Here is a 101743-nt window from a genome sequence, read left to right as displayed (position 1 = left end):
TCGCTCGTAAGACTCCCTCCGTGGGGGTCACCGACGACAGATCACTCGACGCCTGACAGGCACGCACCAGGCAGGCGGGCCCCGTACCTGCGTCGCATCGACGACTCAGACACAAGACGGGCCGCGAACGGTCGCTCGTAAGACTCCCTCCGTGGGGGTCACCGACGACAGATCACTCGACACCTGACAGGCACGCACCAGGCAGGCGGGCCCCGTACCTGCGTCGTCGCATGCGCTTCGACGGCTCGGGCGCGAGACGGGCCGCGAACGGTCGCCGTAAGACTCGCTCCGTTGTGGGTCCTCAGGGCTGGGTGGTACGGGCACCCTACTGCTCGGCATGCGAAGCAATCCGGGTGCCGAAATTGTCTGGCGAATGCCGGGGTATCGCGGCAATACTGCGCACATGCCCTCCTTCGCCGATTTCGATCGCCGCAACTATCGCACCGTTGACGTCGCCGCCGGGTACGACGGATGGGCACCGACGTATGAGCGGACCGTCATGGACGAGATGGATCTCGCGCTGCTGAATCGGCTACAGCAACCGAACTGGGGTGGGGTGCGACGCGCCGCGGATCTCGGCTGCGGGACCGGGCGGACCGGAGCTTGGTTGCGAGAGCGGGGAATACGCCATATCGACGGCGTCGACGTGAGCGCGGGGATGCTGGCGCGGGCACGCGAGCGTGGGGTGCACACCACACTCACTCAGGCCGATGTGCGTGACACCGGATTGGCAAGTGGCGCATACGATTTGGTGATCTCCTCGCTGATCGACGAACACCTGGACGAGCTGACGCCCTTCTACGCCGAAGCCTGGCGGCTGGCCGCACCCGGCGGCACCTGTGTCACGGTCAGCTATCACCCGCAGTTCATGATGGTGACCGGCATGCCGACGCACTACACACCCACGTCCGGTGAGCCGGTTGCGATCAGCACGCATCTGCACTTGATCAGCGAGCAGGTGTCGGCGGCATCCGCGGCGGGCTGGGTGTTGACCGAGATGGCCGAGGCGCTGGTGGATGACGCATGGATCGCGGCCAAGCCGAAATGGGCGGAGCTGCGCGGACATCCGTTCACGCTGGCGCTGGTGTGGTCGCGCACGTAGTCAGTCGTAAAGCCCCTCGGCGCGCCAGGTCTGATCGTTGTAGATGAGCAGCAGGACACGGACGTCAGCCGGTTCACCGGCGAGCTGCACCTGAATACGGGCGGCGATTCCGGCGCAGAGGGTGGCGGATTCCGGGGTCCACCAGTGTTCGTCCACCGGCCATGGACCGGCCCAGCCCGCAAGGGGCCACTGCTTGCTGCCCCAACGCAGCAGGGCCGGGTCGGCGGTGAAGAGGCCGCGGTCGGTGACCTGCACGGGCGTTCCGTCGGCGGCCTCCAGCCGCACCACCGGACGGTTCACCAGGATCACCGCGGGTGCGGGGCGGGGCAGGCGGCCGGGCCACGGCAGGGCCGGGTCGGCGGCCGGAATCGGCTCGTCACCGAGCGCGACCATGGTGATGCGTTCGGCGGGTCCGCGGCCGCCGCTGAGCACGCCGACTCGGACCGCCTCGCCGCCGAGTAGACCCTGCACCCGGATCAGGGCGCGGCGGGCCCGCTCGTCCTCCTCGCCGACGCCGCCCCACAGACCGAGCTGAAGTGCGCTCGCCGCAACGACTTCGACGGGTTCCAGGCGCAGCAGTGTGATCGGTGCGGTGGGCCGGTCGCGGCGGGTGAGCCAGCCGTCCAGCTGCCAGCGCACCCGATCCGCGGTGCCCTCCGGGGTCAGCGGTTCGGCGCATCGCCAGATACGCGAAAGTTGTTCGCCCGCCTCGGTTTCCGCGATCACCGATAACCGGGTGCAGGCCATCGAGGCATTGGACAGCGCCTCGTGCAACTGGGTGGCGAGCATGCGCCCCGCGAAGGCGGCGGCATCGACCCGGTCGATCGGCGGCTCGCAGCGATACTGCACCGCCAGATCCCTCGGCGGACGACGTGCGGACGGCGGACGTTCCGGCACGGCCCTGGCACAGCGATGCGCCAGCACGGCATCGGCGCCGAAGCGCGAGGTGACCTCGATCGGAGTCAGTGCGGCGAAATCGCCGATCCGCCGTAACCCCAGGCGGTGCAGCAGATCCACCAGCTCGATGCGTTCCGGTGCGGACAGGCTCGGTTCGAGTGCGAGTTCGCGCACCGGCAGTGGCGCCAGGAATCGCGCACCGTCGCCGGGCGGCACGATCGCGGCGAAACGCGCGGCGATCACCGCCGTGGACAATTCGTCGGCAATGCCGATCTGCGTCTCCACCCCCACCGCGGCGGCCGCGTCGACGAGCCGTTCGGCCGCCGCCTCCTCGGACCCGAAAAACCGTGCCGCACCCCGCGCACCGAGCACCAACAGCCCCGGGCGCAGCACCTCCACTCCCGGCACCGTCGCATCGATGGCCGCCACCACCGGCTCGAAAAGTCGCGCATCCCGATCCGGATCCACCTGCGCGACATACACATTCGGACACCGTGCCTGCGCCTCCCGCTTGGTCAGCCCACGCCGCACCCCCTCGGCCCTGGCAATGGCCGAACACTCCACCACCTTATTGGCGAACAGCACCGCCACCGGCCGCGTCGCGGGCACCCGCGCCACCGCCGCCGCCGTCACCGCCGGCCAGTCCGGACACCACAGCGCCAGCACCCGCATCCCACCCACCCGACTCGGCCGGATCACCACCCCGGCTCCCCGGGTAGCGACCGGGCACCCCATGTACTTCCGCGTCGAAACCCCGAATCGACGAAAAGGCCGCTTCGTGCAGCCGAGCTCATGGCGCGACGGGCCGGCTCATGACGCCGCACCGTGCGCCTCGACCGTCGTTTCCTCGGCCGCGGTGACCGTTTCCAGTGCCACCCATTCCACTCGACTCGCGCTGGGGCGCAGTTCGATTCGGCCGTGGCAGGGTGGGCCTGCCTTGCCGCGGACCGCGACCTCCAAGCGGAGCGAGCGGAGGCGGCCGCGGCCCGCACCGAGGCCGCCGTACCCGGCGATGCGGGTGTCCACGCGCAGGGACGGATTGGGCCAGCGGCCGTCGGTGACCACCAGAGTGGCCCCTTTGCTGCGCGCGCGGGCGGCGAGGACGCGGGTGCGGGACGGGGCGACGGCGGCGCCTGCGAGGCCGAGCACCACCAGATCGAGGCCGTCGAGCAACACCGCGGCCACCTCCACCGGATCCGGCCCGGGATCGGCGACGACGGCGAGGCGCTGCAACTGCGCGCCCATCTCGACCGCGGCGAGCAGCCCGAGCCGCGGCACCCCGACCACCGCGGCATGCCCACCGCTCTCGGTCACCGCGGCGAGCAGCCCGGCCAGCAGCGAACTCGCACCCGAATAGGCCACCACCGACCCCTTGACCAGACCCCCATCAGGCAACAGCTCCGCAAGGGCAGGCGGCACCGCAAGTGCTTCTCTGCGCAATTCGGCGGCGTGCGGAATCCGCTCGGCCGCCGCTTCCCCGCGCCCGGGTATCGCCGCCATCCGTCGGCGCAGCTCATCCAGTGTCGGTTTATCCCTCGGCGGCATCCCGTCCCGCCGTCTCCCCGCCCCTGAATCCTCATCCGAACCCATCACAACCACCTACTTCCAACGATGGACCCGAGGCGAAGCGCGGCCCGAACCCCCACGATCAAGGGTTCAGCACCGATCCAGCTATCGATCGCTATCGAATATACGTTCGATACTCGCTTAGTAGAAACCCACCCCCGACTTCGGTCAAGTACGCACATCGACCGCGATCACTTCGCAACGCTGCCGTTGTTTTTGAGTTGAACTCAACTTACAATCGGAGTCATGAGCGAGCGCAGCGACACAGCCGACATGTCGGTCATGACGGAGCCGAGCGCCAGCGGGGTGGAGTCATGAGCGACCAAGAATGGTCCGGCCGCGGCGCGACGGCACGCAGGCGACTGTTGGAGGCGGCGCATGCGGAGCTGAGCGAAACCGGCGAACTCGAGGTGGCCGCCGTCGCCCGCCGCGCCGGGGTCAGCGTCGGACTGCCCTACCGGTACTTCGGCTCGCGCAGCGGACTGCTCACCGCCGTCATCACCGACTTCTACGACCGCCTCGGCGAAACCGTCACCTATGCGGAATTCGCCGGAAAGGATTGGCGCGAACGCGAACACGCGCGCGTGGTGGCCTGGGTGAACTTCCTCTACGACGATCCGCTCGCCCCCGTCGCACTCGGACGATTCGGTGACGCCGAAGCGGCGGGCGTGGAACGGCAACGGCTGCAGCAGGCGATCGAGGTCGGCATCCGAAATATGGCGCAGGGCCAGCGCCAGGGCATGGTGCCCGCGGACCGCGATCCGGAACTGCTCGTCGCGGCCGTCCTCGGTGGCGTGCACATGGCCGTTGCGGTGGCGCTCACCCGCAGCCCGCGACCGGACCGTGCCGTCGTCGCCGATCAAGTGTGGGAATTCGTGGCCGGAGCAACCGGCTCAGGGAAAGAAGAACAATGAGTAATGCACAACCAGAGGTCGAACGACTCGAGGACCTCGAAGGTGACCTGTCCCGAACCCATCGCACAGTCCACGAAGTACGCGATGTCCCCGACGAGCAGGTGGACGCCGATCTCGCCGCCCTCGATCGCGACGGTTACGTAATTCTCGAGGGCCTGCTCGACTCGGCGCAGTGCGCGGCACTTCGCGAAGAGCTCCTGCCCCTGCTCGGCCCGAATGGGCGAAATGCGTTCGAGGGCCATCGGACTCAGCGACTCTACAGCGTGCTCGGCAAGACGCGCATGGTCGATCGGCTGGTCGACCATCCACGCGTGCTCGCCCTATTGGATCGACTCCTGCTACCCGGATATCTGCTGTCACAGTTGCAGACCATCAATATCGCCCCGGGCGAAAATGCCCAACTCCTGCATCCCGACGACGGCTTCTATCCGGTGCCGCGACCACGAAAAGCATTGTCGGCGGCCACCATCTGGGCGATCGACGAATTCACCGCAGAGAACGGCGCGACGATGCTGATCCCGGGCAGTCACCGCTGGCCGGACGGCCGGACACCGCAGCAGGACGACGTCCACGTGCCCGGTGTCATGCCCGCCGGATCGTGCGTCTTCTTTCTCGGCACCCTCTGGCACGGCGGCGGCGCGAACCGCTCGGCGAGCTCGCGATTGGCCGTCACCGCGCAATACTGCGAGCCGTGGTTGCGCACCCAGGAGGCCTTCACGCTCTCGACCAGTCGCGATACGGTGCGCGCGGTCTCGCCCGAAATCCGGCGCATGCTCGGGTACAGCATTCATCCGCCCTTCATCGGCATGGTGGACGGAATGCACCCGGATCGCCTACTGACGCAATAACCGGCACGGCGCGAATCAGGCCAGCTGGCCTCGTTTTCCGCTACCCTCGCACCGTGACCGAACGCGCTCGTCCCATTGTCGGCCCCGATTATCTGGTTGCCGGCCGCTACCGTCTGCAGTCGAAACTGGGCGGCGGCGGTATGGGCGCGGTCTGGCTCGCACACGATCGCCTGCTCAACCGGGATGTCGCGATCAAACAGGTGCTCTCCACCGCCGGACTCCCGGAGGCGGAGGCCAATGAGATCCGCAATCAGATCATGCACGAGGGCCGGGTCGCGGCCAAGCTCTCGCATGAGCACGCCATCGCCGTCTACGACGTGGTGCTGGAGGCCGGCGAGCCGTGGCTGGTGATGGAACATCTGCCATCACGCAGTGTCGCAAAGGCATTGGCGCTGGTGAACGCCCTGCCGCCGATCGAGGTGGCACAGATCGGGGCGCAGGTCGCCGATGCGTTGGCGGCCGCGCACGCTGCGGGCATCGTGCACCGCGACATCAAACCGGGCAATATCCTCGTTGCCGACCGCGGACCCGTCGTCGGCATGGCCAAGCTCAGCGACTTCGGCATCTCGCGTGGTGCGACCGACAACTCCGACGAACCGGACGGCATGATCACCGGCACCCCCGCCTATCTCCCTCCGGAGGTGGCGCGCGGCGCGCAGCCGACCACGGCCAGCGATGTGTTCTCCCTCGGCGCCACGCTCTACACCGCGATCGAGGGGCAACCGCCGTTCGGTATGGACGACGACACCGATGCCGTGGTCTATCGCGCGGCCATGGCCCAGATCATCCCGCCCAGCCGCAGCGGCATGCTCACCAACGCGCTGCTGCACATGATGGAACCGGCCCCGCAGCGCAGGCCGACCATGGCCGAGGCCCGGGACGAAATCCTCACCGCCGCATTCGGTCCCGGCACGGGTCCGTATATCCTCGGCGCCCCGGTGCGCACCGAGGACGGCACCATTCCGGCATGGGCCGCCCGCAATTCGGCATCGGGCCTGCGCAGCCCGCACTCGACTCCGCTGCCGCGCCCGCACCGCAGCAACCCGTCGGGGCCAGCGGCCGCCGCACCCCAGCGCCCGAAGGCGAAGTCGAAAGAACCGAGCAATGCCCCGCTCGCCATCGCCATCGGCCTGCTGATCGGCCTGATCCTCATCATTGCCATCATCATCGCGATGATGTGATCGCTGCGACCGGAACCTGCTGCGCCACAGCTTCTCCAGCTGCCGCGCGACTTCACGCCGCGCGCACGAACCAGCGTGGCGGACAGGAACCAGCGCGCCACGCACGAACCAGCGCAGCGAACACGAACCAGCGCGCCACGCACGAACCAGCGCAGCGAACACGAACCAGCGCGCCACGCACGAACCAGCGCAGCGGACACGAACCGGCGCGGGAACCTTCGTGGCGATGGAAAAAGTGCGCGGCAACCGGAATGCTTGCGGCTCAGTCGATGCGGCGGCGGTGCGCCCAGCGGGTGAGTGCGTTGCGGTTGGACTGCTGAGTCTTGCGGAGCACGTTGGAGGCATGTGTCTCGACGGTTTTCACCGAGATATAGAGCTTCTCCGCGATTTCCCGATAGGTGTAGCCGCGGGCGAGCAGCCGCAGCACTTCCAGTTCGCGCGGCGTGAGCGAATCCAGTTCGGGATCCAGCGGCGGTTCCGGGACCGGTGATTTGCCGGTGAACGAGTCGAGGACGAAACCGGCCAGCCGCGGACTGAACACCGCATCACCACCGGCAACCCGCCGAATGCCATCGGCCAGTTCGGATCCCGAGATCGTCTTGGTCACATAGCCGCGCGCACCCGCACGGATCACCGCGATCACATCCTCGGCGGCATCGGAGACGCTCAATGCCAGGCATACCGGACCGTCATCGATGCCGGCCAGCACCGCGACCCCGCCGCCGTCGGGCATATGCACATCGAGCAGTACGACATCCGGACGCGCGGCATTGATTCCGGTGACCGCCTCGGCCACGCCCCCGGCCTCTCCGACGACCTCCATATCGGTCTCCCGGCTCAATTCGGCCCGCACACCCGAACGGAATACGGCGTGATCATCGACGAGAAAGACCCGCACGGTCACCTACTTCTCCTCACCCTCGGTGGGTCGACCCACCCTGACGCGCGGACCGCCCGCAGGCCGTCCGCACTTCATCGGTACCACAACTGCCACCGCAGCCGTCGTCATCGAGCTACGACCTGCGTCGCATCAGCGGGGCGATCACTTGGCGTTGCGAACTGTCTCTTGTACTCCGTCGACCTGATCGTCGCCGACCGGCTGTTCCGCCTCGGCCCGGTCCCGATCGGCACCGGAATCGGTGCGTGGCATGATGATCCGCACTTCGGTGCCGCGACCGGGCGTGGACAGGATCTCCACCTGACCGCCGCGCCGCTCGATTCTGGCGCGAATGGATTTCGCGACACCCCGCCGATCCTGCGGCACCGCCGCGATATCGAATCCGGCCCCGCGATCGCGCACGAAGATGCTCACCTGATGCGGTTCCGCCTCGGCGAACAGATCGATCTCCGGGACGCCCGCATGTTTGGCGGCATTCACCAGTGCCTCCCGGCTCGCGCCGAGCAATGCGGTGAAATGCTCCTTCGGCAGGCCGGACCCGCTGTCGGCACCGTCCATCGTCACATCGCCGACGGTGACCGGAGTCACCTTCACCCCGTGCTGATCCTCGACCTCGCCCGCGATCGTGCGCAGCGCCGCGGCCAGACTCGACTGCGCGGGCCCGGAATCCTCGAAGAGCCAGCGGCGCAGTTCCCGCTCCTGACTGCGCGCCAGCCGGGCCACCTCTTGCGGATCGTCGGCCTGACGCTGGATGAGCGCCAACGTTTGCAGCACCGAATCATGCAGGTGGGACGCGATTTCCTCGCGTTCCTCATTGCGAATGCGGGCCGCGCGCTCGGCGTTCAGTGCGCGCATCATGCGCAGCCACAGCGGCACCGTCAGCAGACCGGCGCCGATCAATGTGACCGCCACCGCGATCAGCGCGGAGCCGAGCGAGCTCAGATCGATCCTGGCCAGCACCACCACGCCGAGTCCGAGCACGATCATGGTGATCCCGGCGACGATGCGCGACCAGGTCACCACCGAAGGGCGCGCGGGCAGTCCGAGCAGCGAGCGCGGACCGTCTGTGTCGTACTCGCGCCACACCAGTGCCGCACCCACCGCCACCACGACGATCGGCACGATCACCTTCGCCGCGGTACCGCTGAACAACCACGACACCCCGACCGCGAGCCCGAGCCCGAGCAGCGCCAACCCGATCGCCTGACGGCGCTCCTTACCGGTCGGCTTCACCGCATCGTGGCCGCCCGGAGTGAAGATCCACAGCATCCCGTAGGCGACGATCCCCGCCCCCGCCAGCGCGGACAGCAATACGAACGCCATCCGCACCTTGAACACATCGAGCCCGAGGTGATCGGCGACACCGCCGGCCACACCGCCGACGATCCGGCCACCCGAACGCCGCACCATCCGCGGATACGGCGGTGTCGGCGGGAGGGCCGGCGCGGCGCCGAAGCGGCCGGGGCCTGGCGCGAACCCGGGCGCGGCGCCGAAACCCCGGGGATCGGCCCCCCGAGCAGCATCGAACGCGGGCACGGACGGGTACATGCCTTCGATACTGGCACGGCCTACCGACACCGACCATCAGGAATCACCCTGATCTTCGCCGCTTCGCGACGACCGGCGATCAGGCTCGGAGGAACAGCCGCAGTGCCGCGTCGACGACGGCGTCGCGAGTTCGATTGTCCGGATCAGCGTCCGGGCGCAGCCAGATGGAGGCGTGGTTGAGGATGCCGTGCAGGCAGTGCAGGGCGACCGACGGGTCCGGGCAATCGAACTCGCGGGCGGTGATGCCGCGGTCGATGACATCGCGGAAGATCTGGTCGTGGCGGCGGCGCATCGTCTTGATGGCTTCGCTGTGCTCGTCCGGCCACGGCGCGGGGAACGAGAAGAGCTTGCCCACTTCGGGGTACAGCACCGTCAGCACGTGTAGCTGCTCGGTGACGAGCGTGCGCAGCTGATCGGTCGCGGATCGGTCGGCCGCGGCGTCGAGGGCTTCGCCGAGACGGGTCATGACATCGGTGGTGAGCTTCTCCAAGGCCGCGGAGACCAGCGCATCCTTACTCGGAAAGTAGTGGTACAGCGTGGCTTTCGCGATATCGGTGCGCTCGGCCACATCTTCGAAGCGCATGCCCTGATATCCGCTGCTGGACAGGATCTGCAGCGCGGCCGCGATCATCTCCACCTTGCGGCGATCACGACGACGAGCCGCCCGCCCGGCGGGAGCAGCTGCCTCGTCCACAGTCGATGCCATCGCCCGATCATATCCGGGGGCATCCGTCGAAAAATCCACCGTGAACCGCATAAACGGACTCAGCGGTCGAGAACTCGACCAAGCCGGTGAAATCGACCACAAAGATTATCTACCGACTGTTTAGACGGAAATTCGACCCGTAGGTTGATATTTGTGACGGATACGACCGGACCCGAGTCCAGCTACTTCGAACGAGTCGGCGAGCACCGCTTCGTCCCGACCGGCCATGCGGGCGGCGCCTGGGCCACCGACGAACAGCACTTCAGCCCGCTCGGCGGGCTGGTCGTCCACGAGATCGAACGAGTGCGGGCACATGAACAACGCCCCGCCCTCGTACTGAGCCGCATCAGCTTCGACATCCTCGGCCGAATCGCGTTCGAAGAGTTCGATATTCGTGTGGAGACGGTCCGGCCCGGCCGCACCATCGAGCTCGTCCGAGCGACGGTCACCATCGGGGGCCGCGATACCGTTTCCGCGCGCGCATGGTTCCTGGACACGCACGACACCGATAACGTCGCGGGCGGCGAACCCGACCGGCTCCCGGAGCCCGAATCTGTGCCCTCATGGCCACTCACCGCGGCGTGGCCCGGCGGGTACATCAATTCCCTCGACACCCGCGCGGTCGGCATTCCGCAGCCCGGACGCACCGCCGCGTGGATCAGCACGCACCTGGACCTGGTGGCCGGCGAACAAGCCAGCGCACTCGCGTCGTACATCGCCCTCGTCGATACCGCGAACGGCATCGCCGTCCGGCAGGAGCCCACCAAATGGATGTTCCCCAACCTGGACCTGACCATCCACCTCTATCGCCAACCCGAGGGGCGATGGACCGGCCTCGACACCAGTGTCACCTTCGGCCGAACCGGCCAGGGCCTCACCTCCACGGTCCTGCACGACACCCGCGGACCAATCGGATACGCCCAACAGATCCTCACCGTCCGCCCACAGCCGGAGCATCGGCCCTAACGGCTGCGCGAGCGTCCGGTCCGGACAAGAAAGCCGGGCTGACCTCTCGTTCTTATCCGCCGCTCAGCCGTCGCGCGACGCACGGAGCGGACCGGGGACCCGAACCGAGCCGATTCGCACTCCGCCGGACCGGATAACTGGTCACGACCGCATCTACCAGCACGTTTCATATTCCAGCCGATCGATCGCCGCGGCAGCGCACTGCCCCGCGCCATACGTTTGTTCCGGGTCGGAAACGTCCCACTGAACACCGGGACTCGCGCCGCAGGGGGCCGAGCACAGGTTCGGGGAGGAATCATGAACATCAAATCGGTACTGCTCACCGCGGTCACCTCGGTCGGAATCGCATTGGCGGGTGCGCCGTTCGCCGCCGCCCAGGGGATGGCGCCGCACGAGAAGAACTACTCGGGCCCAGGGGGATTCGAGCTCACCGTCGGCCATATGGACGAACAGTTCCGCCCGGTCCCCCCGCTCAACGGAATGCCGACCAATCGAGAGGTGTTCCTGGACAACACCTTCTACGGCGCCATCCCCGCGAATGCGACGGGCGCCATGAAGGCGGGATACCTGGTCGCCTGTGCGGTCGATCTCGATCTCACGGTCGATATCCAGGCCGGGATCGGCTTCGACGCCGGGTTCAGCATCGGTGTCAGCGGCAGCGGCGACTCGATGTCACCGAACTTCGATGCCAGCATCGGCCCGAAGATCTACGCCGGGGTCGGCCTCGACATGTCGATCAGCCCCGGCGAGATCAAACCGATCGAAGTGGGTACCAAGAACCTGGCTCTCGGCGGCACCGGCTATCTGGTCAGCCACGACTACCACTTGGTGGTCAAGAACTGCGGCGGCCCACTCACCATCCAGTCCTATGTGACCCTCACCGCCGACACACCCGAGGTCACCGCCGCCGACGCGGTAACAGGAGACCGAATCTTCCTGTAACCCGGCAGCACCAGGGCGGCGGTGCGCTCGACGATCGCACCGCCGCCCGACCCCGGACCCCTGCACCTCGAACCGGCTAAATTGTCCCTATGTCTGTGTCGCCCAAAAGTATCGGGCGCACGTGGTAGCAGGGGACACCACCGCCGAGGCCCGGGGGGAAATCCGATCACCGCGTGCGGTTTTCGCGCAACGATTCGCCGATCTCTATGCGGCCGCGGGCAATCCGACGCTGCGACGGGTGGCCACGGCGGCCGAAGCGAGGATGCGGGCCGCGCAGGGCACGAGGGCTGCCGCGAGTGCTTCGGTGCAGCGGATCAGCGATTGGAAGGCTGGGCGGAATGTTCCGGCTCGCTTCGAATCGATGCTTCCGGTGGTGCTCACCCTGATCGACCTGGCCAAGAAGGCCGAGTCGCAGACCAGTCGGCAGTTGCTGGAAGTGCGTGAGTGGCAACGGCTCTGGCAGGCCGCCATCACCTGGACACCGAATGACGAAGACGACGCGGGCTGTCCCTACCTAGGACTCACCTCGTATCGCAAGCAGCACCGGGACATCTTCTTCGGCAGAACCCGCTCCACCGCCGAACTCGTCGATTTGGTCCAGGGGGCCGCCGCTGACGCGGATGGCGTCGTAGTGCTGATCGGCGCATCGGGTGCGGGCAAGTCCTCGCTATTGGCCGCGGGACTCATACCCGCCGTCACCGACAACTGGTCGACCGCCGCGATGACACCCGGGGCGAGGCCGCTCCGCGCGCTGGCGAAGGCTTTTCACGCGGACAACGCGATAGCGAAGCCATCCGCCGACGAGGTGTGCACGGCACTCGACCAGTGGAGCGCCGACCAACGCCGACTGCTCATCGTGGACCAGTTCGAGGAGTTGTTCACCGCCTGCCCGGATGAACGCGAGCGCGAAGCCTTCCTGAATGTCTTGGACCACTGTGCAACTCGGGCCGACGATGCCCTCACCGTCGTCATCGCCCTGCGCGCCGATTTCTACGCCCAGTGCCTCGACTACCCGATCCTGCAGCACGCTCTCGAACACCGGAGCTATCTACTCGGCCCCATGCGGCTGGACGAACTGGACCGAGCACTGATCGGGCCGGCCAACCACGCCGGGCTCGAACTGGAGTCCGGCCTGGCAGAACTGGTGATCACCGAACTCTGCGGACTCGGCGATCACGAGAACCGCCAGAGCTACGATCCGGGCGCACTCCCGCTGCTGTCGCACGTCATGGCCGCCACCTGGCAGCACCGCGAAGGCCGCAAACTCACCGTCGCCGGATATCGCAAGGCGGGCGGTGTCATCGGCTCCATCGCCGCCACCGCCGAACAGGCATGGAGCGAACTATCCGACACCCAGCAGTCCTCCGCGAAGGATGTGCTGCTCGGACTCGTTGCCGTCGCCAATGATTCACGCGATACCCGGCGCATCGCTGTCCGTCCGAACCTGCTGCAGCGCACCACCGACCCGGTATCCGCCACGGCCGCACTGGAACTGCTTGCCCGCACCCGCCTGATCACCCTCGACTCCGACTCGGTGTACCTGACCCACGAGATCGTGCTGGACGCCTGGCCGCGACTGCACACCTGGATCGATGAGGACCGCGTCGGCTACCTGGTTCGACAGCGGTTGGAAACCGATGCCGTGGAATGGGATTCGACCGGACGGGATCCCTCACTGCTCTATCGGGGCACCCGGCTCGAGACCGCACTCGGTCATGTCGATCCGCCCATGGTCGGCGGCCAGATCCGCACTTTCCTCGAGCATTCCCGAGCAGCGCGAAAGCACACCCGCAGACGGTCGTCGGTGACCCGCGTAGTGCTCGCCATGCTCGGCGTCGGCCTACTCGTACTCGCCACGGTCGCCTACGCGCAGGTCGAGCTCACCAAACAGCAGCGCAACGACAAGAACTTCGGATCCGTACTGGCAGAGGCTGATCGACTACAACAAATCGATCCATCGCTGTCCGCGCAGCTATATCTCGTTGCCGGACAACTCAGGCCGGGCGATCCGGAGGTGCGGGCACGGTTGCTCGCAACCCAGAACCTTGCCCTCGCAACACCCTTTGTCGCACACGACGAGGGGATCAGGACCATCGCGTACCGACCCGATGGCCGGGTGCTGGCTTCCGCGAGCAACGACAACACCATCCGCCTCTGGGACGTCGCCGATCCGCGACATCCCCACCCGCTGGGCGAGCCTTTACGCGAATCCCCTTCCGGGGCGATGTCCATGGCATTCAACCCGGATGGCACGGTGCTCGCAACCACCGGCACTTCGCCGCGACCGCAGCTGTGGGATGTCCGTGATCCGGCGCATCCCCGGCTGTTCGGATCACCGCCGACGACCACCAGTGATACGGGTTATCTGGTGTCCTTCAGTCCGAACGGACGGACGCTGGCGGTCGGGTCCATGCGCGACAAAGGCATCACCCTATGGGATGTCGGCAACCCGGCCGAACCGATCCAGGGTCGGTTCATCCCAGCGCCGCGCAATCGGGACCTGTCCGCGTTCGCGTTCAGCGGCAATGGGCGACTACTGGCAGTCGCGACCAGCGACTGGGACCGCAGTATCGCGACGGTCGAATTGTGGTCGGTCCCGGCCGCGGGGGAGATCACCCGCGTTGGAACACCATTCGAGGTGACCCACGATGTCGAAGCAATCCGATTCAGCCCTGACAACACCGTCTTCGCGCTGGCCGGTCCACGCCTGACCGTACGACACACCTACGTCAGCGTGACCCAGCTGTGGGCCGCCGATGATCCCGCCCATCCGCGCCCGCTCGGAAATCCGCTGGTGGATAACGTGGTTCAGCAGCCCGTCCCCCTGCTCGCCTTCAGCCCGGACGGCCACGCACTGGCGACCGGTGGTGCCACCGGCGCGAAACTATGGAATATCGCCGATCCCGCACAGCCGACCCCGCTGGGCGCCCAGCTGTCGGCAATTCCGTCCCGCTGCCTCAACGACGCGAGAATTCCCACCCGTTGTACCGGTGAACCGACGGGGCTGGCATTCAGCTCGGATGGAAAGGCTTTGGCCGTTGGTGGCACCGAGGGAGTCGTGCGGCTGTGGTCCCTGGCTCCTGCGGTACTCGATGGACACACCGATTGGGGTCGGAGTCCGATATTCGATGCCACCGGCACCCGAATGGTGAGCGATTCCAGCGACGGCACATTCGTCATATGGGATACCGGTAACCCCCGGGAACCAGTCCGGATCGGGGAATTCCGGGCGAAGCCGGGATCATCGATCCGGGCCCTGAGCCCTGATGGAAAGTCTTTGATAGCGCGGGACGGTCCGACGGGGCCGATGTTCCTTGTCGACCTCTCCGACCCGAAGAACATTCGGATATCGGGCAACTGGCAGGCCGCATCGTCGCAATGGTCGCGCCTGAGCTTCAACCGCGACTGGACCCTGGCGGCGCAGACTCTGGATCCCAAGGTCGATGCCTTCCAACTCGCGAACATTGCGGACCGCTCCCGCCCAGTGCTGCTCGGAACACCGACGTCCGTGGCTCCCGCGCAGGTCCAAGCCATCGGATTCAATCCGACCGGGTCCACCCTCGCGATCATCGAGGCGACGCTGTCCGAACCGAGTTCGCCTGCGATGGCCCTGCGAACCAGGCTGGCACTGTGGGATATCTCGAACCCGGACCGCCCTGTCCGGATGGGTACATCCCCGCCGGAGCACTCGCCGCTGATGCTCGACGTGATCATGCACCCCGACGGCCGCACCGCCGTCACCGTGGCGAACGAAACCTTCCAGGTCTGGGACATCAGTAACCCGGCATCGCCCGAACCGATCGGTGACCGGGTCACCGCACATAATCTGGCGATCATCTCGACCTCGTTCAGTCCCGACGGCACGACCATGGCCACCAGCGGAAACGACGGTTCGGTGCGGTTGTGGGACTTCACCGATCGCGGTCATCCCCGCCTCATGTCCAGTTCCATCGCACCGCCCGGCCCCAACGTCTGGTTCATCCAATTCCATCCACAAGGCGACTATCTGTCCGCCTCGAGCAGCGGTGGCGAGCGTCGACTGTGGGATCTGGACGAGCAGCACGCGATCGAACGCATCTGTCATGCGACCGCCACCCTGATGACGCCCGAACTCTGGCAGCGCTACCTGCCCCAGCTCTCCTACCGTCCACCCTGCGACTAAACAAGAGACCGCTTGGTCCAAAGAGATCAGAGATTTTCTCAGGGTTCCCCCCGATGCGCCGAAGTGCTGGTCAGCACGACCATGGAAACCATGACGAAAACGAGCTTCGGCGATCAGATTCACCAGATGTGGCAGTCGCGGCCCGTCCGGTTGCCGCGGCAAGGTCCGATCGCGGGCGTCGCGGCCGGGTTCGGGCAGCGCTACGGGATCGATCCGGTGCTCGTGCGGGTCGCGCTCGTGGTGTCGACAATCTTCGGCGGGGCGGGCATTGTGCTCTACCTGCTCGCCTGGCTGCTGTTCAGCGAGGCGGGTGATCAGTCCTCGGCGGCCGAGTCGCTGTTCGGCAAGGGGCGCAGCTCGCAGTCGCAGACCAAGACCATCGTTTTGATCGTGGCACTCGCCATCGCGGTCAGCACGGTCGGGCCGGTCGGCGTCGGACTGGCCGGCTCGGGCATGATCAGCATGTCGCTGATGCTGGCCGGTTGGTGGATGCTGCATATGCGAAACCCGCAGCCGCCGCCCGGCACCAGTTCGCTGGGCGCCTTCGACGGCGGTCTCACCCCGACCGGCTACCCCGGTGCCGTATTCCCCCCGCGCACGATGCCCGGCGACTTCTACGCACCCGATGTGCCGCCGATGTACACCCCGTACACGAAGTTGCCGGACGCATATGTTCCGGACGCTCCCGCACAGGCAGCACCGAATATCCCCGCGCAGCAGGCAGATCCGGACACGGTTCTATTGCCGGATGCCGAAAATGGCAACGCTGAAACCGAACTGACCGAAAAGGGCGGCACGCCGATCGATGCGGGCGCTACGCCAGCCGATCCCGACACCGTCCTGCTGCGTAAGGAAGATGCCGAAACCGTCCTGCTCGACAAGGACCATGGGGGAACCACGCCGCCCCCCATCGAAACCACAACGCCCGGCAACGGAACCGAATCCACTTCGCGCACAAGCACTCCCCCATCCCGCACAACGGCCGCGACACCCGTGCACCCCGCCGGCCCGACCCCACCCTCCTGGGACCCGCTCGGCGTCGCCCCACTCGCCTGGGATCTCCCCGAACCCACCCCGACCCGCACCATCGTCGCGCCCCCGCCCAAGCGCCCCCGCTCCCGGCTCACCCCGGTGGTGCTCGGCTTGGCCATCCTCGCCGCCGCGGGTGCGGGTGCGCTGGCCGCCTCCGGCGTCGAGTGGATGACACCCGGCCGCATCGCCGCGGTGGCGCTGGCGGTGATCGGATCAGGTCTGGTGATCGGCGCATTCCTCCGTCGCGGCTTCGGCCTGCTGGTGTTGACCGCACCGCTCGCCGGATTCGTGGTGCTGGCCTCGATGCTCGGCCCGATCGAATTCGACAGCGCCACCGTCGGCGATCGCACCTGGGCGCCGACCTCGATGACCGACCTGGCCCCGAAGTACGAGTTGACGGTGGGGACAGGCACATTGGATCTGCGGTCACTGAAGCTGACCGAGAGCCGGGCAGTCGAGGTCGCGGTCGGGCTCGGCGATGCCAAGATCCTGCTGCCCGAGGGCATGGCGGTGCGCACCGATTGCACCGTCAATCTGGGAGATGTCGACTGCCCCACCGGCATTACCGGCCCGCATGCCGACGGCGCACCGGTGCTCGACCTGAAAGTCCATGTCCGGACCGGCAATGCGGAGGTGCACCGTGGCTGACCCCACCGATGACAACGTCACCAAGCGGGGACCGTCCGTCTCCCTGCTGATCGTCGGACTGCTCGCCCTCGGTGTGAGCATCTGGGCCTTCATCGGCCCGGCCACCATGACCGCCACCGGTGTGGCCTCACTCGGCTGGGTCGTCGTGATCGCCGCCATCGTGGTCGGCATCCTGCTGGTCATTTCCCCGCGCAGACCCCGCTGATCACCCGAATGGCCCGTCCCCGGACGGGCCATTTTCTTTTCGGAGGAGCAGAACGCCAATGCCCATGGAACAGTTCGACATCCATGACGACCCGACCGACCATACGGGAATCCCGATCGGCCGCTTCATGCCGCTGACACCGAGCCGCAGTTACCTCGGCGGCGGCTTATTACTCGGGCAACTCGTCCTCGGCCGCACACCGCCGCCCACAACGAATCCCGAGACCACTACTCCAAATAAGCCGGGCAGCCCAAATGCTCACTGATCCGGTCGAGTAGCCGCTGCATACTCACCCGCTGCTTGCCCTCGACACCCCGCGCGATCATCGGCACCATCCACCGCGCACTGGTCGCGACGTTGAACATCTGCTGGATGACCCGAGCACCCTTCGGATGCGGCAACACTCGACATTCGGCGCGAAACCACCGCTGCCCCTCGACCGCGAACATCGCCTGCGCCCGATCCACCTCGACCCGAATCCCATTGGGATCCCCGGCGATCGCGGCCCGGAATTCATTCGGGCCGCCGCGCAACCGCATTCCGGGATCGGGCCCGTCGACGAGGAAGAAGGCGTTGTCCGGACCGACCGGGCCGACGCTCACCGTGGTGAGCAGCGCGGCAACCACCCCACACGGTGCCTCGACGACCGCGTGGAAGGTGCAGAGCGGCTTCTTCGCTGCCATCCGGACCCCCTGGGAACTGGTCTATCCGGCTGACGGTACTCCCGAAATCCGGCAAATCAGCCCCGATTGCGGGGTCACTCCCATTCGATGGTGCCCGGCGGCTTGCTCGTCACATCGAGGACAACCCGGTTGACCTCGGCCACCTCATTGGTGATGCGGGTGGAAATGCGCTCGAGTACGTCATAGGGCAGCCGGGTCCAGTCGGCGGTCATCGCGTCCTCACTGGAGACCGGGCGGAGCACGATCGGATGGCCGTAGGTGCGGCCGTCGCCCTGCACGCCGACGCTGCGCACTTCCGCGAGCAGCACCACCGGGCACTGCCAGATCTGGCGATCGAGTCCGGCGGCGGTCAACTCCTCGCGTGCGATGGCATCGGCCTGCCGCAGCGTCTCCAGACGGTCCGCGGTGACCTCGCCGACAATGCGGATGGCCAGACCGGGTCCCGGGAACGGCTGGCGGGCAACGATTTCCTCGGGCAGCCCGAGTTCGCGGCCGACCGCGCGCACCTCGTCCTTGAACAGCAACCGCAGCGGCTCGACGAGGTCGAACTCCAGATCGTCGGGCAGACCGCCGACATTGTGGTGGCTCTTGATATTCGCGGTGCCGCTGCCGCCACCGGATTCGACGACGTCCGGGTAGAGCGTGCCCTGCACCAGGAACTCGACCTCGGGCTCGGCGCCGCCGCTCTGTTCGACGACGACCTCGGAGACCGCATCCTCGAACGATCGGATGAACTCCCGGCCGATGATCTTGCGCTTCTCCTCCGGATCGGTGACGCCCTTCAGCTCACCGAGGAACTTGTCCACCGCGTCGACGGTCACCAGCTTGGCACCGGTCGCGGCGACGAAGTCCTGCTGCACCTGCTCACGCTCGCCCGCCCGCAACAGGCCATGGTCGACGAACACACAGGTCAACCGGTCGCCGATGGCACGCTGCACCAGCGCGGCGGCGACCGCACTGTCCACACCGCCGGACAGCCCGCAGATCGCATGGCCGTCGCCGATCTGCTCGCGCACCGAAGTGATCAATGATTCGGCGATATTGGCCGGGGTCCAGGTGGCGGGGATGCCGGCGAGCTCGTGCAGGAAGCGGCTGAGCACCTGCTGACCGTGCGGCGAGTGCAGCACCTCCGGGTGGTACTGCACACCGGCCAGCTTGCGGGCCCGATTCTCGAATGCGGCAACCGGAGCGCCCGCGCTGGTGCCGGTCACCTCGAAGCCCTCGGGCGCGTCGGTGACCGCATCGCCGTGGCTCATCCACACCGGCTGTTTGGTCGGCAGGCCGCCGTGCAGCAGACCGCCATCGATATTGAGGTCCGTGCGGCCGTATTCGCGGGTGCCGGTATGCGCGACGGTGCCGCCGAGCGCCTGCGCCATGGCCTGGAAGCCGTAGCAGATGCCGAAGACCGGAATGCCGAGATCGAACAGCCGCGCGTCCAACTGCGGTGCCCCCTCGGCGTACACGCTGGACGGTCCGCCGGACAGAATCACCGCGAGCGGCTGCTTCTCGGCGATCTCGTCCACCGTGGTGCTGTGCGGAATCACCTCCGAATACACACTCGATTCACGGACCCGCCGGGCGATCAGCTGGGCGTACTGTGCGCCGAAGTCGACGACTAGGACCGGTCTCTGAGTTTCTGCCACTCGAACAGTTTAGTGAGGGAGCGCAGCGAGCGAACCATCGGCACAGCAGGGTTCTCCCTGACGGCGGAGCCGAGCGCCAGCGAGGAGGAGCCGGCAGGGAGCGCAGCGAGCGAACCATCGGCACAGCAGCATCGCCGGCATCGGAGCCGAGCGCCGGCGAGGCTTTGATGTCAGCGGCGGAAATCGTCCCGCGCGCCCCCGCACTGCTGGTTATCCTCATGCCGTGCCCTTCGCCCGCGCGATAGACGCCGACATCCACTACGAGGACAGTGGCGGCGACGGTCCGGTGGTCTTACTAGCGCACGAATTCTTCATGGACCGAACGATGTTCGCATCCCAGATGGCCGCGCTCGCACCGGAATTCCGGATCGTGTCCTGGGATGCGCGCGGACACGGCCGCACCAGGGACCAGGGGCTACCGTTCACCTACTGGACCGCCGCACGCGACGCCCTCACCGTGCTCGATCACCTCGGCGCCGAACGCGCTGTGTTCGGCGGCACCGCGCAAGGGGGATTCACCGCGCTACGCACCGCGCTCATCGCACCCGAGCGGGTTTCCGCGCTGATCCTGATCAGCACCGAGGCGCACGGCCCGACGCCCGAACAATCCACCGCGACCCAGAAATTTCTGGACGCGTGGTACGACGACGGCTCCCGGCAGGAGGCCGTCGAACAGCTCGCGTATTGGCTGATCGGCGATGACGAGTGGTACCGGGCGATCTGGACCAAACGCTGGCTGGTCCGCGACCGCAACGGCATCGAGGTCGCCGCGGGCTGTCTGCTCGGCCGCGATTCGGTATCGGACCGCTTATCCGAAATCACCTGCCCCGCCTTGGTGATTCACGCCACCGACAGCGGCATCGCCCGCGAGCGCGCCCAGCAGCTGGCCACCGGTCTCACCGCATCGACCTTCGTCGAGATCGCCGGCGCACGCCTCGCCGTCACCATGACCCACCCCGACCCCGTCAACCACGCCATCCAACAGTTCCTCCGCGACCGCACAGTCCCCACCCATATCCGCTGACCCACCCGAGCGCCGACGGTAGCCGAATGGCGGCTCCCAAGTGTCTCGACGACCACCATTCGACTACGCCCGGCGGGCCGAGGGGTCAGGCGCGGACGCTGAGGCCGACGCGCTGGAATTCCTTGAGGTCGGAGTAGCCTGCCTTGGCCATCGAGCGACGCAGGCCGCCAACGAGATTCAGCGAGCCGAACGGATCGTCGGAGGGGCCGTACAGCACCCGCTCCAGACTCGGGCGCACCGTTTCGCCGATGTCACCGGACAGCTCGCCGCCCAGATCCCACGGATCCTCCACGTGCAGCAGCGAACCGCGCGGCACCGACGGATGCGCGGCCGAGGACGGCCAGTACCAGCCGCGACCAGGCGCCTCGGCAGCCAGCGCCAGCGGTACACCGAGCATGGCGGCATCGGCGCCACAGGCGATGGCCTTGGCCAACTGACCCGAGGTGGCGATATCACCGTCGGCGATCACGTGCACATAGCGTCCGCCGGTCTCGTCCAGGTAGTCGCGGCGCGCGGCGGCGGCATCGGCGATGGCGGTTGCCATCGGCACCCCGATGCCGAGCACCTCGCCGGTAGTCGTCGCGCCGGGGTAGGAACCGTAGCCGACGATGACGCCCGCGGCGCCGGTGCGCATCAGGTGCAGCGCGGTCTTGTGATCGCTCACGCCACCGGCCACCACCGGCACATCCAGTTCGGCGATGAAGGTCTTGAGGTTCAACGGCTCACCGTCGCCGACGTGTTCGGCGGAGATGATGGTGCCGTGCACCACGAGTAGGTCGATACCGGCCTGCAGCAGCGCCGGGGTCAGCGCGCGGGCGTTCTGCGGGCTCACCCGCACCGCCACCGTCACACCGGCGGCGCGCACCTGCGCGACCGCGGCGGCCAGCAGATCCGGCTGCATCGGCGCGGCATGCAGTTCCTGCAGCAGTCCGACGGCACGCTCATAGCCACCCTTGGCGACGAGTTCGAGCAGCTGGTCGATCTTCGCGGCGACATCGGCGTGCCGGGCCCACAGCCCCTCGCCGTTGATGACGCCGAGTCCGCCGAGCCTGCCGAGTTCGATGGCGAACGCCGGCGAGACCAGCGCATCGGTCGGGTGCGCCAGGAACGGGATCTCGAATCGGTAGGCGTCCAACTGCCACGCCAGCGATACCTGCTTCGACGAACGAGTCCGCCGCGACGGGACGATATCGACATCGTCCAGTTCATAGGTACGCCGGGCGGTCCGACCCATGCCGATCTCGACCATGTCGCGCACGCTTGTTCTCCTTAAATTCGGCCGCGCGGGCGCGGCTCTATCTTTGATCGCGCCTTCGGCGCGGCGTGTTCGCGGCCCCCTGGTGTCTCGCGTCCGAGTCGTCGAGACTCGCGCCTGCGGCGCATGCGCTTCGACGACTCGGACGCGAGACGGGCCGCGAACTCCTCGCTCGTAAGACTCGCTCCGTTGGGGTCGCCTCGAGCGTCGATCACGGCCGCTGCGGTGCGCCAGACGAATCCAGCGCGCTACGAATGCTCGTAGTCGTGCAGTGAGCGGTCGATCGCGAACACGCGACTACGTCCGGGAGCGTCGGGTCAGGACTCGTGATCCTGTGCCCTCCGCCTCGCGAGGCCCTCGGCTGTGTCACTCGATGACCGCGAACACGGTCAATCATGCACGGACCATTCCGTCCAGTACACAACCCGTCAAGCAGGCTAGCCGCGACCAGTGTAATTGGGCGCCTCGACGGTCATCGTGATGTCGTGCGGGTGGCTCTCCTTGAGCCCCGCCGCGGTGATCTGCACGAACTGCGCCTCCTGCAGATCGGCGATGGACTGCGACCCGGTGTAGCCCATGGCCGCCCGCAGCCCGCCGACGAGCTGATGGATCACCTGGTTGACCGGTCCGCGGAACGGCACCCGGCCCTCGATGCCCTCGGGCACCAGCTTGTCCTCGGCGAGCACGTCGTCCTGGAAGTAGCGGTCCTTGGAGTAGGACTTGGCCTGGCCGCGGCCCTGCATGGCGCCGAGCGAACCCATGCCGCGGTAGCTCTTGAACTGCTTGCCGCCCACCAGGATCAGCTCACCCGGCGACTCGGCGGTACCGGCCAGCAACGAGCCGAGCATCACGGTGGACGCGCCTGCCGCGATGGCCTTGGCGATATCACCGGAGAACTGGATGCCACCGTCGGCGATCACCGGAACGCCGTACGGCTTGCACGCGGCGACGGCCTCGAGGATCGCGGTGATCTGCGGCGCGCCGACACCGGCGACCACGCGGGTGGTGCAGATGGAGCCGGGACCGACACCGACCTTCACCGCATCCGCGCCCGCCTCGACCAGCGCGGCCGCACCGGCCCTGGTGGCCACATTGCCGCCGACGATCTGGATGCGATCGCCGACCTCGGCCTTGACCTTGGTCACCATCTGCAGCACACCGGCCTGATGGCCGTGCGCGGTATCGACGATGAGCACATCCACCCCGGCATCGGCCAAAGTCATGGCGCGCGACCAGGAGTCCTCGCCGACACCGATCGCGGCGCCGACGAGCAGACGGCCGTCACGGTCCTTGGTGGCATTCGGGTACTGATCGGTCTTGACGAAGTCCTTGACAGTGATGAGTCCGCGCAGGCGGCCGTTACCGTCGACGATCGGCAGCTTCTCGATCTTGTGGCGCCGCAGCAGACCGAGCGCGGCTTCGGCGGTGACGCCCTCCTGCGCGGTGATCAACGGCGCCTTGGTCATCACATCGGCGACCCGCCGGTTCTGATCCACCTCGAAGCGCATATCGCGGTTGGTGATAATGCCCACAAGCGCGCCGGTCTCATCCACCACCGGCAGGCCGGAAATGCGGAAGCGGGCGCACATCGCGTCGACCTCGGCGAGGGTGTCGGTGGGGCGACAGGTCACCGGGTCGGTGACCATGCCCGCCTCGGACCGCTTGACGGTCTCGACCTGCGCGGCCTGATCGGCGGCGGCCAGATTGCGGTGCAACACACCCATGCCGCCTGCGCGCGCCATGGAGATGGCCATCCGCGCCTCGGTCACGGTGTCCATGGCGGAACTGCAGAGCGGGGTGCGCAACCGGATCTCGCGGGTCAGCTGGCTGGAGGTTTCCACCGAGCTCGGGATGAGATCCGAAGCGGCCGGTAGCAACAGCACATCGTCGAACGTGAGGCCGAGCATGGCGATCTTGTTCGGATCGTCACCACCCGTAGGAGGGCGGACCGCGATTCGTTCGCCCGATACGGGATTACTCATTCGGATCGACCCCTCCTGGACGTCGAAAGCAACGAACGCCGGAGTGGCCGGCGTCGTGGAAGCTGATGGGATGGACGGTGGCGGCTCCGCCAGCGCTGTCGGATACTGGCCGCTGCCTGTCACCCATGGTATCTGTCCCGCAAACACGCCGATGAACTGAGCCCACCACCGAAACTGGCGCGCCACATAGCTGGCGAAGAGCACCCTGTTCTGCGTACCGTGGGGGTGTGCGTGACCATCTACCACCTGGCTTGCCGCCGGATCCGTTCGCCGGAGACCCCTCCGACCCGTCCGCCGCGCTCGATGCCATCGAGCCCGGTGAACCGCTGGATCCCCACGAGCGCCTTGCGGTCGAGGAGGATCTCGCCGACCTTGCGGTGTATGAGGCACTACTAGCGCACCGTGGCATCCGAGGACTCGTGGTCAGCTGCGAAGACTGCAGACAAGATCACTACCACGACTGGGATATGCTGCGCGCCAACCTGCTTCAGCTGCTGGTCGACGGCACAGTGCGCCCGCACGAGCCCGCCTACGACCCGATGCCGGAAGCGTATGTCACCTGGGATTACTGCCGGGGATACGCGGATGCCTCGATGAACGAGGCCTTTCACGGCGACGGATTCGACGGGTTCGACAGCTGACATCGCGCGCTCCCCCAGCGCGCTGACGCGCGGGCGCGATGTGAAATAGCTGACAGACAAAGCCGACCGCCGGTCGGCGATCGGTTCATGCACAAATAATTCGAATGTCCGCGCACCCACGCACGCGCGGAAGTGGCGGATATGCATCCGCCACAGCGCTTCTGCTGGATCGAGCGCTTTTCACGAACCAAAGCGCTGTCGGAGTATCGACTCCGATTAAGTGGCCGGCCCCGATCCGGGCAACCCCGGCAAAGACGGCAAACCGGTGGGAACCACGAAGGTCGGCGGCTGCTGTTGAGTCGGAGGTTGCGCGGGCGGGCCGGAATCCACGCTCGGCACGACCCCCGTGGGCTGGGTTCCCACGGTGGTCGGCGGTGCCTGAGTCGGATGACTGGGCTGCGTGGGCTGTTCGGGAGCGGGAGTACTCACCGGCGGCGCGGTTGTCGGCGGTGTCGACTTGCCCGGTGTGTTCGGTTCCGTCGTCGGCACCTTCGTATCGACCGGCGGCACCACCGAGGAGGTAGAACCAGCGTCGCCGGAAGGCTTGGTGGTCGACGAGTTGGTGCCATCGGTTGCCGCCGGGTTGGGTGTCGTCGTCGGTGTCGTGCTCGCCGCGAGCGACTTCCCGATCTCCGGAGCGATCTTGTTCAACTCCGCGAGCAAGAGGTTGAATTCGTTGATTCGCTTGTCTCGCTTGACCGGATCGTCGATCAGCTCGGCATTCGCCTTGGCGCCCTCCAGCTTGGCCCTTGCCTGCTCCGGATTGTCCTGAGCGAGCATCGTTTTCGCGTTGGCCAGATCGCTGTCGGCGCGCTGCACGACGGTCGACTGCGCCTGTTCGCTGAACACGACTTCCTTGACCCGCCAGAGCGGATCACCCGGAGCGGCGCCATAGGAGAACGCCGAAAGACCACCGATGACCAGTGCCAACGCGGCAGCCGTCCCGAGAATCGGACGGATAAGCCGTAGTCGCCCACCGGACTGCGCACCGATCCGGACCTGCCGGGCACCGATCTCCTGATTGACCGCGGCAACGATCTCATCGAGGTTCGGTTCAGCGGGCAACGGCGGAGAAATCAGCTCCGCTCGCCAGTCCGCCAGCAGCGACGCGAGCTGAAACTCCTCCGCGCTGTCGGTCTGTACCGGGCCGTTGCTAGCAATGGCATCGATCAGCGCATCGTCTCTGCGCACCGCCGCGATGTCCACCGGACCGGTGTCACCACTCCCGGCGTAGGGACCGCTATTTCGCGATCCACGTCGCGCCTTCCAGTCGCCCCGACCGCGCTCGCCATCCCTAGCCATACATTTCACCTGCCCTCGCCACTTGTGACTTCAGTTTCGCGAGCGCCCGGTGTTGGGCGACGCGTATCGCACCCGCCGTACTGCCCACGGCGACTGCGGTTTCTTCTGCTGACAAACCCATGACCAAACGCAGGATCAGAATCTCTCGATGCTTCTCCGGAAGCGTCGCGAGCAGGCTATTCATCTGCCTGCTCGTTTCGGACTCGAGAGCTCGCTGTTCCGGCCCCTGGTCGGTGGATATGACATCTGGTACTTCGGCCATTGCCTCCGCCTTGTTACGGGCGGCGTTGCGATGAGCGTCGGCAACCTTGTGCGAAGCGATTCCGTATACGAAGGCCATGAAGGGCCTGCCCTGGTCCTGATACCGGGGCAGAGCTGTCATCACGGCCAGACATACCTCCTGCGCAACGTCGTCCGCAGAGAGCTGTCCGCGCTCCGCGGCGCCGATCCGCGCGCGGCAATAGCGCACCACCAACGGGCGGACCAATTCGAGTACCTGGGCTAAAGCGGATCTGTCGCCCTGCGCAGCGGCAGCGACGGCGAGGTCCAACTCTTCGCCCGTGTTCGTCATCGTCAGAGAATTTCCTGGCGTTACAAGTGGCACCGGCGGTGATGACCAGTGCTTCCGCCGAAGGGGCGGAACGGGTCTAACAATAGCGATACAACCCGCGGATCCGGGCAACACGGTGGTGTCTTGATCAGACTCGGGAATCACTCATGGGACGAAAGTGCCCGCCACGACGGCCGATGGTCTGCGCGCACCCCTGCGCATCGATCGCGGCCGCGCTCGCGCGAGCCCCCGTGGACACCCCGGAGCGCAACATCGAACTGGCCCAACGCAATGGGAGCAATCCGTGCTCACGGCACTGCTCGGCGACCTCATCGGCGAGCGTTCGCGCATGCTCGATATCCCCGGCTGTCGCGGCTGTCGCGGCGACCAAGAGCCGGGACTTGACCCGGTGGCGGACGGACGGTCCGTCCTCGGCCAGCGCGAGGGCCGCCGCAGCATGGGGTGCGGCGGAGTCGGCGGCGCCGGCAGCGAGGGCGGTCTCCGCGCAGACCCAATGCCACCGGATCAGCGTTCGCCAGCCGTGCGGCGACTGCGCCTGGGTCATCGCGTCATGACTGCGCCGGAGCAGGCGGGAGGCGAGCGCCAGACGGCCGGTGCCGAGCGCGTCGGCCGCGAGACCGGTCAGCGCGTCACAGATCGCGTCCACGCGTTCGGGACCGATCGCATCCCCCGTCGGCAGGATCAACGCGGCGGCCCGACCGTCGTATCCGGCGGCACGGGCATGCCAGCCGAGCTGACGCAGAAACGAGCCCTCGGTACTCGCGGCCAGCGACAGCAGCACCGGGTCTGTGGTGCGTGCGCGCAATACCCGCAACTCTTCACGTGCCGCGGCGTAGCGACCCTGACCACCGAAAATCACCGCCCGCTGCCAGGAATCGAGCGGGGTCGCGGCGGTTGGCAACTCGGCAGCGGCACGACCGGGGCAGGCGCCGAAAGCCGCGTCGGCAAGCATGGCGGACTCGACATATATAGGGGAAGCAGGCACGAGCACGCCGAACTCTAACCCGAGCGCCGCGGGTGACCGCGCAGCGAGAAACCGTCCGTCAGGTACTTCCGGCTAATACTGAGCATTTCATCGCCGTCGCCATGTTTCCATCAAGTAAAAGTACTTCCGGCAATCACATAGCGTGTGTGACCGGAATTCACATGCGTTTCGCGCAATTAACCTCAGCGCCCCGTTTCTGCCATCTCTGATCGACCGGACATCGTAGCGGGCCGTCGACGGTGTGATAGGACCCACGTCCGGGCCTACTCGCTACTACATGGGGATGCAACCACCAACCCGTTCCCACCTGCGGGAATGCGGAATACTGACGCCATGCGAAGACATACCCGCCTCTGGCCAACCGATCAGTATTACCGGATGGGTCCAAAAAGTAAACAGCTTCGAGGTTAATTTTCGCAGCTTAAGATTTAGAAAACTGCTGCATCGAACTATTGACGGAATTTCGCGGCTGGACCTAACGTAACTCATCGCCACGGTCGGCGCCGCGCGAAATTGCAGCGACCGCAATAGGCGAGCCCATGGCACGCCGCCGACCCAGCGCCGTGGCCACAACTGTTGCAGAACAACTGCTCGACAACGCTGACGAGCTCGCACCACGAGGAGTTCACCATGCCCATGCCGACCCACCTCCCCGGACCGAACGCGGACGTCTGGGACTGGCAGATGCGAGGATCCTGCCGAGGCCAGGACTCCGCGGTGTTTTTCCATCCGGACGGCGAACGCGGCCGCGCCCGCACCGCACGCGAGATGCGCGCCAAGGAGATCTGCCGAGCCTGCCCGGTGCTCATGCAGTGCCGCAGCCACGCACTCAAAGTCAGCGAGCCCTACGGCATCTGGGGCGGTATGTCCGAAACCGAGCGCGAGATGCACGCTCGACGCAACCGTCGTCGGATGGCCGTTTAAAACCAACTTCTTCCCATCCATCTGGCGCGGCGCGCCGAATGCCTAGCAAACACCCGGCGACGGCCACAAGCCGAAGTCGGTTGTACATACGGTGTTTCGCGAAACCAGCGGCGTGTCACGGCGTGTCCCCTCCAGAAACGTCTGGCGTGTCGAGGTTTACAGGGAAGTTGCCGATCCGCACGCGGTTCGCTGATACCCCACCGCACGGGGTCCGATAGCGGCCCGCTACGGTAGTGACCGATGACACAGAATGGAGCGTTGTGACAACGCGGCCGCCGGCCGCAGAGGGCGACTCGTTCCGAAGAGAAGCCATCCCACCCACCATTGCGTCGAACCGGGTGGAATCTGCGGTGACGGCACGCGCCGCCGAAAGTATCGAGCTCGCCGCACTTCTCGAACGTTGCGGCCGGTCCGACCAGGAGGCATTCGCCGAGCTGTACGACCGAACGTGCGCGCGCGTGTTCGGGCTAGTGCTACGCGTCCTGCACGACCCCGGCTACGCGGAGGAGACCACCCAGGAGGTGTATCTCCAGATCTGGCGGACCGCGTCCAGTTTCGACGCGACCAAAGGTTCCGCGGTGACATGGTTGATGACCCTCGCCCATCGGCGGGCGGTCGACCGGGTCCGCGCCGAACAGGCCCATACCCTGCGCGAAGTCGCCTATGGGATAAGGGTTCTCGGTAACGAATTCGATGAGGTCACCGAAGAAGTAGAGCGCAGGCTCGAGCAGCAGGCCGTCCAGCAGGGTCTAGGGACATTGACACAGACTCAGCGGGAAGCCATCTCGCTCGCCTACTACGGCGGGCGAACCTACGCGGAAGTCGCCGACTTCCTCGGCGTAGGGTTACCGACCGTTAAGTCCCGTATACGGGACGGATTGACACGACTGAAGAAAAGTTTGGGGGTGACGTGAGATGAACGAAGCCCGGATCGATCTCGCGCACGCCGTCGCGCTCGGATCGATCGACGACGAAGACCACAATGCGTTGCAGGAAGTGCTCGACGGCGAGGACCCCGTACTACGCGCGGAATTCATGACCGAAGTCCAGCAGGCGAAGGAAGTCCTCGGCACTCTCGCGGAGGCGACGGCGGCCCGGCCGCCCGCCGCCCTGCGTGCCAGATTGCTCGCCGCCATCGCCGCTGAGCAACCACCCGTCGCCTCTTAGAACTTCGCCGACCCGGAATCAGTTCTCGCGATTGATATTTTTCGACTTGTTGCGCGCCATTGCGTTCATATTGTTCACAAGACGAAGGCCCCCGGGACGTGCGGTCCCGGGGGCCTTCTGCCGTGCGGCCTACGCTCAGTGCGCGTGACCGTGGTGGCTGTGGTCGTGCTCCTCTTCGGCGGGCTTGTCGACCACGGCGCTCTCGGTGGTGAGAATCATCCGGGCCACCGACGCCGCGTTCACGACCGCGGAGCGGGTCACCTTGACCGGGTCCACGACACCGTCGGTGAGTAGATCGCCGTAGGCGAGGGTGGCGGCATTGAAGCCCTCCTTGCCGTCGGCGACCTTGCTGACCACCACGGAACCGTCCACGCCGGCATTGGTGGCGATCCAGAACAGCGGCGCCGACAGTGCGGTGCGCACCACCTCGACGCCGATGGCCTCGTCGCCGGAGAGCGAGTCGCGCAGTTCGACGAGCTTGGCGGCGGCATGCACCAGGGCGGTGCCACCACCCGGCACGATGCCCTCGTCGACGGCGGCCTTGGCCGCGCTCACCGCGTCCTCGACCCGGTACTTGCGCTCCTTGAGCGCGGTCTCGGTGGCCGCGCCGACCTTGATCACCGCGACGCCGCCGGCCAGCTTGGCCAGTCGCTCCTCGAGCTTCTCCCGATCCCAATCGGAATCGGTGGCCTCGATCTCGCGCCGCAGCTGCGTGCCGCGAGCCGCGATGTCCTCGGCGGCGCCTGCACCGTCGATGATCGTGGTGTCGTCCTTGGTGACGACGATGCGACGCGCCTTGCCGAGCACCTCGATGCCCGCCTCGCGCAGCGAGATGCCCAGATCCGGGTTGACCACGGTGCCCGCGGTGACGACGGCGAGGTCGTCGAGGAAAGCCTTGCGGCGGTCACCGAAGAACGGGGCCTTCACCGCAACGGCCTTGAGGGTCTTGCGGATCGAGTTGACCACCAGAGTGGACAGCGCCTCGCCCTCGACGTCCTCGGCGATGATCAGCACCGGCTTGCCGGATTCGGCGATCTTCTCCAGCAGCGGGAGCAGATCGGGCAGCGAGCTGATCTTCTCCCGGTTCAGCAGGATGTAGGCATCCTCGAGGACGGCCTGCTGGCTGTCGGCGTCGGTGACGAAGTAGGGCGAGAGGTAGCCCTTGTCGAACTGGACGCCCTCGGTGACGACGAGTTCGGTCTGCAGCGTCGAGGACTCCTCGACGGTGACCACGCCGTCCTTGCCGACGGTGGTCAGCGCCTTGCCGACCATTTCGCCGATCTCCTCGTCGCGCGAGGAGACGGTGGCGACCTGCGCGATGGCCTGCTCACCGGAGACCGGGGTGGCCAGCGCGAGCAGCGCCTCGGAGACCGCGTCGGCGGCCTTGGCGATGCCCGAACCCACCACGATCGGATTCGCGCCCGCCGCAACGTTCTTCAGACCCGCGCGCACCAGCGCCTGGGCCAGCACGGTGGCGGTGGTCGTGCCGTCACCGGCGACATCGTTGGTCTTGGTCGCGACGCTCTTGACCAGCTGCGCGCCGAGGTTCTCGAACGGATCCTCGAGGTCGATCTCCCGCGCGATGGTGACACCGTCGTTGGTCACGGTCGGGCCGCCGAAGGCCTTCGCGAGCACGACGTGGCGACCACGCGGCCCGAGGGTGACCTTCACCGCGTCGGCGAGCTTGTCGACGCCGCGCTCGAGAGCACGACGAGCCTTCTCGTCGAACTCGATCTGCTTTGCCATGTGTTTGTCAGCTCCTGTGTGTTCTGGGCCGAACGCACTCCGCCCCGGGTCGCGAAAGACACCGGGGCGGAACGCATGTGCCTATCGGCTACTTGGTGACGACGGCCAGGATGTCGCGCGCCGACAGGATGAGGTACTCCTCGCCCTGGTACTTGATCTCGGTGCCGCCGTACTTGCTGTAGATGACGACGTCGCCTTCCTTGACGTCGACCGGGATGCGGTCACCCTTGTCGGTGACGCGTCCTTCGCCGACGGCGATGACGGTGCCCTCCTGCGGCTTCTCCTTCGCCGTGTCGGGGATGACCAGGCCGGAGGCCGTCGTCGTCTCGGCCTCGTTGGCCTGGACGAGGATCTTGTCCTCGAGCGGCTTGATGTTCACGCTCGCCACGTTGAGCCCTCCACTTTCAGGGGATTTACGGTCGTCCGGAACTGTTGTCCCGGACCATCGGTATCGGTTTGTATCGAGCGCCCCGCAAGCAGTCGCCGACGGTCACTCGAACTCGACCCTTCGCATCAGCCCCGTCGTCGCGGGTGCCGGGACCCCTGCTCAGTAGTCGAACTGGCACACGCACATCACACAGTGCCGACTAGCACTCTATACATGAGAGTGCCAGCGCTCAAGGTTGGACTGTGCCAAAATCGTTGGTCCCCGCCCATGCGTGTCTTTTTCCGACACGCGTGTGCCACGCCACGCCCAGATGTCTGAGGGCTTCCCAAGACTTCGGCAAATCTGTAACGTTCGGATAACGGATTGTGACAGTATTGACGACGGTCGTGCTCCGCTCGCCGTGTTCGTCACGAACCGGCGCCGTGGGGGGAGCACCAAGCGTCACGAAACACCCAGTGCCACAGAGCAATACCCGCTCCGCAAGAGCAAGATCAGCGTCACAACACCAGCGTTTTCAAACAAGAAGCTTCACCAGAGGGCAAGACCACACGTGATCCACGGCCGTCCCAGCGACCCATCCGGACAACGGGTCGGCCCGGTCCCGCGTCCGGATCGCTCGCCATCCACGCGAGCTGTCCGGCTGTCCATTCGAGATGGTCGGCGACACCATGACCATCCGCTCGAAGGGAGGTGACATGCGAACATCCCTCGGCATATCGGCCGGTAACGAGGTCGTGTGCTCGGCGCTGGTCGCTACCGCGTCCAATGGCGCGCAGAGTTTCGACTATCGAGTGGTTTCCGCGGACGCGGCCCACTCCGATCTCGGCGATCTCGTCGCGTCCTCGATCGAGCTCATGACCACCCAGCTTCCGACCACGCAGCTCTCCTATGACGTGGCCTTTCCGGCGCATCCGGTCGGCGCGCGCTTCGCCGGTGCGAAATCGATCGGTGTCGATTCCGCCGCCGGTCGCCCGCCCACCAGTGTCGCGGTCGCCTATCGCAGTAAAGAGCAGGCGCAGGTGATCCGGTCGGCCACCGGCAAACAGCGCGATCTGCGGCTGGTGCCGGAAGGCACTGCGGCACTGACGTATTTGCGCCACACCGGCCTCGTGGACCGCTACGAGACGGTCGCCATCGTCGACCTCGGCGCGACCGGTCTCAGCGTCACCGTGGCCGGCCAAGCCGACTCCACCGTCCTGCGCACCGAACGCACCGCGGCGATCAGCGGCAACGCCATCGATGAGCTGATCTATCACCACCTCGTGGATCTGCACTACGCCCGGCGCGGCACCCGCCCCAACAGGGGCATGCTGACCAACCGCGGCCGCGCCGCCAAGGAACACCTATCGATCGCGCCCGCCGTGACCATCGATCATGTCGCCGGGCAGCCGCTCAAGCTGACCAGGGCCGACTTCGAGGAACTGATCTCGGATCTGCTGCGCGAGACCGCCGTTTTCGTCGCCGCGGTCTTCGCCCGGTCGCCCACGTTCCCGCAGGCCGTCATCGTGATCGGCGGCGGCGCCAATATTCCGGCCGTGCTGTCCACCCTCGAACGCGCGCTGGACATTCCGGTGCACACCATCGACGATCCGGAGGCGGTGATCGCCAAAGGCGCCGCGCTGGTGGCGGATTCGGTGCAGCCGTCGGTATTCCCGGTCGTCGGCGCGGCCGATGCGCCGGTCGGTACCTTCACCAAGGTCGCCGGCACGCTGGCGGGTGCGATCGTGGTGGTCGGGCTGGTCATCGGCTACGGGGTGAAGACCTTCGCGCCGACCGGGGACGACCAGATCTCCCCCGCGGGCACCACCAGCAGTGCCCAACTACCCACGGCGCCGGTAACTGTGGTGCCGCCGACCGGTGTGGGCACGTCGACCACCGGCCCGAACCGGGAAAGCACCAACCGGCCCTCCGGCGCCAATATCCCCTCGCTCACCCCGGACCGCAGCCAACCGGCCACCTCGACCACCTCGTCGCCCGTCGGGACAACGCCGTCCGCGCCGACACTGCGCCCGGATCCGAACCTGCCGCCGATCCCGTTCCCCGAACTGCTCGGACCGCTGTTCGGAAATCCGAATTCGCCGGGCGCCGGGTCGTCGGGGCAGGACCGCGGTCCGGCGTCATCGGCGCCGCCGCAGCTGGGGCCCACACAGGCGCCCGCGCAATCGCGGATTCCATTCCCGCCCAGGGCGAATTCGGGATCGAGTGCGGGACTGTCGGGCCACCAGGTCGCGCCTGACGACTGAGGTCGCGCTCCACGGACACGGCAAGAGCACGACCCACCGGGCACCAAGCCAGGAGTTGCTAACTGCGGCCACGAGAAGCACCACCCCACGGAAACCCCCCAGGGCATCCGACTGGACAGATGATCACGTGGAAACCATGTCGGCAAAACGCAAGAGACGACCGCCCTCAGTGCCACCTGATCTTGATTGCGTCCGCGCTCCCCAGCGGCGGGGTCAGCCGACTTGGCTGACGGAGACCGGGAGGCCGGGGTCGGTGGCGACGGTCAGGGCGGATGGGGTTGCGCCGCCTGCGATTACGTGAGCGCCGAGGGCGGCGATCATTACGCCGTTGTCGGTGCACAGGCGGGGTTTGGGGACCCGCAGGCGCAATCCGGCTGCGGCGCAGCGGTCTTCGGCCATCGAGCGGATTCTGGAGTTGGCGGTGGCGCCCCCGCCGAGGACCAGGGTCTCTACGCCGACGTCTTGGGCGGCACGTACCGCCTTCATGGTGAGCACGTCGGCGACCGACTCCTGGAACGATGCCGCGATGTCCGGTATCGGCAGTTCATCGGCGGTGAAGCCGTTGCGCTGAGCTGCCTCGACGTAGCGGGCGACGGCGGTTTTGAGGCCGGAGAAGGAGAAGTCGTAGCGAGGGTCGCGCGGACCTGTCATACCGCGGGGGAAGGCGATGGCCTTCGGGTCGCCGTGTGCCGCAGCGGCATCCAGCGCGGGTCCGCCCGGGAAGCCGAGGCCGAGCAGCCGGGCGACCTTGTCGAAGGCTTCGCCCGCCGCGTCGTCAACGGTGCTGCCCAGTTCGACGATCGGTTCGGCCAGATCGGTGACGTGCAGCAGATGCGTGTGCCCGCCGGAGACCAGCAGCGCGACGCACGGTGGCATCGGGCCGTGCTCGAGGGTGTCCACCGCGACGTGTCCGCCGAGATGGTTCAGTGCGTAGAACGGCACATCCCACGCTGCCGCATAGGCTTTCGCGGCCGCGACGCCGACCAGCAGCGCACCGGCCAATCCGGGTCCGATGGTCACCGCGAGCGCGTCGGGCTTGCTGATGCCCGCGGCGGCCAGTGCTCGGCGCATCGCGGGCACGATGGCCTCGAGATGGGCGCGCGAGGCGATCTCCGGGACCACACCGCCGAAGCGGGCATGCTGTTCGACGCTGGAAGCGACCTCGTCGGCGAGCAGTTCACAGGTGCCGTCGGGGTGTCGGCGCACGATGCCGACTCCCGTTTCGTCGCAGGAACTTTCGATGCCCATGACGATCACGAAAGCACCTCGTTCGGTTGTGCCGATTCGGCCGGCTGCGGACCCCAGGCCGGGTTCGCTGCTAGTTCCGGTCTGCGCATGGTGTACGCGTCGGCGCCGCTGGGGTGGTAGTAGTTCTTGCGCAGGCCGATGATGTGGAAACCATGCTTGGCGTAGAGCGCGATGGCGGGCGCGTTATCGGTGCGCACCTCGAGGAAGACCGGCCCGCCGCGCTTACCAGCCTCGGCGAGCAGCGCCTTCAGGAGCATGGTGCCGACACCGCCGCGATGGCAGCCGGGATCGACACCGATGGTGTGCACCTCGGCCTCGGGATGTTCGGCATCACCGAGCAGCGCGATACCCGCATAGCCGACCATTCGCCCGGACTCGTCGCGCGCGACGATATAGCGGTTGTGCGGCCCGGCCAGCTCCGAGTGGAAGGACACCGCCTGCCACGGATCGTCCTCCGGGAACAACAACTGCTCCAGTTCGACACAGCGCCCGATATCGGCGACGTCCATGGGCTCGATGCGAGTCACGGGTCTGCTCGGCTCCATGGCCGTCACGCTCCCGTCCGGTCGAGCGTACGGTAGCTCCGTTCCACCGCATCCGGTCTACGCAGGTACAGCGGGATCAACGGTTCCGGGACGGCGCGCGCCAGCAGCTCGGCAGCCGCGACCCGCACCAGACCGGCGGGTGACGGGGTTTCGGCCGGGAGCACGGGCAGGTCGAACAGGTCGACGTGCGAGGCGGAACCGGCGATCATGGTGGCCTGCACGGGATCCAGGTCACCAGGCTTGCTCACCTCCGGGCCCTCGATGCGATATCCGTCACGGTAGCGGGCCCAGTACACCTCGCGGCGGCGCGCGTCGGTGACCACGAGCAGTTCACTCTCGGGCGTGATGCCCGGCAGCAGCGAGGGTTCGAGCACCGCGTCGGCGGCGATCGCGTCGAGGCTGCACACACCGTAGACCGGGACGCCGAGCGCGTCACCGAAAGCGGCGGCGGTCGCCATACCGACGCGCAGTCCGGTGAACGGACCCGGACCGATGCCGACCACGACGGCCTCGATATCGGCCCTGGAACGATCTGCCTCCGAGAGGCATTCGAGGATTTGCGGGGTGAGCACCTCGGCGTGGGCGCGGGCGTCGACCCGGACGCGAGCGGCGACGGTGTGCACCCGCGACGGGGCGACGGTGCCGGGTGCGGCCTGCTCCAGTTCCACCAATCCCGCCGTTACGGCAGGTGTCGCGGTGTCGACGGCTAGTACAAGCATGATTGGCCCAACGATACCGGGTGGTACCTGCGCGTGGTGCGGAGCTACTCGGTAGTCACGGCACCCGGGTCGAGGGCCCTCTCCGCGACCTATCCGACCCATTCCCAGATCGCGGTGCGGACTTCGGAATTCGGTTCGCGCGAGAGCAACACATACAGGTGCCGCTCGGCGAGGTGTTCCACGACACCCTTGCCCCACTCCACGACCACGACCGCCTGATGCAGATCGGTGTCGAGATCCAAGGCGTCCAGTTCGTCCAGATCGCCGCCGAGCCGGTAGGCGTCCACATGCACCAGCGGCACCGGCGCGGCGCCCTCGCGCTGTCCGGCCCGGTGCTGGCGGGCGATGATGAAGGTCGGTGAGCTGACCCGGCCCTGCACGCCGAGACCCGCCGCGATACCGCGAGTCAGTGCGGTTTTGCCCGCACCGAGCGGTCCGTCGAGCACCACCAGATCGCCCGCGCCCAGACCTCCGGCGAGTTCGCGACCGAAGGCCTCGGTGTCGGCGACCGTGGGCAGAATCCGTTGCTGCCGTTCAGCCACCGGCGACCTCCGCGGTTGATTGGGTGCTGTCGATGACGCCCGCACGCACGAGCAGCCGGTCGAGTGCGGCGTTGACGAGATCCGGAAACTGCATATGCGCCATATGCGCGGCGTCATCGAGTCGGACGAGTTCGCTCTCGGGCAATTCGCGTGCCAGCGCCCGCGAATTGCGGAACGGTATGACGACATCGTGCGCGCCGCCGAGTACCAGCACCGGCAGGCCCGCGAGCGTCGGCAGCGCGGCCGATTCGTCGTGCAGTTCGATGGCCTTCAGGAATTTCACGATCGTTTCGACGGGCGTGCGGTCGATCATGAGCGTCGTGAAGCGCGACAGGGTGGGGCTGACGTGTCCGTGAAACGAGCTGACGTGCAGTATCGGCGTGATCACCTGCCGGACGGTGCTGCGCCCGGCCTGCACCAATGCGGGCGCGGTGTGCACGGCCAAGCGGAAGCCGTCGACCGCCGGGTTACGCAGCAACTGCGCGACACCCGCCGAGGTGACCTCGGCGGCGGCCGTCGAGAGCAGACCGACCCCGATCACCCGCGCCGCGAACAACTCCGGGAACTGTGCCGCCGCGGCGAGCACCGCCATGCCGCCGAGTGAATGACCGACCAGCACCACCGGACCCGTCGGGGCGGTCGCCTCGATGACGGCCGCCAGATCGCGCCCGAGTTGGGCGACGGTGCAGCTGTCGGTGTTCGGGGTGCCGGAGCGGCCGTGGCCGCGCAGATCGAAGAAGACCAGGCGAGCGCTTGTACCCCAACGCTTTTCCAGATCACGGCGCTGGAAGTGGTACGACTCCATGGTGTTGCAGAAGCCGTGCACGAAGATCACGGTGACCGGGGCGTCGGGTGAGCCGCATTCCCGGGTGGCAAGGCGCACACCGTCTTCGGTGAGCACTGCGCCGGAGTGGTCCTCGTCGAGCAGGTCGAAGTTCTCGTCGCGGTATTCATCGACGCGAGCGGGCCAGAGCACCCGCGCGCCGATGCGGCGCAAGGCGTGGGCGCCGGCCAGTGCGCCGACCACACCGGCGGTTGCCAGTCCGCCGCGGACGACTGTTCTCATCGAATTCCCCCTACGTGGCGCCGCACCACTCGGCCGTGTGGGGAGCACACGATCTCATAGTGGATGGTGCCGAGCAGATCGGCCCAGTCCTGGGCACGCGGTTGGTCCGGGCCGAACAGGATCGCGGTATCGCCTTCGACGACGCCCGCGGCATTGTCGCCCAGATCGACGACGAATTGGTCCATGCAGATTCGACCGACGTTCGGGCGCAATGCGCCACCGAGCCACACCGCGAAGCGGTTGCTCAACGGACGGAACACACCGTCGGCGTATCCGGCGGGGATGAGGGCGACGGTGGTGTCGTGCGGAGCGATCCACTGGTGGCCGTAGGAGACGCCCTCACCGGCGGCGACCTCTTTGACCAAGGCGACTCGGGCTTGAAAGGTCATCGCGGGCCGCAGGCCGAACTCGCCGAGTTCGGGTATCGGAGTCAGGCCGTACATCGCGATACCGGGGCGGACCATATCGAAGGCCAGATCCGGGCGGGTGAGCGTGGCAGCCGAGTTCGCGAGGTGGACCAGTTCCGGTTCGAGGCCGTGTTCCTTGGCTGCGGCTACGGCCTCGACGAAGCGGTCGCGCTGGACGTCGAGGAAGGGGTGTTCGGGCTCGTCGGCGTGTGCGAGGTGGGAGAAGATCGCGCGGAACCGCACCACCTGTTCGTCCACCAGCGTGCGTAGGGCCGCGAGCACCGCCGGGTACTCGAGCGGCGCAATGCCGTTGCGGTTGAGGCCGGAGTCGACCTTCAGCGAGACGATGGCAGTCCGGCCGGATGCCCGCGCCACAGCCTCGATCGCCCGCAGGTGCGCCAGGGAGGAGACGCCGATCTCGATATCGTGCTCGACCGCGGCGCTGAAGTCGGCATCGGAATTATTGAGCCAGCAAAGGAGCGGGGCGGTAATTCCGGCGGTGCGCAACTGCACCGCCTCGGCGACCGTGGTGACCCCGAGTTCCGCCGCACCGGCCGCCAGCGCGGCCTGCCCGACCTCGACGGCGCCGTGGTTGTAGCCGTCGGCCTTTACCACCGCCATCACCGCCGCATCCCCCGCATATTCACGCAGGATCCGCACGTTGTGGGCAATGGCATCCAGATCGATAACCGTCTCCACTTGCGCCTCCACGCTTATTGATCCTGCCATTCGGTGTCTGGCTCGCGCGAGGGCGTCGGTTCATGGCCTAGCGGCGAGGGCCGCAATGGCGGGCGGGCAGGGGCGCTTGGAGGCGAGCGCAGGTAGGACTCGGATGCCCCGGAAGGCCGCCGGCTACCGAGACCCGCGCGGCTCGCAGGGTCGTGGATGCGGCAATAAAAGTGCGGTCCGGGGGCAGCGCACGTCACTTCGCCGCAAGCGTGCGCAAGATGCGGATTGCCGGACGCAGGTGGTCGAGGAGAGGTGATGCGGAGGTGGGGGCGGCGGATGGGTGGTTTTCGTGGGCGGCGAGGTTGGCGGCGAGGGCGTGGACGCGGGCGGCAGCGGCGGCGGACCAGGCGGGATCGTAGCCCGCAGCGAGGAGGGCGCCGATGATGCCGGAGAGGACGTCACCCGCGCCGGCGGTGGCGGCCCAGGAACCCCCTGCTTCGTTGACGAGTACGGGGCGACCCGGGCCGGCGATAAGGGTGGCTCGGCCTTTGAGCAGGACGGTGAGTTGCCAGGATTCGGCGAGGTCGCGGACGGCGGCCACCCGGTCCTGGCCGACCTCATGCCCGGTCAGACGGGCGAATTCGCCTGCGTGCGGGGTCAATACGGTCGGGGCGGTGCGGCCGCGGACCAGGTCGGGATCGGCGGCGAGCAAGGTCAGGCCGTCGGCGTCGATGACGACGGGCAGGTCGGTGGCGAGGATTTCGGCGAGTCGTTTGTGTGCGTCGGTGTCGGTGCCCGCGCCGGGGCCGAATACCCAGGACTGCACTCGGCCGGTGGACGAGATGGTCTGGGCCGCAATGACTTCGGGGAAATGATCGAGGACCTCGGCCGCGCCGGTTCCGGCGTACCGGACCATACCGGAGGTGGCCGCGACGGCGGCGCCGGTGCACAGCACGGCTGCGCCGGGATATGTCGCGCTGCCCGCGCAGATGCCGGTGACGCCCTGGGTGTATTTGTCGTCGACGGGTCCCGGAATCGGCCATCGCGCACCGATCTCCGAAGGTTCCAGCGCTGCGAGGTTCGGTTCGGGTAGCCGTAAACCGATGGGCACCAATTCGATTCGGCCGCAGTAGGGCGCGGCCAAGGCATGTACCGGCTTGTAAGCGCCGAATGCGACCGTAACCTCGGCTTGGACAGCGGGGCCGGTCACCGCGCCGGTGTCCGGATCGACTCCGCTCGGCAAGTCGGCGGCGACGATCGAAACATCCAGAGCGGCAACGATTTCCGCGGCCGCCGGGCGCAGCGGGCCGCGGCCGGATATGCCGACGATGCCATCGATCACCAGATCGGGTGTGCCCGAGCCGGTCGAGGTTGCGCCATCGACACGCGACACGTCCGAGGCAATTCGGATCCGGCCGCCTGCCTTGCGCAGTGCAGCAAGGCCTTTCGCGTGGGCGCGTTCCGGATTCAGCAGCAGGGCGGTCACGGCGACGCCGCGGCGGCGCAGCATCGATCCGGCCCAGAGCACGTCGCCACCGTTATCGCCGGAACCCACGAGCAGCAGCACCGACCTGCCCGCGATGCCGCCGGTCCGCGCACGCAACTCGCTCGCGACCACCGTCGCCAATCCGTAGGCCGCCCGGTGCATAGGCATGCCCTCGGGGACACGGGTGAACAACTCGGCCTCGGCCGCACGCACTTCATCGGCGGTGAAATAGCCCCGCTGGCTGGACATGAACGCTCGCCTCCACTGCGTCGATCGGGCACTGCGGTTCCGCTCGTACGGGATACGCCCAAGCGACAACGCCATGGCGCTGCGCGGGCCCGCACCGTCAGCAGACTACGCTTGGCCGTCATGCCGATGGTGCGCCAAGCGATGTCCACCCGGATCGCAACCGGATTCGTCCTGGCCGCGGCACTACTGCCGGCAGGCTGCGGCTCCAGCGATACGAACTCGACCGCCGCATCGACCACCGCGAAGGCCGGCCAGCCGACGACCACCAAATCCGGCGATTCGAAACCCGCTGCCGTCACCGTCGACGTCACGGATATGAGGTTCTCCCCCGCCGAGGTGACCGTCAAGGTCGGCGAGACCGTGACCTGGAAATTCAAGGACTCCGTTCCGCACACGGTCCAGGGCATCGGCGATAAGGCCATGGGCATCAACAGCCCGATCTTCGACAGAGGCCAATGGAGCTACACCTTCTTCGCCCCCGGTACCTACCGCTACTTATGCTCCCTGCACCCCCAGATGCGCGGCACCGTCACCGTCGAATAGCCGGGCCCGGTCGGCGCTCTTCGCCACGATCACTGCCCGCCCGAATCGGTATTCCCCCGCCAGTCGACAGACATTCCGACCTGAGCGCGGCAGGTACATCGCGCTGATCAATCGGTGCGCCGAACGGCTATGCCTGCGGGATTCGGGTGCGCCGCGCCGCCTTGGTGTTCATCGCTTCGACGGCGGCGACCAAAGGGGCCAGTTCGGGGTCGGCGGCGGCTTGGCCCAGAGCGCTGGACAGGGCGGTGTCGTGGGTGGGGCGGGCGCGGGTCAGAAGTTCTAGGCCCGCGGGTGTTACGTCGGTGTAGATGCCGCGGCGGTCGTCGGGGCAGAGGTAACGCTGCAGCAGGCCACGGTCTTCGAGGCGGGTGACCAGGCGGGTTGTCGCGCTCTGGCTGAGCACCACGGCTTCGGCGACCTGGTTCATGCGCAGATGCCCGCCGGGCCCGTCGTGCTGGCGACTGAGCACGACGAGCAGCGAAAATTCGCGCACGCTCAGCTCGTGACCGGATTGCAGAGCACGTTCGATATGCGCCTCGATCCGATCGTGCAGCAGCGACAGTGCGTACCAACCATCGGCCAGGCCGGTCAGGGCGGCATCCGCGGTCATGGCATTCCTTTTGCGTCGGGGCTCGTGTCTACAGGATAGATGAACGCCACAATAGCCCGCGTTTGCAACTAATCCGCGTCTGCAATTATTGTTGACGCCTGTAAAGCTCAGGCACAACATCCAGTGGAGGCTCATGCTCATGCCGCTCGCACTACTGGCCCTGACACTCGGGGCCTTCGGAATCGGCACCACCGAATTCGTCGTCGTCGGGCTGCTGCCCGACATCGCCGACACCTACACCGTGTCGATCCCCACCGCGGGCCTGCTGGTCACCGGGTATGCGCTCGGCGTGCTGGTCGGCGCCCCGATCATGACCGGGTTCGGCACCCGGGTATCCCGCAAACGAATGCTGCTCATCAGCCTGTTGCTGCTGATCGCGGGCAACGTATTGTGTGCGCTCGCACCGACTTTCGGCCTCATGCTGACCGGGCGTGTCGTTGCCTCGCTCGCACACGGCGCCTTCTTCGGCATCGGATCGGTGGTCGCCGGAAATCTGGTCGGCCCGGATCGCAAGGCCGGTGCGATCGCCATGATGTTCACCGGACTGACCGTCGCGACCATCGTCGGCGTGCCGCTGGGCACCCTGCTCGGCCAGCAGTTCGGTTGGCGGCTCACCTTCCTGCTCGTCGCATCGGTAGGCCTGGCCGGTCTCGTCGGCGTCGCCGCCCTGGTGCCCGAACAGCCCGCACCCCACGACGCGCGCCTGCGGCATGAACTCGCCGTCCTCACCAACCCTCAGGTGCTGCTCGCAATGGCCATGACGGTGCTCGGCTTCGGCGGTGTCTTCGCGGCGATCACCTACCTCGCACCGATGATGACCGAGGTCACCGGCTATGCGGAGAGTTCGGTCACCTGGCTGCTCGTCCTGTTCGGCATCGGTTTCTTCCTGGGCAATCTGATCGGCGGCAAATTCGCCGACCGGCATCTGATGCCGATGCTCTACACCACCCTCAGCGGCCTTGCGCTGGCGCTCGCGCTGTTCACATTCACCGCGCACAACAAGGTCGCGGCCGCGATCACGGTCGTCCTCATCGGCGCACTCGGCTTCGCGACCGTTCCGCCGCTGCAGAAGCGTGTCCTCGACCAGGCAGGTAACGCACCGACGCTGGCCTCGGCGCTCAATATCGGCGCATTCAACCTCGGCAACGCGATCTCCGCGTGGCTCGGCGGCGTCGTCATCGCCGCGGGATACGGGTACACCTCACCCAACTGGGTCGGGGTCATCCTGGTCGTGAGTGCGCTCGGTCTGGCGATCCTGTCGGGCAATCTCGAACGTCGCGGTGCCGAAACATCAAGCGAGCCAACCGAATCCCTGGTCCCCGCCGGTCAGCCCTGAGTCCTCCCCTGGCACGCCGAGGCAGCGCCGGGACTCGGTCACCGCCGCCACCGCACCGATCTTCGACCAGGTCGGAGTCCGAACGCAGCCGCTCACGACCAGCGTCTTGCCTGATCGCAGCGCGGCGTTGCCGCCGCGAATCGGCGGATGACCGCGAGACGTACTCACGCCTTGCCACGCTCGCCGCGCGAACCGGCCCAGGCGCTACTCGACGGTGACGGACTTCGCCAGATTGCGCGGCTTGTCGATGTCGTACCCGCGCGCCTGAGCCACCTCGGCGGCAAAGATCTGCAGCGGAACAGTCGACAGCAACGGCTGGAAAAGCGTTGGCGCCGAAGGGATCTCGATGAGATCGTCCGCGAATGGGCGCACCGTGTCGTCACCCTCCTCGGCGATCACGATGGTGCGGGCGCCGCGGGCCTGGATCTCACGGATATTGCTGAGCAGCTTCGAGTGCAGTACCGCGCGCCCCTTGGGTGAGGGCATGACGACGATCACCGGCAGCCCCTCCTCGATCAGCGCGATCGGGCCGTGCTTGAGCTCACCCGCCGCGAATCCCTCGGCATGCATGTACGCGAGTTCCTTGAGCTTGAGCGCACCCTCCAGCGCCACCGGATAGCCGACGTGGCGGCCGAGGAACAGCACGGTCGGCACATGCGCCAGTTCCCTGGCGATCGCGCGCACCTGCGGCGCGGTTTCCAGTACCTGCTGCACCAGGTGCGGCATCGCCTCGAGTTCGGCGAACTCGCGGGCCACCTCATCCGGATACTTGGTGCCGCGCGCCTGCGCCAGCGCCAGCCCCACCAGGTAGTTCGCGGCCACCTGCGCCAGGAACGCCTTGGTGGACGCGACGCCGATCTCCGGTCCGGTCCTGGTGTAGAGCACCGCATCGGACTCGCGCGGAATCTGTGCACCATTGGTATTGCAGATGGCGAGCACGCGCGCCTTCTGCTCCTTCGCGTGCCGCACCGCCTCGAGGGTGTCGGCGGTCTCACCCGACTGCGAAATCGCCACCACCAGCGTGGACCGGTCCAGAACCGGGTCGCGATAACGGAATTCGCTGGCCAGCTCGACCTCGACGGGCAGCCTGGTCCAGTGCTCGATCGCGTACTTGGCCAACAGGCCGGCGTGATAGGAGCTGCCGCAGGCGACGACGAATACCTTGTCGAAATCGCGCAGTTCCTGATCGGCGAGGCGCTGCTCGTCCAGCACGATCCGGCCACCGGCCTCGTCGTGGGTGAAGTGGCCGATCAGCGTGTCGGCGACACCGGCGGGCTGTTCCTCGATCTCCTTCAGCATGAAGAAGTCGTGCCCGCCCTTCTCGGCAGCGGCCAGATCCCAGTCGATGGTGAACGGGCGAGTGCGCGCCGATCCGTCATTGCCCGCGAAGTCGGTGACCGTGTAGGTGTCGGCGGTGATCACGACGGCCTGGTCCTGGCCGAGTTCGACGGCCTCGCGGGTGTGCTCGATGAATGCGGTGACATCGGAGGCGATGAACATCTCGCCCTTGCCGACACCGACGACCAGCGGCGTCGAGCGGCGCGCGGCGACAATGCTGTCCGGGTGGTCGGCATGGGTGAAGACCAGCGTGAACGCACCCTCCAGCCGACGCAGCACGGCCAGCGCGCTCGCCGCGAAATCACCTGCGGTGGGGCCTTCGGCGTATGCGCGCGCCACCAGGTGCACGGCGACCTCGGTGTCGGTGTCACTGCTCAGCTCGACGCCGGCGTCTTCGAGCTCCCGGCGCAGCGGGACGAAGTTCTCGATGATGCCGTTGTGCACCACGGCCACCTTGTTGGTGATGTCGCGGTGCGGATGGGCGTTGCGGTCGGTCGGCGCGCCGTGGGTGGCCCAGCGGGTGTGTCCCATGCCGGTGGTGCCCGCGAAGTGGTCGGTCCCCACTTCGGCGAGTTCGGCCTCGAGATTGGCCAGTTTGCCCGCCTTGCGTTCCACCGCCAACACGCCCGCGCCATCCAGGATCGCGACGCCCGCGGAGTCGTATCCTCGATATTCCATGCGGCGCAACGCGTCAACGACGACGCCGAGGGCGTCCCGGTACCCGACGTACCCCACGATTCCGCACATGGCTCACCAGAGTACTTATCGGATAACGTTCACGTCGTGTCGGCGTCTGTGAAATCACTCCTGAGCACCCTGACCAGCCGGGGGCCCCACCGTGTACTGCGCGGCAACCTCGCCATCGCCGGTCAGCCCGGTGTGGTGTTCACCCCGGAGTCCGGACTGAATCTACCCGCGGTCGCATTCGGCCACGGCTGGCTGACCGGCGCCGCCAACTATCGCGCCACGCTCGAACACCTGGCGTCCTGGGGTTTCGTGGCCGCGGCCCCGGATACCGAGCGCGGGCCGATTCCGTCACACCTCGGATTGGCCACCGATCTGCTCACCACGCTCGATATCTGCACCAGCGTCCGGCTCGGCGACGGTGCGATCAGCGTGCATCCGGACCGGCTGGCGCTGGCCGGGCACGGCATGGGCGCGGGCGCCGCGGTGATCGCCGCCGGACAGCGTCGCGTCGCCGCGGTTGCCGCCCTCTACCCGGCGCCGACCGCGCCGTCCGCCGAGACGATCGCACCCGATATCGATACGCCCGCGTTGGTGTTGGCCGGGGCGACCGATATCGAATCGGTCAGCTCGAATGCGATCCCGCTGACCGCCGCGTGGGCCGGGCCGGTGGTGTTGCGGGCGGTCGACGGGGCGTCGCACAACGGCATTGTCGAAGGGCGTCGCGCGCTGGCGGCGTTGGGGGTGGGCAAGCACGAGACCAAGACCGCGCGCACGACACGGGCGCTGCTCACCGGGTTTCTGCTGCACAAATTGTTGCGCGATAAGACGTATGCGGCGTTTTCCGATCCGGAAGCGGTAATCCCGCACGCCACTGTTGTCGATCCGGAAGCGCCGCGCGAAGAGGAGAAGCCGAAGCTCTCGGTTATGCAACTCGCGCAGTTGTTGCGCAAGTGATCATGGCCGGAGGCCGTCGAGCACGAGTTCGATGAACCGCCGCCAGTTGCCGAATCCGTCGCGGCTGATCGTCGCGACCGCACCGACGATCATATAAAGGTCGGCAACGGTCGCATCAGCGCGAATACTGCCATCGGCTCGGCCCCTGGCCAACAGTTCCGCGCCGAGTTCCGCGAGGTCGTCGCGTACCGTACCGCGTGGTTCGGTGTCACCGAGCACCGATTCGATGGTGCCGGACAATGCACGCCCCTGCTCGTGCACTTCGGCGACATGACTGAGGAATCCGGCCAGCGCCTGCCGCGTATCCGGATTCGACAGGCAGGTGCGGCGCACATGCTCGAGAATCCCGGCGAAACGCTGTTCGGCAGCCGCCTCGATCAGGGCGCGGCGGGTTGGGAAATGGCGGTAGATGGTGCCGACCCCGACCCCGGCGGCGCGCGCCACATCGGCCATCTGCACCTCGTCACCACGTTCGGCGAACAGTGCCGTCGCGGTTGCGAGGACCTGGTCGCGATTGCGGGCGGCGTCGGTGCGGAGTTTGCGGGTGTTCGGGTCGGTCATCTATCTCCCTGTCTGCCGGTCGTAGGTTAGACCCGGATCGGTGCGCGGGTGCGCTCGGCGACGATCGCGACCGCCAAGGCAATCAGCATCACCAAGGCGATGAACAGTTGCGGGTCCATGCCGATGACCCTGGTGGCGTCGGCGGCGTGCTCCGGATCCTGGGCTGCGGTACCGGGGAAGAGCAGCGCGCCGAACATGGCCAGCCAGGTGACCGATCCGAGTGCGGCAGCCAGGAAGAACCGGGCGCGGAGGTTCCCCGTTCGCTGCCATAGGACCACCAATCCGATCGCGCCGATGAGTGTGCCCATGCCGATGTATTGGGCGTCGTGGAATTTGGCATGCGGGGGCCAGGCGGGGTTGTGCAGGTGGAGGTCGGCGATATCAGGGATGACCAGGTCGGCGAGGAGGGGGCCGATGAGGGTGTTGAGGAGGACGGCGCCGACGAGGATTCGCGGGAGGGTCCAGTGGGTGGTCATGGGGGTCCTATCGGTCAGTTGACGGAACCGGAATCCGATTCCGATTCAACGGTAGGGCGGTGGGCTGCGGACTGTCAACGGGCCGTTGGCATTCCGGGTGGTTCGAGTGGACTGCGGGCCGTGGACGACCAGTGGGAGCTCGGTTGTCGGGCGCTTGCACGGTGGTCGACCGCTCGGTACGGTCGAGCCAGCTGAATAGGGGGCGGGGAGCCGGTCCGGCCCTGTTCGATGTCATCGACGTCCGGCGACCGGGGAGAACCACATGGTCAGCAGGGGGAGTTCGTGGTTGGGCCTGTTGGTTTTCGTGGGGTGTGGGGGGTCGACTGATGGGGAAGGCTGAGCGGTCTACGACGAGTGCGGGGCCGTCGTTGGCTGCGGATGCGCCGAGCAGCTGTGACCCATGTAAAGACATCCCGCAAAACGTGCTGTATTCGGAGAAGCGATACAAGGACTTGGCGGCGAACCTTGCCGCGGCAGGCCCCGGCGACGCCGAAGATCTTCTCCTGGCCAGGTCTATGAAGAAGGGGCGATTCGATGTCAGGCAATGAGCCCACGAGAATCCCGCCGCACGGGGAGAACGTATTCCATTGGGAGCGCACCGAAATCGAGGAAGCGTTCAAGCCGCTGGATCCGAAGAATGCCCATGCTGCGGCCATGACCTACTCCAACGTGGCCACCCAATGGGACCAGAGTCTGGAGACCTTCGCCCGATCCGTCCAGGGCTCGATCGCCGAAGCATGGGAAGGCTCGGCCGCAGATAAAGCCAAAGACGCGATCAACCGCTACGTCACCAGCGCACACGGGCTGACTCCATTGATCACCCAGATGTCGAACGATATGGAAGCCGCTGCCGACGGAGTCCGCAACGTCGCCAACGGAATTCCGGAAGCCAACCACCACTCCTGGACCGCGAACGTCTGGCCGCCCCGCGCCCACGAAGAACAGAACACCAAGAACGAAGCGACCGCCGGCGCCCGCAACGCCATGCTCACCAACTACGTGAACAAATTCGCCGAGTTCGACGGCCGAGTTCCCGTGCTGCCCACCGCGCTGGACCCGACCAATCCACTGGACATCTCCGGGCCGATCAAATCCGGCGGCAACGAACCGGGATCGTCCGGTTCCGGCGGGACCTCCGGGGGCACGACGGGCGGCGCCTCGACTGGCGGCGAGACCAAGGATGGGACCGAATCCGAGGGCAAGTCTCCCGAGGAGACCACGTCCACGGACACCAACCCGACAGACACCACGTCGAGTTCGACGAACCCGAGCACTACGACGTCGACGACACCGACTACGACGACACCGGGCACTACAACCGCAACAACGCCGAGCACCGCGACCAGCCCGAGTTCCACCCCGACCAGCACGGGTTCGCCAGGCTCGCCAGGCAGTTCCACTTCGACAGCGCCGAGCCCCGGCCGCACCGTCTCCGGCACGCCCACCACAACTACGACCAATCCCGCCGCGGCCGCGGCCGCTACATCCACCTCGACCGGACGCAGCGGAATGGGAATGGGCGGTATGGGCGCCGGCGCGGGCCGCGGCAAGTCCGATGAGGACAGCACCCACCAGATACCGGACTACCTCATCAACGCCGCCAATACCGAGGAACTACTCGGCGAGATCGCACGCACCCTCCCCGGCGGCGTGATCGGCGAAGATCCGGAATCCCCGCCCCCGTCGGCCCGCACCTGACCGCCGCACAACGCCCCTCCGGCCGCACTCGACGTCGGCCGGGATTCGTCGATTCCGGCCGGCGAGCCAACCGCGGCCGAAACCTGTTGGTCAGAAACACAAACGGACACGCCGCACCCGTCACGAACCACCTGCACGATCGATTGGAATCTCCAGATGGCTGAATGGACTTGGGAGCCGGACGATTTCGCCGCACTGTGGTTCAACCCCGCGAACGACCGCTTCCCCAATCCACTCCGCTTCACCAGCCGCTTCGCCAACCGCGACGACTTCGATACCCACCGGGTCACCATGCGCGAGCGCTACTCCTCCGACGAACTCGAGGAGATCCAACTCGCCCTGCACACCCTCACCACTTCGACCATCCGCATCCAAATCTTCGGCGGCACAACCCAACACAAGAACCCGGTCGGCGGCGTCCGCGTCTACCGAATCGTCGGCGCCCGCACCGACCACCACGCCATGTCACTGGCACAAGCCACCTTCGGCGACACCAACGGCCCCATCCGCTGCCGCCTGTTCCCCGTCGACCACCTCCCTGCCCAACTCACCAGCTCCCTCCCTCCCTGCACGCCAGGCACCAACCCACCCGCCACCTTCCACCCCGACGACATCTACGGCCGCCCCAACAGCCACCTCGAAAGCGTCACCCGCAACTCCCCCCGCGAGCGCTACCAACGCCTCCTCAACCGCCCCGCCGACGGCGGCGGCTCCGCCCTCCTCCACACCGGCCCCGCCAACAAACTCACCACCCCCCTGACCACCATCCAATGGCACGACATAACCAACGACGGCCGCTACACCGAACACCGCTCCCAACACATCACCGTCCGTCCCACCACCCCCACCACCCTGACCACCCACTTCGCCACCTGGATCGACCAAACAACCCAACGCCTCCGACAAGCCGAAGAAGACCGCTGGTAGACCCGGCAATCCTCAGACCAGCCAGCTCTTGCGGCGGTAGTACTCGGACTCGGGGTCGTCATCCTCGTCGATCGGTGTGACGACATTGTGAGCTTTGCGGGCTGCGATCGACCGTGCAATCGCCTCGCGCTGCTCCTGAGCCTCGGCGGCGAGGCGTTCCTGCTCGGCTCGAGCCTCGGTCTCGCGACGTTCTCGCTCGTCCGCCTCCGCCTGTGCCTTCTCCAACTCCTCAGCGTGTTCTTCCCAGAACTTGCGCATTTCTTCGTTCATTTGTTCAACGAAGTCGCGTCCCCGCTCTGCACTTCGCTGCTCGATCTCCACGAGTTCCTCGCGCAGCATCCGAGACTGGCGGTCGTGCTCTTCGAATATCCGCTCGATCTCTGCCGAGTAATTCGTCATCCTGCACCTCCACTAATCGGATCCACTTACTAGAGCGGGCCGGCCTCCGCGAGTTGCGCCCCACTATCGAAAGGTTGCTCGGGTTTCTGTTCCTCGGCGCCGGTAAGTGCCGGGTCGGGCGTGTGCTCGCCGTCCTCTTCCCGCTTGGTGCCCGTTCCGGTAGGCACACCGGAGGTTGTGCCCGGACTTCCTGTGCCCTCCTCCTGGGGCGAGTTGTCAGAGGAAGCGCCCCCCGGGTCTTCGCCTGCCGTCTCGACCTCGGTGTCCGAGATAACCGGTGCACCGTTCTCGTCCAGCTTCATGCTGTACTCATGCGACTTTCCGTCGGCATCGGTCGAGACGAGTTTCAACTGCCCGTCCTGGCCCATTTCGAACTTCAAATGCTTTCCGGCCAAATCGAACTCGGCGCCCGATTTACTGTTGTCATCCGGCTTGCCGTCGCCGTCCTTGTCGTCAGTACTCGTCGGATTGAGCGTCTTTTCGATCTCCTGCACCGCATTATCGATCCCGTCCTTGATCGAAGTACCGAGAGCGGTGAGTCCTTGACCGACGGTCTGACCGAGTGAAGTCAATTGCGATGCCGCAGAGGTGAGGGACGACAGCCCGGACAGGAGATTGCTCGCCGTGGTGGTAGTGCTGGGCGTCGTTGTCGTGGTAGTGGTCGTCGGTGTCGAGGTATTCGTGCTCGGGGTCGTCGAGGTGCCGGGAGACGACGAAGTCGTGGTGTTGTTGTTGGTGGGATTGTTGTTGTTCGAAGGGGTCTTGTCCGTGGTGGTCCCTTGCGGGCGTGGATAAGGGTTGCTGTCCAAATCCTCCATGGCCTTGACCAGCAATGGATACGCCTCTTTGATCGCCGTATCGGTCGAGTTGCACTTGTCCACGAAATTGGTCAGCGTGTCTTCGAATTTCTTCTTGAAAACATCATCGAGCCACTTGCGGCTGACCTTCTTTGTCGATTCTCTATCGAGTGCCATCACACCGCCTGCAAGCACACCGCCCAGACCGAACGTAGCGGCGCCGGCGGCGCCGATAATTCCCGCATCCTTCCACGAGAAGTCCGACCAACCGGTATCGGCACCTTCGATTATCTCGTCGATATCCGAAGGAGACTTACCGTCGACCTTTACCTCTCCAGAGCTACTTGCTAGTTCATGGACATGATCCGCCTTCGATTGAACCGCCGATCGCAGTTTCGGCACGACGGTGGTAATCGCATCGAGCGCGGCCCTGGCCTTGCGGCGATCTTCCTTTGCCATCGCGAGTTGCTGCCCGAACATGTACTTCGCGGCACCAGCCGCCTGGCCCTGCCAGATCGTGTCCAACTTCTGCGACAATGCGTACTGCTTATCCCAATGGGTATCAGCTTCACCGAGCGAAGATCGAAGGGCCGTAGCCGTATTGGCCAATTTTTCCAGGTTCATGCCACGTTGCTCGTCATACCGGGCATAGATTTGATTCAACGTGAGACTGGGGTCATGCCCGAACGCCTTCTTATACCGCTCGATCAACTGAGCAAAGAACTGGAGCCCCGACGATCCAGTATCAAGAATTGCATCGACATTCTTACCGCTCAGGTCCGGTGACGTGGTATCCGCCATGCTATGACTCCTTGCTCGTCGAACCCGCCAGCTCCGGCATATGACTAAGCATTTTTGGTCTTGTCCGCATTCTCTTTATCGGTATCGGAATAGACTATGCTGGCCGCACCCACGGTATCGCCGATAGCCGCGCCCGCCGAACCCCAGGCTTTCAACCATTTCACGACATTTTCCAACCCGCCATAGATCGCTTTCCCCTGGGCTGCGTAGTTACGCCCGGCATCCCCTGGACCGAACATATTGTCGGATACCCGCTTGGCGCTGTTCGTCACCACAGCCGCCGACAGCTGCAGATCGCTGCCGAACTGACCGAGTTCCCCGGTCTTGACACCCAATATCTGGCTCGAATCGGTCATCGGTAAGGCCCCTCCAGTCCTGTCGTCCGATCGTCCGGCGGCGATCCAGCTCGCGCCGAGTACTTGCCCTACTTCCTTCGACGCGTACGGGCGGGATTCGGTTCCATCGGATCGATCGGCCCAGGTCGTATGCGCAGAATCTACTGGGTGGGTCTATCGGCTACAACCAACCGTCGACACGTCGCAGAGGAACCGGTCGGCACGAGTATGGCCGACACGGGATTCGTTCCGCAGGTTCCAATGATCCGCACGTGAGCCGCGCGGATCATTGCAGCCTGCGGCCGGGTGTACCCACGAAGGCTCTGGGTTGTGGGGGCCGTTGTCGGACAGTGTAATTGGGTTTTGCGCAGCGGACGAACGTGCCGAGACGGAGTCGACAATGAGTCGGTCGATGCGATGAGGACGGCCCGACCCCGAGAACAGGGCCGGGCCGACAACGAGAGGCCGCTCAGCGGCTAGTGCCCGATCTTCCCCTGATCGGTCCGCACCCACTCGGAAGTCCCGTCCGGATGCCGATGGAACTCCCATGCGGAGTAATCGCCGTCCTTCTCGACCACGGTGACCTGGTCGGCGATGCCGTCGTGGTCCCAGTCGGTCCACACCTGCATGGCCTCGGGGCCGGTGGTGGTGACGGTGTCGAGGGTGCCGTCGCCGTCGATGTCCTGGGTCGGGTGGTGCAGTTCGACTTCTCCGAGGCTGTCCAGGGAGGAGGATGCGTCGATGCCGGGTAGATCCATGCCCGGGAATTCACCTGAGGTGATCATGACTCCTCCTGGTCGGGACTCGCGTGGGTGACACGGCGGTCGATCGGTGGGTACCGGTCCATAGTGTCATCCGCGAGTCCCGGACGCAGCTCCCTGCCCCTAATTATTGGAGACAATCACTTTTTCGGAATGATCAGCCACAGCACCAGATACACGACGAACTGCGGGCCCGGGAGCAAGCAGGACAGGACGAACAGCAACCGGACGACGTTGGCGTTCCAGCCGAAGTACTCGGCGATACCGCCGCAGACGCCGGCGATCCACTTGTCGTGGGTGGAGCGGGTGAGTCGGCGGGTGGGCGCGGGGGCGGTCATGGTGTTGCCTCTCTGGTGATGTTCGGTACGACATCAACTCTGCCGGGGAAAACAGCGCTTCACATCGGTCGCATGACCTATCCCGACCCTGATTTCCGCAGGCCGCGGACTCAGGGTGCAACCCCGAGCACCGACCAGACCCCGCGGCGCCGGTGCGGCACGGACACGGCAGACTCATGCTGGTGAGCACCACTCTGCACGCGCGCGGACTCTCCGCGGGCCACGGCGAACGCACCCTGTTCGACGACCTCGACTTCACCCTCGCGCCGGGTGATGTGATCGGTTTGGTCGGCATGAACGGTGCGGGCAAGTCGACGCTGCTGCGCATGCTCGCGAACCGATCGACACCCACCGGCAGCATCACGCTGTCCCCGCCCGACGCCACCGTCGGGTACTTGGCGCAGGAGCCCGAGCGGATCCCCGGGGAGACGGTGCTCGAGTTCCTCGGCCGCCGAACAGGTGTCGCCGAAGCACAGCGGATCATGGATGCCGCGGCAGAGCGTTTGGCCGACGGCGGTGCGGACGAATATTCGCCGGCCCTGGAGCGCTGGCTCGCGCTCGGAGGCGCCGATCTGGGCCAGCGGGCCGAGGAGGTCGCGGCGGATCTCGGTCTCGCGGAAAGCCTGCCGAACGGCCTCGGCACCGCGATGACCGGTCTCTCCGGCGGTCAGGCGGCCCGCGCCGGCCTCGCTTCGGTTCTGTTGTCCCGCTTCGACATTCTGCTGCTCGACGAGCCGACGAACGATCTGGACCTCGACGGTCTCGCCCGGCTGGAACAGTTCGTGACCGGCGTGCGGGTGCCGCTGATGGTGATCAGTCATGACCGAGAGTTCTTGGCGCGCACCGTGAATTGCATTGTCGAACTCGATCTCGCGCAGCAGCAGGTGGGGATCTACGACGGCGGCTACGAGGCATATCTGATGGAGCGTGAGATCGCCCGCCAGCACGCGCGCGAGGCCTATGAGGAGTACGCCGACACCAAGGCAGGGCTCGAATCCCGCGCCCAAATGCAGCGCAACTGGCTCGAACACGGCGTTCGCAATGCTCGCCGAAAGGCCCGCGACCCCAAGAAGGTCGATTCCGACAAGGCGGGCCGCAAGATGCGCGCCGAATCCACCGAGAAGCAGGCCGCCAAGGCCCGCCAGACCCAACGGCGCATCGAGCGTCTGGATGTGGTCGAAGAGCCGCGCAAGGAGTGGGAGTTGCGCATGTCCATCGCGGCGGCGCCGCGCAGCGGCTCGGTGGTCGCCACTTTGTCGAACGCGACCCTCACCCGGGGGGATTTCGAGCTCGGACCGATCACCACCCAGGTCGACTGGGCCGACCGCATTGTGCTGACCGGCGCCAATGGTTCGGGTAAGTCCACACTCCTGGCGCTGCTGCTCGGAAAAGTCCAGCCGGACAGCGGAACTGCCGCACTGGGCTCGGGCGTCGAAATCGGCGAGGTCGACCAGGCGCGCGGGCTCTTCAGCGGAAGTGCCGCCCTCGCCGAAACTTTCAGCGCCGAAATGCCCGACTGGCCCGACGCCGAGGTCCGCACCCTGCTTGCCAAATTCGGCCTCCGCGGCCCACATGTCCTGCGACCCTGCGAAACCCTCTCCCCCGGCGAGCGCACCCGCGCCGCACTCGCCCTGCTCCAAGCCCGCGGCGTCAACCTGCTGGTCCTCGACGAACCGACCAACCACCTCGACCTGCCCGCCATCGAACAACTCGAGCAGGCCATCGAATCCTTCGAAGGCACAATGCTTCTGGTCACCCACGACCGCCGCATGCTCGACTCGGTCACCGCGACCCGCCGCTGGCACATGAACAACGGCCGCCTCACCGAAAGCTAAGTGATTTCTTTCGACATGCCGGTGTATCTCTGGTGCCGGTTCTGGAATGTATACGCGATCGACTCGACAGCCCGGCGCAAGCTCGTTCACCGCTCGTACCTGTCGCGTCGAGCAATTTTGCACGGGCGTGCGAAAGACCGGCCCCTTCCCTCGGCGACCGATAGTTCGACCGACAGTAGATAGTGCTAGGCGTTCGGCGGGAATCGATGCCTTTGATCCGAACTCGAATGCGTCCAAGGGTTCGAGTATGTGCGACTGATCGGGTCGGGTTGCTGCCCGGCGAACTGTGGGTGCCGCATGCTGAGCCGCGCCTCATGAATGCGTAACCGAGGGTGCGTTGGGCCCGAGGTCGGGGAAGGATCGTTTGGTGTTGGCGCAGTGCAGGCAGGGGGCTTTGGGGCGGGGGTTGGCCAGGGGGATCAGTTCGGCGGCTTGGGTGTAGCCACGGCGTCTGTAGTGGCGTTGGAGTTCGGTGGTGAGGGCCGTGCGGGAGATGCCAAGGCGCAGTGCAGATTCCAGGGTAGCCAGGGCTTCGGGGCGGCGGGCGGTGCGAGCTACGTCGATTGCGGTTCGGGTGGGGTTGGTGGCGACTATGCCGTGGATCAGTTCTAGTTCGGCCTGGTCGACGTGGTCACGATGGACGATCAGGTGGCGGGAGCGTGAATCCTGAATGCCCAGTACGTGGGTGGGTTGACTGTGCGGCATTGGGAAACCGTGCAGTTCGGCGGCGGTGTGATAGGCGGCGGTCAGGGTCGGCACTCCCATGGATAGTCGGGCCGCTTCGACGCGGAGCTGGGCGGAGGGCGAGGTGGTTGCTTCGCGGAAGACTCCGCGGAAGACTCGGACCCATTCGCCTCGGTCGAGTAGGTTTCGCATTTCCGCCCGGGTGTACTCGCATAGCACCTGCCATGAGGTGAATACCCCGAATTGCTTGTCCCGTACTTCTTCCAGACCTGGTCGCATACGCCAACTATCGGCGAAACCAAACCTCGCCCTCGGTGCCCGACCAGCGCAGACAGAAAGTCTGTGGATAACCGATTCCCTGTGGACAACTCGGCGTGCCGCAGCAAACCTTCGAGGCTCGTACCGGCCCCGTCATCCAAGGCAGCCGGCTCGTAGGTGGCCATCGAGGCCGATCGAAGGAACGCTCGAGATGGGGCGGAGAACCATCACTCGACTCGACTCGTCGGCCGCATGGCCCCATACGGCTTACCTCGGCAGTCCAGGCAGCGCAGACGTGCGGCCGATCGTGCCGCTGCCCAACTACACCGCGGCGACGCGCTTGGCCAGATCGTCGGCCAGCTGCTGGGCTTGAACCGGGTCGGTCGCCTCGACCATCACCCGAACCAATTGCTCGGTTCCACTTGGGCGCAACAGGATTCGCCCGGAGTCCCCCAGGGCCCGTTCGGCTTCCGCTACCGCCTCGCGGATTTCGGGGGCGGCGGCGACCGTGGCCTTGTCGGCAACCGGAACGTTCACCAGCACCTGCGGCACGGTCTGCAGCACCGAAGCCAAATCGGCCAGCGTGCGGCCGGTTTGCGCCATACGAGCCATCAGTTTGAGGCCGGTGAGGATGCCGTCGCCGGTGGTGCCGTAGTCGGGGAAAACCACGTGGCCGGACTGCTCGCCACCGAGGTTGTAGCCGCCGCGGCGCAACTCCTCGAGGACATACCGATCGCCAACGGCGGTGGTGCGCAAGGTGATTCCCGCTTCGCGCATCGCGATGTGCAGCCCCAGATTGCTCATGACCGTGGCGACCAGTGTGTTCTGGACGAGCGAACCGGTCTCGTGCATGGCAAGTGCGAGGATCGCCAGGATCGCGTCACCGTCGACGACGGCGCCGTCGGCGTCGACGGCCAACGTGCGGTCGGCATCGCCGTCGTGTGCGATGCCGAGGTCGGCGCCGTGCTCGCGTACCGCGTGCTGGATTTGTTCGAGATGCGTTGAGCCGCAACCATCATTGATGTTGAGGCCGTCCGGTTCGGCATTGATCGCGATGACCGTCGCACCGGCCGCACGGTAGGCCGCGGGTCCGACCTCGGAGGCCGCGCCGTTCGCGCAGTCGACAACGACGGTCAGCCCGGACAGGTCCTGTCCGGTCGCCTCGACCAGATGCTCGACGTACCGCTCGTGCGTGCCCGCCTCGCTGTATTGATTCGGGATCACCAGCCCGTGATCGCGAGCGCCGGAAGCGTTCAGCACGCGACCGATCCCCGCACCGATCGGCCGCAGCGTCGCGTCTTCGGCGATCAACGCCTCGATCCGGTCCTCGATCGCATCGTCGAGCTTGTGCCCACCGGCCGCGAAGATCTTGATTCCGTTGTCCGGCATGGGATTGTGCGAGGCCGAGATCATTACGCCGAGGCAGGCGTCGTACAGACCGGTCAGATACGCCACGGCCGGAGTCGGAAGTACACCTACCGAAAGCACATTCACGCCCCCGGCGGTCAGACCCGCGGTGACCGCTGCTTCGAGCATCTCACCGCTGGCGCGTGGATCGCGACCGACCACGGCGAGCGCACGCTCCTTGCCGCGACTCAGGATCTGCGCGGCGGCACCGGAAACCCGCAGCGCCAGTTCCGGACTCAGCGATTCATTGGCAAGCCCACGGACTCCGTCGGTGCCGAACAAACGTCCCACTACCCTCGCCCCTCATCGTAGATCCGCGGCGTGCGCGACGGGCACGGAGGCGGCAGCCCGCGTAACCACGCAGGGCCCCGCAAACGCCGCAAATAGATACAGCACGAGAGCAGGCGCCCAGCCGTGCTGGGAGCCTGCTCTCGCACAGGTGCCCCGCCGACCGTACCGCCTCCGACACCTGCAAGGTGCCGGATGACGGCGGCCGACGTAGCCAAAATCAGCGCTTCGAGTACTGCGGCGCCTTACGGGCCTTCTTGAGGCCGTACTTCTTACGCTCGGTGGCACGCGGGTCACGCGTCAGGAAGCCGGCCCGCTTCAGGGCGGGACGGTCATCCGGGGTGACCTCGATGAGCGCACGGGCGATGGCTAGACGCAGCGCACCGGCCTGGCCCGAGGGGCCACCGCCGACGAGACGCGCGTGGATGTCGAAGGACTCGGTCCGCTCGACGGTCACCAGCGGCGACTTGACCAGCTGCTGGTGCACCTTGTTCGGGAAGTAGTCCTCGATGGTGCGGCCGTTCAGCACGAAGTTGCCGGTACCCGGCAGCAGGCGCACGCGAACGACGGCCTCCTTGCGACGACCGACGGTCTGCACCGGGCGGTCGATCACGATCGGGGCGTAGGCGGCGGGCTCGGCCTCGTAGCCGTAGTCCTCCTCGACGACCTCGACGTTGGCGTCCTCGGCGAAGTCCTCGTTGAATTCCTCAGGAGCGGTCACTGGGCCACCTGCTTGATCTCGAACGGAATGGGCTGCTGAGCGGCGTGCGGATGCGTCGGGCCCGCGTAGACCTTCAGCTTGCCCGCGATGGCGTTGCCGAGCTTGTTCTTCGGGATCATGCCCTTGACGGCCTTCTCCACGAGACGATCGGGGCGCGACTCCAACACCTGACCGACAGTGCGCGACTTGAGGCCGCCCGGGTGTCCGCTGTGGTGGTGGATCAGCTTGTCCGCCTTCTTGTTGCCGGAGATGGCAACCTTGTCGGCGTTGATGATGATGACGAAGTCGCCACCATCGAAGTTCGGCGCGTAGGTCGGCTTGGTCTTGCCGCGCAGCAAATTCGCTGCCTGGACGGCGAGACGGCCGAGCACTACGTCAGTGGCGTCGATGACGTACCACTTACGGGTCACGTCACCCGCCTTGGGGCTGTACGTAGGCACAGTGGTTCCCTGTCTGTAGTCGGTGTTGCCAGCCACGGCGTGCAATCGAGCGGTTCCCGGCGGCCGGTGGAGACCCAGGACTCGACGTACTTCCACACGCCAACGGGCAACGATACCAGCCATGCCCCAGTGGTATGAAACCGGTCAGATCTCGATCGGCGGGCCGTGGTCGATGGCGCCGGGCGGGCCCGGGACCACGTAACGGGGGACGTCGATGCTCGGCTGCGCGCACTCCGCACCCGCGATGTCGAATCCGGAATCGCTCTGTTCCGACACCAGGCCCGGGTCGTATCCGCGAGCCGCGGCAATGCCTTCACGCTGCTCATTGGTGACGTACGGGGTCAATGGGCAGGAGACCGGCGTCCCGGCGACCGAAGCGGCCAGTTCGACCCGGTCGCCACCGGACGGTATGGCCAGCGCGGCCAGTGCGGCGGCACCGGCCACCGCCTGCGCGCCGAACAACTTGCCCCAGCGCTTGCCCTTACGCGGTTTGTCCGCGTCATCGTCCGATTCGTGCGGATGCCACTCCGACTGCGGCGGCTGGTAGGGACCGCGCGGCCCCGGCGGCGGCACTGGTCCCTGGGGTGTCGGAGGCCGACCGATAACGCTTGGCCGCTGCTCGTCCGGATACTGCCCGGGCGGGCGGGTGAATCGGCTACCCAACTCGGCGAGGTTCGGCGGCAAGGACTCTCGGCCGACCCGGGTGGTCGGCTCATCCCCCGTCGGCTCGGTCGACGGTTGGACGGTCGGATATCCGGGCCCGTACTGAACCACCGGCGGATGCGACTGCCCGGCTTCGCGCCTGCCCTGCCCTTGCTCAGGTCTGACCTGCCCCGGATCAGACCCGACCGGCCCTTGCTCGGGACGCACCGGCCCCTGCTCAGGCCGCCCCACCTGGTCCGAACGAGACTGCTGCAACGCCTCGGCCTGCCGCTGTGCCGATACCGCCTGCGCTTGCGCGGCCTCGGCCTGCCGCTGCGCCGAAAGCGCCTGCTGCTGTGCCGATTCGGCCTGATACGGCGCCGGCTCCACCTGCCGCGGCGGCGGGGCGGGCTCGGCATGCCGTCCCGCCGACTCCGGCTCACCGTTCTCGTTATCGGTCACCAGCAGATGCGAGGCACCGAGCACCAGCGCGTGCATCGGGTGGTCGGCCACATTCAATCGGTGCCCGAGATGGTTCTGGAACGCCAAGCGCAGCGCGTCGTTGAAGCAGACATTGCCGGACAGCAGCACCGTCGAGGTGTCCGCGCCGATCGAGCGGGCCGCGGCCATCACCTCGATCACCACATTGTCGGCCGAACGCGCATCGCGCATGGCCTCCGCGGTGACCGGTACGTCGACCGATTCGGTCGGCTGCTCATCGTCGCCGTGCACCGCGACGACCAGCATGGTCCGCCCGTCGGAGTACACCCCGGTCGCGCCGATGCCGTGTGGATTGCGATCGTCCGGGGACCGCACCAGACCGAGCGCACGCACATATCCGGACAGCGCAACACTTTCCGGCAGCGGTTCGACCGTGACGTCCAGCCGTTCGACCAGGTCGACATACACATCGACCTTCGCGTCGGGCCAGCCGTCCGGGAACGGCAGCGCGACCAGATCCGGTTTGCCGCGCAGATATTTGCCGATGGCCGCGAGCGGGTTGTACATGCGGGCGCGGAAGACCAGCTCGGCGGGCCAGGTCGCACCGGCCACAACGATCTGCGGATGGCCGAGGATGTCGCGCACGTCGGCGATCGCCATCCCCAGATCCGGCCGCTGCCGCTCCACTCCGGCGGTATGCAGCCGACCCGACGAATCCGCCAGCAGATATGCCGGCGGCGTGTATGTACCTTCTACCTGCACGGGGCGGATCGGTGTCCCGCCGCCGCCCGCGGCAACGGACACCACATCCCACCCGAGATGTACTGCCCCAACTCGCACCGTCACAGGCATAAGTGTGCCTGTTGCGCGAGCGACATGCTCACCGCATCCGGTGAGAACCCGCCTGAGCGGCCCGTCACGCGTTCGACTTCCGCAACCGCAGCCGGCGCCAGGTGATGATCGCCAACACCGCGGTTATCGCGACGAGCAGGCCGATATCGAGATACCAGATATTCGACTCGTGCTTCCACAGCTCATCGGGTTGCGCGTTGGCGAACAGTGTCCGAATATCCACCGTCGACGCCCCGGCCGCATAGCCCCACCGTGACGGGAACAGCCACGAGACCTGCTCGAGCACCACCCGGTTGGTCACCGGAATCAGGCCGCCCGCCATGACCAGCTGGACCATGATCATCACCACGAGCATCGGCATGACCTGCTCGTTGGACTTCGCCAGACTGGACAGCAGCAGGCCGAAGACCACACAGCACACCGCGGTCAACGCGATATCGAGATAGAGCTCGGCGGGCCCGTTCGGGATCACCGAACCCTCCAGCGGCGGCTTCTTACCGACCAGCGTGATGCCGACCAGCACCGCCGCTTGCAGGAATGCGGTAATGCTGAACACCGCGATCTTGGCCAGGAGATAGGCCGAGGGCAGCAGCCCGACCGCGCGCTCGCGATAGAAGATGGTGCGCTCACCGACCAGATCGCGCACGGTCAGTGTGGACCCCATGAAGCAGGCGCCCAGAATCAAGACGACAAGCAGCTGTTGCGTCTCGCTGCCCCCGGACGGGACGAAGAGCACCTCGTTGCCGCTCTGCACCTGCTCCAGTGGACCGCTCTGGAAACCGTTGCTGCCCGGCACCACCAGCGACAGCGCACCGAGGATAAAGGGCAGGATCACCAGGAATGCCAGGTAGCCGCGGTCGGCGAAGATCAACCGCACCTGCCGTCGCGCCAAGGTGGAGAACTGCTTGGCGCGCCCGGATTGCGGCGGGCTGCCCGCCGAGCCCTGCCGCGGCGGCGCGGGCGGTGGCGGTGGTGGGGCGAAGGCCAGCCTGGACCGGTACGCCGCGAATGCCTGATCCGGATTCGCGGCGACCCGCCCGAAGATCTCCGCCCAGTCGCTGGTGCCCATGGCCGCGCCGACGCTGGCCGGATGACCGCAGAAGGCCGTCTTGCCACCGGGTGCGAGCAGCAGCACCTGATCGCACATGTCCAGGCAGGCCACCGAGTGGGTGACCACGATGACGGTGCGCCCGGCATCGGCCAGCTCGCGCAGCATCGTCATCACCTGACGGTCCAGCGCCGGATCCAGGCCGGAGGTCGGTTCGTCCAGGATCAGCAGCGACGGACCGGTGAGCAGTTCCAGCGCCACCGACGCGCGCTTGCGCTGACCGCCGGAGAGCCGGTCCACCCGGGTCTCGGCATGTTCGGTGAGCGAAAGTTCTTTCAGCACACCGTCGATCACCTGCTGACGGTCGGCCTTCGAGTTGTCCGGCGGCAGTCGAAGTTCGGCGGCGTAGCCGAGGGCTTGGCGCACGGTCAGCTGACGGTGCAGCACATCGTCCTGCGGCACCATGCCGATGCGGGAACGCAGCGCCTCGTATTCGGCGTGCAGATTGCGACCTTCGAAAGTGACCACACCGCCGGAGGGCTGCGTGCTGCCCGCGATCAATTTCGACAGCGTCGATTTGCCCGCACCGGAAGGTCCGATGAGTGCGGTGAGCGTGCCCCGTCCCGCCTGCATATTCACATCGACGAGCAGCTGCTTGTTGCCCTCGACGGTGAACCCGACGCCGTGCACGTGCAGACCCTGTTCGGCGACCGGCTTCTGCCGATGCACCAATGTGCCCTGCTGGACGACGAAGTCGATATTGCCGATGGTGATGATGTCGCGCTCACGCAGCACCGTGCGTTGTTCGCGACGGCCGTTGACGAAGGTGCCGTTGGCCGAGCCGAGGTCCTCGATGGTCAGGCCCTCGGAGTCCGCGACCAGCCGGGCGTGCTTGCGCGAGGCCAGCGGATCGTTGACGACGATCTGATTGTCGGAGGTACGACCGATATTCAGGCCGCCGGGCGGCAGGCGATCGGCCCTGGCGATCGGCGCGGTGGACGGTCGGGTGCGGACCGGAGGCAGCATCGAGGTGTCGGCCTTGAAGGTCATATTGACGTTGGGCTGCTGCGGCTGGGATGGCGGTGGCTGCTGGGGCTGCGGCTGCGACGGTGGTTGTGGGGGTTGCTCTGCGCGTTGCTGTTGCGGACGCTGCTGGGACGGCGGCGCCTGCGGTGTCCGCCGCGGATGCTGATAACCCGGTGGCACCGACGACTGCGGTTGCGACGGTGGTTGCGCCGCCGGCGGCCGCTGCGGCCGGGCCGACGGCGTCGCGGGCAGCAGATGCAATAGCGGCCCACTGATCGCATCACCGAGCCGGACCTGCGTCGGTCGATTGATCGGCACCGGCTGACTCAATCGCCGCGCATCCACGAAAACGCCGTTGGTGCTGCCATTGTCGGTGAGTACCCAGCCGTTCCCCTGCCAGGCAAGCGTCGCATGCACCCGCGAGACCAGCGGGCTGTCCACGAACAACGTCACTTCCGGTGCGCGGCCCATCGTGACCTGTTGATTCGAATCGAAGACCCGTTCGGTTCCATCATGGCGCACGGTGATGGTCTGCGCCCCCGGTGAAGACATGCAGCGGATACTATTCCATCACCCGGACTTCGGCGGTGCCCCCGATGCGCCTTTGCCCCGATCCGGAGACCGTTATGAACGTGCGACCGGCCGACTAGGGGGAGCCTTGCCGAAACTCCGAGCGACCGCAGTCATTGCCGCAGCACTATGCGTAATCGCAATGTTGGCGGGCTGTACTCGCGCGGTGCACGGTCGAGCGGTTTCGGTCTACGACGATCCGTTCAAGGTCGCCGGACTGCCCACCACGAACGGTCCGAGCGGACCGCGCGACGGCGTCCCCGATAGCTCGCTCACCGCGGTGAACGGCGACAGCGGCGAGGTGGATGCCTTGGCGCTCAACGCGATCGACGATATCCAGACATACTGGCGCGCCGAATACAGCAAGGACTTCGACGGCGAATTCAAGCCGGTCGACAAGCTGATCTCCTGGAGCGCGAAGGCGCCGCGCAGCCAGGCGCTCGAATTCTGCAGGGAATCCACCTATCACCTGGTGAACGCGGCCTATTGCCGACTGGACAACTCGATCGGCTGGGACCGCTCGGTGCTGTTGCCGACGATCGAGGACACCTTCGGCAAGATGGCCGTGATCATGGTGCTCGCCCATGAATACGGACACGCCATCCAGACCCTGGCGAAAATCGTGCAGGCGAAGGATCCGGTGATCGTCAAGGAGCAGCAGGCGGACTGCTTCTCGGGTGCGTTCATTCGCCATGTGGCAGAAGGCAAATCCAAGCACTTCACCATCAATACCTCCGACGGCCTGAACTCGGTGCTGGCCGCGACCGTCGCCATTCGGGACTCGAATCCGGATGATCCGGAGAGCGTGCACGGTTCGGCATTCGAGCGGGTCACTGCCGTGCAGATCGGCTTCACCGATGGCCCGAAGGCGTGCAAAGCCATTGATATGCACGAAATCGAGCGCCGCCGTGGCAATTTGCCGCAGAGCTTCAAGGACGATCCCGGCCACGGCGAGAATCCGATCGACAAGGACAGTCTGATCGAGCTCAGCAAGGCGCTCGCCGCGATCCTGCCGCTGAAGCAGACGCCGACCTACGACTATTCCGGCGCGAAGATCGACTGCAAGAACGGCGTTGCCACACCGCCGGTTTCGTATTGTCCGGCCAAGAACACCATCGCTACCGATGTGCCCGCGCTCGCGCAGCGCGGCACCTCCGATGTCGATGACAATGATCCGTTGCCGCTCAAGGTGACCGGCGATTACAACGGCTACATCGTCTTCATTTCGCGCTACACCCTCGCCGTGCAGCAGAGCAACGGTCAGCAGTTGGTGGGCGCCAAGACCGGATTGCGCGCGGCCTGCCTGTCGGGTGTGGTCACCGGCAAGCTCGCGCAGCCGGGGCGAACCCAAGCCCAGGGCGATATCGTCTTGGCCGCGGGCGATCTCGACGAGGCGGTCTCCGGACTACTGGCCGACGGGCTAGCGGCCAGCGATATCGAGGGCAAGACCGTACCGAGTGGGTTCTCCCGGGTCGACGCGTTCCGCGCCGGGGTGCTCAACGGCGAGCACACCTGCACGTCGCGGTATTCCTGATCAGCCGAAGGGCGGCGGTGCGGCGGGTTCGAATCGCAGCACCCGGTTACCGATCATGATTTCGGTGCCGGGTATCAGGCCCATCGGCTGGTGGGGTGGTAGGCGGATCCAGTCGCGGTAACCGGGCAGGCGGGTGCGGGTGCCATTGGTGGAACCCCGATCTACCAGGGACACATCCCAATTCACCAGCAGCACCTCGGCGTGCGCGCGGGACATGCCGCCCGAGGAATCCTCGACCTTCAACGGCACCATGCCGCGGCGGGCCTGTTCGGAATGTTCCGGATCGCGGCCGAGGACCGCGTCCGCGGCCAGCATGTAGGTCATGCCGTCGTCGAGGACCAGCATGCCGAGCGGCGGGCGGACCACCTCGATCAGCTGCTGCGTCTGATCCACCGGCATTCCGCAGACCGTGCAGAACGCCGAGCGCGGATCGCTGGGATGCGCACGCGCGCACTTGAATCCCATCACCTTGACGGTGAGCGCGGTGGCCTTTGCGGTGGCCTCCAGCCTGCGCTGCAGATCCGGATCCGGGCGCGGGGCCGGATTGGTGCCGCCCGTTTGGGTCGGCGCGTGATGCGGGTCGACCGGTTCCTGCTCCTGCACCGAATCGAGCATCGCGGTCGAGGCACGGGTCTCGGTCAGATGTGGTTCTGGCTCCGACTGTGGTTCGGGACGCTGGGTCGGTCCCGAATCGATGCGTGCGGTCGGCGGTGGATGCGCGCGCTCGGATCGCGCCGGTTCGGACCTGCCGCGCACCGCGTCCGACCAGACGATCGCGCCGCCCGCCTGTGCGATCCCCTCGACCAACCAGCCGATCCCCCGCTCGGCGGGCACATCCGGAATGCGGCCCTTGGGGTCGTCCACGAAGAGCGCGACCGCACGCGCGGGCACCGATGCGACCCGGTCCACCGTGAAGGCCGCATCGCTGCCCCGATAGCGTTCGAGCGTTCCGTCACCGGCGAGCACCGCGGTGACGGCACCGTGCAGGAAGATCGCCACCCCGCCGGTCTCGGCCGCGGACAGGATGCCGAAATCGATCGGCGCACCGGGACTGATCCGCTCGGCATGCGTCATCAGCCAGCGGGTTGCCGCGCGCGCGACCAGTGCGCCCGGCCCCTCCGGATGCTGTTCGGCGGCGTCGCGCACGAGTTCGGCCAGCGATTCCAGCGCGAGAACGGCGGGTGCGTCCGGAGTCGGGCGCGCGTGCCCACGATGTGCGACGACCACCACCGCACCCGCGACCCGGGCGACGGCGTGACCTCCGACAACGACCTCAACCTGCCGATCCTTCAACGGTATCGGCCTTCCAGAGGTGCGCATTGCGGGGTCGTCGCCACATCGACAAGGGTATTGCAATCCGAGCCCTGAGGGGTCCCCGTCCCGGGCGTCCGTCCGGTAACTTCAAATGCACATCGGGAGGAATAGGGGCCTGTCATGGTTAGGACTTCGCGCATCGCGCTCGCCGTGGCTTGTATCGCGGTGACCGGGGTGCTGGCCGGCTGCAGCGGCGTGCAGGGTACGCCGCTGGCAGCCGAGCAAGACGTGCGCAAACTCGAGGTCGGCACCTATCCGGTCGATCGACACAAGTACGACCAGGACGCGGGGTCGAACGGGGCGCTGGTCGAGGGCATGCGAATGTCGGAGGCCGTGGTCGCCAGTTCGAAGATCGACCCGTCGCTCACCTACGGGCGGGAAGGCAAGGTGCTCAGCAGCATCGACGATGCCGTCGAACACGTGGCGGCCGCGTCCAAGCCGGTACTGGTGAACCGCAAGTACCTCACCGGATACGCCACCAGCGGTTCGGATAAGCCCGATCCGCCCGGTCAGACCCGGCCATCGGCCGACACCACCGCGATCACCGATGTCGTATTCCGGTTCCCGGACGAGGCCACCGCGAAGATAGCCGCCCGGGAACTCGAAGACGCCGATATCAACATCTCACCCGACAACCGCAAACTGACGTCGAGCAAATATCCGGATGCCTATATCCACTGGCGCCCGGGTATCGCCAATATCGGAACCTTCATGGCGCACAAGGAGTTCGTCATCTCGCTGTTCGTCGGGCGGCCCCGCGCGGACAGTTCGGACCTGCAGAGTTGGGTCGAGAAGACACTCGACGCCCAGGTCCCCGCGTTGGACAAGTTCCAGGCCACGCCACAGGACAAATTGAGCAGCGTGAAGATCGACCCGGAGGGCATGCTCGGGCGCGTAGTGGTCGCGGATCGTCGTGGGCACACCCCGAATGCCGATAACTTCGCGGTCTACGGGCCGAGTTACTTCGTCCAGTCGGCCGAGGACGAGGCCAAGACCCAGAAGCTGGTGGACGAGGCCGGGGTCGAGCGGTTCGCCATCGTCGACAACGGCTCGGTCACCCGCGTCCGCGACTACCCGGCCGCCCAGAAGTTCATCGACGGGCTGATCGACGAGGTGCGCAACACCTTCGACCCGATCGACGCACCCAAGGACGTCCCGGGCGCGAAGTGCTTGCAGCTCAACAGCAAAGGCGATCCCGAGCGGCAGTACAAGTACCGCTGCTACGTCCCGTACAAGCGGTATGTCGGTGTGGTCACCAGCGATAAGGAACCGGATGTGCGGCAGAAGGTGACCGCGCAGTACGCGCTGTTGGCCAACAGCCTCTGACACAGCGCGTCCAACTGCGTGGGAGTCTGTGACGCCGTCCTTCGGGTTTCCACAACTCCTCGGCAAGCGCCTGATGATCTGGATATCTCCAGCGCGCAGAACGCGGTTCCGGTGCTCGAAAAGCCCAAGTGAAGTAGGGGCTGACCGAGTCGCTGCCCTTCCCAAAACGGTTCCGGCGCTGACGAGAGGTGTGAAGTAGGATCCCGCGAGGAGTACGCGAACGGGGAGAATAGATCCGAAACGGGGGAAGTATGAGGTACCGAGGCGGGTTCGTCGCACTGCTCGCCGCAGCAACCGCAGCGAGCGTGAGTTGTTCGACGACCGTGACAGGGCAACCGGGGCCGGGGCTTTCGCCGGTCGATGTCGTGACGTTGAAGACCGGGGCATACACCGCCGAGCCAACTGCCTACGCTCCCGACATCACCAGCATTCCCGACTTGCGGCTGATCGAAGCGCGCCGGATGCTCAACTACCTGGTTCATCCGTTCGAGATCGACAGCGAAATCAGCGTGACCGCGAATCAGACGTTAATGGCGAATGCCGATTCGATGATCAGCGAGAAATCCTTTCCCGAACTGTATCGTCCGGTCGCGACGGACAACAATCTCCTTGCGGGAGTTTATGTCTCCGGCACCAACGGTAATCTCCGCAGTCGTAAGAAGCTGATCATCTCGGTATTGCGCTTCCCGACCGACGCGGCCGGGCGAGCCGCCGCCGACCAGTTCGATCAGCTCACCAACAGCAATCCGGGCCGTCATCCGGTGGCCATCCCGGGTCATTCGGATGCTCGGGCCTCCTCGGCCGACGACAAGACGGTGACCTCGTTCGTCGCGCACGGCCCGTACGTGATCGTGGCGAATGCCGCTCTACCCCAACCGAATCAGACCATGGTCGCGAACAATATCAGTAGAGCCATCGACCTGCAGATCACCCGACTGGACCAGCAGAAGCCCGTACCACTGGACGACCTGCTCGACCTGCCGACGGATCCGGACAACATCATGCGCCGCGCACTGCCCGAGGCCCCGGACTTCAGCGACCCGTTCATCGGCAAGAGTGATTTCGGCTATTTCGAACCGTCCGGCGAACTGCACTTCGAACGCAATCCGATCGAGCTACAGAAGGCATTCGATGAGAGCGGGGTCGATCTTGTCGGGCGCCGTGGCGCGATCCTCTATCGTGCGCGAGACCTGTCCGGCGCCTTCCACCTGCAATCCGTCCTGGCCAAGGCCGGTAAGAACGACGAGATCATCGCATCGCCACCGGGCCTGCCCGATGCCACCTGTATCAAGCTCGATACCAGAGACGACACAAGGAATTTCGATCAATATTGCGTCGTGGTCTATGGGAGGTACGCGGCCGTCGTCGTCGGGAGCACGTTTACCGGAAACCTGGATCCGGTGCTGTACCAGCGCGCCGCCGCTCAGTACGCAATCCTGGCCAAGAGCGAGTGAGTCCGAACATGCGATTCCGACACAGCCTGTACGCCATGGTCGCCGTGGCCCTCGCCGCGACCGCAGCCTGCGGTGACAGCAACGACGCGACCACCCCTGTCATCGACGTATCCAAACTGGACTCCGGGAACTATCCGACAACGCCGCGCGATATGGAATCCACGCGCACGGCGGACTCTGGAGCCAACCTGGAGTCGGTGCGGATCGGGAACTCGATACCGTTACCTTTCGAAATAGACGGGAAGTTCGCCTACCAGCGCTTGGCATCGGTGGATGGGCGGACCACCCTGAAATCACCGGCAACCATGACCTCTATCTCGAGCAAGGAGTTCCCCGACCTCGCACAAGGACTCGTCGCCGGGTGGGAATCATCTGGCGAGCGCCGCAAAAACCCGTGGGTCGGCAGCTCGGTAATCATTGATACGCTTCGATTCTCCGACGCGGCCAAGGCCGAGACCGCGGCCCGTCGCCTGGCCGACCGCCAAGCGGAGCTGGACCCCGGCGAGACCGTGACGATCCCGGAACACCCGAGCGCCCGTGCGAAATGGTCGCCCGGTAAACGGACGCTGGATTCATTCCTCGCACACGACACCATGCTGCTGTACGTGTACATCACCGATCCGGTCAGCGAACCTGTCGACACCGCGCCGCTGATCGCTTTCACCCAGGCGGCGTTTACCAGAAGTATCGAGGCACTGAAGAACTATTCGCCGACGCCGATCGATCAGCTCGGGTCCCTTCCGCCGGATGTGGACGGCCTGCTCGGCCGGACCCTGCCGCTCGAAGACCGGCAGATGAGCATTTCCGGGATCGATCGGACGAGGCTCATGACCGCACGCAGCGCGCTGCCTTCCGAGAGGTTCCCGGCACTATCCAAAGCCGCCTTCGACGATGCCGGCGTCGATCTGGTCGCATACTCCGGCGAAAAGGTATTTCGCACTCGTGATGTCAGCAGCACCGTCCGCCTGATCGCCGCCCTTATCGATCAGCGGTCGGATGGATACCGTCCGATCGACGCGCCACCCAACATGCCGGACGCGAAGTGTTTCGACACCAAGGACAAAAAGACCTCTTCACTCAGTTATCCGCCGGTGTGCTATCTCGCGTACGACCGATACGTCGCGAAGGTCGAGGGAACCAACGTGCAAGAGGCGTACCAAAAAGCCGCTGCGCAATACAAGTTACTTGCTTACGGGCGTTAGGGGGAGGCATGAAGCTCACTACCAGGCCGACGGCCGTTCGAATAGTGGTGGCGCTGTGCACGGTCGCGACATTGGCTACCGCATCGGCAGGCTGTGGCTCGCAGGTGACCGGACAGCCGGTCCGCGTGGAGCCGGACGCGTCGAAGCTCGATTTCGGCAACTATCAGACCAAGCCGCGCCAAGTGGGTAATGCCAAGAGCGACAAGCAAGCTCGGGCGCGCGAGGCACAACGACTGGCCGACTATGTGGCACTGCCGTACGAAGCCGATCCCGCCTACGTCGAGGATGCCTGGGGCATCGCGACGCACATTGTCCTCAACCGCAAGACCCTCGGCAGCCTCGTCATCAACGACACCTTCGATGATGTCGCGAAGGACTTGGTCGCGGGCTGGGTCAACGCGTGGCGAACCGGGGGCGCGCAGCAGGACAAGCGACGAACGCTGAATGTCGCGGTGCTGATGTTCCCGGATGCGCAAACCGCGTCGGCAGTCGGACCGACCCTCGAACACGACGACTTCACCTACAACGCCGACAATCAGCCCGTTTCGATTTCGAAGCCGAATACGTACGCACATTGGCGGCCGGACATCTCCTCCGTCGGCTCATGGACGGTGCACGACCGGTACATCGTCTACATCAAAGTGGTGGACGATACCTCGGCACCCGATCTGCCCGCGTTGACATCGCAGGTCGAGAAGATGCTCGGAGTGCAACTCCCGCTGCTCGACAAGTTCCAGCCGACTCCGGCCGGCGAACTCTCGCGTATCCCGCTCGACCCACAGGGTTTACTCGGCCGAACCATCCCCAGCAATCCGGAAAGACCCATTCGTGCGGAGCCCGATGGTGTTTTCAGCGGCCGCGGGACGGTGTCGTTGATGAATGCAGGCCAAGCAACACTGCCGGAACTGGAGAAGTACGGCGTCGATCTGGTGTCGTTCGGCGATGCCGTCGTCTTCCGAACCAAATCCCTGAAGGACGCCGAAGACCTCTGGACGACGTGGCAGCCATTGAAGCCCGATCAGAAGATGGTCGCTGCACCGGCCGGACTCGGCGAACATGTCCAATGTTTCGCGGATGGAGTAACCGAGAAGAATCCGACCGGCTCGATGAATCTGTGTATGTTCCAGGTCGATCGGTACGTCGTGCAGGCGTTCGGGAAGCAGCTGCAGGATCTGCACCAGAAGGTCTCCGCGCAGTATGTCCTGCTGCAGAGCCGTTGAGGACGGTTCGGATGCGACTCGAATACCCACCGACGACTTGCTAGATTTCTGACGGAGGCTCGCGTGTCCGGGCGTTCGACATCATCGAGGAGGACCGAATGGCGTTGCGGCCCGGCGCAATCGTAGGCGGCTACCGGGTACTTCAAGTTCTCGGCAGCGGCGGTATGGGCACGGTGTACCTGGCCCAGAACCCGATCCTCCCGCGTCGTGACGCATTGAAGGTGCTGAGCGCCGATCTGTCCGTTGACGACGAATTCCGCGCACGCTTCGAGCGCGAAGCGAATCTGGCTGCCGGACTCGATCATCCGAACATCGTCGCGGTGTACAACCGCGGCGAGGAGAGCGGGCAGCTGTGGATCGCCATGCAGTACGTCGAGGGTGTCGATGCCGCGGACGAGGCCAGGAAGGGCCCCACCGTCATGACCCCGCAGCGCGCCCTGCGGATCGTGTCCGAGGTGGGCAAAGGGCTCGACTACGCGCATCGGCGCGGGCTGCTGCACCGAGATGTGAAACCGGCGAACTTCCTGCTCTCCGCCGCCGAAGAAGGCGATGAGGAACGAGTACTGCTCACCGACTTCGGTGTCGCAAAATCGTCCGAGGACGGCCAAGACCTCACCGCGACAGGCAATTTCATGGCTACGGTTGCCTATGCCCCGCCTGAGCAGTTGGTCGGAACCAGCCTGGACAATCGCGCCGATATCTACAGCCTCGGCTGCTCGTTTTTCAAGCTGCTGACCGGACAGAACCCGTATCCGTCGACCATGCCGGCCGTGGTCATGATGGGCCACCTGCACGAGCCACCACCGAAACTGAGCGCGGTTCGACCGGGTCTGCCGCCCGCGTTGGATGCGGTGATCGAGAAGGTGATGGCCAAGGATCCGACACAGCGCTACGCAACGTGTCGCGAGTTCACCCAAGCCGCCGAGGCCGCCCTCTACGGTGCTCGATTCCGTGCCCCGGAGGCCGGGTACTCGACCGATAACCGCATGTCTGTCGCGGGATATTCGCCCAACCCCACCATGCCGGTTACCGGGGATCCCTACGCTTCCGGCACCGGCTTCCAGACCCAAACCCGAACTTCCACAACTGGATTCGCGCCGCAGGAAAACACGGACCAGAGCCTGATCGCGACCCAGCGAAATCACTCCCGCCGGTCACCCATCCGCCGATTCCTGATACCGGCGGCTCTCGCCGTGGCCGTCGTTGCCGCCGTCGCAGCTGGAACGTTTTTCTTGACCAGCGGCGGATCTAAATCCGGTGGTGGCGACAAGGTGACCGAAGCACGAAATGCCAATCCGCAATTCTCCGGAAAGACTGTCACCGCATTCAATTTCGGCAATTCGACGCTGTCTGTGGTGCTCAATCCCAGCGAGCAATCCAAGTTCCTGCAGAACCTCGGTTTTGTCTACAGCACCAAATACAAGGCCGTCGGCGATGAGAAGTCGCCCCGCGCACTGTCGGCCGCAAGTTATTCGGCGGACGTCGATTCCGAGGTCGTGATCGTGCTGCGGACCGACAGCCAAGCCGGGAACGGTGGCCTGCGTGGGTTGCCCGGCGGCATCCTGTCCAGCAACGCGAAGATCGTTGTGATCGACGACCCCTCGACCGTACAGGCTTTCCAGGTGTGGACCGGGCAGTCCCAGGACACACTGGTCGACAAGATGGTTCCGTCGATCGCCAAGGTCGTCAAGTAACACAGCGGACGTGGTCAACAGTCCTATCGAACCGGGATCGGTCTTGTAGACGCGACACTGCGCTGTTCGGTAGGGTATTCGCAGCCAGCCCACTCGCCAGTTCAGTGGCCGCGAGCAGGGGGAAGGAGGGGATCGGTGTGCTGGTGGTGACCGAGACGACGACATTGCGGTCCAAGGCATCCGGGGGGATCTGTGTGGCCCTCCGACCGTGATGAAGCCCGGTCGACAAAGCTACAGCGCCCGTGTGACGCGATGGAACTGCCAGATTCTTTCGAACTGATGGAACCGAACGGGCCGAGGACGCGTCCAACCATATGAACGAGGTCAACTCGCAGTCGGGATGTTGACCAGAACCAGAACCAGGAGCAGAAGCGATGACTTCACCAGGGAATTTCGTTGCGGATACCGAGGGTATCAATGCGAAGGCGAAGGAGTTCATGGAGCAGCACAACAGCCTGAACGCCGCGATCAGTCAGCTGAAGACCGACGAGGACAACGTCACGAACGGCGCCAACTGGCAGGGCGCGGCCCGCGACGCCTTCAATGCCTTCATGGAGCGGTACTACTTCCAGGCCTCCAAGATGAACGACCAGCTGATGCAGACCGCCGACAACCTGCTCAAGATGAGCAACCAGTTCTCGGATCAGACACACGATTTCGCCTCGCAGATCCAGACGCAGGTTTCCAGCCTCGACCTGCCCGCGGTCTAATTTCCAGAATCACGCCACATAGGAGTCTGAATAATGAGCATGGACAAGCCGATCTCCGCTAATTTCGACGGCGTTGCGGACGGTGCCCGCCAGATCCTCAACCGCGCCGAGAACATTCGGAACGAGCTCGAGGCGTTCGAGAAGAAGGTCAAGGCATTCTTCGACACGCAGGGCGGTCAGGCCAAGGAGGCCTTCGAGCAGTACCAGACGACTTGGAACCAGCACGTCGTCCAGCTCAACACGACGCTGAGCGGTGCCGCGACGCTGATCGACAAGGGAAACTCCGAATTGCAGGGCACAGACACCGCCCTCGCCGGCCTCTTCTGAGTTCCGATACGAACTATTCGTGGCCCCCGGCGGTTTGCCGGGGGCTCGAATTGTTCATGCGCCGAGCGCAGCGAAACCCGTACTGGGACAACACCGTTCAGGGATTGACCTGTAGCGAGGCCGCGAACTGCTCGCAGGGTTGTTTAATCGAGTCGGTGCCACCGAGGTACTGGCATCCGGTGCTGACCTGAAGTCCGTGCTCGACCAGTACGTGCCAACTCACCGTCGAGCCGTCGCCCGGCTGTTCGGTGTAGGCGAGCCCGGACTTACCGCCGAAGACCACGTCGCGCTTCAGATCGCTCAGCTTGCCGTTCGGCTGCTGCTTCATCTGAGTTTCGAGATTGGCGGCGACCTGCTCGTATCCGGTATCCGGGGCGACCGGGGTCTGGATCAATGTGATGCGGGCACGGGTGCCATCCGACGGGACGAGGTCGACCCGCGATTTGGTGGGGTCGATGGCCTGCGTCAGGCGCCACCCGGACGGGATCTGAAAGCGTACGCGTCCAACGGTTTCCGATGATGATTTCGAGGTCGTCGGTGGTTGGGTGAGCGGCGACTGTGCGGTCGTGCCCGTGGCCGCCGATGTGCTCGCTGCCGATACCGCGGGAGTATCGTCCGAGCCGCCGAATGCGAATACGGCACCGGCAGCCACCGCGGCGACCACCAGCACTCCGGCAATACCAGCGATCGCATAGGCCTTGGTATTTCGACCGGGCGGCTGCATGGCCGCGGCCCGCTGACGCAGCGGCTGCATCCACTCGGTGCTCGGCAATGGTGCGACTTCGGGCTGATATTCCGATTCCTGCTGTGGTCCGCGCACCAGATCCGCGCCCGCGATCGGACGCACTTCGATCGCCTGTGTGCAGACCTGCTGCACCGCCGAACGGATCAGGTCCAGCTTCGCCGGATCGGAAACTCCGACGGCCTGAACAAAATCAGCTGGCTGACCCGCGAGCACGCGATCGATGAGCTCGCACAGATCGTAGAAGCCACTCGACTCCGGCTCGATATCGGCGACCGCGAGATTCGGTTCGTGCTCACATGATTCGATTCGGATGCCCTGATGGCTGCGCACCACGGCGGTCGCGGTGGTCGAGAGCGGGCCGCATTCCAAGACGACCGTGCGACGGCTGCGGGCGGTGCCGACATCGGCGATCACCGCGCGAATCGCCATGTCCTCGAACACCACATCCGCGGCGAAGCGGCGGGCGGCCTCGGCGAATACCGCTCGCCGACGACCACCCCATTCGGTCGGACACACGACGGTGAGCTGCGCACACGGAACCGGGACACCGAGGTTGCGCATTACGGTGCCGACTACCGAGCCCATCGCCTCGGCGAGACTCGGCACGCGCGGCAGCAAGGCGATCCGATCCGCCGCGACGTACTGGACGGCGGAGCTGACCTGTGTCGGCGGCGTAAGTGTCTCGCCGACAACGAGATCGCCGTTGCTGCCGAGCACCACCGACGGCGGCACATCCCAATGTGTGGCCGGACCGCGCGCCCATATTCGGGTGTCGGTCGCCACCAGATCGACGTTCGACATCACTCGGCCAGTGGCATCCAGGCCAGCTGAATCAAGCCCTCAGTATTGCGCGTGACGTATGTGCCACGCCCAGGCGGTTTGATACCGGGGCGGGTGGTGCCGAAGAGCACGCCCTCGTCCTTATTGCAGCTCATGACCAGGGCGGCCGAACCGAGATCCTTCATGCGCGCCACCGTCGCCTCGTACATGGCCCGGCTGGCACCTCCGGAGCGCCGCGCGATGATCACGTGGAAACCGAGGTCACGCGCATGCGGCAGGTGATCGACCAGTGCCGACACCGGATTGCCGCTGGAGGAGGCAACCAGGTCGTAGTCGTCGACGATGACGTACAGCTCCGGGCCACGCCACCACGAGCGGTCGCGCAACTGCTGTGGCGTGACGTCGGGTCCCGGCGTCCGCTGCGCGACATAGGCGGCGAGATCGGTCATGTTCTGGGTGAACTGCGGTGCGGTGGAACCGTATCCGGCGAGGTATCCGTCGGGCACGAGTCCCAGCATCGACCGTCGGTAGTCGCCGAGGATGAAACGCGCCTGATCCGGGGTATTCGACGCCGCGATGCTCTCGATGATCGACCGGAGCAATGTCGTCTTACCGCTCTCGGTATCACCGAGGACTATGAAGTGCGGGCTCTCGTTGAAGTCGAGGTAGACCGGGGCCAGCTCGGATTCGTTGATACCGAGCGGAATTCGCATGCACTTGACTTCCGGGTCGACCTGCGACGGCCAGTTGCCCGCGAGCTGCAGCAGTTGCTCGCGCGGCAGCATTTCCGGCAGCATCCTGGCCGCGGGCGCGGGACGGCCCGGGGTCAGTCGGGCGATGGTCGCCACCGCATCGGCGACGGCCTGGCCGAGGTTGTCCTGATTCGCGCTGCTGTCGATGCGCGGCAGACCGGTCAGCATGTGCAGGCACTCGGGCGTCATACCGCGCCCCGGACGGCCCTGCGGCACAAGCGAAGCGAACTTGCGGCCGAGATCGGAGTCCATGGGGTCACCGAGGCGGAGCTCGATGCGGGTGCCGATCTGGTCTTTCAGGGCGGGGCGGGCCTCGGCCCAGCGGGCGAGGGCGATGACCACGTGGACGCCGTAGGACAGGCCCTGGACCGCGAGGTTCATGATGGGCTGTTCGAGGGGGTCGAAATCCTGGCGGATGGAGCCGAAGCCGTCGATGACCAGGAAGACATCGCCGAAGGGGTCCTCGTGCGCACCGGCTGCGGCGGGGCTGCTCGCCGGGTCCATGGCGCGGAGGCGGCGGAATTCGGTCATCGACTCGATGCCGAGTTGACGGAACCTCGCCTCGCGCTGGCGGACGATGGTGGTCATCTCGGCGATGGTGCGGCGGACCTTGTCCTCGTCGAGACGACTGGCCACCGAACCCACGTGCGGCAGGCCTTCGAGGCTGGCCAGGGTGCCGCCACCGAAGTCGAGGCAGTAGAACTGCACCTGTTCGGCCGTGTGGGTGAGGGACAGGGCCATGATCATGGTGCGCAGAGCCGTCGACTTACCCGACTGCGGGCCGCCGACGACCGCGACATTGCCGCGTGAACCCGACAGGTCCACGACGAAGGGGTCGCGGCGCTGGTCATAGGGGCGGTCGACGATGCCCATGGGCGCGCGCAGCGTGGCGACGGCGGAGTATTCGCCGGTGAGCACACTGCGTGGGATGAGTTGGTCGAGGGTGGGGGCCTCTTCCAGGGGCGGGAGCCAGATCTCGTGGGCCGCACGGCCGTGGCCGCGGATGCGGGAGGCCAGCATATTGAGGTTGGAGATCTGCTCGCCGTCTTCGGACTGCGGTTCGGGATCGTGCGTCGGCTCGGACGGCAGCGGGACCCGGTCGACGGCACGGAAGTCGACGTGGGTGGCGGTGAAAGGGCGTGCCTTGATGTCGATTTCGCCGCCGGCGACACCGGCTTGGGTGACCTCGCGCTGGGAGCCGCCGCCGACGTAGGGGCCGGAGACGTAGGAGGCCTGGAAGCGCTGGATCTCACCGGAGTCGGATTTGAGGTAACCACCGCCGGGGATGCCGGGCAGGTTGTAGGCGTCGGGGACGCCGAGGACCTGGCGGGATTCGTTGGCGGAGAAGGTCTTCAAGCCGATGCGGTAGGAGAGGTGGCTCTCCAGCCCCTTCAGCTTGCCTTCTTCGAGGCGCTGCGAGGCCAGCAGCAGGTGCACGTGCAGCGAGCGGCCGAGGCGGCCGATCATCACGAACAGTTCGGCGAAATCCGGGTGCTGGGTGAGCAATTCGGAGAACTCGTCGAGCACGACGAACAGCGCAGGCAGCGGGTCGAGGTCGGCTCCGGCGGCGCGCGCCTTCTCGTATTCGGAGACGTTGGCGAAGTTGCCCGCCTGGCGCAGCACTTCCTGGCGGCGGTTCATTTCACCGGCCAGAGCGTCGCGCATACGGTCGACGAGGTCGGCTTCCTCCTCGAGGTTGGTGATGACGGCCGCGACGTGCGGTACGCCGTCCAAGCCGAGGAAGGTCGCACCACCTTTGAAGTCGACGAGCACCAGGTTCAGCTGGTCCGGCGAATGCGTGGCCAGCAGGCTGAGCACCAGGGTGCGCAGGAATTCCGATTTACCGGAACCAGTTGCGCCGATGCACAATCCGTGCGGGCCCATACCGCTTTCGGCGGCTTCCTTGATGTCGAGTTCGATGGGCGCGCCGTCCGCGCCGACACCGAAGGGCACGCGCAGCCGCTCGCGGCCGTAGCGGGGACGCCAGGCGTGCTCGGGATTGAATGTGCCGATATCGCCGAGCTTCATCAGCTGGGTCCAGGTCGAGATCACTTCGGCGTCATCGTGTTCGACATCGCTGCTGCGCTGGGTCGCGGCACGATACGGCGCGAGTCGGCGCGCGACCTGCTGGGCCTGCTGCGGGCTGATCCGGTCGATGAGCGCGAAACGCTCCTGGTTGCCGGTGGCGCCGCGGCCGACGCATTCACCGTTCTCCACCACCATCTTGATGCCGCGCGAAACCGCCAAACGCGGTGCGTAGCCGCACAAGTCGATGATGGTGACACCCTCGTAGCCGGATTCGCGAAGTTGGTCTTCTTCGGCTTCGAGCAGACCGCCGTCGACGACAATGACGATGTGCACCAGGTTGGCGTTGGCCGGCTGGTTACGGGAGTAGCGAACGCGGTTGGCCAGCAATGGATGCAGGCCCGCGGTGGCCTCCCGGATCGAACCGTAGAACATGCGCTGGGTGCCGATGCCGTCCTGCGCGTCCGGATGCTGGGTGTGCGGCAACCACTTGGTCCACTCCCATTCGCGGGCGGTGTCCGGGCCGCTGACGACGGCGATGAGCACCTGGTCCGGCGCCTGGAACATGCACAGCTGCAACAGCATTGCGCGGGTCATATCGCGGGCCTCGGCGCGGTCGCCGTCGAGCGCGATGGTCGCGAAGCCCTTGACCGCGATCGCGGTCGGCAGATCCGGAACTGTGGAGTGCGCGCGCACGAAGCGACGCAGCGAAACCGCCGCGATCGGCTCCAATTCCTCGACCGGGCCGGTCTCCGGCGCGACCAGACGGGTGGCCAGACGCTGTCCGCCGATGCCGATGCGGGCGTGGCAGAAGTCCTTGTCCCCGGCGCGGCGTTCCCACATGCGGGAAGTTCCGGCCAGCATCCAGATCAGGGCCGGTTCCGGATGGCTCCATTCGACGGAAGCGCGCTGCTGCGTGGCGGTCTGGTCGACGTCCTTGCGGACCTGATCGAGGTAGCGCAGGTAGTCCTTGCGGTCCTCGTTCGCCTCGGCCGCCTTCTGTCCCTTGCCGCCGCCCTGACCGGCGAACATGCCGACCATGGAGACGACCATCATCATCGGGAACATCATGCTCATCGGGTTCGATGCGATGCTGCCGCCCTGGGTGAACAGCAGCGCCATCATGCCGACCATGCCGACGACCATCACGACCGGCATCAGCTTCGAAACCAGGCTGCCCGGTGTCACCCTTGGGATTTCGGGCGGCGGCTGCAGCGTGACCTCGCCACCTGGCGAGCGCGGCATCTCGCGACGCGCACGCCGCTGGAACCGGACGGTACTCATCGAACGAGATCCCCCTCTTCGCAAGCTGCACTTTTTCGGCCTCAGTGTAGAGGGCACAGCTGACATGTCGTACAGTTCGACCAGCATTCTGCTGCCCGAACGGTGGGTTCGCAAGCTCGGCCCCCTCGCTCACGGGACGCGGAAATACGAGGTAGAGACCGAGTTGGGGGAAGCTTGACGCACGCGCGACTTGACCACATCGACGAAGAATCCTCGCGCGGCATCGTCCGTGCGCCCGACCTTGCCCGGGTCACGATTCTCGCGAAGCACACCCAGGTGGATATGGCGATTCCGGTCGATGTGCCGGTCGCACTGGTCATCCCGAGTGTCGTCGACATGGTCGCTCAACACAGCCGCACCAACGATTTCGACAATGAGGGCGAGCGCTTCGAGCCCGCCGAATGGGTGCTGGCCCGAATCGGCCATCCCCCCTTCTCCAATTCGCTGAGCCTGGGCGAGCACGGTGTGCGCGACGGCGAGCTGCTCATGTTGGAGAGCGCCTCACATACCGCGCCGACGCCGCTGTTCGACGACATCATGTACAACGTCGCGATCGCCGACGCCGATCACTACCGCAGCTGGACCCCGAAGGTCGCGCGGATCACCGGTTCGGTACTCGCCGCACTCACCATGATCGTGGGCTGCCTCGGTCTTTTGCTGTCCAAAGACGCACTGCCGGGCTGGATCAGCGGTTCGCTCGCGTTGACCGTGGCGATTCTGCTCGTGATCGCGGGCATGGTGCTCAGCCGGATGTACGGCGATACCTCGACCGCGCTGGTGCTCGGCGGCTGCGCGCTGCCCGCCGCATTCACCGCCGGAATGCTTTACGTGCCAGACGATTACGGCTGGGCGCATCTACTGCTCGGTTCGGTATTGGTCGGTGCGACAGCGGTCCTCGCGTGGCGCGTCACCGGCGTCGGACTCGCGCTGTTCATCGGCGCGGCCACGCTCGCGGTGTACGCGGTACCGGCCGCGCTGGTCGGCGTGCTCACCGACCAGCCGGAGAAGGGTATCGGCGCGGTCGTCGCCGCGCTCGGACTCGCGGGTCTTTCACTCGCGCCGCGGGTTTCGATGCTGCTGGCAAGCCTGCCGCTGCCGCCGGTGCCCTCCCCCGGCACCCCGATCGACCCGACCGAGGACGATCCGGACGATCACCGCGCGCTGCCGACCATGGACGCGCTGCGGGTGAAGTCGGAACGGGCCCGGATGTACCTGGCCGGACTCGTCTCGGCGACCACGCTGCTCTCGGTGGCGGGCGCGTTGGCGGGTGCCGATCCCGGCGCGGAGGATCCGTACTGGCCGGGTATCGCGCTTGCGCTGGTGACCGCGGTGGTGCTGATGTTCCGCAGCCGGACCTACGCGGGTGCGGAACAGGCCGTGGTGCTGATCGCGGGCGGCGCGTCGATCGTGCTGATCATGATGGTCGGCGTCGCCGTCGGCATGGAGCAGCCGCTGGCCGTCTTCGGTGCGGCGATGGTGGTGCTGGTCGCCGCGCTGATTCTCGGCATCATCATTCCGAATCAGTCCGCGACACCGCCGATGCGCCGTGGCGTCGAATTGCTCGAGTACGCGTTCGTGGCCGCCGTACTGCCGCTGGTGTTCTGGGTGGCCTCGCTCTACTCGCTCGTTCGCGGGCTGTGAACAGGCAGATGCGCGTCGCGGCGGCAGCCGTGGCGTTGGGCCTGAGCGCGTCGCTGGGGCTGGGGGCCGGTGCGGCTTCGGCGGATCACCCGCCCGCGGTGAATCCGGGTCTGCTGCCCGCCGGCGATCCGGCCGCACCACCTGAAAAGACCGAGCGGCCGGCGAATTCCGATTGCTCGAATACGGTGTCCGGCGGTGAGGGCGCGACGATTCCCACCGCGCAGCGCTCCCTCGATCTGGAAAGTGCGTGGCGGTTCTCCAAGGGTGAGGGCCAGACCGTCGCGGTCATCGATACCGGTGTCGCGCGGCATCCCCGGTTGCCGGGACTGATCGCCGGTGGCGACTTCGTGGCGAATTCGGGCGACGGTACCGAGGACTGCGACGGGCACGGCACTTTTGTCGCAGGCCTGATAGCCGCGTCGAAGATCGACGGTCAGGGGTTCTCCGGTGTCGCACCGGAAGCACGCATCATGACCATCCGTCAGACCAGCAAGATGTATCAGAAGGAAGGCCGGTCCAGGGAGCGCAATCCCGACGACCTGCCCGAGGGCTACGGCAATCTGGCCACCATGGCCTCCGCGATCCGGCGCGCGGCCGACGCGAACGTGAGCGTCATCAATATCTCCGAGGTGTGGTGCGGCTCGTCCAATGACGTCGACGGATCCATCGGCGCGGCAGTGCGATACGCGACGCTGGAGAAGAACGTGGTCGTGGTCGTGGCGGCCGGAAACCAGGACGGCTCCTGTAAGACCGAACAGCAGATCATCGATCCGCTCGATCCGTCCGCCGATCCGTGGCGGAATGTCAAGGTCAATGTGAGTCCGGCGCGCTGGGACGACTACGTGCTCTCGGTGGGCTCGATCGATTCGAACGGCGCACCGTCGAAGTTCACCGTGCCGGGACCGTGGGTGAGTGTGGCCGCGCCGGGCGAGAATATGGTTTCGCTCGACCCGCGCGGGACCGGGACCGCGACCGGCACCGTGAATCAGCAAGGGCAGCAGCAGGCGATGAGCGGGACGAGCTTCGCGACGCCGCTGGTTTCCGGTGTGGTCGCGCTGGTACGGGCCCGCTTTCCAGATATGAGTGCGTTGGATGTGATCAAGCGGATGCAGGCCACCGCGCATGCGCCCGCCGAGGGGTGGAGTCCGTATATCGGCTACGGCGCGGTCGATCCGGTCGCGGCGCTGACCGATGAGGTGAGCGGCACGCCGCTGCCGCCCAAGCGGCCGAGCCCGGCCAAGAGCGCCCAGCTCGCGGTGCCGAAACCGGCGCCGCCGCCGGACAATAGGGCCCGCAATGTCGCGCTGATCGGCACCGGGATCATCGGGACCGCTTTGGTGCTCGGCTACCTTGCCTCGTTCCCGATCCGCCGCCGGTTCGGCGTCAAGTCGGACGATATGTAGCGTCTTCGTGGCAAACGGCGGTACATAGGGTGTCGCACCCGATCGATACAGGTAGTTCCCATGCACGCAGTACAACACGACGGCGGACAACCGAGCCGTAGACAAGCCTGGGAACGCACGACCGGCATCCCGATGCTGGTGCTCGCCGTGCTCTTCATCGGTGTCTACGCCTGGCATGTGCTGGATACCGGAGCGTCACCGCGACTCGATGCCTGGCTCGAACGGGTCGACATCATGATCTGGGCGGCATTCGTCGCGGACTTCGGCATCCGGACCTGGCTGTCCACCGATCGCTGGCGATTCGTGCGTACGCATCCGCTGGAGCTGTTGATCGTGCTGCTGCCGCCGTTCCGTCCGGTGCGGTTACTGCGGGCGGCGCTGCTGGTGCTCGACCAGCTCAACCGCAATCGGGTGACGCGCGCTCGCCTCGCGATATTCGTCGGCACCAGTTCGGCACTCACACTGGTGCTGTGCAGTCTGGCGTTCTTCGATGCCGAATACGGCGCACCCGACAGCAAGATCCACAACTTCGGCGACGCGCTGTGGTGGTCCATGGTGTCGGTGACCACGGTCGGCTACGGCGATGTGTATCCGGTAACCGTGCAGGGCCGCATGATCGCACTGATCCTGATGACGCTCGGCATCGGCCTGATCAGCTTCGCCATCGGCACCACGACCAGCTGGGTGATGGACCAGCTGAAGGCCGTCGAGGTGACCGCCGACCGCACCGAAGTGGAGATCACGATGCTGGTCGAGGAAATCCGCGCGCTACGAAGCGAAGTCGAGGCGCTCCGGGCCGCCACCGCACCCGAGGGCCAGCACCTGACCGTCGAAGCTGATCGAGGCAACAGATGATTTTCGCGGCGCGGGGGTGCGACCAAACAAGCGCACCACGATCCGACGTCCTCGAGTATTCAGTCGCGACCGAGCGCTGGTCGGCGAACCAATCGCTCAATTCACCGAGGCGACCGGCGATTTCGAGGGTGAAGGGTCTGCGGCGACGCCGTCGTGGGCGACCATTGCATCCGCGCGGGACAGACTCGGACCAGCCGCGAGTAGGCCCACGATCGGCCACGGTGCTGGTTCGGCCTTGGTGCCCGAATCCGTGTCCATGCCGAGTGCCTTTTCGGCGTCGGAGTCCTTGATGCCGTAGCGGACACCGGTGTCGGCTATGTAGAACTTGCTGTCCTTGCGGCGGCTGTCGGGTTCGATGCCGGTGGTCTGGACGAAGGCGCCGGTGCCCGGCGGGATATAGACCGAATCGGCATTGGCACCGGAGCCGTCGGCCTGGGCGAGCGGTACGAGTTTGGCGTTGTCCGGATTCGGCAGTGCGACACCGGTGATTATCGACAGTTCGGCACGCTTGCCGCCATCCTTGTTCTCAGCGGCCGCAGCGAGCGGCTTCCACGACAGACAGCTGACGGGATCATCCTTGGCCTGGATGAGCGACGGCGCGGACTGTGGATAGTCACCGACCGCCAGCGCCCTGGAGACGTCCGCGCGGGTACGCTCGACCTGTTCGATCCAACTGTTGCTAGCTGTGGTCGGATTGCTATTGCGGATGATTTCAGCGGTCACCCGGGAGACCGGTTGCAGACCATCCCACAGCACGACATAGTTCAGGTCGGGCTCACTGGGCACCTGCACCACATCGCCGATCCGATGGCCGCTGACCGAGTAGCTCACCGAGCCGCCCGGGTTGGCGATCGGAGGCGGAATGATCGGCAGCACTTCGGGAATCGTATTGAGCAGACCCTCGCCGATCGGCCGGGCAGTAGCTCCGGTGATCCTCAATGCGTCGGTGACGGCCCGATCCTTGAGGTTGACGCGGGCGCGCTTGCCGTCGTAGACCAGATACGCCGAGTCCTTGCCCTGCACCAGCAGCGCCCGATCCTTACCCATGACCGAGGCCTTCTCACCGAGCGAGAGACTTCCGGCGAGCACCGAGGTGGTGAGATCCTTGCTGCCGTCCACCTTCATCTGGTCGCAGACGGTCCAGGTCCGGCCCTTGCCGTCCTTGTCGAAGCGCAGCGAGGAGGGTGCGCCCGGAATGCCGATCAGCTGGCCGCGTGCCTTCTTGCCGATCTCGGATTCCTTGACGATGACGGCCTTTTCCGGCGATCCCGCGGCCAACCGGGCCGAGGCGAGATTCAGCGTCGGATGCACCGCGTCGTTGATCACCACGTAGACGGCACCGGATTCCTTGCCGATCAGGATCTTGTTGCTGCCGATCTTGTCCTGCGGACGCAGCAGTGCGAGCACGCCGCAACCGGCCAGCACCACGATCGCCATGATCAATCCGGCCGCGTAGGCGCGGGACTGGGAGCGCATCGGATCGTGCAGCATGCGCACATCCCGGCGCACCAGCGCGTGTTCCATCCGGCGGACCAGGAAGCGGTAACCGCTCACCTGCCACCGTGTAGTGGGTTTTGAAGGCATGTTTCCCTCCCCGAACAATGCTCGTGTTCGCGGAACACAGTACAGTTCCCGAGGACTATTGTTCAGCTCGGCCGCTGCGATACGGCCGATACCGGGTACTTGGGGGACGACGATGGCCGAACAAGCCGGGGCGGGACCACGCCCGCTGCTCGGGCGCATCTCGCTGCGGAATCTGTTGATCGCGCAGGTGATCGGGCTCGTTGCCGGACTGCTCGCCGTGTTGGTCGGGCTCGCTGCCTGGCCCGCGTTGGGCGTCGCGGTGGTCGCCGGACTGCTGCCGCTGATCCCGATTGCCAAGCGCACCATCCTGGATTGGATCGCCACCTGGTGGCGTTACCTCACCCACGGCGATTACGAACTCGGCGATACCGTCGACTTCCGCGGCTCGGACGGTCGCTCGCTCGGGCTGTACTGGGACGGCAGCCGGGTTGTCACCGTCGTCGAGGTGCTGGCCCCCAAGGGCGGGCTGACCCGGATCGCTCGCACCACAGTGCACGCCTCGCATCTGCTGCCGCTGCCGGAATTGGCGAAATGTCTGAACCAGCACGACATTCTGCTCAGCGGTATCGACATCATCAGCCACGGTCATCGCAGCCGTTCCGGTACGCCCGCGGGCAAGATCTACGAATCGCTGCTGGGTCCGCTGCCGGCGACCGCGCACCGGAATGTGTGGCTCGCCATCAGCTTCGACGCGATCGCGTGCCCGGAGGCCGCAGCCCGACGTGGTGGCGGCAGTGAGGGGGCGTCACGCGCGGTAACCATTGCGACGCAACGCATTATGCGCACCCTGGAGGACGCGGACTGCAGCGCCCGTATCCTTACCGCACCCGAGATCCGCAAGGCGGTTCTGCAGGTCACGCAGGGCTTCGATCCGCGCACGCTGACTCATCGCTGGCGGTACGCCGAGATCGGCAACAGTGTGAACGTCGGCAGCGCGGTCGACCCGAAGCGGCTCGGCTCGGATCTGCTCTCGCAGCTTTGGGTTGCGCCGTCGCGCGGTACGACCGTCGCGGTGCGGCTGCGTCCGGGTAGTTCGGCGGAATCGGTGAGCATCGGCGCGGCTTGGCGGCTGACCACGCGGGAGCTGCCGGAGCGCACGAAGCTCAAGGGTCTCATCTCGATGAACGGGCGGCAGCGCGATGGTCTGCTCGCGCATCTGCCGCTGGCCATTCCGGATCTCGACGACGCGGTTCCGGTGACCGAGTATCCGATCGATGTGATCGGTGCGCTGCATCTGCCGTCTTCGGGTTGCGGTCAGCTGATCGGCTCCGATGACGAGGGGCAGGGCGTCGCGGTCCGCATTGTCGGTACCGGTATTTCGACGGTGTATGTGGCCGGTGAGTTGTATCTGGCTCAGCAGTTGGTGTTCCGTGCGTTGGCGGTCGGTGAACGCATCCTGATCCGTACCGACCGGACGCATGCCTGGGAGAACCTGGTGACGACCATCGGGAATCCGGAGCGGCTGCAGATCGCGGTGGAGACGCATCAATCCGATGCCGGGTTCACCGCGACGGTGGTCGATGGTGTGCTGGCACCCGCGCCGCACGCCGGTGTCACGACGATCTATGTCACCGGAGATCCGATGGGCTGGCCCGCGACTCGGCCGGACTTGTCGATCCACCAGCCGGGGGCCATCGGGAACCATGTGGTGCTGCGGACCGGGACTGCTCAGGTTGATCTGACGCTGGTGTCGATTCCGCGTGAGGCGACGTATATCGGGCATCCGCGAGGGCGGCGAGCTATGGCGGGAAGTCCGCAGTAGCGCTGTTTCGTTGCGCGGGATCGGCGCTGCGGGCGGCAGGTCCACCCCGACTGTCGAGGAGAGACGGAGCGGGCGTTGGTTGCGTTCCAGGTGTTTTACGAGGGTAGTGAAATGGTGGTTGTAGTCGGCGCGTCGAACCACCATTCGACTGCCGTCGATGGGCTCCGCGCAGGGGGTGCGCGGTCAGCCTGGGTAGGGGTCGGTGGTGCGAGCGGTGCGGAGAGTTCTTGCCCACCAGGCTAATTGGCGGATCAGGCGGTCGGCGGCGTCTATGGCGGCGCCGTCTTGGGTATTGCCTGATTCGTCGAATCGCTTTTTAGCCTGATGGAAGCTGACGGTTTCGCGGATGGAGACCATGTGGATTTCCGCGACTACCTGGCGGAGTTGTTCGACGGCGCGCAGGCCGCCGGAGAGGCCGCCGTAGGAGACGAAGCCGATGGGTTTGGCGCGCCATTCGTGTTTCGCGTTGTCGAAGGCGGTTTTCAGGGACGCCGGGTAGCCGTGGTTGTACTCGGAGGTGATGGCGACGAAGGCGTCGGCGGCCGCTAGACGCTGGCGGTAGGCCTCCACATCGGGGGTGAAGGTGAGGTCCGTGGGCAGTGGGGTCGTTATGAGATCGATGACGCCGGTGTCGAATTCGGGGGTCGTCTGGACCGTGCGCAGGAACCAGTCGGCGACCACCGGAGCGAATCGCTCCGGGCGCGTGCTGGCCACGATGACCTCTAGCCGTAGCGGAGTATCCACTGCGCGAGCCTAACTCGGTGTGCCGACGGTACGGTCGAGGCGGGTGCGGCGATCTCGATTCATTCGCGGGATCGGTCGGCGCTCGGCTCGGTGATTCCGCATGATTGGACGGGGCAACCCGGTGCGACTCTGGAGGAAACGGCATGATCCTGGTGACCGGCGCGACCGGCAATATCGGCACGGAACTGGTTGCGGCATTGAGCAATTCCGGCGCTGCCGTGCGCGCATTGGTCCGCGATCCCGCGCGGGCACAGCTGCCCGCCGGTGTCGAGGCGGTGACAGGCGACCTGAACCAGCCTGAAAGCCTGACCGAAGCCCTGGACGGGGCGACCGGAATGTTCCTGATGCCGGGCTATGCCGATACCCCGGACCTGCTCGCCCGCGCGAAGAAGGCGGGCGCCCAGCACATCGTGCTGCTTTCGGGTGGTTCGGCGGCGCTCGAGGATATGAACAACGCGGTCTCCGCGTATATGACGCAGGCCGAGCGAGACGTGCGCGAATCCGGCCTGGCGTGGACCTTTCTGCGCCCGCGCTCGTTCATGTCGAATGCGCTGCGCTGGTTGCCGCAACTCGAACTGGGTGATGTGATCCGCGCCCAGTTCCCCGATGTACCGGTCGCCGCAATCGATCCCGCCGATATCGCGGCCGTCGCGGCGGTCGCCCTGACCGGCAGCGGACTGGCCGGGCGCGTCCTCGAGCTGACCGGGCCGCGAGCGCTCGTGCCCGCCGATCAGGTCGCGGTGCTCGCCGAAGTGCTCAACCGGCCACTTGTCTGCCAGGGCTTGACGAATGCGGAAACGCGGGCCGAACTCGAGGCCTCCATGCCGCAGCACTACGTCGACGCATTCTGGAGCTTCTTCGTCGACGGCACCCTCGACGAATCCCAGGTCTACCCCACCGTGCAGGAAGTGACCGGCCGAGAACCGCGCACCTTCGTCCAGTGGGCCCACGCCCACGCCGAGGCCTTCGCTCCCCCGAAAGCGTGACCGATCACAGCATTCGACGACAGGCCCACTCCCGAACGACGCGTACCAAATCGGCCGCGCGCCCGGAACCGATGACTTCGCGGCGGCAGGGACGAACGCGCGCTGACAAAGCGGATCCCAACGCGCCTGCCGGAACCTGGGCGCGCCCAATTGTGCGCAGTTGGAATCGAACACAGTGCTGCGGAATCCCGGCTGACCTTGTTCGGATCGTGCACGATATGCATTGGCTATCAGCGGTGATCGTGGCGTAGGTTCGAGACGGGGAGGGGACAAAGTGATCATCGAGCGCTGGCTATTGATCGAAACGCTCGGCCGTGTCGACAGCTGGTCGGTGTTGGCCATCGGTACTACGCCGCGTGAATGGAAGTCGTTTCAGCGGGCCGTGCCCAGTCGGTTGCAGCCGCTTGTCGCTGCCGCGTGTGCGAGTGGATCGGTCGTGGATCAGGTGCTGCCGCCTTCGCGACAGGTGTGGTCGGGGCGGCGTCTGCGGGCCGTGCCCATATCAGGTCCGGATGAGCGGGTGTACGCGATCCATCTCTGGGTCGGCCCCGGAGATCCCCCGCCCGCGCCCGGGGTTGCGCCGTTTCTGGTCGATGCGCGCACACGCCGCGTCGATGCGCTGATGCAGGGCCTCGGCCCGGATTTCGCGCCCTACCGTACCCGCTGGGTCGGTGCCGAAATCTTCGAGATGGTCGAACGATTCGACGGCGAACTGGATTTCGTCGCGAACCTGACGCGATCCGAGCCCGATTCCCGTTGGCTCGGGACGGCGACCGTGCAATCGAAGGCGGGCCCGCGCTCCATACTGGTGGCCACCCGCAACGCGGATACGCCCGGCGACCGGCACCGCTGGCGCGGCCTGGCGGTCGATGTCACCGATAGCGTTGCGCCGCAACGTAAATCCTTCGAGGCAACCGCCCTCGATATGCTGCGCCGCGCCCAACCCAACCTCTACCTCGCGATCGTGGACACCGCCCAGATCCGCTTGATCCGCTGGGTCACCGAACCCGTTCCGACAATGCGCTGGGCCGGCACGGACGAACGCACCGTCCCACATCCGGCGGACCGCGCCCGAATCATCGAAGCCCGCAACGCGATGCGCTCCGGCGCAGCACACCACCAACTCCGCGCCGTCCGCCTGGCCGGCGAAAACAACGATTGGATCATCGCCGACCTGGAAATCTCTCCCCTCCCGGGCGCCACCTCGAACTCTTCCTCCCCCGAATTCGTCCTGGTCCAACTCGAAATCGTCGAGAACCCCGGCCTCGCCTGATCACCCGCCGAACCCGGACCCGATCGACACCACCTCCGACTTGCCGGCCCGATCACCGCGACCGCGATCGGCACCCAGCGGACGCGGACCATCGTCGAAGGCATCGAGCCGGTCGCCGAACACCCGGAGACCGCCACCGCCAAGAGATCGTGCGTTTGCAACGCCATGACTGGGCGCATCCGCTTTCACATCGGCGAGCCCGCCCCGGCCTCCGGTTTCGCCAACTCGGGTTGGGATGCGGGCGGCTGCGTATTCGGTCCGGCGCTCTCGATCATCGGCTCCGGCCGGGGCGCATTCACGTTCGGCACCGGAGCATCCGGGCGGGTGCCGGGCCGCGATATCGGCGCGGCGGGCCGTGGCTCCGGGTGCGCCTGATGCTCGGGTGCGGTCGGAGTCGGAGCGACGCGCACGTGCAGTGGAGCGGGTTCCCGTTGGGGTGTGGTGGGCTCGAGTGCGGGGGCGGCGAGTTCGGCTAGGCCGAGGGCGGGTGGGATTCGGGCGGTGAAACCCAGTGTGCGCCTGGATCGTTCGGGGTCGGCGGCGAGGTGGCGGGCGTCGGCGAGGAGGTAGCGGCCGGTTACCACAGGAGCGGGGCCGCCGCGAGCTTTGGCCATGATCGACGCGACTTCCCACATGGTGATGGGGTGGCCGGAGGCGATGTTGAGGGGGACGAAGCCGGGTGGGCGGCGGTCGACGGCGGCCACGGTGGCGGCCACGATGTCGTCGACGTGCACCACATCCCTGACCTGTCCGCCGTCCTCGTCGACCAATGGCGGGCGGCCCTGATCGAGTGCGGCGAGGAAGTTTCCGATGAAGCCGGAGCGCGTGCCTTCGCCGTAGCCGTTGTGGTAGCGCAATGCCGTGACTGCCGCGCCGGTGGCCAAACCCCAAGCGAGCGCGTAGTTTTCCTGGGCCAGCTTACTTGCCCCGTAGAAGCCGCGCGGACGCAGCGGCGCATCTTCGGTGACCGGCTCCCAGGTGAGCAACTCCCCGGTCCGCGGCGCAAGGTGGTCGAACATGCCGCGATCCAGATCGGCCCGCCGCCGCAATCCGGGATAGAACGGCCCGCTGTTCATCCCGCGATAGCGCCCCTCGCCGTACACCACGATGGATGACGCGAGCACCAGATGACGCACCTTCGCCCGCCCCATCACATCGAGCAGGACCGCCGTCCCGAGATCATTGTGCGCGGCGAACACCGCCGATTCAGGCCCGGAGGTGACGGCGGCCAGATGACAAACCGTATCGATACCGCGCAGCAACGGCTCGAGCGCATCGGCATCGCGCACGTCCACCCGCGAAACCCCGTCCGGCACTTCAACATCCGGCCCGAGTAGATCGACCCCGACCACCTCGTGCCCGGCTGCGGCCAATGCCCGCCGCAACCGCGCCCCGACGAACCCGGCTGCCCCGGTGACCAGCACTCTCATCGCATCCGCACCCTACGTTCGGTTCCGAACCCAACCTGACCAGCTGCCCGAACTCACGGTAGTTCGAACGGCAGCGACACTCCCGCATGGACACGGCAACGTTCGCAGGTATCGGTTCCGGTGACCGCCGAAACCGAGCGCCGGATCAGCTCCTTGAACGGCCCGAGGTTCTTCTTGAATTCGGCGAAGACATCGACCGCGTGCACACCGTCGCCCTCCTCCAGCCCCGCATCCAGGTCGGTCACCAAAGCAACTGCGGCATAGCACATTTCGAGTTCACGGGCGAGCACCGCCTCGGGATGCCCGGTCATATTCACCAGCTCCCAGCCCTGCGCGGCGAACCAGCGGCTCTCGGCCCGGGTGGAGAAGCGCGGGCCCTGTACCACGACCATGGTGCCCGAAGATTTCATCGACAGCGCATCCGTCGCGGATTTCGCTGCCGCGGAGCGCAGTTCGTCGCAGTACGGGTCGGCGAAGGAGACGTGCACGCCACCGCCGCCGAAGTAGGTCTGCGGACGGCCGGAGGTCCGGTCGACCAGCTGATCCGGCACCGCGACGGTCCCCGGCCCCCAGTCCGCGCGCAGGCTGCCGACCGCGCACGGCGCGAAGATCCGCCGCACCCCGATCGAACGCAACGCCCACATATTGGCCTGGTAGGGCAGCGTATGCGGTGCGAATTCGTGCTGTTTGCCGTGTCGGGGCAGGAAGGCCACCGGGCGACCCCCCACCTCGCCGACCGAGATCGGCGCGCTCGGCTTGCCGTAGGGCGTCTCGACCTCGACGGTGGTCGCCTCGTTATCGAAGAAATCGTAGAAGCCACTACCGCCGATCACGGCGAGCGCGGGCCGAACATCCAAACTCATGCACCGATTCTCTCGCTCGTCCCCGATTCCCGACCAGACGGGTCCACATCCGGCCAACTGGACCTTCGTTCATCATGACCTGAGTCGGTTGGGTAATGGAGGTGTCGGTGAGTTCGTCGCGTACGCGCACCGGGGTGTGGTTGACGGTGGGCAGCGGACTTGCCTTCGCCAGCTCGGGTCCGTTGGCGAAGTCGGTGCTGGCGGTCGGCTGGTCCCCGGGTGCCGTGCTGGCGATCCGGCTCAGTGGTGCGGCCGCGATCATGCTGGCCGGTTGCGGCGCTCAGGGATCCGAGCGGATTGCGCGGCAGCCTGCGCCACCTGCGCACCGTCGGCGGCTTCGGCGTGATCGCGGTCGCCGGGGTGCAGGCCAGCTTCTTCCTTTCGCTGCCCTATCTGCAGGTCGGCGTGACGCTGATGATCCAATTCCTGGCCCCGATCGCGGTGATCGCCTGGAACTGGGCGGTGCGCGGACGGCGACCATCCGGGGCGACACTCCTCGGCGCGGCAATCGCGCTCGGCGGCGCGGCGCTGGTCATCGATATCTTCGGCGCGAACGGGATCAGTCCGATCGGGCTCGGCTGGGCCGCGGTCTCGATGCTGTGCAATGCGGTGTTCTTCCTGCTGTCGGAGCGCACCTCGGATTCGCTCAGCCCGGTCGTACTGCTCGGCTCCGGCCTGTCCGTGGCTGCCGCGACCGCCTGGGCGCTGGGCCTGACCGGCCTGCTACCGGTGCTGTTCGGCGATGCCGATACCGCGCTCGCCGAGCATCACCTACCGGTTTGGCTGTCGCTGACACTGCTGGTCACCATCAGCACGGTGGTGGCGTATGTCTGCGGGGTGGCGGGTGCGGCGCGCATCGGCTCCACGCTGATGTCGCTGATTCTGCTGAGCGAGGTGCTCTTCGCGGTGGTGCTGTCGTGGCTGTTGCTCGACGAATCGGTAGCGCCGGTGCAGATGATCGGCGGCGTGCTGGTGGTCGGCGGCATCGCGCTGGCCCGCAGCGGCGCCGAACACCGGACCCGCACGCCCGTGGCGGACGCGGCGCAGAGCGCGGCAACCTGACAACCCCCTCGCCACACTGTACCCTAGGGGGGTATTAAACGAGGCCGGTCCGCCCGGCGAGCAGCGAGGAGACAGTCGGTGACACCCACCCCGTCGCACAATGACACCGCGCCAGGCAGTGACTCGGCGGGTACCACCCACGACCATTCCGGCCACGGCTACATCACCGCCAAGGACGACTACCTCAAGCGCCTGCGCCGGATCGAGGGCCAGGCCCGCGGCCTGCAGCGCATGGTCGAGGAAGAAAAGTACTGTATCGATATCCTCACCCAGGTCTCCGCGATGACGAAGGCACTGCAGGCCGTTGCGATGGGCCTGTTGGAGGACCACATCAGCCACTGCGTGGTGGACGCCGCGGTCACCGGTGGCCCCGAAGCCGATGCCAAGATCAAAGAGGCCACCGACGCCATCGCTCGCCTGGTACGTTCCTGACGCTCAACCGTGTCGCCGTCGGTAGACCGCAGCCGCACCCGGATGCAAGGGGACGGCATCGGTTCCGATGAGCGAGCGGGTATCCAGGAACTGGGTCCCGGCCGCCTCCGCAGGCACCAATCGGTCCGCGCGGGAAACCAGCAGATCCACAATCGCCCCGGCGGCGGCATCGGACATGGTCGGGGCGGCGAGCAGCAGATTCGCGACGCCAACTGTGCGGACCGAACGACCGCTGTCGTAGGCGTCGGCGGGAATTTCGACCAAATCGTAGAGGTGTCCGAAGCGCTCCCGCATCGGCGCGGCCAACTCACCGAGTTCCACCAACCGCAACCGCTGCGGCACATCGAGTGCGTCGGTCGGTACGCCGCCTGCCCATAGCAGCGCGTCCAGCTCACCGGATTCCACACCCGCCACCGCATCGCGCAGCGGTCGATGCGAAATATCCACATCCGAAACGGGATTCACGCCCGCAGCCCACAGCAGCCGCTCTCCGGTCACCGCCGCACCGGATCCCGCGGCACCCAGGTTGACCCGGGCCCCGCGCAAATCGGTGACCTGCTGAATCGGCCCCTCCGAGCGCACTGCCAACTGCAGATAGTTCTCGTACACCCGGCCGAGCGCCACCAACGGAGCCCGCTCACTCTGCACCGAATCCGCCAGCGCCAGTGCCGCATCCACCTGGCCATTCGCCAACATCCCCAGATTTTCCTGCGAGCCGGTTGTCGTCACCGGTTCGATCCGCACCGTGCCCGCCTCCTGGGCAACCGCCGCTAGCAGTTCCGCGAATGCGTGATAGAAGCCGCCGACCTCGCCCGAGGCCAGCCGCACGAGTTCTGGATCCCGACCACATCCGACGGCACCGGCTGCCACACCGAAGACAGTGAGCGCCAGGAACTTCCGCCGCCGCATCACGCCCGCACCGCCTGCGGCAGCCGGATCTGGATCGCGAGACCGTGCGGCTGCACTGGGAGCACGGACAAGGTGCCGCCGCGCGCCTGGGCCAATGCCGTCGCAATCGGGAGCCCGAGGCCCGAGCCGCCGGACGACGCACCGGACCCACGGAAGAACCGGGTGGTCAGCTTGTCGATCTCGGCCGGTTCGACGCCGGTGCCATTGTCACGGACGGTCACCGTCACCCAGCCCGGCTCGGCGTCGACCACGATGACGGTCTGCGTGCCCGGCCCGGCATAGCTGCACGAATTGCTCAGCGGCACATCGAGAATCTGGGCGAGTACATCGGCGGAGACCGCGGCTTCGGCTTCGGCAACCTGGGGTTCCGCCCGCAATTCCTGCCCGGCGCTCTCGTAGGCGGAGTACCAGGCATCGATCCGGTCCGCAACAACTTGCACTGCGTCGCAATGGATTTCAGTATTGGGTGGAGTTCGCGCGGCCTCGAAAGCGGCCGGGGTCTCGGCAACCGCCAAGCTGAGCAGGCCATCGAGCAGCGCTGTCAACCGTTCCACCTCGGCACCCGCGCTACGGAAGGTCGCCGCCGCACTTTCCGGAATTGCGGCTTCCAAAGAGTCGAGACGAATCGTCAAGGCGGCGAGCGGGTTTCGCATGGCATGAGCGGTATCCGCAACGAGCTGACGTTGCGCATCCGCCGAATCGGCGACCGCCAAGGCCATGGCATCGAAGGATTCCGCGACCGCCCGCATTTCCGGCGGTCCACCATGGTGGCGGGCGATCGAGACGTGCGCGGCGGCCTGGGCGCGCGGCTTCGGCAGTGTCGCGGTCAATTCGGCGACCGCCTGCGACAGTGCCGCCAGCGGACGCAACACCCAGCGCGCCAGGCTCAGCGCCAGGCTGGTGAACACGACCATTGCCAGCACCGCGCCGACCGCGATCACCGCCCACGCGCGGGCGATATCGCGCCGGGCGCGGGCGGTCGATGCCTCGATCACCACCGCGCCGTTGACCTGCACTCCGGTGCCGACCGGACGGGCGATCAGCACCGTCGACGAACTCCATGGGGTCAGTCGATACACCGGCTGCGGCCGCTGGTTGCGGCGGGCGGCGGCAACCGCGTCCTCGACAGGCGCGGCGGCCGCATCGACGCCCGCATTCACCGTCCGCGCACCACGTGCATCGACCACGAGCACGTTTTCCCCATAGAGATCGTGGTAGCGCCCGGCCTCGTCTGCCAGCGCCCGGCTGTCCCCCTCGGCCACCGCCGCATCGGCGAGGCTGGCGAACCGGTCGGCATCGCCGGACCGATCGGCCACGAACTCCTGGGTCCGGCTGGTCGCGAAGGTCAGCGAGAGCGGTACCGCGAAGGCGAAGACGGCGATCGCCGCGAATACCGTAAGCGCGACGAGTAGTCGTCTGCGCATGCCGGGCTCCGCTCCTGTTAGGTCCGCAGGGCCGGCACGATCACTGGCCCCAGCGGTAACCGTAGCCGCGAATGGTCGTTATCAGCCCAGGTCGGTCCAATTTCGCGCGGAGTCCGGTCATGTGCACATCCAGTGAGCGGGATACCGCGACGAACGCGTCACCCCAGATCCGATCCATCAGCTGTTGGCGGCTGACCGCGGCACCGGGCCGCTCCACCAATGCCTCGACCAATTCGAATTCCTTCTGGGTCAAGGCAATGGGCCGCCCGGCCACCTCGACCACCCGGGCCGCCAGATCGACCCGCACATCGCCGGTGACCACGTCAGCACGCTCCGGCTGCGATCCGGCGGCGGCGCGCCGGACCACATTCTCCAGCCGGGCCATCAATTCCGCGATCCGCGGCGGCTTCACCAGATAGTCGTCGGCACCGCCGCGCAGTCCGCGCACGATCGACCGTTCGTCGCTGCGCGCGGTCAGGATCAGCACCGGCACGGAACTCACCTCGCGCAGCTGGCGCAGCACCTGCAGACCGTCACCGTCGGGCAGTCCGAGATCCAGGATGACCGCGTCGTAACCGCGGTGCGCGATGAGCAGATCTGCGCCGCGGCGCTTGCGCTCGGCCTGATAACCGCGGGCGTTGAGCGCCTCTACCAGCGCGTCACCTACACCGTCATCGTCCTCGACCACCGCCAGCCGCACACGCCGATCCTCCCACAGCGACGGAGCGGCGTGTGCGGTCGGGCCGTCAGGGTCGCGCCGCCGCGAGGTCACGGCCCGGCTCGGCGCCCGAGGTATCCGCCTTGGTGAGCGAAATATTGTCCGTGGCAGCGGCATCAGTGTCGATGGCGGATCCGCTCGAGGTCTCCCGCATGAACCAGTAGGTCAGCAGCGAGATTCCGATGCACCCGGCGACGTACCAGAAGTACAGCGATTCATGGTTCGCCTGCTTCAGCGACAGCGCGATGGTTTCGGCTGTACCGCCGAAGATCGCGACGGTCAGCGCGTACGGGAGGCCGACGCCGAGCGCGCGGATCTTGGTCGGGAACAGCTCGGCCTTCACGATGGCGTTGATCGAGGTGTAGCCGGTGATGATGACCAGCGCGCCCATCATCAGCGCCCAGGCGGCGATCGGATTTTTGGTGTGCGCGAGCACGGTCATGATCGGCACGGTGAGCAGGGTGCCCGCGACGCCGAAGAAGATCAGCAGCTTGCGTCGTCCGACCCGGTCGGACAGTGCACCGGCCAGTGGCTGCAGCACCACGAAGACCAGCAGTGCGATGAAGTTGATCCACGAGACCGTCGACTTGGAGATGCCAGAGGTATTGATCATGAATTTCTGCATGTACGTCGTGTAGGTGTAGAACGCGACGGTGCCGCCGAGCGTCAGCCCGATCACCAGCAGGCATTCCCGCGGATACTGCAGCAGCATCCGCAGCGAACCGCGCGCGGGCTGGTTCGCACCGGCGCTGCTCGCCGCCGGATCGCGTTCGGCCTCGACCTCGGCCTCGAAGTGCTCCGACTCGTCCATGCTGCGCCGCAGCCACATCACGATCAGTGCGGCCGCCGCACCGATCACGAACGGAATGCGCCAGCCCCAGTTGTTCATCTGCGCGTTGTTCAGGAACTGCTGCAGGATGATCTGCACGCCGAGCGCCACCAACTGTCCGGCGACCAGCGTGACGTACTGGAAGCTCGAATAGAATCCGCGCTTACCTGTCGAGGCCACCTCGGACAAGTACGTTGCGCTGGTTGCGTATTCGCCCCCCACCGAAAGACCCTGCAACAGACGGGCCAGCAAAAGCATTATCGGCGCGGCGATTCCGATCGTCTGATATCCGGGCGTCAGCGCGATCAGCAGCGAACCCGCCGCCATCACCGTCACCGAGAGGGTCAGCGCCGAACGACGTCCGAACTTGTCGGCGTAGCGACCGAGCGCCCACCCGCCGAGCGGCCGCATGAGGAACCCGACCGCGAAAACCGCTGCGGTGGAAAGCAATTGCGCGGTCGAATCGCCCTTCGGAAAGAACGACTTCGCGAAGTACACGCTGAACGCGGCGTAGACATACCAGTCGTACCACTCGACGAGATTACCGATGGAACCACGCAATACATTCGCGACCACCCGGCGCTCGCCGACAGGCTGTGTCGTAGTCACAAGATCTCCTTCTTCGACGCGGCCTTGCGTCGGTCGGAGACCAGTGTGTGCGCAGTCACAGCGCCGACGGAAGCGGAGGACGCCCTTTCTAACGCTGTCTTAGGACGATTGCCGTCGGTTGCCCGCTGGCACCTTCCGAACGAATCGGGGGAACCGATGTTCATCCCGCGCTGACCCGAGGAAGGGCGTCGTCTGCTCGGTGTCGAGCTGTTCGACCCGCTTCAACAGTCCCTCAGGCGATCGGCCCGGTATCTCGGGCCGACCGCCAGCGCAGGTCTATTTCGCGAGCAGCGGTGCGAGGGTGCGCAGGGTGGCCGCTTCGTCGGCGAGGACCTGGATCACCACATGATCGGCACCAGCGGCCCGATGCGCCGAGAGGCGATCGACGACGGAATCCGCTTCGCCGTGAGCTACCAGGGCGTCGATGAGGCGGTCGCTACCGGGTTTGGCGAGGTCGTCATCGGTGAAGCCGAGGCGGCGGAGATTGCTGACGTAGTTCTGCAGGTCGAGGTAGAACTCGACGCGCGGGCGGGCGGTGATGCGGGCCCGGACCGGGTCGTCATCGAGGACCACCTTGTGTTCGGTGGCCAGCAGCACACCCTCGCCGAGCAGCGCGCGGGCGCGGGCGGTGTGTTCGGGGGTGACGTTGTAGGGCAGCGCGCCCGCAGACCGTTCCGCCGCCAGCCTCAGCACACGCGGGCCTAGCGCGGCGAGAGCGCGACGCTCCTTGGGTACACCCGCGGCATCCAATTCGTCGAAGTATTCGACCAGCGCCTCGTAGGGCTTGCGGTATTCGCCCTGGTGTTCGGGATGGCCCGCACCCAAGCCGAGCAGGAACCGGCCCGGAAAGCGCGCTTCGATCCGGTGGAACGACTCAGCGACCTGCTTCGCGGGCGCCGTCCAGATATTCACGATGCTGGTGGCGACGGTGATCGACTCGGTTGCCTCCAGTAGCGACTCGATAACGGGCAATTCGGCGGGCGGGGACCCACCGAGCCACAGCGTGCCGTAGCCGAGTCCTTCCAAGTCCTGTGCGTCCTGCGGGGTGAACCCGCCGTAGTAACGCCATACACCGAACGGTCCGAGGTCTCCGATAGCCATGCACCGAATGAACGAGGCCGCTGCCGTCCCTATTCCGTCCGGGCCGCACTCCGATCCGACACGGGGAGCGAAGTTTCGCGCCAACCATTAGCAGTCTCATGTCGAGAGTGCTAACTTGGATGGTGCACAGCTTCCGGCGCCTGTCGCCGTGGCAGGCGTTGCCGCTAGTGAAATGGAGGTGATCGCTGTGCTCCGGTTCGATCCATTCCATGACATCGACACCGTTGCCCGCCAACTGCTCGGCGAATCCATGGGGACATCTCGCGCGCCAAGATTCATGCCGATGGATCTGTTCAAGGCGGGCGATCATTACGTACTCAACGCCGATCTGCCCGGTGTAGACCCCGGCTCGGTGGATGTGAGCGTCGACAACGGCACACTCACCCTCCGCGCACAGCGCAGCCTGCCGAGTGACGAAGGCGTCCAATGGATTGCGTCCGAGCGCTTCGCCGGCACCTATATGCGCCAGCTCAGCCTCGGCGACAATGTCGATGCCGACAAGATCAGCGCAACCTATAACAACGGCGTGCTCTCGGTGACGATTCCGATCGCCGAACGGGCCAAGCCGCGCCGTATCGAAATCTCCGGTTCCAGCCAGCCGCGGACGATCGAGGCAGGCTCGTCCGGATAGTTCGGTGGGGTCATGCTCCCGCACCGCACCGCGCCCGCCGAACGCGGTGCGGGAGCGCCGCTTTCACGAGGGCACATAGGTCGTTGTCGCCGCACACAGGTTGGACCTTCTGTGCGAAGTCAAGACATTATGCGCCAACCTCAGCTGCCACAGCAGCCGTCGTCAGCAGTAGGGACCGTACGCATTTCGCGGGTTTCGGCATTGCGCGCGGCGAGGTCGGCAGCGTCCGGATAGTCGACGGCGATGAGACTCAGACCGTGCGCGGGCGCCACGGTGACCGAGCTGGAGCGCTCGGTTTCCTTCAGTAGCGCGGCGACCCAGTCGGGCGTGCGCCGCCCCTCCCCTACCGCCAGCACCGCGCCGACGAGGCTGCGCACCATGGACCAGCAGAAGGCATCGGCGCTGACATAGGCGGTGAGCAGATCACCGTCGCGCTCCCAGTCGAAGCGCTGGAGTTCGCGAACAGTAGTCGCACCATCGCGGCGGCGGCAGAATGCGGCAAAATTGTGCAGGCCCAACAACTTTCGCGATACCTCGCGCATTGCTTCCAGATCGACGTCTCGACGACAGGCGACGACGCTGCGGGCCTGCAGTGGCTCGGCCCCATAGGCAGCGGTGGTCAACCGGTAGGCGTAGTGGCGGCGGATCGCCGAGAAGCGTGCGTCGAATTCGGGCGGCACGATGCGAATGTCCTTGATTCGCACGTCTTTCGGGAGGAACCGTGCCATGCGATGGATGAGCTTGGCCGCATCCGGCTCGGTGCCGGTATCGAAATGCGCGACCTGCCCCTCGGCATGCACACCGGCATCGGTGCGGCCCGCGACGGTCAATTGGATCGGCTCCCGGAACACCTTGCTCAGCGACTCTTCGAGCACACCCTGCACCGTGCGCAGACCCGGTTGCCGCGCCCAGCCGATGAAATCCGTACCGTCGTAACTGATATCGAGCCGCACTCGGACCGAATCGGTACCGGACTCCGGCCGCGCATCGACTTCCGCGGCCTGCGCAACTCCAGGTGCCTCCGCGCCCCTGGGTGCCTCTACGACTCCCGGGGCCTCCACAACCCCCGACGCCTGCACGACTCCAGACGTCTGCATGACGCCGGGCGCCTGCACAACCTCGCGGACCTGCACGCCCCCAGACACCTCCACGACGCCGGGCGCCTGCACAACCTCGCGGACCTGCACGCCCCCAGACACCTCCACGACGCCGGGCGCCTGCACAACCTCGCGGACCTGCACGCCCCG

Annotated in this window: 86 protein-coding genes and 1 pseudogene; 38 read left to right on the top strand and 49 right to left on the bottom strand. The window is 66.3% G+C overall.

Translation table 11 applies throughout. The annotated features are described in order from the left end of the window. Positions 1-403: 403 nt before the first annotated feature. Entirely contained in the window at positions 404-1102 is a 699-nt protein-coding gene (locus ACIBW7_RS40230) for a class I SAM-dependent DNA methyltransferase (RefSeq protein ID WP_397055889.1), read from the top strand. On the opposite strand, the gene ACIBW7_RS40225 is transcribed toward ACIBW7_RS40230, so the two are convergent. Then, positions 1103-2671 (bottom strand): DNA polymerase Y family protein, encoded by a 1569-nt coding sequence (locus tag ACIBW7_RS40225; RefSeq protein ID WP_397055903.1) that lies wholly within the window; start codon positions 2669-2671, stop codon positions 1103-1105. 138 nt (positions 2672-2809) lie between these two features. Further along, positions 2810-3589 (bottom strand): hypothetical protein, encoded by a 780-nt coding sequence (locus tag ACIBW7_RS40220; RefSeq protein WP_397055887.1) that lies wholly within the window; start codon positions 3587-3589, stop codon positions 2810-2812. 290 nt (positions 3590-3879) lie between these two features. On the opposite strand from ACIBW7_RS40220, the gene ACIBW7_RS40215 reads away from it, so the two are divergent. From ACIBW7_RS40215 to ACIBW7_RS40205, 3 genes are read left to right on the top strand one after another with little or no spacing between them, the layout of a single operon-like run. Further along, a complete protein-coding gene (locus tag ACIBW7_RS40215; protein ID WP_397055885.1) occupies positions 3880-4479 on the top strand; it encodes a TetR/AcrR family transcriptional regulator in 600 nt (199 codons plus the stop codon). After that, a complete protein-coding gene (locus tag ACIBW7_RS40210) occupies positions 4476-5327 on the top strand; it encodes a phytanoyl-CoA dioxygenase family protein (RefSeq protein WP_397055883.1) in 852 nt (283 codons plus the stop codon). The genes ACIBW7_RS40215 and ACIBW7_RS40210 overlap by 4 nt, the downstream gene beginning before the upstream one ends. Before the next feature lie 53 nt (positions 5328-5380). Continuing rightward, entirely contained in the window at positions 5381-6508 is a 1128-nt protein-coding gene (locus tag ACIBW7_RS40205; RefSeq protein ID WP_397055881.1) for a serine/threonine-protein kinase, read from the top strand. A gap of 262 nt (positions 6509-6770) precedes the next feature. On the opposite strand, the gene ACIBW7_RS40200 is transcribed toward ACIBW7_RS40205, so the two are convergent. The 3 genes from ACIBW7_RS40200 to ACIBW7_RS40190 all read right to left on the bottom strand — a co-directional run bounded on the left by ACIBW7_RS40200 (position 6771) and on the right by ACIBW7_RS40190 (position 9660). Continuing rightward, entirely contained in the window at positions 6771-7406 is a 636-nt protein-coding gene (locus ACIBW7_RS40200; RefSeq protein ID WP_397055901.1) for a response regulator, read from the bottom strand. A gap of 144 nt (positions 7407-7550) precedes the next feature. After that, on the bottom strand, positions 7551-8954 hold the full coding sequence (locus tag ACIBW7_RS40195) for a PspC domain-containing protein (protein WP_397055879.1): 1404 nt from the start codon (positions 8952-8954) through the stop codon (positions 7551-7553). Positions 8955-9033: 79 nt separating this feature from the next. Continuing rightward, on the bottom strand, positions 9034-9660 hold the full coding sequence (locus tag ACIBW7_RS40190) for a TetR/AcrR family transcriptional regulator (RefSeq protein ID WP_397055877.1): 627 nt from the start codon (positions 9658-9660) through the stop codon (positions 9034-9036). Between the two features lie 153 nt (positions 9661-9813). On the opposite strand from ACIBW7_RS40190, the gene ACIBW7_RS40185 reads away from it, so the two are divergent. The 5 genes from ACIBW7_RS40185 (at position 9814) to ACIBW7_RS40165 (ending at position 17615) form a co-directional block, all read left to right on the top strand. Further along, positions 9814-10626, top strand: coding sequence for a thioesterase family protein (locus tag ACIBW7_RS40185; RefSeq protein ID WP_397055875.1), 813 nt, complete (start codon positions 9814-9816; stop codon positions 10624-10626). A gap of 297 nt (positions 10627-10923) precedes the next feature. Further along, positions 10924-11568: an MspA family porin gene (locus ACIBW7_RS40180; RefSeq protein WP_397055873.1), complete on the top strand. Its 645-nt coding sequence runs from the start codon at positions 10924-10926 to the stop codon at positions 11566-11568. Positions 11569-11689: 121 nt separating this feature from the next. Then, on the top strand, positions 11690-15730 hold the full coding sequence (locus tag ACIBW7_RS40175; RefSeq protein ID WP_397055871.1) for an AAA family ATPase: 4041 nt from the start codon (positions 11690-11692) through the stop codon (positions 15728-15730). A gap of 81 nt (positions 15731-15811) precedes the next feature. Next, positions 15812-17410 (top strand): PspC domain-containing protein, encoded by a 1599-nt coding sequence (locus tag ACIBW7_RS40170; RefSeq protein WP_397055899.1) that lies wholly within the window; start codon positions 15812-15814, stop codon positions 17408-17410. Continuing rightward, on the top strand, positions 17403-17615 hold the full coding sequence (locus ACIBW7_RS40165; protein ID WP_397055869.1) for a hypothetical protein: 213 nt from the start codon (positions 17403-17405) through the stop codon (positions 17613-17615). Before ACIBW7_RS40170 ends, ACIBW7_RS40165 begins: the two co-directional genes overlap by 8 nt. 227 nt (positions 17616-17842) lie before the next feature. Here the strand turns inward: ACIBW7_RS40165 and ACIBW7_RS40160 are convergent, their stop codons facing one another. Beyond that, complete coding sequence (locus ACIBW7_RS40160; RefSeq protein ID WP_397055867.1) at positions 17843-18298, bottom strand: hypothetical protein; 456 nt, start codon at positions 18296-18298, stop codon at positions 17843-17845. Between the two features lie 74 nt (positions 18299-18372). Beyond that, positions 18373-19941: a glutamine-hydrolyzing GMP synthase gene (gene guaA, locus ACIBW7_RS40155; protein ID WP_397055865.1), complete on the bottom strand. Its 1569-nt coding sequence runs from the start codon at positions 19939-19941 to the stop codon at positions 18373-18375. A 223-nt stretch (positions 19942-20164) separates the two neighbouring features. On the opposite strand from guaA, the gene ACIBW7_RS40150 reads away from it, so the two are divergent. Beyond that, a complete protein-coding gene (locus ACIBW7_RS40150) occupies positions 20165-20965 on the top strand; it encodes an alpha/beta fold hydrolase (protein WP_397055863.1) in 801 nt (266 codons plus the stop codon). A gap of 85 nt (positions 20966-21050) precedes the next feature. Here the strand turns inward: ACIBW7_RS40150 and ACIBW7_RS40145 are convergent, their stop codons facing one another. Together ACIBW7_RS40145 and guaB are read right to left on the bottom strand one after the other, a co-directional pair. Next, complete coding sequence (locus tag ACIBW7_RS40145; RefSeq protein ID WP_397055861.1) at positions 21051-22223, bottom strand: GuaB3 family IMP dehydrogenase-related protein; 1173 nt, start codon at positions 22221-22223, stop codon at positions 21051-21053. 434 nt (positions 22224-22657) lie between these two features. After that, positions 22658-24202, bottom strand: a complete 1545-nt coding sequence (guaB, locus tag ACIBW7_RS40140) for an IMP dehydrogenase (RefSeq protein ID WP_397055859.1) — start codon at positions 24200-24202, stop codon at positions 22658-22660. Between the two features lie 227 nt (positions 24203-24429). Here guaB and ACIBW7_RS40135 point away from each other — a divergent pair, with 227 nt between their 5' ends. Further along, positions 24430-24843 (top strand): DUF5319 domain-containing protein, encoded by a 414-nt coding sequence (locus ACIBW7_RS40135; RefSeq protein WP_040686729.1) that lies wholly within the window; start codon positions 24430-24432, stop codon positions 24841-24843. 216 nt (positions 24844-25059) lie between these two features. Here ACIBW7_RS40135 and ACIBW7_RS40130 read toward each other — a convergent pair whose 3' ends face one another. The 3 genes from ACIBW7_RS40130 to ACIBW7_RS40120 form a co-directional block, all read right to left on the bottom strand. Beyond that, on the bottom strand, positions 25060-26145 hold the full coding sequence (locus ACIBW7_RS40130; protein WP_397055857.1) for an anti-sigma-D factor RsdA: 1086 nt from the start codon (positions 26143-26145) through the stop codon (positions 25060-25062). Continuing rightward, on the bottom strand, positions 26138-26716 hold the full coding sequence (locus tag ACIBW7_RS40125) for a sigma-70 family RNA polymerase sigma factor (RefSeq protein ID WP_040686727.1): 579 nt from the start codon (positions 26714-26716) through the stop codon (positions 26138-26140). Before ACIBW7_RS40125 ends, ACIBW7_RS40130 begins: the two co-directional genes overlap by 8 nt. Before the next feature lie 127 nt (positions 26717-26843). Next, positions 26844-27701 carry a hypothetical protein gene (locus ACIBW7_RS40120; protein WP_397055855.1) on the bottom strand — a complete coding sequence of 286 codons (858 nt, stop codon included), beginning with the start codon at positions 27699-27701 and terminating at the stop codon, positions 26844-26846. Between the two features lie 630 nt (positions 27702-28331). On the opposite strand from ACIBW7_RS40120, the gene ACIBW7_RS40115 reads away from it, so the two are divergent. The 3 genes from ACIBW7_RS40115 to ACIBW7_RS40105 all read left to right on the top strand — a co-directional run bounded on the left by ACIBW7_RS40115 (position 28332) and on the right by ACIBW7_RS40105 (position 29792). Next, on the top strand, positions 28332-28625 hold the full coding sequence (locus tag ACIBW7_RS40115) for a WhiB family transcriptional regulator (protein ID WP_014981828.1): 294 nt from the start codon (positions 28332-28334) through the stop codon (positions 28623-28625). Positions 28626-28963: 338 nt separating this feature from the next. After that, positions 28964-29539, top strand: a complete 576-nt coding sequence (locus tag ACIBW7_RS40110; RefSeq protein ID WP_040686725.1) for a sigma-70 family RNA polymerase sigma factor — start codon at positions 28964-28966, stop codon at positions 29537-29539. A 1-nt stretch (position 29540) separates the two neighbouring features. Continuing rightward, positions 29541-29792: a hypothetical protein gene (locus tag ACIBW7_RS40105; RefSeq protein ID WP_397055853.1), complete on the top strand. Its 252-nt coding sequence runs from the start codon at positions 29541-29543 to the stop codon at positions 29790-29792. A gap of 135 nt (positions 29793-29927) precedes the next feature. Here ACIBW7_RS40105 and groL read toward each other — a convergent pair whose 3' ends face one another. Next, positions 29928-31538, bottom strand: coding sequence for a chaperonin GroEL (gene groL / locus ACIBW7_RS40100; protein WP_397055851.1), 1611 nt, complete (start codon positions 31536-31538; stop codon positions 29928-29930). Positions 31539-31626: 88 nt separating this feature from the next. Further along, positions 31627-31926 carry a co-chaperone GroES gene (groES, locus tag ACIBW7_RS40095; protein WP_040686722.1) on the bottom strand — a complete coding sequence of 100 codons (300 nt, stop codon included), beginning with the start codon at positions 31924-31926 and terminating at the stop codon, positions 31627-31629. A gap of 695 nt (positions 31927-32621) precedes the next feature. Between groES and ACIBW7_RS40090 the strand changes: the two genes are divergently transcribed. Then, on the top strand, positions 32622-34169 hold the full coding sequence (locus ACIBW7_RS40090) for an Hsp70 family protein (protein ID WP_397055849.1): 1548 nt from the start codon (positions 32622-32624) through the stop codon (positions 34167-34169). A gap of 213 nt (positions 34170-34382) precedes the next feature. Here the strand turns inward: ACIBW7_RS40090 and tsaD are convergent, their stop codons facing one another. The 7 genes from tsaD to ACIBW7_RS40055 form a co-directional block, all read right to left on the bottom strand. Next, positions 34383-35426, bottom strand: coding sequence for a tRNA (adenosine(37)-N6)-threonylcarbamoyltransferase complex transferase subunit TsaD (gene tsaD, locus ACIBW7_RS40085; RefSeq protein WP_397055847.1), 1044 nt, complete (start codon positions 35424-35426; stop codon positions 34383-34385). After that, the gene (gene rimI / locus ACIBW7_RS40080; RefSeq protein WP_397055845.1) at positions 35423-35962 is read right to left on the bottom strand and encodes a ribosomal protein S18-alanine N-acetyltransferase; all 540 of its coding nucleotides are present in this window, start codon (positions 35960-35962) and stop codon (positions 35423-35425) included. Before rimI ends, tsaD begins: the two co-directional genes overlap by 4 nt. Positions 35963-35967: 5 nt before the next feature. Continuing rightward, the gene (gene tsaB, locus ACIBW7_RS40075) at positions 35968-36681 is read right to left on the bottom strand and encodes a tRNA (adenosine(37)-N6)-threonylcarbamoyltransferase complex dimerization subunit type 1 TsaB (RefSeq protein ID WP_397055843.1); all 714 of its coding nucleotides are present in this window, start codon (positions 36679-36681) and stop codon (positions 35968-35970) included. Positions 36682-36770: 89 nt separating this feature from the next. Further along, on the bottom strand, positions 36771-37223 hold the full coding sequence (tsaE, locus tag ACIBW7_RS40070) for a tRNA (adenosine(37)-N6)-threonylcarbamoyltransferase complex ATPase subunit type 1 TsaE (protein ID WP_397055840.1): 453 nt from the start codon (positions 37221-37223) through the stop codon (positions 36771-36773). Continuing rightward, positions 37216-38289, bottom strand: a complete 1074-nt coding sequence (locus tag ACIBW7_RS40065) for an alpha/beta fold hydrolase (RefSeq protein ID WP_397055838.1) — start codon at positions 38287-38289, stop codon at positions 37216-37218. Before ACIBW7_RS40065 ends, tsaE begins: the two co-directional genes overlap by 8 nt. Further along, positions 38286-39425 carry an alanine racemase gene (alr, locus tag ACIBW7_RS40060; protein ID WP_397055836.1) on the bottom strand — a complete coding sequence of 380 codons (1140 nt, stop codon included), beginning with the start codon at positions 39423-39425 and terminating at the stop codon, positions 38286-38288. Before alr ends, ACIBW7_RS40065 begins: the two co-directional genes overlap by 4 nt. Positions 39426-39618: 193 nt before the next feature. Beyond that, the gene (locus ACIBW7_RS40055; protein ID WP_397055834.1) at positions 39619-41100 is read right to left on the bottom strand and encodes an NAD(P)H-hydrate dehydratase; all 1482 of its coding nucleotides are present in this window, start codon (positions 41098-41100) and stop codon (positions 39619-39621) included. 120 nt (positions 41101-41220) lie between these two features. Between ACIBW7_RS40055 and ACIBW7_RS40050 the strand changes: the two genes are divergently transcribed. After that, a complete protein-coding gene (locus ACIBW7_RS40050) occupies positions 41221-41643 on the top strand; it encodes a cupredoxin family copper-binding protein (RefSeq protein WP_397055832.1) in 423 nt (140 codons plus the stop codon). A gap of 127 nt (positions 41644-41770) precedes the next feature. Here the strand turns inward: ACIBW7_RS40050 and ACIBW7_RS40045 are convergent, their stop codons facing one another. Continuing rightward, positions 41771-42253 (bottom strand): MarR family winged helix-turn-helix transcriptional regulator, encoded by a 483-nt coding sequence (locus ACIBW7_RS40045; protein ID WP_397055830.1) that lies wholly within the window; start codon positions 42251-42253, stop codon positions 41771-41773. 139 nt (positions 42254-42392) lie between these two features. On the opposite strand from ACIBW7_RS40045, the gene ACIBW7_RS40040 reads away from it, so the two are divergent. Further along, positions 42393-43589: an MFS transporter gene (locus ACIBW7_RS40040; RefSeq protein WP_397055896.1), complete on the top strand. Its 1197-nt coding sequence runs from the start codon at positions 42393-42395 to the stop codon at positions 43587-43589. 204 nt (positions 43590-43793) lie between these two features. On the opposite strand, the gene glmS is transcribed toward ACIBW7_RS40040, so the two are convergent. Next, positions 43794-45674 carry a glutamine--fructose-6-phosphate transaminase (isomerizing) gene (glmS, locus tag ACIBW7_RS40035; protein ID WP_397055828.1) on the bottom strand — a complete coding sequence of 627 codons (1881 nt, stop codon included), beginning with the start codon at positions 45672-45674 and terminating at the stop codon, positions 43794-43796. A 36-nt stretch (positions 45675-45710) separates the two neighbouring features. On the opposite strand from glmS, the gene ACIBW7_RS40030 reads away from it, so the two are divergent. Next, positions 45711-46568 carry a dienelactone hydrolase family protein gene (locus ACIBW7_RS40030; RefSeq protein WP_397055826.1) on the top strand — a complete coding sequence of 286 codons (858 nt, stop codon included), beginning with the start codon at positions 45711-45713 and terminating at the stop codon, positions 46566-46568. On the opposite strand, the gene ACIBW7_RS40025 is transcribed toward ACIBW7_RS40030, so the two are convergent. Further along, a complete protein-coding gene (locus tag ACIBW7_RS40025; protein WP_397055824.1) occupies positions 46569-47129 on the bottom strand; it encodes a TetR/AcrR family transcriptional regulator in 561 nt (186 codons plus the stop codon). It abuts the gene before it with no gap. Positions 47130-47155: 26 nt separating this feature from the next. Then, entirely contained in the window at positions 47156-47605 is a 450-nt protein-coding gene (locus tag ACIBW7_RS40020) for a DUF6640 family protein (protein ID WP_397055822.1), read from the bottom strand. A 534-nt stretch (positions 47606-48139) separates the two neighbouring features. Here ACIBW7_RS40020 and ACIBW7_RS40015 point away from each other — a divergent pair. Together ACIBW7_RS40015 and ACIBW7_RS40010 are read left to right on the top strand one after the other, a co-directional pair. Then, positions 48140-49303, top strand: coding sequence for a WXG100 family type VII secretion target (locus ACIBW7_RS40015; RefSeq protein ID WP_397055820.1), 1164 nt, complete (start codon positions 48140-48142; stop codon positions 49301-49303). Positions 49304-49459: 156 nt separating this feature from the next. Next, entirely contained in the window at positions 49460-50230 is a 771-nt protein-coding gene (locus ACIBW7_RS40010) for an ESX secretion-associated protein EspG (RefSeq protein ID WP_397055818.1), read from the top strand. A 12-nt stretch (positions 50231-50242) separates the two neighbouring features. Here ACIBW7_RS40010 and ACIBW7_RS40005 read toward each other — a convergent pair whose 3' ends face one another. The 5 genes from ACIBW7_RS40005 to ACIBW7_RS39985 form a co-directional block, all read right to left on the bottom strand. Further along, a complete protein-coding gene (locus ACIBW7_RS40005; protein WP_397055816.1) occupies positions 50243-50551 on the bottom strand; it encodes a hypothetical protein in 309 nt (102 codons plus the stop codon). 107 nt (positions 50552-50658) lie between these two features. After that, entirely contained in the window at positions 50659-52227 is a 1569-nt protein-coding gene (locus ACIBW7_RS40000; protein WP_397055814.1) for a hypothetical protein, read from the bottom strand. A 44-nt stretch (positions 52228-52271) separates the two neighbouring features. Then, a complete protein-coding gene (locus ACIBW7_RS39995; RefSeq protein ID WP_397055812.1) occupies positions 52272-52583 on the bottom strand; it encodes a hypothetical protein in 312 nt (103 codons plus the stop codon). Positions 52584-53038: 455 nt separating this feature from the next. After that, on the bottom strand, positions 53039-53347 hold the full coding sequence (locus ACIBW7_RS39990; protein ID WP_397055810.1) for a DUF6802 family protein: 309 nt from the start codon (positions 53345-53347) through the stop codon (positions 53039-53041). 116 nt (positions 53348-53463) lie between these two features. Beyond that, entirely contained in the window at positions 53464-53661 is a 198-nt protein-coding gene (locus ACIBW7_RS39985; RefSeq protein WP_040686696.1) for a PspC domain-containing protein, read from the bottom strand. Positions 53662-53837: 176 nt separating this feature from the next. Here ACIBW7_RS39985 and ACIBW7_RS39980 point away from each other — a divergent pair, with 176 nt between their 5' ends. Further along, positions 53838-55496, top strand: a complete 1659-nt coding sequence (locus ACIBW7_RS39980; protein ID WP_397055807.1) for an ABC-F family ATP-binding cassette domain-containing protein — start codon at positions 53838-53840, stop codon at positions 55494-55496. 312 nt (positions 55497-55808) lie between these two features. On the opposite strand, the gene ACIBW7_RS39975 is transcribed toward ACIBW7_RS39980, so the two are convergent. From ACIBW7_RS39975 to ACIBW7_RS39950, 6 genes are all read right to left on the bottom strand, one after another. After that, on the bottom strand, positions 55809-56459 hold the full coding sequence (locus ACIBW7_RS39975; protein ID WP_397055805.1) for a hypothetical protein: 651 nt from the start codon (positions 56457-56459) through the stop codon (positions 55809-55811). 300 nt (positions 56460-56759) lie between these two features. Next, entirely contained in the window at positions 56760-58136 is a 1377-nt protein-coding gene (gene glmM, locus ACIBW7_RS39970; protein WP_397055803.1) for a phosphoglucosamine mutase, read from the bottom strand. 217 nt (positions 58137-58353) lie between these two features. Further along, positions 58354-58854 (bottom strand): 30S ribosomal protein S9, encoded by a 501-nt coding sequence (rpsI, locus tag ACIBW7_RS39965; RefSeq protein WP_397055801.1) that lies wholly within the window; start codon positions 58852-58854, stop codon positions 58354-58356. After that, positions 58851-59294, bottom strand: a complete 444-nt coding sequence (rplM, locus tag ACIBW7_RS39960; protein ID WP_040686710.1) for a 50S ribosomal protein L13 — start codon at positions 59292-59294, stop codon at positions 58851-58853. Before rplM ends, rpsI begins: the two co-directional genes overlap by 4 nt. A gap of 144 nt (positions 59295-59438) precedes the next feature. Next, positions 59439-61223, bottom strand: a complete 1785-nt coding sequence (locus tag ACIBW7_RS39955) for a hypothetical protein (protein WP_397055799.1) — start codon at positions 61221-61223, stop codon at positions 59439-59441. 70 nt (positions 61224-61293) lie between these two features. Then, entirely contained in the window at positions 61294-63855 is a 2562-nt protein-coding gene (locus ACIBW7_RS39950) for an FHA domain-containing protein (RefSeq protein ID WP_397055797.1), read from the bottom strand. 160 nt (positions 63856-64015) lie between these two features. On the opposite strand from ACIBW7_RS39950, the gene ACIBW7_RS39945 reads away from it, so the two are divergent. Continuing rightward, positions 64016-65407, top strand: coding sequence for a metallopeptidase (locus ACIBW7_RS39945; RefSeq protein WP_397055894.1), 1392 nt, complete (start codon positions 64016-64018; stop codon positions 65405-65407). Here the strand turns inward: ACIBW7_RS39945 and ACIBW7_RS39940 are convergent, their stop codons facing one another. Beyond that, entirely contained in the window at positions 65408-66700 is a 1293-nt protein-coding gene (locus ACIBW7_RS39940; protein WP_397055795.1) for an FHA domain-containing protein, read from the bottom strand. 141 nt (positions 66701-66841) lie between these two features. Here ACIBW7_RS39940 and ACIBW7_RS39935 point away from each other — a divergent pair, with 141 nt between their 5' ends. From ACIBW7_RS39935 to ACIBW7_RS39905, 7 genes are all read left to right on the top strand, one after another. Then, positions 66842-68047, top strand: coding sequence for a hypothetical protein (locus ACIBW7_RS39935; RefSeq protein WP_397055793.1), 1206 nt, complete (start codon positions 66842-66844; stop codon positions 68045-68047). Between the two features lie 365 nt (positions 68048-68412). Next, positions 68413-69501 carry a hypothetical protein gene (locus ACIBW7_RS39930; RefSeq protein WP_397055791.1) on the top strand — a complete coding sequence of 363 codons (1089 nt, stop codon included), beginning with the start codon at positions 68413-68415 and terminating at the stop codon, positions 69499-69501. An 8-nt stretch (positions 69502-69509) separates the two neighbouring features. Beyond that, positions 69510-70703, top strand: coding sequence for a hypothetical protein (locus tag ACIBW7_RS39925; RefSeq protein WP_397055789.1), 1194 nt, complete (start codon positions 69510-69512; stop codon positions 70701-70703). 8 nt (positions 70704-70711) lie between these two features. Beyond that, positions 70712-71923, top strand: a complete 1212-nt coding sequence (locus ACIBW7_RS39920; protein ID WP_397055787.1) for a hypothetical protein — start codon at positions 70712-70714, stop codon at positions 71921-71923. Positions 71924-72021: 98 nt separating this feature from the next. After that, positions 72022-73617 (top strand): serine/threonine-protein kinase, encoded by a 1596-nt coding sequence (locus ACIBW7_RS39915; RefSeq protein ID WP_397055785.1) that lies wholly within the window; start codon positions 72022-72024, stop codon positions 73615-73617. 374 nt (positions 73618-73991) lie between these two features. Next, positions 73992-74327: a WXG100 family type VII secretion target gene (locus ACIBW7_RS39910; RefSeq protein WP_387295284.1), complete on the top strand. Its 336-nt coding sequence runs from the start codon at positions 73992-73994 to the stop codon at positions 74325-74327. Positions 74328-74360: 33 nt separating this feature from the next. Next, entirely contained in the window at positions 74361-74654 is a 294-nt protein-coding gene (locus ACIBW7_RS39905; protein ID WP_245567018.1) for a WXG100 family type VII secretion target, read from the top strand. Positions 74655-74751: 97 nt separating this feature from the next. Here ACIBW7_RS39905 and ACIBW7_RS39900 read toward each other — a convergent pair whose 3' ends face one another. Beyond that, on the bottom strand, positions 74752-76200 hold the full coding sequence (locus tag ACIBW7_RS39900; RefSeq protein WP_397055781.1) for a type VII secretion-associated protein: 1449 nt from the start codon (positions 76198-76200) through the stop codon (positions 74752-74754). Then, a complete protein-coding gene (gene eccCa, locus ACIBW7_RS39895; protein WP_397055779.1) occupies positions 76200-80240 on the bottom strand; it encodes a type VII secretion protein EccCa in 4041 nt (1346 codons plus the stop codon). Before eccCa ends, ACIBW7_RS39900 begins: the two co-directional genes overlap by 1 nt. A 174-nt stretch (positions 80241-80414) precedes the next feature. Here eccCa and eccD point away from each other — a divergent pair, with 174 nt between their 5' ends. Genes eccD through ACIBW7_RS39880 form a run of 3 tightly spaced genes read left to right on the top strand, consistent with a single transcriptional unit; the run spans position 80415 to position 84139 of the window. Then, positions 80415-81881: a type VII secretion integral membrane protein EccD gene (eccD, locus tag ACIBW7_RS39890; RefSeq protein WP_397055777.1), complete on the top strand. Its 1467-nt coding sequence runs from the start codon at positions 80415-80417 to the stop codon at positions 81879-81881. After that, a complete protein-coding gene (gene mycP / locus ACIBW7_RS39885) occupies positions 81878-83284 on the top strand; it encodes a type VII secretion-associated serine protease mycosin (protein ID WP_397055775.1) in 1407 nt (468 codons plus the stop codon). Before eccD ends, mycP begins: the two co-directional genes overlap by 4 nt. 60 nt (positions 83285-83344) lie before the next feature. Next, positions 83345-84139, top strand: coding sequence for a potassium channel family protein (locus tag ACIBW7_RS39880; protein ID WP_397055773.1), 795 nt, complete (start codon positions 83345-83347; stop codon positions 84137-84139). Positions 84140-84235: 96 nt separating this feature from the next. Here the strand turns inward: ACIBW7_RS39880 and eccB are convergent, their stop codons facing one another. Next, on the bottom strand, positions 84236-85723 hold the full coding sequence (eccB, locus tag ACIBW7_RS39875; RefSeq protein ID WP_397055771.1) for a type VII secretion protein EccB: 1488 nt from the start codon (positions 85721-85723) through the stop codon (positions 84236-84238). Positions 85724-85835: 112 nt separating this feature from the next. Between eccB and eccE the strand changes: the two genes are divergently transcribed. After that, positions 85836-87485 carry a type VII secretion protein EccE gene (gene eccE / locus ACIBW7_RS39870; protein WP_397055769.1) on the top strand — a complete coding sequence of 550 codons (1650 nt, stop codon included), beginning with the start codon at positions 85836-85838 and terminating at the stop codon, positions 87483-87485. A 183-nt stretch (positions 87486-87668) separates the two neighbouring features. Here the strand turns inward: eccE and ACIBW7_RS39865 are convergent, their stop codons facing one another. After that, positions 87669-88229, bottom strand: coding sequence for an NADPH-dependent FMN reductase (locus tag ACIBW7_RS39865; RefSeq protein ID WP_397055767.1), 561 nt, complete (start codon positions 88227-88229; stop codon positions 87669-87671). A gap of 143 nt (positions 88230-88372) precedes the next feature. On the opposite strand from ACIBW7_RS39865, the gene ACIBW7_RS39860 reads away from it, so the two are divergent. Both ACIBW7_RS39860 and ACIBW7_RS39855 read left to right on the top strand, forming a co-directional pair. After that, entirely contained in the window at positions 88373-89215 is an 843-nt protein-coding gene (locus tag ACIBW7_RS39860) for an NAD(P)H-binding protein (RefSeq protein ID WP_397055765.1), read from the top strand. A 274-nt stretch (positions 89216-89489) separates the two neighbouring features. Beyond that, positions 89490-90488 carry a GAF domain-containing protein gene (locus ACIBW7_RS39855; RefSeq protein WP_397055763.1) on the top strand — a complete coding sequence of 333 codons (999 nt, stop codon included), beginning with the start codon at positions 89490-89492 and terminating at the stop codon, positions 90486-90488. Between the two features lie 461 nt (positions 90489-90949). On the opposite strand, the pseudogene ACIBW7_RS39850 reads toward ACIBW7_RS39855, so the two are convergent. Beyond that, positions 90950-91918, bottom strand: a pseudogene (locus ACIBW7_RS39850) (NAD-dependent epimerase/dehydratase family protein); the annotation flags it as partial. Between the two features lie 53 nt (positions 91919-91971). Next, entirely contained in the window at positions 91972-92781 is an 810-nt protein-coding gene (locus tag ACIBW7_RS39845) for an S-methyl-5'-thioadenosine phosphorylase (RefSeq protein ID WP_397055761.1), read from the bottom strand. 297 nt (positions 92782-93078) lie between these two features. Between ACIBW7_RS39845 and ACIBW7_RS39840 the strand changes: the two genes are divergently transcribed. Both ACIBW7_RS39840 and ACIBW7_RS39835 read left to right on the top strand, forming a co-directional pair. Beyond that, positions 93079-93843, top strand: coding sequence for an EamA family transporter (locus tag ACIBW7_RS39840; RefSeq protein WP_397055759.1), 765 nt, complete (start codon positions 93079-93081; stop codon positions 93841-93843). A gap of 78 nt (positions 93844-93921) precedes the next feature. Further along, positions 93922-94275 (top strand): metal-sensitive transcriptional regulator, encoded by a 354-nt coding sequence (locus ACIBW7_RS39835; protein ID WP_397055757.1) that lies wholly within the window; start codon positions 93922-93924, stop codon positions 94273-94275. A 3-nt stretch (positions 94276-94278) separates the two neighbouring features. On the opposite strand, the gene ACIBW7_RS39830 is transcribed toward ACIBW7_RS39835, so the two are convergent. From ACIBW7_RS39830 to ACIBW7_RS39810, 5 genes are all read right to left on the bottom strand, one after another. Beyond that, complete coding sequence (locus tag ACIBW7_RS39830; RefSeq protein ID WP_397055755.1) at positions 94279-95187, bottom strand: TAXI family TRAP transporter solute-binding subunit; 909 nt, start codon at positions 95185-95187, stop codon at positions 94279-94281. After that, the gene (locus tag ACIBW7_RS39825; protein ID WP_397055753.1) at positions 95184-96608 is read right to left on the bottom strand and encodes a sensor histidine kinase; all 1425 of its coding nucleotides are present in this window, start codon (positions 96606-96608) and stop codon (positions 95184-95186) included. The genes ACIBW7_RS39830 and ACIBW7_RS39825 overlap by 4 nt, the downstream gene beginning before the upstream one ends. 40 nt (positions 96609-96648) lie before the next feature. After that, entirely contained in the window at positions 96649-97308 is a 660-nt protein-coding gene (locus tag ACIBW7_RS39820) for a response regulator transcription factor (RefSeq protein WP_063039141.1), read from the bottom strand. Positions 97309-97354: 46 nt separating this feature from the next. Next, positions 97355-98764, bottom strand: a complete 1410-nt coding sequence (locus tag ACIBW7_RS39815; protein WP_397055751.1) for an MFS transporter — start codon at positions 98762-98764, stop codon at positions 97355-97357. A gap of 276 nt (positions 98765-99040) precedes the next feature. Continuing rightward, entirely contained in the window at positions 99041-99865 is an 825-nt protein-coding gene (locus ACIBW7_RS39810) for an LLM class F420-dependent oxidoreductase (protein ID WP_397055749.1), read from the bottom strand. 187 nt (positions 99866-100052) lie between these two features. On the opposite strand from ACIBW7_RS39810, the gene ACIBW7_RS39805 reads away from it, so the two are divergent. After that, entirely contained in the window at positions 100053-100496 is a 444-nt protein-coding gene (locus ACIBW7_RS39805) for an Hsp20/alpha crystallin family protein (protein WP_040686670.1), read from the top strand. A 140-nt stretch (positions 100497-100636) separates the two neighbouring features. On the opposite strand, the gene truA is transcribed toward ACIBW7_RS39805, so the two are convergent. After that, positions 100637-101449, bottom strand: coding sequence for a tRNA pseudouridine(38-40) synthase TruA (truA, locus tag ACIBW7_RS39800; protein ID WP_397055891.1), 813 nt, complete (start codon positions 101447-101449; stop codon positions 100637-100639). Positions 101450-101743 lie beyond the last annotated feature (294 nt).

This window comes from Nocardia sp. NPDC049526, from assembly GCF_044465765.1.
GTDB lineage: Bacteria > Actinomycetota > Actinomycetes > Mycobacteriales > Mycobacteriaceae > Nocardia.
The sequence above is the reverse complement of the archived record's forward strand: the minus strand, read 5'-3'. Positions and strand labels throughout refer to the sequence as shown.

What these genes read in the sequence shown, in the direction of transcription:
- ACIBW7_RS39915 (WP_397055785.1), top strand. Translation starts at nt 72,022, where the DNA reads ATGGCGTTGCGGCCCGGCGCAATCGTAGGCGGCTACCGGGTACTTCAA.
- guaB (WP_397055859.1), bottom strand. Translation starts at nt 24,202, where the DNA reads ATGAGTAATCCCGTATCGGGCGAACGAATCGCGGTCCGCCCTCCTACG.
- eccCa (WP_397055779.1), bottom strand. Translation starts at nt 80,240, where the DNA reads ATGAGTACCGTCCGGTTCCAGCGGCGTGCGCGTCGCGAGATGCCGCGC.
- ACIBW7_RS40010 (WP_397055818.1), top strand. Translation starts at nt 49,460, where the DNA reads ATGGCTGAATGGACTTGGGAGCCGGACGATTTCGCCGCACTGTGGTTC.
- ACIBW7_RS40000 (WP_397055814.1), bottom strand. Translation starts at nt 52,227, where the DNA reads ATGGCGGATACCACGTCACCGGACCTGAGCGGTAAGAATGTCGATGCA.
- alr (WP_397055836.1), bottom strand. Translation starts at nt 39,425, where the DNA reads ATGGCAGGATCAATAAGCGTGGAGGCGCAAGTGGAGACGGTTATCGAT.
- ACIBW7_RS40045 (WP_397055830.1), bottom strand. Translation starts at nt 42,253, where the DNA reads ATGACCGCGGATGCCGCCCTGACCGGCCTGGCCGATGGTTGGTACGCA.
- ACIBW7_RS40105 (WP_397055853.1), top strand. Translation starts at nt 29,541, where the DNA reads ATGAACGAAGCCCGGATCGATCTCGCGCACGCCGTCGCGCTCGGATCG.
- ACIBW7_RS40170 (WP_397055899.1), top strand. Translation starts at nt 15,812, where the DNA reads ATGGAAACCATGACGAAAACGAGCTTCGGCGATCAGATTCACCAGATG.
- ACIBW7_RS39845 (WP_397055761.1), bottom strand. Translation starts at nt 92,781, where the DNA reads ATGAGTTTGGATGTTCGGCCCGCGCTCGCCGTGATCGGCGGTAGTGGC.
- ACIBW7_RS39920 (WP_397055787.1), top strand. Translation starts at nt 70,712, where the DNA reads ATGAAGCTCACTACCAGGCCGACGGCCGTTCGAATAGTGGTGGCGCTG.
- ACIBW7_RS40115 (WP_014981828.1), top strand. Translation starts at nt 28,332, where the DNA reads ATGCCCATGCCGACCCACCTCCCCGGACCGAACGCGGACGTCTGGGAC.
- ACIBW7_RS40195 (WP_397055879.1), bottom strand. Translation starts at nt 8,954, where the DNA reads ATGTACCCGTCCGTGCCCGCGTTCGATGCTGCTCGGGGGGCCGATCCC.
- ACIBW7_RS40020 (WP_397055822.1), bottom strand. Translation starts at nt 47,605, where the DNA reads ATGACCACCCACTGGACCCTCCCGCGAATCCTCGTCGGCGCCGTCCTC.
- ACIBW7_RS39810 (WP_397055749.1), bottom strand. Translation starts at nt 99,865, where the DNA reads ATGGCTATCGGAGACCTCGGACCGTTCGGTGTATGGCGTTACTACGGC.
- ACIBW7_RS39980 (WP_397055807.1), top strand. Translation starts at nt 53,838, where the DNA reads ATGCTGGTGAGCACCACTCTGCACGCGCGCGGACTCTCCGCGGGCCAC.
- eccE (WP_397055769.1), top strand. Translation starts at nt 85,836, where the DNA reads ATGGCCGAACAAGCCGGGGCGGGACCACGCCCGCTGCTCGGGCGCATC.
- ACIBW7_RS39945 (WP_397055894.1), top strand. Translation starts at nt 64,016, where the DNA reads ATGTTGGCGGGCTGTACTCGCGCGGTGCACGGTCGAGCGGTTTCGGTC.
- ACIBW7_RS39990 (WP_397055810.1), bottom strand. Translation starts at nt 53,347, where the DNA reads ATGATCACCTCAGGTGAATTCCCGGGCATGGATCTACCCGGCATCGAC.
- ACIBW7_RS40190 (WP_397055877.1), bottom strand. Translation starts at nt 9,660, where the DNA reads ATGGCATCGACTGTGGACGAGGCAGCTGCTCCCGCCGGGCGGGCGGCT.
- ACIBW7_RS39950 (WP_397055797.1), bottom strand. Translation starts at nt 63,855, where the DNA reads ATGTCTTCACCGGGGGCGCAGACCATCACCGTGCGCCATGATGGAACC.
- ACIBW7_RS40210 (WP_397055883.1), top strand. Translation starts at nt 4,476, where the DNA reads ATGAGTAATGCACAACCAGAGGTCGAACGACTCGAGGACCTCGAAGGT.
- ACIBW7_RS39910 (WP_387295284.1), top strand. Translation starts at nt 73,992, where the DNA reads ATGACTTCACCAGGGAATTTCGTTGCGGATACCGAGGGTATCAATGCG.
- ACIBW7_RS40160 (WP_397055867.1), bottom strand. Translation starts at nt 18,298, where the DNA reads ATGGCAGCGAAGAAGCCGCTCTGCACCTTCCACGCGGTCGTCGAGGCA.
- ACIBW7_RS39880 (WP_397055773.1), top strand. Translation starts at nt 83,345, where the DNA reads ATGCACGCAGTACAACACGACGGCGGACAACCGAGCCGTAGACAAGCC.
- ACIBW7_RS39825 (WP_397055753.1), bottom strand. Translation starts at nt 96,608, where the DNA reads ATGCGCAGACGACTACTCGTCGCGCTTACGGTATTCGCGGCGATCGCC.
- ACIBW7_RS40015 (WP_397055820.1), top strand. Translation starts at nt 48,140, where the DNA reads ATGTCAGGCAATGAGCCCACGAGAATCCCGCCGCACGGGGAGAACGTA.
- ACIBW7_RS39985 (WP_040686696.1), bottom strand. Translation starts at nt 53,661, where the DNA reads ATGACCGCCCCCGCGCCCACCCGCCGACTCACCCGCTCCACCCACGAC.
- glmS (WP_397055828.1), bottom strand. Translation starts at nt 45,674, where the DNA reads ATGTGCGGAATCGTGGGGTACGTCGGGTACCGGGACGCCCTCGGCGTC.
- ACIBW7_RS39995 (WP_397055812.1), bottom strand. Translation starts at nt 52,583, where the DNA reads ATGACCGATTCGAGCCAGATATTGGGTGTCAAGACCGGGGAACTCGGT.
- ACIBW7_RS40180 (WP_397055873.1), top strand. Translation starts at nt 10,924, where the DNA reads ATGAACATCAAATCGGTACTGCTCACCGCGGTCACCTCGGTCGGAATC.
- ACIBW7_RS40090 (WP_397055849.1), top strand. Translation starts at nt 32,622, where the DNA reads ATGCGAACATCCCTCGGCATATCGGCCGGTAACGAGGTCGTGTGCTCG.
- eccB (WP_397055771.1), bottom strand. Translation starts at nt 85,723, where the DNA reads ATGCCTTCAAAACCCACTACACGGTGGCAGGTGAGCGGTTACCGCTTC.
- rimI (WP_397055845.1), bottom strand. Translation starts at nt 35,962, where the DNA reads ATGGAGCCGAGCAGACCCGTGACTCGCATCGAGCCCATGGACGTCGCC.
- ACIBW7_RS40025 (WP_397055824.1), bottom strand. Translation starts at nt 47,129, where the DNA reads ATGACCGACCCGAACACCCGCAAACTCCGCACCGACGCCGCCCGCAAT.
- ACIBW7_RS39975 (WP_397055805.1), bottom strand. Translation starts at nt 56,459, where the DNA reads ATGCGACCAGGTCTGGAAGAAGTACGGGACAAGCAATTCGGGGTATTC.
- ACIBW7_RS40220 (WP_397055887.1), bottom strand. Translation starts at nt 3,589, where the DNA reads ATGGGTTCGGATGAGGATTCAGGGGCGGGGAGACGGCGGGACGGGATG.
- ACIBW7_RS39900 (WP_397055781.1), bottom strand. Translation starts at nt 76,200, where the DNA reads ATGTCGAACGTCGATCTGGTGGCGACCGACACCCGAATATGGGCGCGC.
- ACIBW7_RS39935 (WP_397055793.1), top strand. Translation starts at nt 66,842, where the DNA reads ATGGTTAGGACTTCGCGCATCGCGCTCGCCGTGGCTTGTATCGCGGTG.
- ACIBW7_RS40130 (WP_397055857.1), bottom strand. Translation starts at nt 26,145, where the DNA reads ATGGCTAGGGATGGCGAGCGCGGTCGGGGCGACTGGAAGGCGCGACGT.
- ACIBW7_RS40040 (WP_397055896.1), top strand. Translation starts at nt 42,393, where the DNA reads ATGCCGCTCGCACTACTGGCCCTGACACTCGGGGCCTTCGGAATCGGC.
- ACIBW7_RS40055 (WP_397055834.1), bottom strand. Translation starts at nt 41,100, where the DNA reads ATGTCCAGCCAGCGGGGCTATTTCACCGCCGATGAAGTGCGTGCGGCC.
- ACIBW7_RS39925 (WP_397055789.1), top strand. Translation starts at nt 69,510, where the DNA reads ATGCGATTCCGACACAGCCTGTACGCCATGGTCGCCGTGGCCCTCGCC.
- tsaB (WP_397055843.1), bottom strand. Translation starts at nt 36,681, where the DNA reads ATGCTTGTACTAGCCGTCGACACCGCGACACCTGCCGTAACGGCGGGA.
- ACIBW7_RS40125 (WP_040686727.1), bottom strand. Translation starts at nt 26,716, where the DNA reads ATGACGAACACGGGCGAAGAGTTGGACCTCGCCGTCGCTGCCGCTGCG.
- ACIBW7_RS40230 (WP_397055889.1), top strand. Translation starts at nt 404, where the DNA reads ATGCCCTCCTTCGCCGATTTCGATCGCCGCAACTATCGCACCGTTGAC.
- ACIBW7_RS40225 (WP_397055903.1), bottom strand. Translation starts at nt 2,671, where the DNA reads ATGCGGGTGCTGGCGCTGTGGTGTCCGGACTGGCCGGCGGTGACGGCG.
- ACIBW7_RS40065 (WP_397055838.1), bottom strand. Translation starts at nt 38,289, where the DNA reads ATGAGAACAGTCGTCCGCGGCGGACTGGCAACCGCCGGTGTGGTCGGC.
- ACIBW7_RS40050 (WP_397055832.1), top strand. Translation starts at nt 41,221, where the DNA reads ATGCCGATGGTGCGCCAAGCGATGTCCACCCGGATCGCAACCGGATTC.
- groL (WP_397055851.1), bottom strand. Translation starts at nt 31,538, where the DNA reads ATGGCAAAGCAGATCGAGTTCGACGAGAAGGCTCGTCGTGCTCTCGAG.
- ACIBW7_RS40215 (WP_397055885.1), top strand. Translation starts at nt 3,880, where the DNA reads ATGAGCGACCAAGAATGGTCCGGCCGCGGCGCGACGGCACGCAGGCGA.
- ACIBW7_RS39860 (WP_397055765.1), top strand. Translation starts at nt 88,373, where the DNA reads ATGATCCTGGTGACCGGCGCGACCGGCAATATCGGCACGGAACTGGTT.
- ACIBW7_RS39905 (WP_245567018.1), top strand. Translation starts at nt 74,361, where the DNA reads ATGAGCATGGACAAGCCGATCTCCGCTAATTTCGACGGCGTTGCGGAC.